This window comes from Acinetobacter sp. LF10, from assembly GCF_048585715.1.
Classification (GTDB): domain Bacteria; phylum Pseudomonadota; class Gammaproteobacteria; order Pseudomonadales; family Moraxellaceae; genus Acinetobacter.
Genome location: NZ_CP184160.1, coordinates 1,555,125 through 1,670,467 on the forward strand (window position 1 = coordinate 1,555,125; position 115,343 = coordinate 1,670,467).

The 115,343-nt window shown below is 37.1% G+C and carries 111 protein-coding genes and 13 pseudogenes (2 of these 124 cut by a window edge); 77 read left to right on the forward strand and 47 right to left on the reverse strand.

The window, feature by feature from the left end; genetic code table 11:
* The 8 genes from ung to ACN19N_RS07530 all read left to right on the forward strand — a co-directional run.
* Positions 1 to 119: the 3' portion of a uracil-DNA glycosylase gene (gene ung, locus ACN19N_RS07495; protein ID WP_050040245.1), read on the forward strand. Its footprint begins 595 nt before the window's first position; the window shows 119 of its 714 coding nt (coding positions 596-714); its start codon lies beyond the left edge, outside the window; the stop codon is at positions 117 to 119.
* Positions 116 to 1,240 carry an enoyl-CoA hydratase/isomerase family protein gene (locus ACN19N_RS07500; RefSeq protein WP_269230446.1) on the forward strand — a complete coding sequence of 375 codons (1,125 nt, stop codon included), beginning with the start codon at positions 116 to 118 and terminating at the stop codon, positions 1,238 to 1,240. The genes ung and ACN19N_RS07500 overlap by 4 nt, the downstream gene beginning before the upstream one ends.
* 5 nt (positions 1,241 to 1,245) lie before the next feature.
* Positions 1,246 to 1,770, forward strand: coding sequence for a tRNA adenosine(34) deaminase TadA (gene tadA / locus ACN19N_RS07505; protein ID WP_420002311.1), 525 nt, complete (start codon positions 1,246 to 1,248; stop codon positions 1,768 to 1,770).
* A 66-nt stretch (positions 1,771 to 1,836) separates the two neighbouring features.
* Positions 1,837 to 2,277 carry an SRPBCC family protein gene (locus tag ACN19N_RS07510; protein WP_269239549.1) on the forward strand — a complete coding sequence of 147 codons (441 nt, stop codon included), beginning with the start codon at positions 1,837 to 1,839 and terminating at the stop codon, positions 2,275 to 2,277.
* A gap of 9 nt (positions 2,278 to 2,286) precedes the next feature.
* Positions 2,287 to 2,967, forward strand: coding sequence for a (d)CMP kinase (cmk, locus tag ACN19N_RS07515; protein WP_018679200.1), 681 nt, complete (start codon positions 2,287 to 2,289; stop codon positions 2,965 to 2,967).
* Between the two features lie 114 nt (positions 2,968 to 3,081).
* The gene (gene rpsA, locus ACN19N_RS07520) at positions 3,082 to 4,764 is read left to right on the forward strand and encodes a 30S ribosomal protein S1 (RefSeq protein WP_005159935.1); all 1,683 of its coding nucleotides are present in this window, start codon (positions 3,082 to 3,084) and stop codon (positions 4,762 to 4,764) included.
* 156 nt (positions 4,765 to 4,920) lie between these two features.
* On the forward strand, positions 4,921 to 5,223 hold the full coding sequence (locus ACN19N_RS07525; RefSeq protein ID WP_269228095.1) for an integration host factor subunit beta: 303 nt from the start codon (positions 4,921 to 4,923) through the stop codon (positions 5,221 to 5,223).
* Between the two features lie 18 nt (positions 5,224 to 5,241).
* Positions 5,242 to 5,595, forward strand: a complete 354-nt coding sequence (locus tag ACN19N_RS07530) for a lipopolysaccharide assembly protein LapA domain-containing protein (RefSeq protein ID WP_420002312.1) — start codon at positions 5,242 to 5,244, stop codon at positions 5,593 to 5,595.
* A 251-nt stretch (positions 5,596 to 5,846) separates the two neighbouring features.
* On the opposite strand, the gene ACN19N_RS07535 is transcribed toward ACN19N_RS07530, so the two are convergent.
* Positions 5,847 to 6,263, reverse strand: a complete 417-nt coding sequence (locus ACN19N_RS07535; protein ID WP_420002313.1) for a hypothetical protein — start codon at positions 6,261 to 6,263, stop codon at positions 5,847 to 5,849.
* Positions 6,264 to 6,448: 185 nt separating this feature from the next.
* Between ACN19N_RS07535 and pyrF the strand changes: the two genes are divergently transcribed.
* Positions 6,449 to 7,129, forward strand: coding sequence for an orotidine-5'-phosphate decarboxylase (gene pyrF, locus ACN19N_RS07540; RefSeq protein ID WP_005159948.1), 681 nt, complete (start codon positions 6,449 to 6,451; stop codon positions 7,127 to 7,129).
* Positions 7,130 to 7,151: 22 nt separating this feature from the next.
* Here pyrF and ACN19N_RS07545 read toward each other — a convergent pair whose 3' ends face one another.
* The gene (locus tag ACN19N_RS07545; RefSeq protein WP_420002314.1) at positions 7,152 to 8,069 is read right to left on the reverse strand and encodes a lysine exporter LysO family protein; all 918 of its coding nucleotides are present in this window, start codon (positions 8,067 to 8,069) and stop codon (positions 7,152 to 7,154) included.
* A 47-nt stretch (positions 8,070 to 8,116) separates the two neighbouring features.
* Positions 8,117 to 9,631 (reverse strand): flavin-containing monooxygenase, encoded by a 1,515-nt coding sequence (locus tag ACN19N_RS07550; RefSeq protein ID WP_269239554.1) that lies wholly within the window; start codon positions 9,629 to 9,631, stop codon positions 8,117 to 8,119.
* 155 nt (positions 9,632 to 9,786) lie between these two features.
* Between ACN19N_RS07550 and ACN19N_RS07555 the strand changes: the two genes are divergently transcribed.
* The 4 genes and pseudogenes from ACN19N_RS07555 to ACN19N_RS07570 all read left to right on the forward strand — a co-directional run bounded on the left by ACN19N_RS07555 (position 9,787) and on the right by ACN19N_RS07570 (position 15,251).
* Positions 9,787 to 10,806, forward strand: coding sequence for a helix-turn-helix domain-containing protein (locus tag ACN19N_RS07555; protein ID WP_420002315.1), 1,020 nt, complete (start codon positions 9,787 to 9,789; stop codon positions 10,804 to 10,806).
* A 119-nt stretch (positions 10,807 to 10,925) separates the two neighbouring features.
* Positions 10,926 to 12,071 (forward strand): cell division protein ZapE, encoded by a 1,146-nt coding sequence (gene zapE / locus ACN19N_RS07560; RefSeq protein ID WP_420002316.1) that lies wholly within the window; start codon positions 10,926 to 10,928, stop codon positions 12,069 to 12,071.
* Positions 12,072 to 12,356: 285 nt separating this feature from the next.
* Complete coding sequence (locus ACN19N_RS07565; protein WP_269228089.1) at positions 12,357 to 14,519, forward strand: malate synthase G; 2,163 nt, start codon at positions 12,357 to 12,359, stop codon at positions 14,517 to 14,519.
* Positions 14,520 to 14,582: 63 nt separating this feature from the next.
* Positions 14,583 to 15,251: pseudogene (locus ACN19N_RS07570) on the forward strand (SOS response-associated peptidase).
* 45 nt (positions 15,252 to 15,296) lie between these two features.
* On the opposite strand, the gene ACN19N_RS07575 reads toward ACN19N_RS07570, so the two are convergent.
* Positions 15,297 to 15,761, reverse strand: a complete 465-nt coding sequence (locus tag ACN19N_RS07575) for a MarR family winged helix-turn-helix transcriptional regulator (RefSeq protein WP_004662340.1) — start codon at positions 15,759 to 15,761, stop codon at positions 15,297 to 15,299.
* 700 nt (positions 15,762 to 16,461) lie between these two features.
* A complete protein-coding gene (locus tag ACN19N_RS07580) occupies positions 16,462 to 17,319 on the reverse strand; it encodes an alpha/beta fold hydrolase (RefSeq protein WP_293735084.1) in 858 nt (285 codons plus the stop codon).
* A gap of 133 nt (positions 17,320 to 17,452) precedes the next feature.
* Here ACN19N_RS07580 and ACN19N_RS07585 point away from each other — a divergent pair, with 133 nt between their 5' ends.
* On the forward strand, positions 17,453 to 17,908 hold the full coding sequence (locus tag ACN19N_RS07585) for a hypothetical protein (RefSeq protein ID WP_420002317.1): 456 nt from the start codon (positions 17,453 to 17,455) through the stop codon (positions 17,906 to 17,908).
* Positions 17,909 to 17,940: 32 nt separating this feature from the next.
* Here the strand turns inward: ACN19N_RS07585 and ACN19N_RS07590 are convergent, their stop codons facing one another.
* Together ACN19N_RS07590 and brnQ are read right to left on the reverse strand one after the other, a co-directional pair.
* A complete protein-coding gene (locus ACN19N_RS07590) occupies positions 17,941 to 18,183 on the reverse strand; it encodes a hypothetical protein (RefSeq protein WP_005159983.1) in 243 nt (80 codons plus the stop codon).
* A 402-nt stretch (positions 18,184 to 18,585) separates the two neighbouring features.
* Positions 18,586 to 19,896 (reverse strand): branched-chain amino acid transport system II carrier protein, encoded by a 1,311-nt coding sequence (gene brnQ / locus ACN19N_RS07595; protein ID WP_087535832.1) that lies wholly within the window; start codon positions 19,894 to 19,896, stop codon positions 18,586 to 18,588.
* Positions 19,897 to 20,247: 351 nt separating this feature from the next.
* On the opposite strand from brnQ, the gene map reads away from it, so the two are divergent.
* Positions 20,248 to 21,042, forward strand: coding sequence for a type I methionyl aminopeptidase (gene map / locus ACN19N_RS07600; protein WP_005216427.1), 795 nt, complete (start codon positions 20,248 to 20,250; stop codon positions 21,040 to 21,042).
* Between the two features lie 26 nt (positions 21,043 to 21,068).
* Here map and ACN19N_RS07605 read toward each other — a convergent pair whose 3' ends face one another.
* Positions 21,069 to 21,986, reverse strand: a complete 918-nt coding sequence (locus ACN19N_RS07605) for a LysR family transcriptional regulator (protein WP_005216426.1) — start codon at positions 21,984 to 21,986, stop codon at positions 21,069 to 21,071.
* 54 nt (positions 21,987 to 22,040) lie between these two features.
* Positions 22,041 to 22,469 carry a guanosine-3',5'-bis(diphosphate) 3'-pyrophosphohydrolase gene (locus ACN19N_RS07610; RefSeq protein ID WP_420002318.1) on the reverse strand — a complete coding sequence of 143 codons (429 nt, stop codon included), beginning with the start codon at positions 22,467 to 22,469 and terminating at the stop codon, positions 22,041 to 22,043.
* An 80-nt stretch (positions 22,470 to 22,549) separates the two neighbouring features.
* On the opposite strand from ACN19N_RS07610, the gene ACN19N_RS07615 reads away from it, so the two are divergent.
* A complete protein-coding gene (locus ACN19N_RS07615; protein WP_420002319.1) occupies positions 22,550 to 22,873 on the forward strand; it encodes a hypothetical protein in 324 nt (107 codons plus the stop codon).
* A gap of 51 nt (positions 22,874 to 22,924) precedes the next feature.
* Here the strand turns inward: ACN19N_RS07615 and grxD are convergent, their stop codons facing one another.
* Entirely contained in the window at positions 22,925 to 23,266 is a 342-nt protein-coding gene (gene grxD, locus ACN19N_RS07620) for a Grx4 family monothiol glutaredoxin (RefSeq protein ID WP_004662328.1), read from the reverse strand.
* Between the two features lie 163 nt (positions 23,267 to 23,429).
* Between grxD and ACN19N_RS07625 the strand changes: the two genes are divergently transcribed.
* Complete coding sequence (locus ACN19N_RS07625; protein WP_087546918.1) at positions 23,430 to 24,644, forward strand: aspartate aminotransferase family protein; 1,215 nt, start codon at positions 23,430 to 23,432, stop codon at positions 24,642 to 24,644.
* Between the two features lie 62 nt (positions 24,645 to 24,706).
* On the opposite strand, the gene ACN19N_RS07630 is transcribed toward ACN19N_RS07625, so the two are convergent.
* From ACN19N_RS07630 to ACN19N_RS07640, 3 genes are all read right to left on the reverse strand, one after another.
* Complete coding sequence (locus ACN19N_RS07630; RefSeq protein WP_005159997.1) at positions 24,707 to 25,138, reverse strand: CBS domain-containing protein; 432 nt, start codon at positions 25,136 to 25,138, stop codon at positions 24,707 to 24,709.
* A gap of 139 nt (positions 25,139 to 25,277) precedes the next feature.
* Positions 25,278 to 25,649, reverse strand: a complete 372-nt coding sequence (locus tag ACN19N_RS07635; protein ID WP_004662322.1) for a DUF2750 domain-containing protein — start codon at positions 25,647 to 25,649, stop codon at positions 25,278 to 25,280.
* 300 nt (positions 25,650 to 25,949) lie between these two features.
* Entirely contained in the window at positions 25,950 to 26,183 is a 234-nt protein-coding gene (locus ACN19N_RS07640) for a hypothetical protein (RefSeq protein WP_004662320.1), read from the reverse strand.
* 233 nt (positions 26,184 to 26,416) lie between these two features.
* Here ACN19N_RS07640 and ACN19N_RS07645 point away from each other — a divergent pair, with 233 nt between their 5' ends.
* From ACN19N_RS07645 to ACN19N_RS07675, 7 genes are all read left to right on the forward strand, one after another.
* Positions 26,417 to 26,776: a hypothetical protein gene (locus tag ACN19N_RS07645; RefSeq protein WP_005160009.1), complete on the forward strand. Its 360-nt coding sequence runs from the start codon at positions 26,417 to 26,419 to the stop codon at positions 26,774 to 26,776.
* 107 nt (positions 26,777 to 26,883) lie between these two features.
* Positions 26,884 to 27,213 carry a hypothetical protein gene (locus ACN19N_RS07650; RefSeq protein WP_420002320.1) on the forward strand — a complete coding sequence of 110 codons (330 nt, stop codon included), beginning with the start codon at positions 26,884 to 26,886 and terminating at the stop codon, positions 27,211 to 27,213.
* Between the two features lie 119 nt (positions 27,214 to 27,332).
* A complete protein-coding gene (gene ftsY / locus ACN19N_RS07655) occupies positions 27,333 to 28,451 on the forward strand; it encodes a signal recognition particle-docking protein FtsY (RefSeq protein ID WP_420002321.1) in 1,119 nt (372 codons plus the stop codon).
* 175 nt (positions 28,452 to 28,626) lie between these two features.
* Positions 28,627 to 29,223 (forward strand): nitroreductase family protein, encoded by a 597-nt coding sequence (locus ACN19N_RS07660; protein WP_420002322.1) that lies wholly within the window; start codon positions 28,627 to 28,629, stop codon positions 29,221 to 29,223.
* Positions 29,224 to 29,444: 221 nt separating this feature from the next.
* A complete protein-coding gene (locus ACN19N_RS07665) occupies positions 29,445 to 30,128 on the forward strand; it encodes a DUF2057 family protein (protein WP_420002323.1) in 684 nt (227 codons plus the stop codon).
* 64 nt (positions 30,129 to 30,192) lie between these two features.
* The gene (locus ACN19N_RS07670) at positions 30,193 to 30,714 is read left to right on the forward strand and encodes a GNAT family N-acetyltransferase (protein ID WP_420002324.1); all 522 of its coding nucleotides are present in this window, start codon (positions 30,193 to 30,195) and stop codon (positions 30,712 to 30,714) included.
* Between the two features lie 115 nt (positions 30,715 to 30,829).
* Positions 30,830 to 31,276, forward strand: coding sequence for a hypothetical protein (locus ACN19N_RS07675; RefSeq protein ID WP_420002325.1), 447 nt, complete (start codon positions 30,830 to 30,832; stop codon positions 31,274 to 31,276).
* Between the two features lie 127 nt (positions 31,277 to 31,403).
* Here the strand turns inward: ACN19N_RS07675 and ACN19N_RS07680 are convergent, their stop codons facing one another.
* From ACN19N_RS07680 to ACN19N_RS07715, 8 genes are all read right to left on the reverse strand, one after another.
* Entirely contained in the window at positions 31,404 to 31,700 is a 297-nt protein-coding gene (locus ACN19N_RS07680; RefSeq protein WP_005160016.1) for a cyd operon YbgE family protein, read from the reverse strand.
* Between the two features lie 4 nt (positions 31,701 to 31,704).
* Positions 31,705 to 31,806, reverse strand: a complete 102-nt coding sequence (gene cydX / locus ACN19N_RS07685) for a cytochrome bd-I oxidase subunit CydX (RefSeq protein ID WP_002120988.1) — start codon at positions 31,804 to 31,806, stop codon at positions 31,705 to 31,707.
* 14 nt (positions 31,807 to 31,820) lie between these two features.
* Positions 31,821 to 32,966, reverse strand: a complete 1,146-nt coding sequence (cydB, locus tag ACN19N_RS07690) for a cytochrome d ubiquinol oxidase subunit II (RefSeq protein WP_269239570.1) — start codon at positions 32,964 to 32,966, stop codon at positions 31,821 to 31,823.
* Positions 32,963 to 34,540, reverse strand: a complete 1,578-nt coding sequence (locus ACN19N_RS07695; RefSeq protein WP_005160020.1) for a cytochrome ubiquinol oxidase subunit I — start codon at positions 34,538 to 34,540, stop codon at positions 32,963 to 32,965. The genes cydB and ACN19N_RS07695 overlap by 4 nt, the downstream gene beginning before the upstream one ends.
* Positions 34,540 to 34,731, reverse strand: a complete 192-nt coding sequence (gene cydP, locus ACN19N_RS07700; protein WP_004677296.1) for a cytochrome oxidase putative small subunit CydP — start codon at positions 34,729 to 34,731, stop codon at positions 34,540 to 34,542. The genes ACN19N_RS07695 and cydP overlap by 1 nt, the downstream gene beginning before the upstream one ends.
* A gap of 570 nt (positions 34,732 to 35,301) precedes the next feature.
* Positions 35,302 to 35,913 carry an OB-fold-containig protein gene (locus ACN19N_RS07705; RefSeq protein WP_171062101.1) on the reverse strand — a complete coding sequence of 204 codons (612 nt, stop codon included), beginning with the start codon at positions 35,911 to 35,913 and terminating at the stop codon, positions 35,302 to 35,304.
* 22 nt (positions 35,914 to 35,935) lie between these two features.
* A complete protein-coding gene (locus ACN19N_RS07710) occupies positions 35,936 to 36,241 on the reverse strand; it encodes a Rieske (2Fe-2S) protein (RefSeq protein ID WP_087545480.1) in 306 nt (101 codons plus the stop codon).
* A gap of 16 nt (positions 36,242 to 36,257) precedes the next feature.
* A complete protein-coding gene (locus tag ACN19N_RS07715; RefSeq protein WP_269228072.1) occupies positions 36,258 to 37,271 on the reverse strand; it encodes an adenosine kinase in 1,014 nt (337 codons plus the stop codon).
* A gap of 180 nt (positions 37,272 to 37,451) precedes the next feature.
* On the opposite strand from ACN19N_RS07715, the gene ACN19N_RS07720 reads away from it, so the two are divergent.
* The 4 genes from ACN19N_RS07720 (at position 37,452) to ACN19N_RS07735 (ending at position 43,053) form a co-directional block, all read left to right on the forward strand.
* Positions 37,452 to 38,222, forward strand: coding sequence for a hypothetical protein (locus ACN19N_RS07720; protein ID WP_269228071.1), 771 nt, complete (start codon positions 37,452 to 37,454; stop codon positions 38,220 to 38,222).
* A gap of 172 nt (positions 38,223 to 38,394) precedes the next feature.
* On the forward strand, positions 38,395 to 41,334 hold the full coding sequence (locus tag ACN19N_RS07725) for an insulinase family protein (protein WP_420002326.1): 2,940 nt from the start codon (positions 38,395 to 38,397) through the stop codon (positions 41,332 to 41,334).
* 21 nt (positions 41,335 to 41,355) lie between these two features.
* Complete coding sequence (locus ACN19N_RS07730; RefSeq protein WP_420002327.1) at positions 41,356 to 42,525, forward strand: phospholipase A; 1,170 nt, start codon at positions 41,356 to 41,358, stop codon at positions 42,523 to 42,525.
* The gene (locus ACN19N_RS07735) at positions 42,526 to 43,053 is read left to right on the forward strand and encodes a cysteine peptidase family C39 domain-containing protein (RefSeq protein ID WP_269228068.1); all 528 of its coding nucleotides are present in this window, start codon (positions 42,526 to 42,528) and stop codon (positions 43,051 to 43,053) included.
* Here the strand turns inward: ACN19N_RS07735 and ACN19N_RS07740 are convergent.
* Together ACN19N_RS07740 and ACN19N_RS07745 are read right to left on the reverse strand one after the other, a co-directional pair.
* Positions 43,041 to 44,378, reverse strand: a complete 1,338-nt coding sequence (locus ACN19N_RS07740; protein ID WP_420002328.1) for a TrkH family potassium uptake protein — start codon at positions 44,376 to 44,378, stop codon at positions 43,041 to 43,043. The genes ACN19N_RS07735 and ACN19N_RS07740 overlap by 13 nt on opposite strands.
* 1 nt (position 44,379) lies before the next feature.
* A complete protein-coding gene (locus ACN19N_RS07745; protein WP_269239579.1) occupies positions 44,380 to 45,030 on the reverse strand; it encodes a potassium channel family protein in 651 nt (216 codons plus the stop codon).
* A 269-nt stretch (positions 45,031 to 45,299) separates the two neighbouring features.
* On the opposite strand from ACN19N_RS07745, the gene ACN19N_RS07750 reads away from it, so the two are divergent.
* Positions 45,300 to 45,773 (forward strand): hypothetical protein, encoded by a 474-nt coding sequence (locus tag ACN19N_RS07750; protein WP_269239580.1) that lies wholly within the window; start codon positions 45,300 to 45,302, stop codon positions 45,771 to 45,773.
* Between the two features lie 100 nt (positions 45,774 to 45,873).
* Here ACN19N_RS07750 and ACN19N_RS07755 read toward each other — a convergent pair.
* From ACN19N_RS07755 to ilvA, 4 genes and pseudogenes are all read right to left on the reverse strand, one after another.
* A pseudogene (locus ACN19N_RS07755) lies at positions 45,874 to 45,960 on the reverse strand (hypothetical protein); the annotation flags it as partial.
* 90 nt (positions 45,961 to 46,050) lie between these two features.
* Complete coding sequence (gene imm48, locus ACN19N_RS07760; protein ID WP_269239581.1) at positions 46,051 to 46,455, reverse strand: Imm48 family immunity protein; 405 nt, start codon at positions 46,453 to 46,455, stop codon at positions 46,051 to 46,053.
* Between the two features lie 5 nt (positions 46,456 to 46,460).
* Entirely contained in the window at positions 46,461 to 46,955 is a 495-nt protein-coding gene (locus ACN19N_RS07765) for a hypothetical protein (protein WP_269239582.1), read from the reverse strand.
* Between the two features lie 154 nt (positions 46,956 to 47,109).
* Positions 47,110 to 48,654, reverse strand: a complete 1,545-nt coding sequence (gene ilvA / locus ACN19N_RS07770) for a threonine ammonia-lyase, biosynthetic (RefSeq protein ID WP_420002329.1) — start codon at positions 48,652 to 48,654, stop codon at positions 47,110 to 47,112.
* Positions 48,655 to 48,752: 98 nt separating this feature from the next.
* Between ilvA and rpiA the strand changes: the two genes are divergently transcribed.
* Both rpiA and ACN19N_RS07780 read left to right on the forward strand, forming a co-directional pair.
* On the forward strand, positions 48,753 to 49,424 hold the full coding sequence (gene rpiA, locus ACN19N_RS07775) for a ribose-5-phosphate isomerase RpiA (protein ID WP_269228064.1): 672 nt from the start codon (positions 48,753 to 48,755) through the stop codon (positions 49,422 to 49,424).
* Complete coding sequence (locus ACN19N_RS07780) at positions 49,424 to 50,110, forward strand: M48 family metallopeptidase (protein WP_420002330.1); 687 nt, start codon at positions 49,424 to 49,426, stop codon at positions 50,108 to 50,110. Before rpiA ends, ACN19N_RS07780 begins: the two co-directional genes overlap by 1 nt.
* Here the strand turns inward: ACN19N_RS07780 and ACN19N_RS07785 are convergent, their stop codons facing one another.
* A complete protein-coding gene (locus ACN19N_RS07785) occupies positions 50,111 to 51,649 on the reverse strand; it encodes a hypothetical protein (RefSeq protein ID WP_269239586.1) in 1,539 nt (512 codons plus the stop codon).
* A 363-nt stretch (positions 51,650 to 52,012) separates the two neighbouring features.
* On the opposite strand from ACN19N_RS07785, the gene argC reads away from it, so the two are divergent.
* The 6 genes and pseudogenes from argC (at position 52,013) to ACN19N_RS07815 (ending at position 57,640) form a co-directional block, all read left to right on the forward strand.
* Positions 52,013 to 53,062 carry an N-acetyl-gamma-glutamyl-phosphate reductase gene (gene argC, locus ACN19N_RS07790; RefSeq protein WP_420002331.1) on the forward strand — a complete coding sequence of 350 codons (1,050 nt, stop codon included), beginning with the start codon at positions 52,013 to 52,015 and terminating at the stop codon, positions 53,060 to 53,062.
* A gap of 81 nt (positions 53,063 to 53,143) precedes the next feature.
* Positions 53,144 to 53,893 (forward strand): DUF6776 family protein, encoded by a 750-nt coding sequence (locus ACN19N_RS07795; RefSeq protein WP_420002332.1) that lies wholly within the window; start codon positions 53,144 to 53,146, stop codon positions 53,891 to 53,893.
* Positions 53,894 to 53,912: 19 nt separating this feature from the next.
* Entirely contained in the window at positions 53,913 to 54,326 is a 414-nt protein-coding gene (clpS, locus tag ACN19N_RS07800) for an ATP-dependent Clp protease adapter ClpS (protein WP_005160061.1), read from the forward strand.
* Between the two features lie 466 nt (positions 54,327 to 54,792).
* Positions 54,793 to 54,879: pseudogene (locus ACN19N_RS07805) on the forward strand (ATP-dependent Clp protease adapter ClpS); the annotation flags it as partial.
* A gap of 113 nt (positions 54,880 to 54,992) precedes the next feature.
* Positions 54,993 to 57,278: an ATP-dependent Clp protease ATP-binding subunit ClpA gene (gene clpA, locus ACN19N_RS07810; protein ID WP_269239589.1), complete on the forward strand. Its 2,286-nt coding sequence runs from the start codon at positions 54,993 to 54,995 to the stop codon at positions 57,276 to 57,278.
* Positions 57,278 to 57,640, forward strand: a complete 363-nt coding sequence (locus ACN19N_RS07815; protein WP_269228057.1) for a YnfA family protein — start codon at positions 57,278 to 57,280, stop codon at positions 57,638 to 57,640. Before clpA ends, ACN19N_RS07815 begins: the two co-directional genes overlap by 1 nt.
* 54 nt (positions 57,641 to 57,694) lie before the next feature.
* Here ACN19N_RS07815 and ACN19N_RS07820 read toward each other — a convergent pair whose 3' ends face one another.
* Entirely contained in the window at positions 57,695 to 59,269 is a 1,575-nt protein-coding gene (locus ACN19N_RS07820) for an ATP-binding cassette domain-containing protein (protein WP_420002333.1), read from the reverse strand.
* A gap of 618 nt (positions 59,270 to 59,887) precedes the next feature.
* On the opposite strand from ACN19N_RS07820, the gene ACN19N_RS07825 reads away from it, so the two are divergent.
* Positions 59,888 to 60,925: a 3-deoxy-7-phosphoheptulonate synthase gene (locus ACN19N_RS07825; protein WP_420002334.1), complete on the forward strand. Its 1,038-nt coding sequence runs from the start codon at positions 59,888 to 59,890 to the stop codon at positions 60,923 to 60,925.
* Between the two features lie 53 nt (positions 60,926 to 60,978).
* On the opposite strand, the gene ACN19N_RS07830 is transcribed toward ACN19N_RS07825, so the two are convergent.
* Complete coding sequence (locus ACN19N_RS07830; protein WP_420002335.1) at positions 60,979 to 61,899, reverse strand: alpha/beta fold hydrolase; 921 nt, start codon at positions 61,897 to 61,899, stop codon at positions 60,979 to 60,981.
* Positions 61,899 to 62,459 carry a PadR family transcriptional regulator gene (locus tag ACN19N_RS07835; RefSeq protein ID WP_420002366.1) on the reverse strand — a complete coding sequence of 187 codons (561 nt, stop codon included), beginning with the start codon at positions 62,457 to 62,459 and terminating at the stop codon, positions 61,899 to 61,901. The genes ACN19N_RS07830 and ACN19N_RS07835 overlap by 1 nt, the downstream gene beginning before the upstream one ends.
* 124 nt (positions 62,460 to 62,583) lie before the next feature.
* Between ACN19N_RS07835 and ACN19N_RS07840 the strand changes: the two genes are divergently transcribed.
* The 4 genes from ACN19N_RS07840 to ACN19N_RS07855 all read left to right on the forward strand — a co-directional run bounded on the left by ACN19N_RS07840 (position 62,584) and on the right by ACN19N_RS07855 (position 66,955).
* Positions 62,584 to 64,608 carry an NADPH-dependent 2,4-dienoyl-CoA reductase gene (locus tag ACN19N_RS07840; protein ID WP_269228053.1) on the forward strand — a complete coding sequence of 675 codons (2,025 nt, stop codon included), beginning with the start codon at positions 62,584 to 62,586 and terminating at the stop codon, positions 64,606 to 64,608.
* A 72-nt stretch (positions 64,609 to 64,680) separates the two neighbouring features.
* Positions 64,681 to 65,097: a nuclear transport factor 2 family protein gene (locus ACN19N_RS07845; RefSeq protein ID WP_269228052.1), complete on the forward strand. Its 417-nt coding sequence runs from the start codon at positions 64,681 to 64,683 to the stop codon at positions 65,095 to 65,097.
* Positions 65,098 to 65,127: 30 nt separating this feature from the next.
* Complete coding sequence (locus tag ACN19N_RS07850) at positions 65,128 to 65,847, forward strand: SGNH/GDSL hydrolase family protein (RefSeq protein ID WP_269228051.1); 720 nt, start codon at positions 65,128 to 65,130, stop codon at positions 65,845 to 65,847.
* 19 nt (positions 65,848 to 65,866) lie between these two features.
* The gene (locus ACN19N_RS07855) at positions 65,867 to 66,955 is read left to right on the forward strand and encodes a YheT family hydrolase (protein ID WP_269230444.1); all 1,089 of its coding nucleotides are present in this window, start codon (positions 65,867 to 65,869) and stop codon (positions 66,953 to 66,955) included.
* A gap of 66 nt (positions 66,956 to 67,021) precedes the next feature.
* On the opposite strand, the gene ACN19N_RS07860 is transcribed toward ACN19N_RS07855, so the two are convergent.
* Entirely contained in the window at positions 67,022 to 67,468 is a 447-nt protein-coding gene (locus tag ACN19N_RS07860; RefSeq protein WP_269239594.1) for an internalin, read from the reverse strand.
* Positions 67,469 to 67,839: 371 nt separating this feature from the next.
* Between ACN19N_RS07860 and ACN19N_RS07865 the strand changes: the two genes are divergently transcribed.
* The 9 genes and pseudogenes from ACN19N_RS07865 (at position 67,840) to ACN19N_RS07905 (ending at position 74,921) form a co-directional block, all read left to right on the forward strand.
* Positions 67,840 to 69,471 (forward strand): CTP synthase, encoded by a 1,632-nt coding sequence (locus tag ACN19N_RS07865; RefSeq protein ID WP_005216362.1) that lies wholly within the window; start codon positions 67,840 to 67,842, stop codon positions 69,469 to 69,471.
* A 33-nt stretch (positions 69,472 to 69,504) separates the two neighbouring features.
* Entirely contained in the window at positions 69,505 to 70,362 is an 858-nt protein-coding gene (gene kdsA, locus ACN19N_RS07870; RefSeq protein ID WP_004653722.1) for a 3-deoxy-8-phosphooctulonate synthase, read from the forward strand.
* Positions 70,363 to 70,406: 44 nt separating this feature from the next.
* Positions 70,407 to 71,696 carry a phosphopyruvate hydratase gene (gene eno / locus ACN19N_RS07875; RefSeq protein ID WP_269228049.1) on the forward strand — a complete coding sequence of 430 codons (1,290 nt, stop codon included), beginning with the start codon at positions 70,407 to 70,409 and terminating at the stop codon, positions 71,694 to 71,696.
* A gap of 124 nt (positions 71,697 to 71,820) precedes the next feature.
* A complete protein-coding gene (gene ftsB, locus ACN19N_RS07880) occupies positions 71,821 to 72,192 on the forward strand; it encodes a cell division protein FtsB (RefSeq protein ID WP_004662248.1) in 372 nt (123 codons plus the stop codon).
* Positions 72,176 to 72,880 (forward strand): 2-C-methyl-D-erythritol 4-phosphate cytidylyltransferase, encoded by a 705-nt coding sequence (gene ispD / locus ACN19N_RS07885; RefSeq protein ID WP_420002336.1) that lies wholly within the window; start codon positions 72,176 to 72,178, stop codon positions 72,878 to 72,880. Before ftsB ends, ispD begins: the two co-directional genes overlap by 17 nt.
* A 115-nt stretch (positions 72,881 to 72,995) precedes the next feature.
* Positions 72,996 to 73,472 (forward strand): DUF6438 domain-containing protein, encoded by a 477-nt coding sequence (locus ACN19N_RS07890; RefSeq protein ID WP_420002337.1) that lies wholly within the window; start codon positions 72,996 to 72,998, stop codon positions 73,470 to 73,472.
* Between the two features lie 81 nt (positions 73,473 to 73,553).
* Positions 73,554 to 73,791, forward strand: a pseudogene (locus tag ACN19N_RS07895) (hypothetical protein).
* Between the two features lie 303 nt (positions 73,792 to 74,094).
* Positions 74,095 to 74,514 (forward strand): YeeE/YedE family protein, encoded by a 420-nt coding sequence (locus tag ACN19N_RS07900; protein WP_420002338.1) that lies wholly within the window; start codon positions 74,095 to 74,097, stop codon positions 74,512 to 74,514.
* Positions 74,511 to 74,921 carry a DUF6691 family protein gene (locus ACN19N_RS07905; RefSeq protein ID WP_420001048.1) on the forward strand — a complete coding sequence of 137 codons (411 nt, stop codon included), beginning with the start codon at positions 74,511 to 74,513 and terminating at the stop codon, positions 74,919 to 74,921. The genes ACN19N_RS07900 and ACN19N_RS07905 overlap by 4 nt, the downstream gene beginning before the upstream one ends.
* 85 nt (positions 74,922 to 75,006) lie before the next feature.
* Here the strand turns inward: ACN19N_RS07905 and ACN19N_RS07910 are convergent, their stop codons facing one another.
* The 5 genes from ACN19N_RS07910 to ACN19N_RS07930 all read right to left on the reverse strand — a co-directional run bounded on the left by ACN19N_RS07910 (position 75,007) and on the right by ACN19N_RS07930 (position 78,491).
* The gene (locus ACN19N_RS07910) at positions 75,007 to 75,618 is read right to left on the reverse strand and encodes a hypothetical protein (RefSeq protein WP_420001049.1); all 612 of its coding nucleotides are present in this window, start codon (positions 75,616 to 75,618) and stop codon (positions 75,007 to 75,009) included.
* Between the two features lie 159 nt (positions 75,619 to 75,777).
* A complete protein-coding gene (locus ACN19N_RS07915; protein ID WP_420001050.1) occupies positions 75,778 to 76,230 on the reverse strand; it encodes a hypothetical protein in 453 nt (150 codons plus the stop codon).
* Between the two features lie 13 nt (positions 76,231 to 76,243).
* The gene (locus ACN19N_RS07920) at positions 76,244 to 77,077 is read right to left on the reverse strand and encodes an FAD:protein FMN transferase (protein WP_420002367.1); all 834 of its coding nucleotides are present in this window, start codon (positions 77,075 to 77,077) and stop codon (positions 76,244 to 76,246) included.
* Complete coding sequence (locus ACN19N_RS07925; RefSeq protein WP_420001051.1) at positions 77,068 to 77,592, reverse strand: FMN-binding protein; 525 nt, start codon at positions 77,590 to 77,592, stop codon at positions 77,068 to 77,070. The genes ACN19N_RS07920 and ACN19N_RS07925 overlap by 10 nt, the downstream gene beginning before the upstream one ends.
* Before the next feature lie 14 nt (positions 77,593 to 77,606).
* Positions 77,607 to 78,491, reverse strand: coding sequence for a DUF6662 family protein (locus ACN19N_RS07930; protein ID WP_420001052.1), 885 nt, complete (start codon positions 78,489 to 78,491; stop codon positions 77,607 to 77,609).
* A 494-nt stretch (positions 78,492 to 78,985) separates the two neighbouring features.
* Here ACN19N_RS07930 and ACN19N_RS07935 point away from each other — a divergent pair, with 494 nt between their 5' ends.
* From ACN19N_RS07935 to ACN19N_RS07950, 4 genes are all read left to right on the forward strand, one after another.
* Complete coding sequence (locus ACN19N_RS07935) at positions 78,986 to 80,155, forward strand: alkane 1-monooxygenase (protein ID WP_420001053.1); 1,170 nt, start codon at positions 78,986 to 78,988, stop codon at positions 80,153 to 80,155.
* A 35-nt stretch (positions 80,156 to 80,190) separates the two neighbouring features.
* On the forward strand, positions 80,191 to 80,259 hold the full coding sequence (locus tag ACN19N_RS07940; RefSeq protein WP_420002368.1) for a rubredoxin: 69 nt from the start codon (positions 80,191 to 80,193) through the stop codon (positions 80,257 to 80,259).
* Between the two features lie 70 nt (positions 80,260 to 80,329).
* Positions 80,330 to 81,489 (forward strand): IS3 family transposase gene (locus ACN19N_RS07945; protein ID WP_420001054.1). Its coding sequence is split into 2 segments (ribosomal slippage): positions 80,330 to 80,564 and positions 80,564 to 81,489, totalling 1,161 coding nucleotides; the frame shifts between segments, so codons are not numbered across the junction.
* A gap of 67 nt (positions 81,490 to 81,556) precedes the next feature.
* A complete protein-coding gene (locus ACN19N_RS07950; protein WP_269228301.1) occupies positions 81,557 to 82,252 on the forward strand; it encodes an IS1 family transposase in 696 nt (231 codons plus the stop codon).
* A 41-nt stretch (positions 82,253 to 82,293) separates the two neighbouring features.
* Here the strand turns inward: ACN19N_RS07950 and ACN19N_RS07955 are convergent.
* A pseudogene (locus ACN19N_RS07955) lies at positions 82,294 to 83,778 on the reverse strand (GMC family oxidoreductase N-terminal domain-containing protein); the annotation flags it as partial.
* Positions 83,779 to 84,118: 340 nt separating this feature from the next.
* Between ACN19N_RS07955 and ACN19N_RS07960 the strand changes: the two are divergent.
* Positions 84,119 to 84,880 carry a hypothetical protein gene (locus tag ACN19N_RS07960; protein ID WP_420001055.1) on the forward strand — a complete coding sequence of 254 codons (762 nt, stop codon included), beginning with the start codon at positions 84,119 to 84,121 and terminating at the stop codon, positions 84,878 to 84,880.
* 277 nt (positions 84,881 to 85,157) lie between these two features.
* A pseudogene (locus tag ACN19N_RS07965) lies at positions 85,158 to 86,163 on the forward strand (helix-turn-helix domain-containing protein).
* Positions 86,164 to 86,229: 66 nt separating this feature from the next.
* On the opposite strand, the gene ACN19N_RS07970 reads toward ACN19N_RS07965, so the two are convergent.
* A complete protein-coding gene (locus ACN19N_RS07970; protein WP_293746358.1) occupies positions 86,230 to 86,862 on the reverse strand; it encodes a glutathione S-transferase family protein in 633 nt (210 codons plus the stop codon).
* 396 nt (positions 86,863 to 87,258) lie between these two features.
* Between ACN19N_RS07970 and ACN19N_RS07975 the strand changes: the two genes are divergently transcribed.
* Both ACN19N_RS07975 and ACN19N_RS07980 read left to right on the forward strand, forming a co-directional pair.
* Complete coding sequence (locus ACN19N_RS07975; RefSeq protein ID WP_269228035.1) at positions 87,259 to 87,849, forward strand: uracil-DNA glycosylase family protein; 591 nt, start codon at positions 87,259 to 87,261, stop codon at positions 87,847 to 87,849.
* A gap of 24 nt (positions 87,850 to 87,873) precedes the next feature.
* Complete coding sequence (locus ACN19N_RS07980) at positions 87,874 to 88,497, forward strand: class I SAM-dependent methyltransferase (protein ID WP_269228034.1); 624 nt, start codon at positions 87,874 to 87,876, stop codon at positions 88,495 to 88,497.
* On the opposite strand, the pseudogene ACN19N_RS07985 reads toward ACN19N_RS07980, so the two are convergent.
* Both ACN19N_RS07985 and ACN19N_RS07990 read right to left on the reverse strand, forming a co-directional pair.
* A pseudogene (locus ACN19N_RS07985) lies at positions 88,494 to 88,982 on the reverse strand (pyridoxamine 5'-phosphate oxidase family protein). The gene ACN19N_RS07980 and the pseudogene ACN19N_RS07985 sit on opposite strands and share 4 nt — an antisense overlap.
* Positions 88,983 to 89,101: 119 nt before the next feature.
* On the reverse strand, positions 89,102 to 90,613 hold the full coding sequence (locus ACN19N_RS07990) for a phospholipase D family protein (RefSeq protein WP_420001056.1): 1,512 nt from the start codon (positions 90,611 to 90,613) through the stop codon (positions 89,102 to 89,104).
* Positions 90,614 to 90,779: 166 nt separating this feature from the next.
* Between ACN19N_RS07990 and ACN19N_RS07995 the strand changes: the two genes are divergently transcribed.
* From ACN19N_RS07995 to ACN19N_RS08040, 10 genes are all read left to right on the forward strand, one after another.
* The gene (locus tag ACN19N_RS07995; protein WP_420001057.1) at positions 90,780 to 91,889 is read left to right on the forward strand and encodes an S-(hydroxymethyl)glutathione dehydrogenase/class III alcohol dehydrogenase; all 1,110 of its coding nucleotides are present in this window, start codon (positions 90,780 to 90,782) and stop codon (positions 91,887 to 91,889) included.
* A gap of 59 nt (positions 91,890 to 91,948) precedes the next feature.
* On the forward strand, positions 91,949 to 92,305 hold the full coding sequence (locus ACN19N_RS08000; protein ID WP_269228031.1) for a winged helix-turn-helix domain-containing protein: 357 nt from the start codon (positions 91,949 to 91,951) through the stop codon (positions 92,303 to 92,305).
* A 237-nt stretch (positions 92,306 to 92,542) separates the two neighbouring features.
* Positions 92,543 to 94,369, forward strand: a complete 1,827-nt coding sequence (atzF, locus tag ACN19N_RS08005) for an allophanate hydrolase (protein WP_420001058.1) — start codon at positions 92,543 to 92,545, stop codon at positions 94,367 to 94,369.
* Positions 94,370 to 94,384: 15 nt separating this feature from the next.
* The gene (gene uca / locus ACN19N_RS08010) at positions 94,385 to 97,990 is read left to right on the forward strand and encodes an urea carboxylase (RefSeq protein ID WP_420001059.1); all 3,606 of its coding nucleotides are present in this window, start codon (positions 94,385 to 94,387) and stop codon (positions 97,988 to 97,990) included.
* Positions 97,991 to 98,001: 11 nt separating this feature from the next.
* The gene (locus tag ACN19N_RS08015) at positions 98,002 to 98,697 is read left to right on the forward strand and encodes a GntR family transcriptional regulator (RefSeq protein WP_269228028.1); all 696 of its coding nucleotides are present in this window, start codon (positions 98,002 to 98,004) and stop codon (positions 98,695 to 98,697) included.
* Positions 98,698 to 99,093: 396 nt separating this feature from the next.
* Positions 99,094 to 99,366 (forward strand): hypothetical protein, encoded by a 273-nt coding sequence (locus tag ACN19N_RS08020; RefSeq protein WP_420001060.1) that lies wholly within the window; start codon positions 99,094 to 99,096, stop codon positions 99,364 to 99,366.
* Between the two features lie 150 nt (positions 99,367 to 99,516).
* Positions 99,517 to 100,401 carry an AraC family transcriptional regulator gene (locus ACN19N_RS08025; RefSeq protein WP_420001061.1) on the forward strand — a complete coding sequence of 295 codons (885 nt, stop codon included), beginning with the start codon at positions 99,517 to 99,519 and terminating at the stop codon, positions 100,399 to 100,401.
* The gene (locus tag ACN19N_RS08030) at positions 100,398 to 101,402 is read left to right on the forward strand and encodes an NAD(P)H-quinone oxidoreductase (protein WP_269239609.1); all 1,005 of its coding nucleotides are present in this window, start codon (positions 100,398 to 100,400) and stop codon (positions 101,400 to 101,402) included. The genes ACN19N_RS08025 and ACN19N_RS08030 overlap by 4 nt, the downstream gene beginning before the upstream one ends.
* Positions 101,403 to 101,508: 106 nt before the next feature.
* The gene (gene hchA / locus ACN19N_RS08035; protein WP_420001062.1) at positions 101,509 to 102,387 is read left to right on the forward strand and encodes a glyoxalase III HchA; all 879 of its coding nucleotides are present in this window, start codon (positions 101,509 to 101,511) and stop codon (positions 102,385 to 102,387) included.
* Positions 102,388 to 102,533: 146 nt separating this feature from the next.
* Positions 102,534 to 103,541 carry a 2-dehydropantoate 2-reductase gene (locus ACN19N_RS08040; protein WP_420001063.1) on the forward strand — a complete coding sequence of 336 codons (1,008 nt, stop codon included), beginning with the start codon at positions 102,534 to 102,536 and terminating at the stop codon, positions 103,539 to 103,541.
* 62 nt (positions 103,542 to 103,603) lie between these two features.
* Here ACN19N_RS08040 and ACN19N_RS08045 read toward each other — a convergent pair.
* Positions 103,604 to 103,819: pseudogene (locus ACN19N_RS08045) on the reverse strand (bile acid:sodium symporter family protein); the annotation flags it as partial.
* Between ACN19N_RS08045 and ACN19N_RS08050 the strand changes: the two are divergent.
* From ACN19N_RS08050 to ACN19N_RS08070, 5 genes and pseudogenes are all read left to right on the forward strand, one after another.
* Positions 103,815 to 104,192, forward strand: a pseudogene (locus ACN19N_RS08050) (TolC family protein); the annotation flags it as partial. The pseudogenes ACN19N_RS08045 and ACN19N_RS08050 overlap by 5 nt on opposite strands.
* A pseudogene (locus ACN19N_RS08055) lies at positions 104,173 to 104,538 on the forward strand (hypothetical protein); the annotation flags it as partial. The pseudogenes ACN19N_RS08050 and ACN19N_RS08055, both read left to right, overlap by 20 nt.
* A 218-nt stretch (positions 104,539 to 104,756) precedes the next feature.
* A complete protein-coding gene (locus ACN19N_RS08060) occupies positions 104,757 to 106,964 on the forward strand; it encodes an OsmC domain/YcaO domain-containing protein (RefSeq protein ID WP_420001064.1) in 2,208 nt (735 codons plus the stop codon).
* 283 nt (positions 106,965 to 107,247) lie between these two features.
* Entirely contained in the window at positions 107,248 to 108,486 is a 1,239-nt protein-coding gene (locus ACN19N_RS08065) for an NADH:flavin oxidoreductase/NADH oxidase family protein (RefSeq protein ID WP_420001065.1), read from the forward strand.
* A gap of 12 nt (positions 108,487 to 108,498) precedes the next feature.
* Positions 108,499 to 109,566 carry a saccharopine dehydrogenase family protein gene (locus ACN19N_RS08070; protein WP_420001066.1) on the forward strand — a complete coding sequence of 356 codons (1,068 nt, stop codon included), beginning with the start codon at positions 108,499 to 108,501 and terminating at the stop codon, positions 109,564 to 109,566.
* A 267-nt stretch (positions 109,567 to 109,833) separates the two neighbouring features.
* Here ACN19N_RS08070 and ACN19N_RS08075 read toward each other — a convergent pair.
* Positions 109,834 to 110,289, reverse strand: a pseudogene (locus tag ACN19N_RS08075) (acetoacetate decarboxylase); the annotation flags it as partial.
* Between the two features lie 67 nt (positions 110,290 to 110,356).
* Between ACN19N_RS08075 and ACN19N_RS08080 the strand changes: the two are divergent.
* Positions 110,357 to 111,158 (forward strand): IS5 family transposase gene (locus tag ACN19N_RS08080; protein ID WP_269228195.1). Its coding sequence is split into 2 segments (ribosomal slippage): positions 110,357 to 110,620 and positions 110,622 to 111,158, totalling 801 coding nucleotides; the frame shifts between segments, so codons are not numbered across the junction.
* A gap of 4 nt (positions 111,159 to 111,162) precedes the next feature.
* Here the strand turns inward: ACN19N_RS08080 and ACN19N_RS08085 are convergent.
* From ACN19N_RS08085 to ACN19N_RS08100, 4 genes and pseudogenes are all read right to left on the reverse strand, one after another.
* Positions 111,163 to 111,762 (reverse strand): annotated as a pseudogene (locus ACN19N_RS08085) (acetoacetate decarboxylase); the annotation flags it as partial.
* A 184-nt stretch (positions 111,763 to 111,946) separates the two neighbouring features.
* Positions 111,947 to 112,477, reverse strand: a pseudogene (locus tag ACN19N_RS08090) (type 1 glutamine amidotransferase domain-containing protein); the annotation flags it as partial.
* Positions 112,478 to 112,580: 103 nt separating this feature from the next.
* Positions 112,581 to 113,489: an alpha/beta hydrolase gene (locus tag ACN19N_RS08095; RefSeq protein WP_420001067.1), complete on the reverse strand. Its 909-nt coding sequence runs from the start codon at positions 113,487 to 113,489 to the stop codon at positions 112,581 to 112,583.
* A 133-nt stretch (positions 113,490 to 113,622) separates the two neighbouring features.
* A complete protein-coding gene (locus tag ACN19N_RS08100) occupies positions 113,623 to 114,036 on the reverse strand; it encodes a MerR family transcriptional regulator (RefSeq protein ID WP_420001068.1) in 414 nt (137 codons plus the stop codon).
* A 91-nt stretch (positions 114,037 to 114,127) separates the two neighbouring features.
* On the opposite strand from ACN19N_RS08100, the gene ACN19N_RS08105 reads away from it, so the two are divergent.
* Both ACN19N_RS08105 and ACN19N_RS08110 read left to right on the forward strand, forming a co-directional pair.
* Complete coding sequence (locus ACN19N_RS08105) at positions 114,128 to 114,820, forward strand: type 1 glutamine amidotransferase domain-containing protein (RefSeq protein WP_420001069.1); 693 nt, start codon at positions 114,128 to 114,130, stop codon at positions 114,818 to 114,820.
* Positions 114,821 to 115,005: 185 nt separating this feature from the next.
* On the forward strand, positions 115,006 to 115,343 hold the 5' end (the start) of the coding sequence (locus ACN19N_RS08110; RefSeq protein WP_420001070.1) for a TonB-dependent siderophore receptor. 1,849 nt of this gene lie beyond the right edge of the window; 338 of the gene's 2,187 nt are visible here — the first part of the coding sequence; the start codon lies at positions 115,006 to 115,008; the stop codon falls past the right edge of the window.

The following is a 115,343-nucleotide window of genomic DNA, read 5'->3' on the forward strand; positions in this document are numbered from 1 at the left end:
ATCCATCACCGCTTGCTGCAAACCGAGGTGGTTTTTTTGGCTGTAAAGTATTTTCTAAAACAAATCATTATTTGAAACAACATGGCATTGAGCCAATAGACTGGCAACTGGACGCATAATGACTTCTCCCGATTTAAATAGTTATCACCCAGATTTAATTATCGAAAACGCTAAAAATGGTTGGCGTATTGTTCGTTTAAACCGACCAAAATCTTTGCATGCACTTGATGAGTCAATCGTGAGCGCTTTATTGAAAGTATTTGAATATTTTCATGAAGATGACAGTGTCAAAGCAATTTGGTTTGATTCAACTACACCGAAAGCATTTTGTGCGGGTGGTGATGTTCGTAAACTCCGTCAGCTTGTGATCAATAACGAGGTTGATACAGCAAATAAATTCTTTGAACAAGAATATGCACTTGATTTACTACTTCATAATTATGCTAAGCCAATCGTGGTTTGGGGTGAAGGTTATGTGATGGGTGGTGGTTTAGGATTATTCATGGCCGCACCATTCCGTCTAGTCACACCTTACTCACGTCTTGCAATGCCTGAAATCAATATTGGCCTCTATCCTGATGTAGGCGGAAGTCGTTTCCTTGCAGATCGTGGTCAAATTGGGCTGTTTACAGGTTTAACGGGTTCAATCATGACTGCAGCTGGTGCTTTTAGCATTGGTTGGGCAACTCATATTTGTGAAGCACAGCGCGATAATGTTCTTCAAAAAGTTTTAAATGTGGATTGGAATCACTATCCTGCGGGTGCTTTCCGTGCAATCGATGATACTTTAAATAGTCTACATCGTCCTGTAGCATCAGGTCCGTTACAAAACTCGATTGACGTTATTCACAGTGTATGTCGTGGTCAAAATTTTGAATATGACTATCAAGCGATTATTGGTTTGAGTGATGCAAGCAGCGATTGGCTGCGTCAAGCGAGTGAAAATCTACAAAAAGGCTCTCCAAGTACGGCTGCGATTACATGGTTGCTATGGCAATGGGGTAAGCAAGGGCATGCTTGGGATGAAGTTTTTGCATTAGAATCACAAATCTCTGATTGGAAAATTCGTCATCCAGATTTTGTTGAGGGTGTGCGTGCGCGTTTAGTTGATAAAGACTTATCACCAGAATGGAAAGCAGCTGAAAAGATTACATTAAAAGATATTTTATCTGATTGTGCTCCGGTAACTACTATTGATAGTTGGAATGCTTTATTAAGACAATATGGTGTTATTGCTTAAAATCGATGAGTATTGACGTCACAATTTTAGAAAACTTTAACGATGAATATTGGATGCAGCTTGCTTATGAGCAAGCTGCACTAGCTGCTTCGCAGGGAGAAATTCCTGTTGGAGCGGTGATAGTGAGTCAAGAGAAAGTTATTGGTGTTGGTTATAATGCGCCAATTAAACAATCTGATCCTACCGCTCACGCAGAAATTCAAGCTTTACGTGCAGCATGTCAATCATTGAATAACTATCGCTTACCAGACGATGCTGTACTGTATGTGACACTAGAGCCTTGTACGATGTGTGTCGGTGCACTCATTCATGCACGCATTAAAAAAGTGGTATTTGCAACCACCGAACCTAAAGCTGGTTCATTGGTCAGTGCTCGGCAGTTATTGGAAAATGGTTATTACAATCACAAATTTGTTTTTGAACAAGGTTGTATGCAAACACAGTGTTCATTGCAACTCAGTGAATTTTTTAAACAAAGACGAGAAGAAAAAAAGAAAAATAGGCTATTAAAAACGTCCTTAAATGATTAAAAATGTCACTGTAGTTGTGGCAAACTAAGCCTCCAATGATTTTGGCTAGATCAAAAAGGCAAAGCTATGCGTAATGCAATCACCATAAAAAAAGAGTTTAATGCACCAATTTCTGAAGTTTTTGACTTATTGTCAAAACATGCAACTTATAATAAAGCATTTGCTCCTTTACAAGTTGTACGTGTAAAAGATTCTGCTGATCCTCAGCGTCCAGATGGAATCGGTTCAATTCGCCGTATGGGCTTTGGACCAGTCAAGCCTCTTCAAGAAGAAATTACATTACTAGAAGAGAATAAACGTATTGAATATAAATTGATTAATAATCCTTTGGTGAAACACCATCTCGGACAAATTGATTTTAAAGAAATCACACCGTTTATTACTTTAGTGACTTATAAGATTGAATTTACGGCAAAAGCACCTTTTGTAAGTAAATTAGTTCTTGCACAACTCAAAGCAGCGATTACACTAGGTTTTTCAAAATTAGCGAAGTCAGTTGCTTCATAAGAGATGGGAATGACAGTTCATATTATTACGATTGATGGTCCAAGTGGCTCTGGTAAAGGGACATTGGCAGCTAAAATTGCTGCGCATTATGGTTTTAATTTATTAGACTCAGGTGCTTTATATCGTTTACTTGGACTGTCGCTATTTCAGCGAGATCTACTGAATAAAATTCAAGAACAGTTAGTGCAATGTGTTGATTTTGCAACTCATTTAGATATTGAATTTAAATCAACAGATGCAGGCACACTTATTTTTCTTGAGGGCGAGGATGTGACCAACACTATTCGTACTGAGCAAGTTGGTGAGTATGCCTCTAAAGTTGCAACTGTTCCTGAATTAAGACAAGCATTATTTGAGCGTCAGCGTGCATTTATTCAAGCACCTGGATTGGTTGCAGATGGTCGTGACATGGCGACAGCGATTTTTCCAGAGGCTCAAGCGAAAATCTACTTAACAGCATCGGCTGAATCTCGTGCAGAGCGACGTGTAAAACAGTTGCAGGGCATAGGTCTTGATGCTAAAATAAGCGACATTTTATCTAACATACAGGCTAGAGATAAAAGAGATATGGAGCGAACAGTTGCTCCGCTCAAGCCCGCTGAAGATGCGTATATCATTGATAGTTCTACAATAGGCATCAATGAAGTGTTTCAGTTGATGGTTGACTATATTAATAGCCGTATAAACTAGATACACAATTTTTTATCAGTTGAAGCATTGCTTGATCAGATCTTTTGGACAATGTAACAACTTAACTAAACCGGCCTTGTCTGATCCAAGACCGCGGACTTTATCAGGTATATCATGACCGAATCTTTTGCAGCCCTCTTTGAAGAAAGTGAATTAAACCTCAACGTTGAAAAGGGTGCAGTCATCCAAGGTACTGTTGTTAGTATCGATTCTGACTGGGTTACTGTTGACACTGGCCTTAAATCTGAAGGTGTTGTTGACCGTGCTGAATTTTTAAATGAACAACGTGAACTTGAAGTTCAAGTTGGCGATACTGTTGACGTAGTTGTTGAAGCGCTTGACAACGGTATGGGTCAAACAGTTTTATCACGTGAAAAAGCAAAACGTGCTGAAACTTGGACTAAACTTGAGAAAATCTTTGAAGACGGCGAAATCGTTACTGGTGTTATCTCTGGTAAGGTTAAAGGCGGTTTCACTGTTGACATCGGTCCTGTACGTGCATTCTTACCAGGTTCTTTAGTTGATACTCGTCCTATTCGTGACACAACTCACCTTGAAGGTAAAGAGTTAGAGTTCAAAGTAATCAAACTTGATGCTAAACGTAACAACGTTGTTGTATCTCGTCGTGCAGTTATGGAAGCTGAATCTTCAGCTGACCGTGAAGCATTACTTGCTCAACTTGAAGAAGGTCAAACAGTTACAGGTACTATCAAGAACCTTACTGATTACGGCGCGTTCGTTGATCTTGGCGGTATTGATGGTCTTCTACATATCACAGATATGGCTTGGAAGCGTATCAAGCACCCTTCAGAAGTTGTTGAAGTTGGTCAAGAAGTTACAGTTAAAGTACTTAAATTTGACCGCGAGCGTAACCGCGTATCTTTAGGTCTTAAGCAATTAGGCGAAGATCCATGGTTAGCGATCATGAGCCGTTACCCTAAAGGTTCTATCGTTAAAGCACGTGTAACTAACTTAACTGACTACGGTTGCTTCGCTGAAATCGCTGAAGGCGTTGAAGGCTTAGTACACGTTTCAGAAATGGATCACACAAACAAAAACATCCACCCATCTAAAGTTGTTCAGATCGGTGACGAAGTTGATGTTATGGTTCTTGAAGTTGACGAAGAACGTCGTCGTATTTCATTGGGTATCAAACAAACTCGTGCTAACCCATGGGAAGAGTTTGCTAAAGCAAATGAAAAAGGCGAAAAAGTTTCTGGTACGATCAAGTCAATCACTGACTTCGGTATCTTCATCGGTTTATCTGGTGGTATCGACGGTTTAGTACATTTATCTGACATTTCTTGGAACGAACAAGGCGAAGAAGCTATCCGTCGTTACAAGAAAGGTGACACAGTTGAAGCAGTTATCTTATCTGTAGACGCTGAAGGTAACCGTATCAGCCTTGGTATCAAGCAATTAAACAGCGATCCATTCAATGATTTCTTAGCTGCGAACGAACGCGGTGCTTTAGTTAAAGGTACTGTGACTGCTGTTGATGCTAAAGGTGCTACAGTTAAATTAGCTGATGACATCGAAGCAACGCTTAAAGCTTCTGAAATCAATCGTGACCGCGTTGAAGATGCGACTAAATTCTTAGAAGTTGGTCAAGAAGTTGAAGCGAAGATCATCAACGTTGATCGTAAATCTCGCTCTATCAACTTGTCTATCAAAGCGAAAGACGAAGCTGAAGAGAAAGAAGCTGTGAACAATGCTCGTCAAGCAGCAGCAGCTCAAGTTTCAGAAGCTAATGGTCCTAAGACTATTGGTGATTTGATTAAAGCTCAAATGAAGTAATTTGTTAAAAGGTACATTTCTTGTAACAGAGATGTACCTTTTTATACAAAAATACTGCAAACGGTAGCGTAGTATCGATGTACTGCGCTACCGTTTTGTATTTAAACAGGTTATTATTAAAATATTGAAGAGTAGCAATAATTAAAGAGGTCATCGATGACTACTGAAGCACTTAACAAATCTGATTTGATTGAACGGATTGCCCTTAAAAACCCTCATTTGGCAGAACCGTTGGTTGAAGATGCTGTTAAAATTATGATTGATCAAATGATTGAAGCACTTTCGAGTGGCGATCGTATTGAGATTCGTGGTTTTGGCAGTTTTGCATTACATCATCGTGAGCCACGTTTAGGGCGTAATCCTAAAACTGGTAAATCAGTTGATGTTGCAGCAAAAGCTGTCCCGCATTTCAAACCGGGTAAAGCACTTCGTGATGCAGTAAACGACACTGTTGATTAATAAAAAATTGAGGTGTTTATGCGTTATATCTTAATTGCATTACTTTTTGCTCTATTTGGTTATTCGCTTGCCCTAGTTTTACAGAATCCAGCAGAATTAGAAGTGAACCTATTGTTTACTCAAGTTCCTGCTATGCGTTTAGGTTTATTGCTTTTATTGACATTGGCATTAGGTGTCGTTGTCGGTTTGCTTCTAGGTGTTCAAGTATTTCGAGTTTTCCAAACGAATTGGGAAATTAAACGATTACGTAAAGATATTGATCACCTTAGAAAAGAGCAGATCCAACTTGCTCAGCAAGCAGCCGCAGAAGCTGCTGCAAGCGTAAGGCATGAAAAAACTGTTTTAGATGTTTATCCGAATGATAATATCTAATAGTTGAATTGCTATTTAGTATTGAAAAGGGCTATTTCACAATTGAAGTAGCCCTTTTAGTTTGTGATTAAAAAATACTTCATTAATTTTAATTTCATTTTTCAAGTTCAATTCAAACTGATCCATAAATTGAGTAAAAGCATTAAAACTTTTTTCTACTACGATCAATGCTGTTTCATTCATTTCTCGCGTTATAGGCATATTTTCAAAAACGTTTTCTTCATCGCCTATAGAATGTCCAGTTTCTTGCCTTAAATGTGTTTCATTACATATCTTATAAGTGCCGTCTGATTCGAGACCAAGCCTATTAATTCGTAAGATAGTTTACGGCTAGGTGACATGTCATCACACCAAATAAATCTAAGGGTGTTGGTAAGTTCTTGTTTATTGTTTAAATCGAGCGTTTCTAGGTCATGCAAATACCAAGGCCAATGATTAGCATCTTCTTTACAGTGAACATTGATTGCTTCTTCATATTCATTCTGTGGAAAATTAAAGGGTAGTACATATTTATTTAAATCCGCAAAGCTCATTATAAAGTGAGCAAGATTGGGCAAGAATTTTAAGCGTCGTTGTATGGGTATTTCTTGATTTTTCAGAATCTTAAAAAAATGATGGTGACTAAATTGATGCCTTTTTATGCCTATTGCAGTTTTAATCGTTTTCATTTTTAACCTTATTCGTTTTTAATTTATTTTAAGATTAAAATTTAATCAAATTTTACTATTTGGTATGTTTTAGTTTTGTTGTTGCAACTTAAATGTAAGAAGTAAAAATGTGTTGAATGAAATTTTACACTTAAATTAAAACCTATTTATAATAGCGACTTTGAATCAACTGGGAAGAAACGCTCTTGAGTATCATTGTTGCACTAGATGCAAAAAGCGAATATGACGCTTTAACGATTGTGGATCAGCTTGATCCTGCTTTATGTCGTGTCAAAGTGGGCAAGGAACTTTTTACTCATGAAGGTCCAAGTGTTGTTAAAACTTTACAAGATAAAGGCTTTGAAGTTTTCCTTGATTTAAAATTTCATGATATTCCGAATACAACAGCGCAAGCTGTTTGTGCTGCGGCAGATCTAGGTGTGTGGATGGTCAATGTTCATGCTTCTGGCGGTCGAAAAATGATGGAAACTTGTGTTGAAAGACTCAAAGCAGGCAATTATCAAACACAACTTATTGCAGTTACTGTGTTAACTTCTATGGGGCGTGAAGATCTACGTGATATTGGTTTAGATATCGAGCCAGTAGAGCATGTCAAACGTTTAGCTAAATTGACTCAAGAAAGTGGTTTGGATGGCGTAGTTTGCTCAGCACAAGAAGCTAAGATTCTTCGTGAAATGTTGAATGCTGATTTTGCATTAGTTACCCCAGGCATTCGTCCAGAAGGTTCAAATGCAGATGACCAAAAACGTATCGTTACACCTAAACAAGCTATGCTTGATGGTTCGACGCATTTAGTGATTGGTCGTCCTATTACAAAGGCTGAACGTCCAACAGAAATGTTGAAGTCAATTTTGGCGTCTATCTAAGTTTATTTAGTTTATAAATACCTTAGAACTTGAGATTTAAGAATAGGCTTATTAATAAAGGCGCTAGAAGCGATAAAATTAATCCGCTCATCATTGCATGTGGTACGTAATGCGTGCCACATGACTGTTTAACCATCGCAAGGGTGACATCCATTGAGGTTGCTCCAGCACTCGAAATCGCTGAACGTGGAAAACGCCAACCGAGGCAGTACATAAGAAGAATGGCGAAAATTTCTCTGAAGAGGTCGGTTAATAAGGCAATGCCACCAAGTCGTGCTGAATGTAATTCTGTGAATAGAATTCCAGACATTGAGTACCAACCATATCCCTGAGCTAAAGCCATCATTTCATTCAGGGTATAATCATGAGATAGAATGAGATAATTGATGATTGCAGCCAGACAAGAACCGACAAAGGCTGCGGCAGGAACAAGTAGTACTCTCCAACTTAACCAACTGCGATCAAATTGCGTAAAAGCAAGCTCAACGCCAATCAAAAAGATAAATATGAGTAATAAATACCAACTATTAAATGCAATTTGTAGGTTAGATTGAGTCACTACTATTCCAAGTAAAATCCCTAATCCTAATGCTAGAAATGCTTTAGCGATATTCTTGAGTGCATTGATAAAGAGGTGTAATGAAATTTTTCCTTGTACACTTTGACGATCAATCAGTTTATAAGTAATTAGACAGATAAAGAAAGAACCAACTGATGTAGTAAATGCAATCAATAATGCAGGTGGTAATATTGCTGCTGGATCTGAGATATGATTCAAAGCTTGAGTCAGTTCAAATGCAACACTCATTAATAATAAATAAGAAAAATAGGGTAAGATTTTAAATATAAATTGTTTAATTCGCTGTGATAGTTTTGGGGCGAGAAAATAGCCTAAGCTTATTGCGATAAAAATTTGGAAGATAAGAACAAAAGATTGCATAAAAAAAGCAGGTTACGAATAACCTGCTTATTATGAAGAATTATTGATTAAGCTGCATTGTTTTTTGCATTTGTTGCTGTATGAATAAAATTATAGTCAGCGACATTTACTTTACGTGTTTCTAACCAATATTTCCAAGTATATGTTGGCCATAATGAGAAGTTTTTACCATCAGCTGCTTGATACCAACTGCTACATCCGCCTGCTTGCCAAACTGTTCCTTTGAGTTGTTCCTGCACACGATCATTAAATTGATCTTGTACCTGTTGTTTAATCTCAACAGCTTGAGATCCTGTTTTGTCCACAGTTTGAATCAATTGCAAGATATAGTTTACTTGAGATTCAATCATGAAAATAACAGAGTTATGACCTAAAATCGTATTTGGACCTAAGAGTTGGAATAGGTTAGGGAAGTTTTTCGTACTAATACCATAGTAGCTTTCCGCACCATCTTTCCAAGCTTGCTTAAGTTCGATTCCATTACGACCAACGCAATCGAAATGCTTTAAGTAAATGCGTGGATCGGTAATAAAGCCTGTACCATAAATCAAACAGTCAATCTGACGCTCTTTACCATCTTTGGTGATAATGCCGTTTGCTGTGATTTCTTGAACACCATCGGTAATTAATTCAACATTTTTACGATTGAATGTAGGGAAGTACTTATTTGAAATCAAAATACGCTTACAACCCATGACAAAATCAGGAGTCAGCTTTTTAGCTAATGCTTTGTCTTTCACTTGGAAGCGAATGAACGCTTCAGCAAGTTTTTGACCATATTTCATGATCTGTGGTTGTACGATAGGTACTACACGTGATTCGTTGGTCCAATACAAGCGAGTACGATGAATTTGACGATAAATATTAGATGCTTTAAACAAAGACTTGCTTAATTGTGAATATTTACGTTCATCACGTGGAATGACCCATGCTGCGGTACGTTGGAATACATAAAGCTGTTTCACTTCTTGTGCAATCTCGGGGATATATTGAATTGCGCTACCACCCGTACCAATAGAAGCAACGGCTTTGCCTTCTAAGCTGTATTTGTGATCCCATTGTGAAGAATGGAAAACTTTGCCTTTAAATTTTTCAATGCCTTTTAAGTGAGGAATTTGTGGAACGTGTAGGGGACCAGAAGCAAAAATAACAAACTGAGCTTCAATGGATGGTTGATCTTTAAAATCTAATAACCAAACATTACGATTTTCGTCAAACTCAGCATGAGTAACTTCATGATTGAATTTGCAATAATCTTTTAATTTATATTGCTGAGTAATATCTTGAATATATTCAAAAATTTCATCAGCTTCAGCGTAACGTTTTGACCAATCTGTTTTGGGAGCAAACGAAAGTGAATACATGTGTGATTGAACATCGCACGCTGCGCCTGGGTATTGGTTTTCACGCCATGTGCCACCAACGTCATTGGTTTTTTCTAAAATTACAAAATCTTTGATTTGACTTTGTAATAGTCGAATAGACATTGCTAAACCACCAAAACCTGCACCGATAATTGCAACTTTGGTTTTTTGAATAGCATTTTGGGTTACATCACGCATAGTCCATGCCCTATACATCTAAATTTCGTGCAAGTTTAAAGGTTTTATGGAGATTAAATATGATTATATAGACGCAGAACTTGATCATTTCGGCAATTCATTTCTGTGTTTTTTTATAGTACAACATTAAGGTTTTGGGAACTGCATTCAGAATTATGAAGAGATCTATCCTCGGATTGATGTATTTAATTCAGGGCATGCGTCATGTCGGCATAGATGTAGATGCTCGTTTAGCAGATATGGGAATTCTCGCCGATGCTTTAGATCCGAATTCGATCATTGCTGATGAAATTGAATCGGACATCTTACAATATATTAGTCAGGATATTTCCCCAGAACAAGGTTTAGTGATTGGACAGCATTATGCACTTGCAGGGTATGGTCCATTCCTGATGCTACTTGTCACAAGTGATACTTTACATAACGCGCTATTAAATGGTGTACGTTTTCAACAATTGACACATCTATTTGGTTCATTACAGCTAAATATTAAAAAAGATTACATCCATTTGCATTATCAACCAATTGATTTAAATACGCATTTAGGATTATTTCGTGCTCAATGTGAAATATCTGGTACATATAAATTTCTACAAGATATTTTTAAGATGATGGGGCTTGAAATCCCTAGTATTCGTATTGAATTACCTTTTAAAACACCTAAAGAATTAGAGTTAATAGGGGCTTATCAAGATTATTATGGTCTAGATGTAAAATTTGAATGTCAGCATGCCTCTTTTATTCTAGAAAATACTGATATTTTAAATATAAAAATTCCATCTGCTGATGCTCTTACTTATCGTGTTTATGAAGAAAAATGCCTACAAGATCTGAATAAATTAGAACGAAGTACCCGTGCAAAGTTGACCATTTTAGAATATGTCGAGGAGTATCTTGAAATGCAAAATGGTGTAATACCCACGATGTCCGAAACAGCATGTGCATTAAAGATTCCTGAGAGGACTCTAAGACATAAATTGCAGCAACTACAAACGAGTTATAAAGAAATTCGCGAAAGATTAATTAAGCAGAAGGCATTAAAATTTATTGAAGATAGTGCATATTCGATAGAACAAGTTGCAGAAATGCTCGGTTATTCTGAGCCTGCGGCGTTTAATCATGCTTTTAAACGCTGGTTTGGTCAAAGCCCACGCCAATATAATCGAAATCATTAAATGGTAAAAGAATGGTACATTATGATGTTTAAACTGCATGATAATTAAGCCTAAAATCTAATGTCTTTGGACTCAATGTTCGATATAATTTTCACCAATTAAAATTGTAATAACACCTTATGTCAAATTCTAAACCAGACTCACATAACACTTCATTTATGCCGATCTCACCTGTAGAGCGTTATGCTCAAGCAATTGAATCAGGTCAATTCATGCCAGATGAAGCTCAAGCTCAGGCAGTGCAAGAGTTAGATCGAGTATGGAAAGAGTTACTCACACGTTATAAAGCCTCAAAGAAAGCATTTAGACGTTTCCGTCGTCAAACCTACCCAAAAGGTGTTTATATGTGGGGTGGTGTAGGACGTGGGAAAACATGGTTGATGGATCAATTTTATGACTCAGTTCCATTTCGCCGTAAAACCCGCATGCATTTCCATCATTTTATGCAAAATGTGCATAAAGAATTGAATAAGCTTTCAGGTCAACGTAATCCATTAGATTCTGTTGCTGATCAGATTTATAAAAATGCGGTTGTCATTTGTTTTGATGAATTCTTTGTATCAAATGTCACTGATGCAATGATTATTAGCGATTTATTTCAAAAGTTATTTGAACGTGGTATCACGCTGATTGCGACTTCTAATATTGCACCAGAAGGTTTATATAAAAATGGTATCCATCGTGACCGTTTTATGCCAACAATTGAATTAGTCCAGAAAAACTGTACGGTTCTGAATGTAGATGCTGGTGTTGATTATCGTTTACGTGTTTTGAAGCAGGCTCAATTGTTTAAGCATCCTTTGAGTCATGATGCGCAATCATGGATGTATGAGCGTTTTCAAGCGCTGACACACACACAAACGCTTTCTAATACCCCAATTATGATTAATAACCGAATTGTAGAAACCTTGGGTCATACTGAAGATGTATTGTGGTGTGAATTTTCTGAGTTATGTTTTAAGCCACGTAGCCCTGCCGACTTTATTGAAATTGCTAATATTTATAATACGGTACTGGTGAGTAACGTACCACATTTAACGGATTTCCTTTCTGAAGGAACACGTCGTTTTATCTATTTAGTCGATGAGTTTTATGATCGTGGTGTGAAGCTGCTTTTAACCTCAGAAGATTCGATTATTGATCTCTATGAAGGTGAAAGATTAGCATTTGAAATTGAACGAACTCGTTCACGTTTATTGGAAATGCAATCGGATGATTATCTGCACTCAGAACATCGCCAAATTCAAGTTTCAAAAACCTCATAAATTTTAAGGGCATTCTAGGGAATGCCTTTTTTATAAATTCATATAGAGAAAGCTTTATTCTTAATTGAATTTTGTTATAACTAAATGAGTTTTAAAAAGTGAGTATGTCGCAGAATAGAAGTAGCTAGATCAAAACTTGGTTTTAGTGTTTATAAAAATTATATTTGTCAATACTTAAGCTAAGAAAATGCTTACTATTTAGCAATGTGATATTACTATTCAGGCTAGTATAAATCGGTATACTAGGTTTCTTGTTATAAAAAGTTAGCATCATCAGGAAAGACAATGACTGTACGTATTCAACAAGGCAAGCTAGCGATTGCTAAAGAACTTTACGATTTCATCGAAAATGAAGCTTTACCAGGCTCTGGTTTAGACAGTGAAACTTACTGGAAAAATTTCGAGCAAGTCGTTGTCGATCTTAGCCCAAAGAATAAGGCACTATTAGCGAAGCGTGATGAAATTCAAGCTAAGATTGATGAATGGCATCGTAATAATGAATTTGAGTTAAATGCGTATAAAGCATTTTTAACTGAGATTGGTTACTTAGTACCAGAAGTTGCTGATTTCCAAGTAACGACTGAAAATGTAGACGAAGAAATTGCATTATTAGCTGGTCCTCAGCTTGTTGTACCAGTACGTAACGCACGCTATTGCTTAAATGCTGCGAATGCACGTTGGGGGTCATTATACGATGCACTTTACGGTACAGATGTAATTTCTGAAGAAAATGGTGCAGAGAAAGGTAAAGGCTATAATCCAGTCCGTGGCGATAAGGTAATTGCTTTCGCTAAAGATTTCCTTAATCAAACATTCCCACTTGCTCAAGGCTCTCATGCCGATGCAACTAAGTATGCAGTTGATCACAATCGTTTAGTTGTGACTTTAAAGGATGGTTCAACAACCTCTTTGGCTCATGAAGCTCAATTTGTTGGCTTTAATGGCGATGCTGCAAATCCAACTGAAATCGTTTTATTAAATAATGGTTTGCACGTTATTATCGATATCGATGCAAATAGCCCAATCGGTAAAACTGATGCGGCTGGCGTTAAAGATTTAACTCTAGAAGCTGCTATTACAACGATCCAAGATTTAGAAGATTCTGTTGCAGCTGTTGATGCAGAAGAGAAAGTTGAAGGCTATCGTAACTGGTTAGGTTTAATGAAAGGTGACTTGCAAGAGTCAATCGAGAAAAATGGTAAAACTATTACTCGTGCATTAAACAAAGACCGTACAGTTCAGAACTTAATTGGCGGTACTACAACGCTACATGGTCGTTCATTAATGCTTCTTCGTAACGTTGGTCATCTAATGACTAACCCAGCGATCCTTGTAGAAGGTCAAGAAGTATTTGAAGGTATCATGGATGCATTAGTTACTCCATTACTTACAATTACAGATATTCGTGGTGAAAACGAAAATAAGAACTCTCGTAAAGGTTCTATGTATATCGTTAAACCAAAAATGCATGGTCCAGAAGAAGTTGCATTTGCAGTTGAATTATTTGAGCGTGCAGAACAAGCACTTGGTCTACCTGCGAAAACACTCAAAATTGGTATCATGGATGAAGAACGCCGTACTTCAGTTAATTTGAAAAATTGTATCGCTGCTGCAAAAGACCGTACAATTTTCATTAACACAGGCTTCATGGATCGTACGGGTGATGAAATCCATACGTCTATGGAAGCAGCGCCAATGGTACGTAAAGAAGCTGTTAAAGCGCAAAAATGGATTGCTGCTTACGAAAACCGTAACGTTGCAATTGGTTTAGCATGTGGTTTACAAGGTAAAGCGCAAATTGGTAAAGGCATGTGGCCAAAACCAGATAGCATGAAAGATATGTTGGCGACTAAGACAGCTCATCCAAATGCGGGTGCTTCTTGTGCATGGGTTCCATCACCTACAGGCGCTGCACTTCATGCCATGCATTACCACCAAATCAATGTAAAAGCACGTCAAGATGAATTGCTTGCTGAATCAATGTTGTCTTTAGATGACTTGCTAACTCCTCCTTTTGCACCAGAAACAAACTGGACGGCTGAAGAGTTAAACAATGAGCTTGAAAATAACTGTCAAGGTATCTTGGGTTATGTTGTACGTTGGGTTGATCTAGGTGTAGGTTGTTCTAAAGTTCCAGACATCAATAACGTTGGTTTAATGGAAGATCGTGCAACTTTACGTATTTCTTCTCAACACGTTGCAAACTGGTTGCGTCACGGTATCGTAACGAAAGAACAAGTTGAAGAAGTGCTTAAACGTATGGCTGTGATTGTTGATCAGCAAAATGCCAATGATCCACTTTACACGCCAATGGCACCAAATTTTGATGGTATCGCATTCCAAGCTGCTGCTGATTTGATCTTCAAAGGCGCTGAGCAACCATCTGGTTATACAGAGCCATTGTTACACGCTGCACGTTTAAAACTAAAAGGTTATACAGGTGATTAATTTCATCTAAAATAAAAAGCCTCTTCGGGGGCTTTTTTTATTAAATAAGGTGCTTGTGATTTTATGTGCGCTAACTACAAACCAGTAACACTTGAACAATTGCAACAGCTTGAACTACCGCTTATTCCTTTTGATTATACTGATTAGGTTTATCCAAGTTATAAAACACCATTATTATTTAAATCTGAACATGGATTGGAGTGGCGAGAAGTATTATTTGGTTTAGTGCCGAAATGGGCAGAGGATATTAACAGCTCTAAACGTGCTTATAATGCTAGACATGAGACCATTTTTGAGAAACCAAGCTTTCAGGAGGCAGCTTATAAATGCAAGTTCGCTATAATTCCAGTCACTGAGTTTTATGAAAGTAAATATATTGAAAATAAACCACAACGATGGGGCGTACGGCGTAAAGATGGCAAAGCATTTTATATTGCAGCACTTTATGAAATTTGCAAAATCGAGAATGAAATTATTCGTTCCGCAGCGATGCTTACGATGGATGCAATAGACCATCCGATGATGAAAGAGTTGCATGAACCTGGGGATATCAAACGATCAGTCGTCATTATTCCACATGACCACCTTGATGATTGGCTGAGTTTAAAACAACCACATCAAATGATTCAATTTATGCAGGGATTTCCAGTAGAAGAGTTTGAATGTTCACATGTACCTAAGGCAAAAATAGCAAAACAAACACCTCAGTTAAATATGTTTGATCTTTTCTAAATAAAAAAGGTTTCTAACAAGAAACCTTTTTATATATTTGATTAATCAACGAGCAAGATTTTTAAACATATGTTTTAAAATTTCCATCGTCTTTTCGATTTGCAACGGCGTTAATCCATCAAATGATTGCTCTAAGATTACAGAAGTTAAATCATTAATTTTAGTGATCATTTCTGTACCCTTATCAGTAAGATAAACGCGGGTAATACGACCATCTTCTTTACATGAATAAGTTTCAATATATCCCTCATCTTTAAGGCGATATACGATCTTGGTCGTTGTAGACATTTTAGAAATCACCATGTCTGAAAGTTCAGAAACGCTTGCATGTGGCTTGACATTCAATGCAATTAAAATACGACGGCGAGAGTTGTCTAAACCATACTTCTTAAGTACGTTATCGATATTTTGAACGTACTGTGCATTTACTTGAGAAATCCAGAAATAAGGAAAGTCTTCTAAGTTAAATGTTTCTGATGTAGGTAAAAAACGCGCATATTTTTTAGGCATTAAGTTATTTCCTATGCTTGTTACACAGAGTTGTTAGATGCAACTCCGAGATTCCATGAAATGTCTACAATTTATACGCTAGAAAAATGATGAAATCTAATTTTTCTAACATTCCGTTTATAACAAATCTTCCTAAAAATGGTTGTATAACCATCTTTGCTTAAGATAGGGGTATCATCATGTAAACTACATAAAACTGTTATTAATGATGCTCTTACCTATCCATTTTACCCCAATTGTATTTCTACAGTGTTGCATTGTAGCTTATTTGTAGAACAAATGTATTGTAGAAAATAAATACAAATCATGACGTGACTTTTTTCTAAAAGATTCTGTCTAAAATGTCATATAATCGTGAAATTATTACATTTGTAAAATAAAATAATTAAAAAAACAAATTAAATACATATATTTGAATTTAAAATTTGGTTAAAAATTAAAATTCATAGTGCTGCTAAAAAAGTTGAATAAATACATTCTTTATCACATTTAATCACTATTAGTTAACTAATCTGCTTAAAAAGAATACAAATATAGTTTTATTATTTAATTTTATATTGTTAAAAAATAATTCATTGTAAAAAACTTCTACTTAGTTATGTCATTTATGGTTTATGTAAATAATTGTAAATTAAAAAGGCGCATCTAAATAGGATTGCAAATTTAGATGCGCAAAAGGGTAAAACTGTGAGTTTAGGGATTACATTCTCAATTCTTTTTCTAATACGGGCCATAATTTCTGATGTGATTTTTTGAACATCAGCATATGTCCAATTTGTTTGTAACCATATTGTTGTGGTTTCAATTCAATCAAATTGGTTTGAGCATTAGGATAAAGTCTGAGTAAATCTTTAACATTTGCCTGTGTTGCGATTTCATCATCACTTGCCCAAATTGATGTAATCTGACAGACAATCTCTTGGTGATAATCAGCAAAAATACTTTTACCAATTGCATTCATGACATAACCAGGTTGACTGCAAAATTCAGCCCATTGTTTTGCTACATTTTTAGGTAAATTTTCACCCATACCAATAAATTGTGTTGCGCCGTATCCTTTAATAGCACTGGATACTGGAAAAATGACATTAAACATTAATGGAGCAAGAAGTTTAGTTTTTCCTTTTAAGCCTTTTACATAACCCGTTGAACCAGCGATTGCGACAACTTTAGCAACTTTTTGATGGTCAGGATTGATTCCAAGTAATTGACCACCAGCACTATGTCCCAAAATAATCACTTGTTTAGCTTGAGCGCGATTCAAGAGGGTTTCGATGGCTGCTGGGATATCTAATAAACCCCAATCATTGATACTGGCATTCGAATTTTTAAGTGGCCCATGTAAAGATTGACCTATTCCTCTAAAGTCAAAACTTAAGACCTTATAGCCTTGTTGATTTAACCATTCAGCAAATGAGTGATAAAAACCTTTGGTAATACCTGTTGCTGGACAAATAAGAATCGGAAATGGTTTAGTTGCATCACTTGCTGGATAATACTGTGCTGCAAGTTGGTAACCATCTTTACAACTGATCCAAAATGATTCAAATGTAGTCATTTGAGTAATACTCTTGTCTAGACATATTTCCAGTCTATACAAGTTCTAAAAAGAAACTCGTTTAAAAGATGACTTAAAAGTCAAATTTTATGTAATATAGCTATTTTTGGAAAAACAATTTAGGGAAAAGGGAATGTTAATTTTAACCAGTGCAACCCAATTGGCGATCATTTTTAGTGGGATATTTCTTTGGGTAGGGATGCTAACTGGTGTTTGGAAGTATTATCAAATTAGAAATACAGAGCTTGCACGTGCACATTATTATGTCGATATTGCACATCGCAGTAGTTTGCTTTATGCCGCTGCGAGTTTAATCTTGGCTGCATTAAGTTATTTTACAAGTTTATCGGATAGTTTGAGTCTATTTTGCGTTGTGGCGAATTTATTCTTTTTCTCAATGTCGATTTTGGTCTATATCATTCATGGAATGTTAAAAGATACAACGAATCAGTTTAAGCAACCGCATACCTTAGGGCAGTGGTCGATTCCAAGATGGTGTATGACATTTTTAATGTTGAGTTTAATAATGGTCGAATTAGGTGCTACAGCAGTATTACTATTAGGAACAATCTTAAAATTTACCAGTTAGAAAAATGGATGATTACTCATCCATTTCTTATATTAAAAATTCTTTTGGCGCTCAGCACTTATCTGTCGAAACTTTCGATCAATAATCCCCCACGTACAAAAGGCTAAAGAGACGATTAAAGCGTATGCAAAATATTCAGGTTTTAAATTACCCTTAATAGTGCCTTGCAATAACAGCGTCGCCATTAAGGCAAATGTCGTAATTGCATATACGATGGAATCATTGGTCTTTAGAGTGTCAATGAAGACTTGCTTGTTGAAATGTAATGAGAACATCTCCATCCCTCCTTGAGTAGTGATGACAAAACCTAATCGTTTTTGTCAGAATTAAGATTAAAGTTGTACTTTGATTTTTTTAGTATTTCAATAGCTAATTTCACTATTTTTTAAATAAATTTATGAATGTATTGATTTCTATATAGATTGAACATTTTTTAGGTGTATTAAGGTTATTTTTATTATGAATAATGGTGTTGGTTTTTTACAATTTGAAAAAGTTGCTGAAAAGATGTTTTTGTTATTCAGATCAAATACAGTTTGAATAATACGGGTAGAGGTAGATACAAATAAGATAAAAAATAATTTGTCGTAAACAAAAAATGTAAGTTGGATAAAAGAACATTTTTTGTATAGCTAAAATTATGTTTGGGTAAAACATTATTTTAACGACAAATCATTTTAATTTTGAGAAGCAGTACTGCTAGAGAATCGATCTACAGCAATTGCGATAACGAGTACGACCAATGAAGGTAATAACCAAGCAAGGTTCTGTTCATTCAACGGTAAATTATTAATGAATTGAGGGAGTTGTTCAGAGAATCCAGCCGCTTTGAGTGCTTCAATAATGCCAAAAAGAAAAGCAACAGCAGTAACAGAGCTCACGACAGTTGAAGGTTTATTCCAATATTTCCAGAAGAAACTCATCATAATCACAACAATCGCTGGTGGATAAATTGCACTCAACACTGGAACAGAGAACGCAATTAGTTTTGTTAAGCCTAAATTAGAAATTAATAATGAAAATCCAATTAAGATAAAAACTAATAATTTATACGGTAAGCCTGTTAATTCAGTGAAATATTCTGCACATGCACAGGTAAGGCCAATTGCAGTTACCATACAGGCAAGAAAAATCAAACCAGCTAAAAACAACGAACCTAGATCACCAAAGGCGTGTTGTACATAAGCATGCAGAATTACTGCACCATTCGCTGCATTCGCCGCAACTTCATGGCTACCTAATCCAAGTTTAAATAGGCTGATATATACTAGGGTTAAACCTACACCAGCAATTAAACTCGCGATAATCGCATATTTGGTGATCAGCTTTGAATCTGTCACTCCACGAGACTGAATCGCTTGAATAATCACAATACCGAATACTAAGGCACCCAAAGTATCCATCGTTAAATAGCCGTTTACGAAGCCTTCAGAAACAGGACTAGTCACATACTTATGGATTGGTGGAGAAATATAGCCAGTAGGGATAAGGATTGCTGCAATACCAAGAACCGCTAGAGCAGCAATTTTTAAAGGAGCTAAGACGTGACCTACTGTATCTAATAATTTATTCGGGTAAAGCGAGATCACAGTGACAAGTGTAAAATAAATAACACTATAAATCAGTAGACTGCTATTTGATGTACCAAAATATGGAGCAAATCCTATTTCATAAGAAACAGTTGCAGTACGTGGTGTGGCAAATAATGGTCCAACAGACAAATAACAGACAATCGTGAGGAGTAAGCTAAAAAAGCGTCCAAGTGGCGAGCTGATAATTTCAATAGAGCCTTGCATACGAGACAAAGCCATAATGGTAATTACAGGTAGACCGACTGCGGTAATTAAGAATCCAAAAGCAGCGAGCCAAACATGCTCACCTGCTTGTTGCGCAACGATAGGGGGGAAAATAATATTGCCAGCACCGATGAAGAGTGCAAAGGTCATGAAACCGAGAGCAATAATATCTCCTGTACGAAGATGGTTCATAAAAGGGAGGTATAAAATAAAAGTGCGGATTCTAGAACAAATTTGTAGTCATTTGAAACTAATTTTATGTGAAATTTGGTTTATTTTTGTCTAATAAGAACTGATTAAAATCATATAATTAGCATTGGTAAACTTAATTTATTGAAAAGATTTTAAAAGTAAAAAATATAGCCCTTTATACTTTTTTACTATGATGCCGATTGAAATTAAATGTAAAATAATAGCAACCGTTCAATCTTAAAACGATTGAAGATTTTTGTACGACAGCGTACAACTGTTGAAATACGAGATGCAGTACAAAAATGAATCTGCATGTTGCATTAACCTATATTTAAATAAGGAAAATCTCGAATGAGAGCTTCTACTGTGACGATTAAATCTGAGCAAGATATTGAGAAATTACGTATCTCAGGACGTTTAGCGGCACAAGTATTAGAAATGATTGGTGATTATATTAAGCCTGGCGTTTCAACTGAATATTTAGACGATATTTGCAACGACTATATCGTAAATACTTTGCAGGTGATTCCAGCCAATGTGGGATATCACGGTTTTACCAAGACGACATGTATTTCAGTCAATGAAGAAGTGTGCCATGCAATTCCTTCCGCAAAGAAAATTTTGCAAGAAGGAGATATATTAAATATCGATGTTGCTGTAATCAAAGATGGTTATTTTGGGGATACCAGCCGCATGTATTTTGTGGGCGAGCCGAGCCCAGAAGCCAAGAAACTGGTGGAAACAACTTATGAAGCCATGCTTGCAGGGATTCATACGGTAAAACCAGGTGCGACACTCGGTGATATTGGTTATGCAATTCAATCCGTTGCGCAACGTGAAGGTTATAGTATTGTCCGAGAATATTGTGGTCATGGTATTGGTCGTATCTATCATGAACAGCCGAATATTTTGCATTATGGTCAAAAAGGACAGGGTATGACCTTGAAAAAGGGTATGGTATTTACGATTGAACCGATGGTGAATGCTGGTAAACGACATGTGAAAGAACTGAATGACGGATGGACTGTGGTGACACAAGATAAGTCCTTATCAGCGCAATGGGAACATATGGTTGTTGTTACTGATGATGGTTTTGAGTTGTTAACGCCTTGGCCAAATGGAACAGGACACTATCCAGCGGTGTAATATATTTAAAAAAGAGCTTGAATGATTCAAGCTCTTTTTTTATTCGGTGATTCTGTTAATTGTTCTACTAAATAATCGATAAAGACTCGTACAGCGGGTAATAGACCTCTACGTGACGGATAAACGGCATGGAAAATACCATGTGGGGCAGTCCATTCAGGTAAAACTTTGACCAATTGCCCTGATTTTGTGAAATCTTGTGCAATACTATCTGGTAATAAAGCAATTCCACAATTTTGACTTGCCAATTCCGCAAGCATCAACAAATTCGAACCCATAATGACAGGATTTACTTTAATTTTCTTTTGTTGATTTTCAGGTCCAAATAATAAAAAGTGTTGATCTAGATGTTCTTCGGACATACTGATAATACGATGCTCAGATAATTGTTCTGGCGTTGTTAAATGACCGAATTCATTTAAATAAGCTTGACTAGCAAATAGACGTTGCTCAATTGCTGTAAACTGACGCAAAACTAAATTAGGGTCATCGTCTAGCTTAGAGCGAACACGTAAGGCGAGATCAACGCCTTCGTTAATTACATCAATTCTGCGATTGCTTACCATCATTTGAACCCGAACTTCAGGGTACTTCTTTAAAAAGCTCGGTAATATTTTCGCCATTTGATTTTGTGCAATATCAACTGGAACACTGACTTTAATTACACCGCGTGGTTCACTACTTAAGTGATTGACAACATCATGTGCAGCTTGAGCAGCATTCATCATCACTTGAGCATGACGATAAACATCCATACCAATATCGGTAACGGCAAAGTGTCGTGAACTACGTTGAATTAAGCGTACACCCAGCTGTTCTTCGAGATTATAAACTCTACGACTTAATTTGGATTTAGGAATATCAGTTGCTCTTTCAGCCGCACTAAAACCACCATGTTCGACAACAAGGGCAAAGCAATAAAAATCATCTAAATCCGTTAGCATTACGCTATAAACTCCAGCTTTTGTGATTAGAGTGAATCATTATAAAAGAGATTATTAAACATTTTGGAGTAATAATAAATCTCGAACCTGTTGGTATTCTTTCAAACGCTCAAAATCTTTGACTGTTGGTGATTGAATGCGAGATAAGTCCATATTGTCATTGATATCTGCTAATTTAACAACACGTGCGATTGGATTTTGTCGCGCTCGTTGAGCTGCTTCTAGACGAGTTTCTCCTTGTTTTTTAGTGAGTGCGACGATTGCGTCAATGATATGCTCTTGAAAACCGAATTGGTATAAATCTTCAATCGTTGTTTCTGTATCTTCTAAAATGTCATGTAAAACGGCCACAATTTTATGTTCAATTGTAGGAGTATTTAACATGACTCTTAATGGATGTAATATATAAGGGGCATTTGCTTTATCTACTTGCCCTTCATGTTGTTTTGCTGCTAGTGAAATCGCTTGTTCAAGTGTTGCCATAATTTAAATCCCTGTTATTCAGATAGATTCACAGATCGTATTCTTTTAAACTAAATCCAAATTTTCTATGCTTTAAAATTATGACATACCAACTTATAAACGTGATCGATGCGACTCAAAACATTGCATGTCCATATTGTCATCAAGCTGTGTTAGATTGGGAACAAGAACAGTATGTTCAGCCGTGTGAGCATACTTTATTCATGGCTATGGATTTAGGTTTTGAATTTATTGCTGATCGTTTTGAAGAAGTTCTACCACAGTCGGTTGATGAAATTCATGAAGATCCAAGTATGAATATTTATGAGACGATCACTCAGGCAGACTATCCAAACATGCAAATTTACAAAGCCGATTTAGGGGTGGAAGGTATGTTTCGGTATGTTGGTTTTAGCTTAAACTAAAACTCATTGTAATAAAAAAGCCAATCATTTGATTGGCTTTCATTTTTTAGCTTATGCTTCAGGAGCAGGGCTATACTGTTCAACTAATGGCTTTAACTCACCATTTTGGAACATTTCAAGCATGATATCGCTACCACCAATGAGCTCGCCGTTTACCCATAATTGTGGGAAAGTAGGCCAGTTAGCAATTTGAGGTAATGTTGTACGAATATCTTGATTTTCCAAGATATTTACATAGGCAAATGGGCGACCAATTTGGCTAAGTGCTTCAACTGCACGCGCAGAAAAACCACATTGCGGAAATTGTGGAGTGCCTTTCATGTAAAGTAAAACAGGGTGTTTCGCAATTTGATCACGAATTAACGCTACTGTATCACGCGCTTGTTCCGTCATAGATAGATCCTCAACTAATCTTCGTAAATTATATACTGAAAAACAGTTTTGCGGCTATTGCTAAAGATTTTTCTTATATAAATGTGAGTTTGAGCTTTCAATCTACTCAAGTTTTTGCTTATATAACTTTTTTCACCACAACTAATGATAGATTGAGTTTGTTATGACTAATATCACTCTTGCTCCTGTGCAACCTGATCAACCATCACATCTTATGGCAACTTATGGTCGCCAAGCGATCAGCTTTGTACGAGGACGAGGGGCGTATCTATATACGGCAGATGGGACAGAATATTTAGATGCCTTGACGGGGATTGCCGTGTGTGGATTGGGTCATGCTCATCCTGTGATAGCGGAAGCGATTGCTGAACAGGCTGCAACCTTGATTCATACCAGTAACTTATTTGAAATTCCTTGGCAAACTGCCGCTGCCCAGAAACTTGCTGAAGTTTCTGGAATGGAAGAGATCTTTTTCTCCAATAGTGGTGCTGAGTCAAATGAAGGTGCGATTAAAATTGCGCGTAAGTTTGGTTCCCAGCAAGGGATTGTCAATCCAAAGATTTTGGTTGCTGAACAGTCTTTCCACGGCCGTACACTGGCCACCTTGTCTGCGACAGGAAATAAAAAGGTTCAGGAGGGGTTTGCGCCGTTGGTTCAGGGCTTCATCCGTGTACCGTTTGGGGATGTCGAAGCGATTCAGGAAGCGGCAATCCATCATCCTGATATTGTTGCAATCCTGATTGAACCGATTCAGGGGGAAGGTGGAGTGAACACCGCACCGCAAGGCTTTAGCTATCTGGAAGAAGTCCGTGCGTTATGTAATCAGCATAACTGGTTGATGATGCTGGATGAAATCCAGACTGGAAATGGGCGTACAGGTAAATATTTTGCCTATCAGCACACCAGTATCGTTCCTGATGTGATGACCACAGCCAAAGGTTTGGGTAATGGTTTTCCAATTGGGGCGGTGATGACTCAGGGTAAAGCGATCGGTTTACTGGGTGCAGGCAGCCACGGTTCAACCTATGGTGGCACAGTGTTGGGCTCGCGTGTGGTCTATACGGTACTGGATACACTTGAAAAAGAGAATGTGGTCGCAAATGCTGCCACTGTCGGTGCCTATATCGTGAATCAACTCAAAGCGCAATTGGCTGGTTACAATGTACAGGTGCGTGGTTTTGGTATGATGATTGGTATTCAGCTACCAAAAGACTGTGCTGAACTTGTTGCGATTGCCCGTGATCAATATAAATTGATTATCAATGTCACGGCGGGTTCTGTGGTTCGTTTGTTACCCACACTCAACATGACGCAAGCTCAGGCAGATGAGCTGTTGCAACGTCTTGTGCCTGCAATCCAGAACTTTCTAAAGGCATAGTTCTGGGTTTTTAAAATAAAAAACAGGGTAGTGAATTGCCCTGTTTTTTTATTTTTATAGAATTAACCAGAGATATATTGTTGAAGCTGTTCAATCAGGATACGTTGATCTTCCATTGCTGCTTTCACCAAGTCACCAATTGAGATAAAACCCACCAACTTTTCTTGATCCAATACAGGTAAATGACGTAAATGACGATCGGTCATGAGCTGTAGACATTCTTCTACCGTATGGTTCAAGCCGACTGAAATGACCTTGGATGTCATAATGTCCGAGACAAGTGTGCTTTCTGAGGTGCGTTCCATCAAGGCGATCTTACGGGTATAGTCACGTTCAGAGAAAATTCCAACCACTTTTTCATCTTCTGCAACCACCAGTGCACCTACACCTTTGTCCGCCATAATTTTAATTGCTTCAAGTACAGTCGCATTTGGCGAAATTGTAAAAATTGATTGTACAGCTTTATTTTTGATGACTTGGGCAACGCTTGTCATTGTTTATCTACCTCTGTTGTATTGTCATTTTCATTTAACTTAACGGTATTTTTTTTAATTGCAAAGTCCTAAATGCACAACAATGATAACTTTCTCTTGTGAATGTCTAAAAAGTCATCATGATTGGTGGGCAAATTTATTACGCCATAACTGGTTCTGGCATAAAAAAGAAATGCTGCATTTGTTGTGTCGAAAGTTTGAATTTGCGATGCGAAGAATTAAATAAAGCAGGCTCTACTTGTAAACGCGTTAAGGTTGGTAATAGTGATTCATGAAAATCTTTAGGTGTAATTTTACGTGGTTTATAATTTTTCCAATTTGATTTTGCATAACGGTGTGCTTGTACGCCATTCAACCAAAACGGGAATACATGACCATCGTGATCGGACTTGATTGCCCAACCTTGATGATATAAACCCCAAAGTACGCCACAATACATCATTGTTTTTAGAATTGAAATTTTAATCATCAACTCGCGTGATACTGGTTGGAAATTATTAAAACGATACATGTTCGTAAACTAATTTTATTTAAACTCATGTTTAATTATAAGAAATTTATATGGCATTTATGTTTAAACAATTGATCTAAATCGTAAGCAAATATTCTTTTGGGTCAAAATATCATCTTGATTATTCAATCTTTGCATCAGATAAAAGCAATTCAGAAAGACTCTAGAAATATTTTTTTATTAAAGTTAACACTACCTGAGCAAATCAAAGCTTTGATGCAGCGCAAGTTAGACCGTGGGAGGGAGTGATGTTGTACGTTTTAAGGAGGTATTAAAAAACGCCACCTGAGTGACGTTTTCTTATGCTTGCATTGTTGCTAACTTTTGCCAATATTGAGCTTTCAAAGAATCACGTTCTACTCGAAAACCTTGATAATACAGTTCCGCTAAAAATAATGCTGCTTTACCGTGACCTGCTTGAGCTACTTGTTCAAGCTCTTTCACAGCATCTAGAAAGTTTTTTTGCGATTGAATTGTATTTACTGCATTGGCATACACATGCTCTAGTTCATGTTGTGTAAAATGCTGAATCATATATAACTCCTTATTTTAATTATGATTACTTCAGATTCTATTCAAAGATACTTTACTTTGAACTTAAGTCACTATAACTCTGAATTATGAAATAATTATGACAACATTACTTGAATTGTCAAGTATATTGCGTGTCTTTATTTAATTTGTAAGCTTACACGATTAAACACTTCTCGCAAATATTTTTAAGTAAAATCAAAGTGAAAATAATAGAAATCGATAAGGAGAATAATATGTCAAATGTAATTGATGGCTTCAGCTTTGATGTACCGCCAGCAGAAAGCCAAATTATTGCTTTAGCTCACCATCACCGTAAATTACTCGATGAGGCAATCTTTCATCAGGAGATTCACTTAGGTGACTATTGTTTAGCACAGCGTAAAAGAGTTTACGATTTCGCAAGTCATTTAAGCCCTGAACAAAAAGATCGGTTTTATGATATTTACAATGGCGAGTTGAAACGTATTGCTGATGATGATGATTTACATCCAGCTGATGCTGAAAGTGGTGTAGGGATGTTTGCTATATTTTTGGCACTTGTGATTATTGCATTTATTTTATATTTCGCTTTTGTCCGTTCGCTGATGAGTTGATTAATATCATATGAGCGTTCAATAAACTTACTAGCGGTGAATTATTGAACGCTACACTTGTTCTCAGCGAGCTAGACACATACACTACATCTAATTCGAGGTAGATTATGCTGTCTATAATTTCTAAACATAAAGTTCTACAATCCAAGTTGAGGTTGAAAATTGACCAATTTTATAATGCTTTGGTCAGTATCATTATTTTGTCTATTTTTATCCTCGCATTTTATGCATTGAAACTTCCTGTTAACCCTTTGCAATATCAACAAGTACTTCAGTTTTCACAGCAAGCCAGTCATCCTAAAACACAACAAATGGCAGTACATATACTGGAAAATTCTCAGATTCGCCGTGAAGATTATTTAAAGCTTTTGAACTCTTATCAATTTGAATCTAGTCGAATCAAAGAGTACCCAGCGATGGCACAAGAAGATGAATAAGTTTTAATCGACTCATTTCTATTTATAAATGAACAGTTTGCCTTAGTCAGGAAAAAGAAATCAATTTGTGCTAGACTGACTATCTTTAAAAAAGCTGCTTTTTTTCTCAAGGAATCGACATGCAACAGCAATCGAATATGCAAAATAAATTCTTGATAAATGCCGATATCGGAGATGACGATGTCACATTACCAAGTTTACCTGCTGTCGATGTTCCCATTATTGAGCCAATAGCTAAAAATATTGTTGAAACGCCATCATCTGTAGTTGTGGAAGAAACATCTGTCCCTGCTGTTACAGAAGAAGCCAAGTCAACGGGTTTCTTTGGTCGTATGAAGGATGGTTTGACTAAAACGCGTCGTAGTTTTACGGATGGTATGGTCAATATCTTAATTGGTGGCAAAGAAATTGATGATGAGTTATTAGAAGAAGTTGAAGAACAGCTACTCATCGCCGACATTGGTGTCGATGCGACCAAAACTATTATCGCGAATCTTACTGAAAGAACTGCGCGTGGAGATTTAATTTATTCGCATGCGCTCTACAAAGCATTACAAGAAGAGTTGGTTGCATTACTTGCGCCACGTGTAAAACCATTACATATCGATCCAAATAAATCGCCTTATGTGATTTTAATGGTGGGTGTAAATGGCGTAGGTAAAACGACTACGATTGGTAAACTGGCTAAACGTTTACAAGGTGAAGGTAAAAAAGTCATGCTAGCGGCAGGTGATACTTTCCGTGCTGCAGCGACTGAGCAACTACAAATTTGGGGTGAACGTAACGATATTCCAGTTGTCGCTCAGGGGCATGGTGCTGATAGTGCATCGGTTATCTTTGATGCTTTTGAAAGTGCGCGTGCAAAGGGTATAGATGTTCTTATCGCAGATACAGCAGGTCGTTTGCAAAATAAATCAAATCTTATGGAAGAGTTGAAAAAAGTTAAACGTGTGATGCAGAAGATCGATGCAACTGCACCGCATGAAATTATGTTAATTGTAGATGCGGGGACAGGCCAGAATGCAATTAACCAAGTACAACTGTTTGATGAGGCGGTTGGCTTAACGGGTATTACGATTACTAAACTTGATGGTACAGCGAAAGGTGGTGTGTTATTTAATATCGCGAGCCGTACCCATGTGCCAATTCGTTATATCGGTGTCGGTGAAAAGATTGATGATTTACGCCCATTCTCAGCAAAATCATTTGTTGCGGCATTATTTGAAACTGATAAGTAATTAGTTTACGTTAAAAGAACTCCACTCAATGTGGAGTTTTTTTATAGTTCACAAATAGTATTGTTTCAAAAATAAAACGATATGTCATATTTTTTAGACTATTCCTAAAAAATGTATCGTTATACACTACATTCAATCCAAGATAACGCCTTAAAGGTATAGTAGGAATAACAACATGAGTAACTTTCTAAATAGCATTAAATCACGTCGTACCATTTATGCAATTGGTAAAAATCTTACAGTTGACCAAGCAACGATTGAAGAAACAATTCGCGAAGCAGTAAAACAAAGCCCATCATCATTCAACTCTCAAACTTCACGTGTTGTAACTTTATATGGTGAATCACACCATAAATTTTGGGAAATTGTTCGCGAAACTTTACGTAAAATGGTTCCAGCAGAAGCATTTGCAAATACTAGCGCGAAAATTGATAGTTTCTCAGCAGGTTTTGGTACGGCGTTATTTTATGAAGATCAACATGTTGTAAAAGGTTTACAAGAGCAATTCGCATTGTATGCGGATAACTTCCCAGTTTGGTCTGAACATTCAAGTGCAATTGCACAGTTCGCAACATGGACTGCATTATCTGAAATTGGTGTTGGTGCATCATTACAGCACTATAATCCAATCGTGGATGCCGAAGTGGCTGAAACTTTTGATATTCCATCAAACTGGAAATTACGTGCCCAGTTAGTATTCGGTTCTATTGAAGCGGCTGCTGGTGAAAAAACCTATATGGATGATGCTGCACGTTTCAAAACTTTTAACTAAGTAAATATACGTATCACTAAAAAGAGCACTCAATGTGCTCTTTTTTTATTTAAGGTTTGTATTCGCCAAAAGAACTATGGCGCTTAGCATTAAAACTAATGTATATATCTTAAAAAGGCAAATTGTTGGAATAGACAGTTTTGTTTTATGTCATAAAATGGTCATAATCGCAGAGCATAGTGCTTACGATTTAATAAATTGTTTATATCGAGAAGAGTCTAATGTCTTTAAGAGTTGGTGTTGCTGCTTTGGGGTTATTGTTAAGTAGTTCAGTTTTTTCAGCAGTCACAATCACTGCACCTGAAGAAATCGTGATTCTTGCGGTAAATGGTCAAGAAGTAAATAATGGTTTAATTCCTTCTAAGAAAAATAACTATCAGGTTGATGCTGGAAATCTAACAGTCAATGTGCGTTATCGTGAATATTTTGATCATTTAAATGGTGAGCATGATATTGTTAAATCAGGTGTTGTAACAATTCAAGCAACGGATCTGAAAGACAATCAAGCGTATAATTTAGCGTTGATAAATGCTCCAAAGAACTTTAGTGAAGCAAAAAAATATGCTGAACAACCAACTGTTGCTTTATATGATCAAAACAAGCAGCTTGTTGTGCAGCAAACAGGTGCTAACAATGAAGTACAGCCTTGGTTTACAGGTAGTAGTTTACTTGGGCGTACGCTAGATCTAACGCAAAAAAATAAGAACAATACCGTGAATCAACCTGCACCTGTTTATGCAGGAACAACATCACAAGTAGTTGCAACTGCGCCTGTAGCAGTAACAACAGTAGCGGCAATCGGTACAGCAAAAACCACAGATCAACAATTAGCAGAATTGTGGCAGAAAGCATCTAAAGCTGAGCGCCAAAAATTTATGGCTTGGTTAGCGGGTCAAACCAACTAATTAACTCGCCCATTTTAAAAAACCGATGTTATCATCGGTTTTTTATTGAATGTATAAAATAGAAATGTCTTTAAATATTAAAAATGCAAAAATTTATGATGTAGCGCAATTGGTTGAATTAATCAATTTGGCTTATCGGGCTCAGTCTGGTCGAAGTTGGACGACAGAAAAAGCATTTGTAGATGGAACACGTATTACCAAAGAGCAACTAAATATAGAGCTAAATCAATCAAATTTTGAATTACTTGTTGGTGAAAATGAACAAGGTTCTTTGGTTGGTTGCATTGGATTAAGTTTGAATGATGATTATATCGAGATAGGTACTTTTGCGATTGATCCAACAATTCAAAATTTAGGTTATGGCAGAGAAATGCTTAACTATGTTGAAACTTATATTACTCAGAACTATTCGAGTGTTCGACGCTTAATCATGTATGTTCTAGATGTTCGTACTGAGTTGATGGCATATTATCAACGTCGTGGTTATCAGATCACAGGGCGTACAGAGTCTTATCCTATAGATGCTGATGTTGGTCAACCATTAGTACCAATTCAGCTGATTGAAATGGAAAAAGTGATTGCATAAGAAATTTGTATTCTATTGTGTTTTGTTTTTAGAGCTTTGATGAAGTTTAACAAGTTTTTAGATAACTTCACGATAGTCTAGGATTTTTATCATTTTCTGATTAGGCTAGTTAGGAATGTTAAATAAAAAAATAGAGAGTTCAAACATGGGGAATTTGAAAAATAGAAGAAAATATATCGTCATTTTCACTCTTTGTATTTTATTGATCGCTTATTATTTTTTATGGTTGGGTCAAAGAGACGTTTATCAATTAACTGATATGCATGAAGTGGAAAAAGGCTGCTATCAGTATGAATCTGATGAAGGATTAAAAAATATAGCACGTCATGAGATTATTCGTTTGTACGGAACGGATGCCTTAAATGAACAAAGAAAACTTTATGTTTATCATATCAAGTACACAAATGAAATTGGGGTAGGCGGTAGACCATATGGGTTTTTAAAAGCTTTTTATCTTTATTTCTTTGCTAATAATTATCTTACGCCACTGACAGTTATTCTAGTAAATAACCCAGAGAGTATGTGTATATCCATACAATCAGCTTTGTACCAAAAAAACTAAAAAGATGTTCAATAACCAGAATCATAGGAATTTTATTCATAGTTCATCATTACTTTGTAATGACAATGTGCTTATGAAGTAAAAAAGAGGAAGCATAGCTTCCTCTTTCTATTTGATTTGTTAAGGACTAATTACCAATCCAAATATAATAACCTAAGATCATCAGAGGCCATGCAATATAAGGACTAAATAACCATTTCCATAACCAGAATCTTGGTATAAACCCAACACCATGAATAAAACCACCAGAAATTCCGACCATGACGAGCATCAGCATACTGTGGTTATAGTGACCATTAGCATCTAACATCAGTGATGGGTGTACCAATAAAATAGCAGCAAGCGGCAATGCCAACAAAAACGAAACGGTCATTGCAAGCACTTGCGCTTTACTATTCTTCGGTGTTGTCATTGCTTCAGCCATTTTATTATTCCTCATCTAAATCTTGATGGTGTTCGATATACAGAGCACTGAGTACACCTGCGAAGCATGCCATCAAAATGCCTAGAATCCATGCAAAATACCACATTTCACATCTCCTCATTAGTACAAACTATGTGAATTTTCTTCAATGTGTTTGTTAGTGATGACACCCCACATTTTGTAATAAGACCAAGAGGTATAGATCAAAATGAGAGGAACAAAAATACAAGCAGCAACAGTCATTACACCTAGAGTTTTGTGACTAGAAACAGCATCCCACATTGTTAAGCTTGACGTTGGATCTATACTTGATGGTAATAAGAATGGGAATAATGCAAAACCAGCGGTTAAGATTGCACCCACAATCATCAGGCTTGTACCAGTAAAACTCACAGCCGCTTTATGTTTCGCTGCGCTAATGATCACTAGTAATGCACCTAAAATTGCAACAATCGGTGCAGCAATAGTAATTGGATAAGTTGCATAGTTGTTTAACCAACCATGATTGGTATTAGTGACAACTTCTTTTGCAAGTGGATTTAATGCAGCATTAGTATTAACAGCAGTAGCATAACTATAGCCTGAGATATTTCCAAAGAATAACCAAGCGCCAGCCGCTAAGAAACATATAAGGAATACTATTGCCATAATTTGAGTTGCTTTAGCCGAACGGTTATGTAAATCACCATCAGTACGAAGCATTAACCATGCACCGCCGTGAGCAGATAACATTGACAAACTCACGATACCGCAAATCAGTGCAAATGGATTCAATAATGCAAAGAAGCTGCCTGTGTATTGAGAACGTAAGGTATCGTCTAAGCTAAATGGTACGCCCAAAAATAAGTTACCAAATGCAACACCGAATACTAGTGCTGGTACAGCACCACCGATGCACAGACCCCAATCCCAAGAAGTACGCCATTGCGTATTTTCTAATTTAGAACGATAGTCAAATCCAACGGGTCTGAGGAATAGCGCAAATAGAACGAGTAGTAATGCCCAATACATTCCAGAGAAAGCGACAGCATAAACCATTGGCCATGCAGCAAAAAGTGCACCACCAGCGGTAATAAACCAGACTTGGTTACCATCCCAGTGTGGTGCAATCGTATTGATTGCAGCACGTCTTTCAGAATCAGTTTTACCTACAAATGGCATCAGCGCCATTGAGCCCATATCAAAACCATCGGTGAGGGCAAAGCCAATCAGTAATACACCAACCAATACCCACCAAATAATTTTTAGGAGTTCATATTCGATCATGATTGAGCCTCCCCAGTTTTTGCAGCTAGTTTTTCAAAATGATATTTACCAGTGTGCAACGAACTTGGACCTAAACGAGCAAATTTGATCATTAAGTACATTTCAATAATGAGCAGTACCGTATAGAACGCAGCAAGTGCAATAATTGATCCCCATACATCACCTGTGCTTAAAGAAGATGCAGAGAGGTGTGTTGGTAAAACTTCACCAATAGACCATGGTTGACGACCACCTTCAGCTACATACCAACCTGTTTGAATTGCAATCCATGGTAGTGGAAGAGCAAATAGAGCAAATTTAAGTAACCACGGTTTTGTTTCGGCATTACGTTTAGCGACTGACCACGCAGCCAGTAGGAAAAGTAATAACATTAATGCACCAGAAGCCACCATCGCACGGAACGAGAAAAACAATGCAGCGACATTTGGAATGGTATCTTTAGTTGCTGCTTTGATATGTTCTTCAGTTGCGTCAACAACATTCGGTGTATATTTCTTTAATAGCAGACCATAGCCTAAGTCTTTTTGATTTTTTTGAAATGATGCAAGTAACTCTGGGGACTGATCGCCTGCACGGAGTTTTGTTAATTCGCTATACGCCACCATACCATTACGAATACGGATTTCATGCTCTTTCATCAAGTCATGTAAGCCAGTAACTTCTTTGTCTGTCGAGCGAGTTGCAATGATTCCCATAACATATGGAATTTTAATTGCATAATCGGTACGCATTTCTTTCTGGTTAGGAATACCAAACAGGGTAAATGCGGCTGGGGCAGGTTCTGTATGCCATTCAGCTTCAATTGCAGCGAGTTTAGTTCTTTGCACATCACCCAATTCATAACCTGATTCATCACCAAGTAAAATGACGCAGAAAGTTGAAGCTAAACCAAAAATTGCAGCAATCGCGAAAGAGCGACGAGCAAAGGGCATATCACGTTTCTTTAGCATATAATAGCTTGAGATGGCGAGTACAAAAACTGCACCTGTGACATAACCGGCAGAAACGGTATGTACGAATTTTACTTGAGCGACTGGGTTGAAAATCAACGCTCCGAAGTCTACAAGTTCCATACGCATGGTTTCATAGTTAAATGCGGCACCAACAGGGTTTTGCATCCAACCATTTGCGATGAGAATCCACAAGGCTGACATGTTAGAGCCAATCGCCACTAGCCAAGTTACACCTAAGTGTTGAACTTTAGAAAGACGATCCCAGCCAAAGAAGAATAGACCAATAAAAGTCGATTCTAGGAAGAAAGCCATTAGGCCTTCAATTGCAAGCGGTGCACCAAAGATGTCGCCTACATAGTGAGAATAATAAGCCCAATTGGTACCAAACTGGAATTCCATCGTTAAACCAGTAGTTACACCTAAGGCAAAGTTAATCCCGAAGAGTTTCCCCCAAAATTTGGTCATGTCTTTGTAAATTTCTTTACCAGAAATCACATAAGTGGTTTCCATGATGGCAAGAATAAAAGCTAGACCTAAAGTTAGAGGGACGAAAAGAAAGTGATACATTGCGGTCATTGCGAATTGGAACCGCGAAAGATCGACCACGCTTTCAGAAATCATCAACGTGTCTCCTGAGTTTTGGACATATCGCCAGCAATACGCTCGGCAACTTCATTGTTAAAATCTTTTGGAATCGTTGGGGCATCAAACCAGATATGTTTAACCACCATGAGAAGCACAACTTTAATAATAAGAATGATTGTGATTTCTCTGATTAATCTTCGATTTGGATCTTGAGAACTCATGTTCATAGAACTTCGCCTCATATTTTTAAAGATGTTACATATTATTAATTAAAATTTATTAAAAATAAACCTTTAAGGCTTTTAAATTGAATTAATTTTATATTTTATATAAAAATCAATTGTTTAAATAAATTTTGGTTAAATTTTGAAAATGTTATTATTACCCAACTAAAATAATATGAATTAATTTAAAAAACTGATTAAAACAGTTGTATTTATATTTTTAAATCTGATTAAAAAGGTTTGATTTATACTTAGTTAAAAAAAATTTAAACCAACTAAAATAGTATGAATATAAAAAAATATAATATTTACAATTATTTAAAGAACTGATTATACAATTAAGTAATTCTTATAATGGATTCTGCGCAAAACCTAGTGTATTGGTAGAGTTTGGTTTAAAAAATATGTGAAATATCATCCTTCATTTTAGTCTGAAATTTAGATCAATAAGTTGATAGAAATGGAAGAGGTGATTACACGTTTTTTACTTTTTCTTTATGTAACAAATTGTAATTTTAATGATGAATGAAAAAAATTCTAATCGCTTCAATTAGATTTCAACGGATGTTGGGTTCAGTCTGCGGTAAATAGTTTATTTGAAATAGAGATTTTTTTAGCAATATAGTATGAATTGGATTTCTGACTGATCAACAACACTTGAGATTGTAACTCTAATTCACCATATTCTGGCTCTACTTGTACATAATACAGTTGACCAAATTCATTGCGAACACGTGCTTGTGCAGAGAAGCCTGGACGTGCATTTCCCGTTGAGATTGTTGCTAAACGACCCACTAAGTTAATGTGAGTATGTGTGACTTTAGGCTTAATCACTTGGTCAAGACAATTAATCATAAACACTGTAAAAAAGATGTCGATAATCAAAGCAGGAACAAAAAGATAGTAAGGCGAGATAAAGTAGTGTTGTAAAGCAAAAAATGAAAGCTCTAGAAAATAACCTGCAAAACTAAAATTGATGAGTAAAAATACAAATATTAAGTATTTGGAAAATTTTACATCTAATAGCGGTGAATTTAATAACCACTCTGGTGTCATTTTCTTTACGAGATGACTTGGACGTAACCCAATAAAAATACCAATTGTTTCTGCAATGCTGAGCAAAATCAAAGCCACTACGCTCATGTGAAATGGCATAAGGTAGTAATTTAAAAAAAACTCAGTCATCGCAGAATTCATGATTTAGGTATTAGTCAATATAAATACCACCATCAGAGTGTACTTCCAAATTTACTTTTTCAAGGAATTCACCTAGACATGGTCCTGAAATACATTCACCAGTTTCTACTGAGAATAATGCTCCATGAGTTGAGCATTGGATATACTCACGATCCTGATCTAAAAATTGATTTTCTAAATACTCAAGTTCAGTTTGCAAATGTGGGCAAACATTTTGATAAGCGTAAAAGCTACCATCTTTCTGAGTAATAAAGATTGTTGTTCCTTTCATGGTGTCATATGCACGAGACTCACGATCTGGAACTTCCTCAGTCATGCAAATTTTTTCCATTTTAAGCATATTCCTGTTGAGAATTTTTAAATTGTTCAAATAATTTGGCATAGTTTTCAACGGCTAAGCGTGGACCAAATTGCGCAACAACTTCGCTAGAAATTAAAATAGCCAGTTGAGCCGCAGCTTCTAAAGTTAAACCAGCGTTAATGGCATATAAGAATGCACCAGCAAAAGCATCGCCAGCACCGTTAGTATCAACGGCATGAACTTCGCGACCAGCAACGTGGAATTGTTGTTTAGGATCAATGATGATTGCGCCATTTGCGCCTTGAGTGATGACAATATGTTGATTCTTTGATTTTAAAACTTCAATAGCTGCATCAAGTGTTTCAGTATTACTGAACATTAGCGCTTCTTGTTCGTTACAGAATAACAAGTCAACGCCGTCATCTAAGAGTTCTTCTAGGCCTTGACGTGCATATTGCACCATTGCAGGATCAGACAGTGAGAGTGCGACTTTAACGCCATGTGCTTTGGCAAGTTCACGTGCTTGTTTTACCGCGACACGAGCAGTATCACTTGTCGATAAATAACCTTCGATGTAGAGCCATTTTGCGGTTTTTAAGGGTTCAAAGTCGATTTGTTCAGCAGTTAATTCAGCGGTAATGCCTAAATATGTGTGCATGGTACGTTCTGAATCAGGACTGATCAGAACCATACATGTACCTGTTACGCCTTCACTGATAGATTGCGTTGTTGTTTGAATGCCTGCCGCATTTAAGCCATTTAAATAGATTGTACCGAGGTCATCATTACCCACACGGCATCCATAAAAAGCTGTACCACCTAAAGCACCAAAGGCAACCGTTGTATTTGCAGCAGAACCGCCACTTGCTTGACCTTTATAGCTTTGCGTATCTTGTAATTGTTGATATAAAGCCGCTTGAGTGTCGCCATCGGTCAACTGCATTGTGCCTTTTTGCAACGATTGTTGTGTTAAGAACTCATTTGAGACTTTAAATTCTTGGTCAATCAGCGCATTACCAATTGCAAAAAGATCAACAGTTGCCATGTTTGTCATCACATTAAAAATCAAAAAGCAAAGTTTACACTAATGCTCAGGATTACAGTAGTTTGTTGAAAAAATTAGCGTAGCTCTAAATAGTTAATTGTTGCGTTCATCTGTTTTAATTTTTATTTAAGCGGACCAATCAAGAATAAACATATTTAATGAACAAAGAGCCGAAATTCTATGGCAATACTTCAGGCGACAACTTCCAGTTCACATGAACTTTTGTCAAAAGTTCCACAAGTCACAGCTTTATTCTGGTTGACTAAAATTTTTGCCACAACTTTTGGAGAAACGGCTGGAGATGCTGTTTCCATGTCACTTAATCTAGGTTATTTGATTAGCACTTTTATTTTTGCTTTCATTTTTATTGCGTTGGTTATCTGCCAGATTCGTGCAAAAACGTACCAACCATTTCTATACTGGTTCACGATCATTGCGAGTACAACAGTTGGAACGACGTTGGCTGACTTTATGGATCGGTCTTTGGGGATTGGTTATATCGGCGGTAGTTCATTATTATTGTTGTTGGTCTTGTTGTCTTTATGGGTATGGCACACATCAGAAGGTAATATTTCGCCAGATACAATCAATAATGTTCGTACCGAGTGGTTTTACTGGATCACAATCACTTTTTCACAAACACTCGGAACAGCTTTGGGTGATTGGTCTGCTGATACTGCTGGTTTGGGTTATACAGGTGGAATTGCTTTATTTTCTGGATTGATTTTATTGCTTGTTGCTCTGCACTTTTTAACACGAGTATCAAAAACCTTATTATTCTGGGCTGCTTTTGTATTGACTCGTCCATTGGGCGCTGTAGTTGGAGATTTTTTGGATAAGCCACTCAGTTCTGGAGGGCTGGACTTGAGCCGTTTTACAGCTTCTATAGTATTGTTGGTGGTTATCCTCGGGTGTGTATATTGGTCGAAACATCAGAACACTCGCTTATAATCCAACGTAAATATTTTTATATTCGATGAAATCACAGAGAAAAAATGCGTTGAATTTTGGTTGGCGCATTTTTCTACAAAAACATACCAATTTACATGGATATCCATGTGTATTCTTCGGTAGACTCTCTATATTAAATTAGTGTTATTTAAATAGATAAATTGGAGATCACATGACTGTAGATGTTACTGAAAGCATTACTCAAACTATTCATCCCGCGTTTCAGCTATTACGTCAACACCATGTAGAAGCACTCGATATTCAAGTTTCAGAATATAAGCATAAAGTAACTGGTGCAGTTCACTATCATTTAGCTACGAACCATGATGAAAATGTGTTTTTAGTGGCTTTTAGAACGCAACCAATGGACTCAAAAGGCGCTGCGCATATTTTAGAGCATACAGCTTTATGTGGTTCTGAAAAATTTCCTGTACGCGACCCATTCTTTTTAATGATTCGTCGTTCATTAAATACCTTTATGAATGCGTTCACAGCAGCAGATTGGACAGCTTATCCATTTGCGACACAGAATAAAAAAGATTTTCAGAATTTATTGTCAGTGTATTTAGATGCTGCATTCGCTGCAAATTTGAACCCTTTAGATTTTGCTCAAGAAGGCATCCGCATTGAATTAGAGAATGATCAAGCCGTTTATAAAGGTGTCGTTTTCAATGAAATGAAAGGAGCGATGAGTTCACCGACAGATCAACTTTATCATCAGTTGGCGCATCATTTATTTCCTGAAACGACTTATCATTATAATTCGGGTGGTGATCCAAAAGATATTCCTGATTTAACATATGAACAACTGGTCGATTTTTATAAAACACATTATCACCCAAGTAATGCAGTCTTTATGACCTTTGGTAATCAAACTGCCTATGACCTACAAGAGCAGTTTGAAAAGCTCGCTTTGCATAAGTTTTCTCAGGGTACAACGCTGTATTCAAAACCTGAAAAACGTTTATTAGCACCAATAGAAGTGACTGAAAGCTATGCCGTAGATAGTGAAGAGCTTAAAGATAAAACCTATCATGTGATGTCATGGCTACTCCCTGAAACCAGTGACATTAAATTACGTTTAGGTATGCGTTTGGTTGAAGGAATTCTATTAGAAAATTCGGCTTCACCATTGCGTCATTATTTAGAGACCTGTGGTTATGCACAATCAACTGGCCCATTGATGGGCGTTGATGATAGTAACTTTGAAATGACGTTCTATTGTGGCGTACAAGGCTCGAATGAAGAACATGCTGAAACATTTAAAAATGGTGTTTTAGATATTTTGAAAGAAGCAGCATCAAAACCGATTGATACTGATCTGGTTGATGCGATTTTGCATCAAATTGAATTGCATCAACGTGAAATCAATGGTGATGGTACGCCATATGGTTTAAGCCTTATTTTAAATGGTTTAGGCAGTGCAATTCACCATAATGATCCAATCCATGTCTGGGATGTGGATGCTGCGATTGAGCAAGTTAAAGAAGAACTGAAAGACCCAATGTGGTTGTCTAACTTGATTCAAATTCATTTGTTGGATAATCCACATCGTGTGCAAATGACTTTAGTGCCTGATGCAACTAAATCAGTCAAAGAGCAGCAAGCTGAGCAAGCACGATTGGCTGAGATTACGGTGAATTTAACCGATGCTCAGAAAGTCGAAATTCAGGAAAAAACGGAAGCGCTGAAACAACGTCAAGATACAGCTGATGATCTTGAGTTACTTCCTAAAGTTGGTTTGGAAGATGTACCTGCGGATTTGCATATTGTTCAAGGCCAACTGCGTGAGATTATTAGTAATGGTTTAGATACGCCATTAAATTTATATCATGCAGGCACGAATGGCATTTACTATCAACAAGTTTTGATTCAGATTCCAGACGAAATCGTACAGTCGCCTTATTTCAACTTACTTTCTATCTTGATGGGTGAGGTTGGCGCAGGTGAGCATGATTATTTAGAATTCCAACAAATCCAAACGGCTGTAAGTGGCGGTTTGGGAATGGGAGCATCTTTACGTAGTAAAGTGGATGATAAAGATCGAATTAGTGCTTGGTTAACACTGACGACAAAATCATTGACTCAAAAGTTAGATTCAATCCAATTGTTGAAACTTGCATTTGAACAGCTCCGTTTTGATGAAAAAGACCGTATCATCGAATTATTGCAGCAACGTAAAACCCGTTGGCAGTCACGTTTGTCTGGTTCTGGACATAGCTATGCGATGCAGGCTGCGTCACGTCAGATGAGTGCTTTAGCTCGCCGTGATTATCACAATACAGGTTTAGGTGCATTGAACTGGTTGAGTGATCTTGTCAATAAGATTGACCAAGATGATGAGGCTTATCAAGCCTTGATTAAGGAACTACAGGCGATTCATCGCAAGTTATTACAAGCACCTAAACAATTCTTGTTGGTCTGTGAAGAGCATCAATCGGATCGTTTAGTTGAAGAGATTCAAAACGTTTGGGATAAATTGGCTGTCGATAAATCACCTGTAAGCTTAACCCAAGTTGAGCAAATCAATACAGAAAATGATGAAGCTTGGCTCATTCAGACGAATGTTCAATTCTGCTGCTCTGCTTATCAAGCTGTCGATGTTGCACATGCAGATGCAGCACCATTGATGGTATTGGCTGCGTATTTACGTAATGGTTTCTTACATAGCGCGATCCGTGAAAAGGGTGGTGCTTATGGTGGTGGGGCAAGCTACGATGGTAATGCTTGTTCATTCCGTTTTTATAGTTATCGCGATCCACGCTTAGTTGAAACATTTAATGATTTTGAAGCAAGTGTGCAATGGTTATTTAACGTTGAACAGCAACCATATCAACTTGAAGAGGCAATTCTTGGATTGGTCGCAGGTATGGACAAACCTGGTTCACCTGCTGGCGAAGCAATTACTGCTTGTTATGCATTATTGCACGCACGTACGCCAAAATTCCGTAGAGTTTTACGTGAGCGCTTATTAAGTGTGAGTTTGGACGATTTGCAGCGTGTTGCAAAACAATATTTACTGGAACAAAAACCAGTAAAAGCAGTCGTTGCGCCATTTGCTAAACGTGATGAGCTGCAAGCACTTGGATTTAATATTCAGCAAGTTAATTAAAATAAAAAGTTGGAGATATCTATGGCGTTCAAATCTTTTGAGCGGAGTCATTTGGAGCTTGGTGTCGTGATGACACTGAGCGCTTTGGCTAGTTCTATGGTCAATGCGCAGACAACTATACCTGCAGCACCTGCAACTGTAGAGGCTTGTGTTGCATTGGCTTCAAATGCGGATCGTTTGGCTTGTTATGACAGTCTTTTTAAAGCACCAACAGTCATCCCACCACAAGTTCAAGCAGCCGAACCAATCATTGCGGTAGCTGCCCCACCGGTAGAAAACAGAAATGAAAAAGCTGAACCTACGACTTTGCGTGATAAGGTTGTTCAAAAAGTAAGTGATTTGCACATCTTAGGTGCTGCGCCTAAATTTGATCCAAATATTTCATTATTAGATCGCCGTTGGGAACTTTCTGAAGAAAGTAAGCTTGGTTTATGGAATATTCGTGCCTATCAACCTGTTTATTTACTACCTGCTTTTTGGACTAGTGATAAAAACGAGTTTCCAAGCAGCCCAAACCCACAAAATACCGTCAATAAGAAACAGGAATTAACCTCTAGTGAGGCAAAGTTTCAAATCTCTTTAAAAACGAAAGCCTTAGAGAATATTTTGGGTAATAATGGGGATTTGTGGTTGGGGTATACGCAATCTTCCCGCTGGCAAGTATATAACTCAGAAGAATCACGACCATTTCGTGAAACGAATTATGAGCCTGAAGCAAGTTTGATGTTTAGAACCAACTATGAAATTCTCGGTCTAAATGCGCGTTTACTTGGTGTAACTTTAAATCATCAATCTAATGGTCGTTCTGATCCTTTATCACGTAGTTGGAACCGCGTTATTTTCAATCTAGGCTTTGAAAAAGATAATTTTGCATTGATGTTACGTCCGTGGTATCGAGTAGAAGAAGATGCCAAAGACGATAATAATCCTGATATTAAAGATTATATGGGACGTGGCGATTTAACTGCATTTTATCGTCATAATGCAAATGAATTTTCTCTCATGCTGCGTCATTCATTAAAAGGTGGTGATCGTTCGCATGGTGCTGTTCAATTTGATTGGGCTTTCCCGATTAAAGGCAAATTGCGCGGACATTTGCAGTTGTTTGATGGTTATGGTGAGAGCCTGATTGATTATAACCATCGTGCAACTTACGCTGGTTTAGGCGTGTCTTTGATGAATTGGTATTAAATGAGTTTAAATATTCCAGAACCATTATTACAGCTTGAAGCAAATTGTGGAGTTTTCGCCGTTTGGTTGATTTTAAAGCAATATCAAACAAGTATTGATATTGCTGATCTAATTCGATTGTGTCGACATGATCATCAGGAGGGAACTTTTACAATTGCTTTGGCTGTGGCACTGAAAAAATTAGGCTTTGAAGTGTCATTGTATACTGACCCTGATCCGAATATTGATGAGAAAGAAAAGCAAAGTTATTTGGATGCCCAAGGTCTTCAGATTCCGATTCAGGCTGCTTTGACTTATTCCGAGATTCAGCAGGTATTTGAAAATGGTCACTTTGTTATCGTGTTTTATGACACCCTACAGGGTGTGGGAAACCAATCTTTGATTTATTCAATTGATGAACAAGAGATTAGTTTCTGTGATCACTTTGAAGTGATGTCAAAAAGTACGTTTGAACAACAACGCCAAGCCGATGGAATTTGTCGGCAGGTGATTGTGGTTGAGCAGCCGTTAGGTGATTATCCAATTTGAATATTGGCATTGGCATGTTTTAAACGACTTTTCTTTGGTGTAGCAATCAAGTAGGCAAGGGTTAATGGTCCAAGACGACCTGTATACATCAATAGACTCAGGACAAATAGGCTACCATCATGTAGTTCGCCTGTTACACCTCGAGATAAACCAACCGTACATGCCGCAGAAACCACTTCAAACATCAGATCTAAGACATCCTGTTTAGGCTCCAAAAGAAAAAGCGTAAAGCAGCCGACAAAAATCAGCATGCCTGTAATTGCTGCGACGGCAAGCGCTTTATAGGTGGTTTCTTGGGAAATAGAGTGATTAAAGATGCGGATTTCTTCATTGCGCCGTAAAAAGGAAATGACGCAGAGCAGTAAAATGACAAATGTACCAACTTTAATACCACCCGCGGTACTGAGCGAACCACCACCAATAAACATCAATAGCATCGTGAGCAGTGTTGTACTGTGTTCCATTGCGCCTGTATCAATGGTGTTAAACCCAGATGAACGAGGTACTGTCGCTTGGAACCAAGCATTCATGGCTTGTTCACCAATATTCATTGAACCTAAAGTAAGTGGATTATTGGCTTCTAAAAGCCAAATCAAAATAAAAGCCACAATATTTAGTGTCGCGATTGCACTGAGGATTAGCTTGCTATTCGGTGTTAGTTTGCTCCATCGTTTATTTTGTTTTATATCAATTAAAACAAGAAAGCCGATCCCACCTAAGGTGTAGAGCATGCTAATGGTTAAACAGATTAAATAATGACCTTGGAAATTTATTAAGCTGTTATTGAATAGCGAAAAACCTGCATTATTGAATGCAGAGATACTATAAAAAATCGAATAATACAGCCCACGGTCAAAGCCATAGATCGGTATAAAAGATGTACTTAATATAATGACGCCGATGAGTTCAAAGAAAAGCGTATAAATTACTACGCCTTTTGCCACAAAGGTAACTTTGGACAAGCTCGTTTGACCTAAGCTATCTTGCGCCATCATTTGTTGTTTAAGTCCAAGTTTAGGCGCTAGACTTAAGGCTGCCAAAATAGCGAAAGTCATAAAACCCAAACCACCTGTTTGGATTAATAACAGAATAATAACCTGTCCAAGATGATTAAAAGACTCATTTAAATTCACTACAGATAAACCTGTAATGGTTACAGCCGATGTTGCTGTGAATAAGGCATCCATCCAGCTCAAATTACCTTTATTGGCGATAGGGAGTTTGAGCAATAATGTTCCGATGATAATGAAACTCAGAAACCCAATTGCTAATAAAGACGGTGGACTTAGGTTAAAGATCTTTTGTGTATTTATTTTTATAGTCATTTTATACAAAACATCCTGAGAGCTTTCGGAGATGGCTGAGCGAGCCTTCTAAAATAAGCACATCGCCAGCCTGTAGAGTAAAATTCACATCGGTTTCATATAGAATTTGTTGATCACGTTTAAGTAATAAAAGTTTGATATTGGGCTCTTGTTTTAAGATGCCTGATAAATTCACATGATTCAGTTTTTCTTGTACAGGAACTTTGACAATATAATGATCATCATCCAAAGCCATATAACGGCTGACCATTGGATAATTCAGTGCTTGAGCAACACGTACACCCATATCCTCTTCGGGATGAATGATTTTGGTGATATTTAGGTGAGATAAAATTGTATGGTGTGCTTTTGTTTTGGCTTTAACTAATATTTTTTCAACACCTAAATTTTTAAGATTAAGTACACAAAGAATACTTGCTTCAATATCTTCACCAATCGCAACCACGACGGCATCACAATTTTGGATGTTGAGTTCTTCTAAAACATGCTCATCTGTTGCATCTGCTATAACGGCATGAGTAATGCGATCAGCCAAACTTTCTACGTTACGTTTGATGGTATCAATCCCAATCACATCATGATTGAGTTTAGTGAGTTCTAATGCGACAGTTGCACCAAAACTACCTAAACCAATGACTGCAAACTGTGCCATAACTATCCTTAACTAAATGATAAAAATGTCTTTTTATTCATTTTAAGATGGATCAATTGATCTGTTTGTAATGATTTTGTTTGAGTTGGAAGATCTACATTTGTTATTGTTATGACAAAATAAAAATTACAAGGAATTTGGTTAGGAATTTAATTGTATTGAGCAAATATGTTCTAGGTATAAACATATAACCAGTTTGATATTCCACAGCAAAGCGTGGAACGAGATAATGTTAAAAGCTGAAAGGTGTCGTTAAAGTAAGGTGTATTATGCTGTTGAATGAACAAGACTTCATGAAACCAATGAAATTGGTTTATCACGTGAGAGTTAAGATTGAGCAGAATCCTAAACATGTTAAGGCTGTTCAAGCATTGACCTTAAATCAGTCAAGACCGACACATGGGCTTAATGGTACGTATGGTTTATATGGCTCGGCTGAGTGGTTGAATAATCTAGAGTTAGAGGTGATTCCACGCAAAAAAATAACTGGTTTAATTCGGCGTATTTATATCGTTGATATGGATGAGTCTGAAGGACCAGATACTATGGATGTCGTGCTTGATTGTGATGGGAAAACCGTTAGTAAAGGGATTTTCTTTAATGACGAGAATGATTTGCAATTGTTTGAAGTTGGGAAAAGGGTGGAGATTTTATATTATATTGAGGAGATGAAGGCTGTAGATCATTCTACAGGGGAAAGGGTAAAGCATGAATTTGTTCTTGAGATGGCTGTATCTATTTAAAAAGTGATTTATGTTTTGCACGATATAGTCACACAGTATATGGGATGAGCAAATATAAAAATAAAGCCGACATCATGTCAGCTTTATTTCGTTAAATGGATTATTTAAGGAAACGCTTATATCCAATATTGTTGCTAATTTCAGCATATGGATATGTGATTTTCTCTAAAGTCTCGACTAAACCATTTCATTTTAAGATGGATCAGTCGATCTGATTGTAATGATTTTGTTTGAGTTGAAATATCTACGCGCCGTATAGCAGATAGAACAAAAAAGCTTAACCCTTCTTAATCTCACTTAATATATTTCTTATATTCTCTGTCAATGCAATATAATTCCTATTATTCAATTGATAATAACCATTAATACCACAATGTATAATAGCATTCATGAATTTATGTAATTTCTCATCCGAAGCCACATCAACCAAAAAACCTGAAAAATCAGCCGCCTGCTCAACGCTATAGTTAAAAGAATCTTGTAGATTTACGATAGATAATGCATGAATTTGAGCAGGTTCGAACCCTTTTTCCTTACCAGTTGCATATAAAACACCAAATGCAAAACAAGCTAAAACTTGTCTTTCCAATTCACTAGTGTCTGATAAATCTATATTCAGCAATTCTAATATTTCATTTACGATTAATATATTATTTTCACGATATATTAAAAGATCACTCATAACATCTACACCACTATAAAGTTTCCATCAGGATATTTTCCATCCACCCAACCACATGGAAAATGTCCACTTTCATAAATTAGAAACATTTTCTCATAAAAAGGAATAATATCTATATTCAATGAGAGCCGATACTGAGAATATAATACCAAATGTATTATATCCCACCTAATACAATCAATAATATCCTTCGAAAAATTCAAAGAAAAACTTCCAATTAACTCATTTTTAACAAATTCTCGTGCATCACTAGAGTATTGATTCCATAACGAAAATATTTCTCTATTTTTATTTAACACTTCTGCACTCAATTGATTGGCAGCATCTATAGTTACATTTTCCCACTCATTTCCACTTAAGTAATGATCCACCTTATTTATTGTAATACTATCAACGTAAAAGCTAAGAGTATTAACTTTACCCCAAGCACTTAAAAATTCAAGTCTTTTAAATCTTTCTTTAATTGTCTCATCAATTTTTAAAATATTATTTAATTTCATTTCAGACCTGTTTTTTTCGCGCTGCATAGCTAAGTATGTGGTATTTAATTTAAAATTTTATTAAATTCCGTGCACCCAATTGACTGTAAATAAATCAATATTACTTCTATAAAAATAAAGCCGACATCATGTCAGCTTTATTTCGTTAGGTGGATTATTTAAGGAAACGCTTATATCCAATATTGTTGCTGATTTCAGCATATGGATAAGTAATTTTCTCTAAGGTTTCGACTAAACCATCTGGATTTTGTTTGGCATCAGTGGCCTGTAAGCCAACAAGTACACGACCTTCGGCTGCACCATGATTGCGATAATGGAATAGGGTGATGTTATGCGTTGGACCTAGACGCTCCAAGAACATTAATAAAGCACCTGGACGCTCAGGAAATTCAACACGAAATAAACGTTCATTTTCAAGGTTGGCATGACCACCAATCAAATAACGAATATGCAGTTTCGCAACTTCATCATCGGATAAATCATCGACATCATATTGTTGCTTGAGTAATTCATAGATTTCGTGACGTTCAACTTCACCACCTTTCAAACTAATTCCAACGAAAACCTGAGCTTGGCTGTCGTCACTGGCACGATAGTTAAATTCAGTAATGTTACGACCTTGTAGGGCGCGGCAGAAATTAAGAAATGCGCCTTTTTGCTCAGGAATCGTCACTGCATAAATCGCTTCTTTACGTTCACCTAATTCGGTACGTTCAGCAATATAACGGAGACGATCAAAGTTCATGTTTGCACCGCAAACAATTGAAACCATGTTCTTTCCAGTGAGTTGGTGCTCGGTAACGTATTTTTTGATACCTGCCAAAGCCATCGCACCAGAAGGCTCGACAATACTACGATTTTCATCATAGGTATCTTTGATTGCGGCACAGATTTCATCTGTATTTACGGTAACAATATTAGGATCGACGATTGGGCCTGATTGATCGGACTTCTGTAAGCGAACCATTTCAAATGGTAATTCACCAATTTGTGCAACTGCTGTGCCATCAGCAAATAAACCGACATGAGGTAAAACCACACGTTCATTGGTTTCGAGTGCAGCTTTTAAACAGGCAGATTCTTCGTATTCAACACCAATGACTTTGACATGTGGCGCAACTTCACCTAAATAAGCTGCAACACCAGCAATCAAACCACCGCCGCCAACAGCAACAAAAACATATTCCACATCACGCCATTGACGTAATAATTCATTCGCAATTGTGCCTTGCCCAGCAATGACCAGTTCATCGTCATAAGGCGGGATAAAAACTAAACCTTCATCTTCTGCACGTTGTTTTGCATATTTATTGGCAACATCAAAACTATCGCCCTGTAAAACAACCTGTCCACCTAAGTTTTTAACCGCTTGTACTTTGATGTCAGGGGTCGTGCTTGGCATGACGATAATGGCTGGAATGCCTAATCTTTTTCCAGATAAAGCAACACCTTGTGCATGGTTACCCGCAGAGGCACAAATTACACCTCGATCGAGTTGATCTTTAGGAAGTTGGCTAATACGGTTATAAGCACCACGTAGTTTAAAAGAGAAGACAGGTTGTAAATCTTCACGTTTAAATCGAATGTTGTTATTAATTTTTTGACTAATTCGGGGAGCTGCTTCAAGCGGTGTTTCAATCGCAACATCATAAACCGTTGCTTGTAAAATTTGTCGTACCACACGAGACAGCATGTTCATCTTCCGTATAACAGTTTAAAATAGGCGATCATTGTAGCAAACCCCTGTGCATTTGCGCTGTTTTCTTGCAGCAAATGTCAAAATAGTTGAGTGAAGTCATGAGTCTATATGCAACCCAAGATGAGAAAAAACAAGCTGCGGCAAAAGCAGCTTTGAAACATTTGCCTAAAGGCGGCATTTTGGGCGTAGGAACAGGAAGTACTGTTAATTTTTTAATTGATTTATTGCCAGAATTACAACTAGAGGCAGCAGTCGCAAGCTCTACAGCTACGGCTGAACGTCTTAAAAAATTAGGTATCGAAGTGGTTGATATGAACTCAGTTGGTGGTTTAGATGCCTATGTCGATGGTGCTGATGAAATTGATCGCCATATGCATATGATTAAAGGTGGCGGTGCTGCATTAACTCGTGAAAAAATCGTTGCTTCAATTGCTAAGAAGTTTGTATGTATCGTTGATGATTCTAAATGGGTGGATCAATTAGGACGTGATTTTCCACTTCCTATCGAAGTAATTCCAATGGCGCGTTCTGCGGTTGCTCGTAAAATCGTAGCTTTAGGCGGTGATCCTGTTTATCGCGAAGGTGTTGTTACTGATAATGGTAATGTTATCTTAGATGTTTTTAATTTAAATATTTTGAACGCACTTGAGTTGGAAAAAACCATTAACAATATTCCAGGTGTGGTAACCAATGGAATTTTTGCTTTGAATGCGGCTAGCATTGCGATTGTTGCGACCAATAATGGTATCGAAGAACGTACGGCACAGTAATGCAATCAGTTTCACTTGAAACACAATTGCCTGAAATTAAAGTAGTTCGACATGCAAGGGCGAGAAATTTGCGTTTGCGTGTTGAACCTACAGGTATTCGTTTAACAGTGCCTATCTTTTGTACAAAGCGGCAGGTTCAGCAATTCTTAAATCAATCCGAACAGTGGTTGCTAGAGACATGGAATAAACAACAAAATCAATTCCTCCAAACAATTATTCTTCCTGAACAATTATTATTTTTTAATCATTCTCAGCCATTCCAAATTGTTCAGCAACAACAACATATTTTTAAATTTAACTGGGAACAACATATTTTATTTATTCGAAATGAAAGCCCTGAAATAGCTTTAAAAGCTGCTGTATTAGCATATGCGAAACAGTTTTTACCAGAATATTTAAACTTAATAAGTGAGCAGACAGGTTTGCAATATGGCGAATGCACAGTCAGGCAGCCAAAGACACGTTGGGGAAGTTGTAGTTCAAAACATGACATTATGCTCAATGCAGGATTGGTATTAATGCCTATGCATAATGTGCGATCAGTGTGTATACATGAATTAGCACATACCAAACATTTTGATCATAGTGCTGCATTTTGGAATGAAGTGGCGAAATATGATGAAAGTTATATCGAAAATCGCAGGCAATTAAAAAGTATTCAATTGCCTGCGTGGTGGTATATCTAATTAAATAAAGCTACATTCTAGTTGGGTTGTTTGTAGTTGATCGGGTGCCTTGCGAATATCTAGGCCTGCACTAGCACTTAATACTTGATTCCCATTTAGTTTTATTTGAATAAACTTGTACTTTTGTAAACTAAAGTCGATGTCAGTAGAGCTACTATTGAGTAGGTAATTTTGACCTGTATTATTGATGAGTATTAAATTATCAGTACTATCCCCATCAAGCTTAGAAGTGAAGATTTGAGTACCTTTTTGTAGTTCTAAAACGCCGTTTGCTCTGATATTTAGTTTGCAATCGTTAATTTTATCTTCATAACCGCCAATTAGATACTCAATAGACGGTAAATTTGGATTAAAGACAGTATTAATTCCGGTTACGCCTGATTGGCATAAATAATTAGAATCTAGACATTTTGATGTTGGGCTATTAATAGCAAAGCCTACGGCTCTTCTATAGTCACCAGCTCCCGCTACTCTGAAAACATCTGTAGCTTGTATTTTCGGATCAGTGCCTGAGTATATTTTTTGTTCAAGTTGTATATATCCAATTGGATTAGATGTTTGTTGTTCATACTTTGTCGCGAGTTTTAGCACTGCACTTTTTAATAATCCAGCATATTGATCTCTAATGTTTTTTTGATTTTCTGCTATGTGAATTAAAGTGTTTTTATTTGGATCTGTATTTTCAGGGGCTGGGCCAATTAATGAAACAAGTGGACTAGGATCTCCATGTATTTTTTTTCCATCTAAATAACCATCTTTTAAATCGATTGCTAAGTTCTTAGTAAATTCAACAAATGCATTTTCAGGGTTGGAGCTTGACCATTGTTGAATGTAGCCAAAGTTTAAATAGGTATTAATATATTTATTGATGGTAGCAATAGTTAGGTTATTTGATTTGAATATTGTAAGTATTGTGCTTGGGGATAAGTTTGGTAAATCAACATTTGAAAAGCCATTTAGTAAGGCACTATTGACATCATTAGTCGCAAATTGTAGCTGTAATGCACTAACTTGTTTGGAGTTAATGATGTCTGTAGGGAGTTGACCTGATCTTATGATAGCACGTTGATAAATTGCTTCAGAGCTTGGGGTTATATAGATTGGTTGCGTTAAATTGCTGGTATTAACTTCTACTAAAGCATTAAAAGTTAAAGAGAAGCTTTTATATTGACCATTGAGAAAATCATAAATTAGTGAGTTAGGTGTAGTAGATATTTCAATTCTATACAAATGATCGGTATTAAGTACTTTCGGTAAGGTAATATTGAGATTTGAAGTAGTACTAACATTTTGTTCTATGACTAAAGAATCATCAAAATTATCATATACTTTTACTACGACATCACGCATTTCAATCGGAACTTTAATATCGAAGTTTTTAGGTTTGGGAATCACAACCTCTGGAGTAGGCGGCACATATCGTGCCTCGCTTTCACCGCTTCCACAACCTACTAAAAAAGCTGGACTAAGCAATAAAATACTGCTTACGCCTAAACTGATGTATTGGTTTAATCTTTGTTTTGATCTCAAAGAAGGCATTCCAGCTCTCCAAAATTTAGCATCCATGAAATTTATTATTACCGCATGGTTTTTATTCTATGCGAATACTTAGATGATTCAATAGTATTTCTTGACCAGTGGTAAAGTTGAATTTATATAAAACAATTTGACAGAACTTTTACACTGTTTTTAATGTTATAGCGACCAGTTAAGTGAAAATAAGTTGTTAAATTTACATTTTTGTATTTAGAAATTTTATATTTTTACTATCTTTAGCTAGATACTAAATCAATTCCTCAAGTTGTAACTTAGAAATGCTATATAACTTATAGGGTTATGGATTGTAGAAATGGCGTCAAACTGCCATACTACAACCACTATTTATAGTTTGAGGTAGAGCACGTGATTTCTGTTGGCATCGTTGGTGGAACTGGATATACAGGCGTTGAATTATTGCGTCTTTTATTAAGACATCCACAAGCCCAAGTACGTGTTTTAACATCTCGAACTGAAGCAGGCAAACGTGTTTCAGATATGTTCCCAAGTCTACGAGGACATACTGATCTTGAATTTTCTGATCTTGATTTGGATGCTCTCAAGCAATGTGATGTTGTATTCTTTGCGACACCGCACGGTGTAGCGATGCAACATGCCGAAGAATTGATTACTGCTGGTACAAAAGTGATTGACCTTGCCGCAGATTTTCGTTTACAGAATCTTACTGAATTTGAAAAATGGTATGGTATGCAGCATAGCTGCCCAAGTGTACTCGCTGATTCTGTTTATGGTTTAACTGAACTAAATCGTGAAAAAATTAGAACAGCTCAAGTGATTGGTAATCCTGGTTGCTACCCAACAACAGTACAGTTGGGTTTAGCTCCTTTACTAAAAGCTTCAGAAAAATTGATCAATTCACAAAGTATTATCATCGATGCAAAGTCTGGTGTTTCGGGCGCAGGTCGCAAAGCTAGTTTAGGCATGATTTACAGTGAAAATGCTGATAATTTTAAAGCTTATGGTGTCGCTGGACATCGTCATCATCCAGAAATTGTTGAAGCTTTAGAAAATATTTCAGGTGAAAAGGGGCAATTTAATCATCTTATTTTTGTTCCACATCTTGTACCGATGATTCGTGGTATGTTGAGTACAATTTATGTCGATTTAACTGAGCAAGCTCAGAATATAGATCTACAAGCATTGTATGAGCGTTTCTATGAGAATGAACGTTTTGTTGATGTAATGCCAGCAAATAGTTCGCCTGAAACACGTAGTATGCGCGGTGCAAATGAGCTACGTATTGCTTTATATCAACCTCAACCAAATAAATTGATCGTATTAGTTGCGCAAGACAATTTAGTGAAAGGTGCAGCAGGTCAAGCGATTCAAAATATGAATTTAATGTTCAATTTTGATGAGGCTGCTGGTTTAGAAGGTATTGGTTTATTACCATAAAAAACGCTTTTTTACTTCACACACATTTAAATTTGGATTTAAATGTGTGCTTTGATGTAAATCATAACGATAGAGATGATGATGGAAAACGCTGAACCGACTACTTCACCAGAAAGTTCCGTTAAAAAAAATAAATTCCTCAAGACGAATTTGCCTTTAGTGATTGCTGCTACATTACTGATTGGTAGTAGTTTTATGTTGGGATATACTGTTGGGCATCGTCAAGGTTTGACTGTTGTTGGTTATGATGCCGATGCTGAACAACTTGTTGATGTCGTACAAAAGCAAAAGTCAGCCTTGGACTTAGTTAGTAAAAGCTTAAATGCTGCTGTTCAAGAACGTGATATGGCGGTTAGTAATGCCGATGAGCTATTTAAAGGTATTAATCAAGCTAATGCTGATAAAACTCAGTTTGAAAATATGAATGCCATTTATCGTGAAATTTTAAGACAACGTGGTGGTGTTAGCTTAACTGTACAAAATTTAGCGATTAAATCTTTACCCGAAAATGCTTTTGAATATCAATTAGACTTGGTTCAAGTAAACCCAAATAAACGCCGAGCTGTTGGTAGTGTTGAATTAAGGTTAATTAAAGATACAGAAGTTCTGGTTGTACCATTAGAAGATGCCAATTTTAATTTCGATGATTTTGAACGGTTGACTGGGCGCTGGACCATGCCTAAAGGTTTCACACCTCAGTTTATTGAGGTTCGTTTAGCTGGTTCACCTACACCAGTGATTAAACGCTTTAGTTGGCAACGTGGTCAACCTGTTGATGTGAGTTCTGCTTTTGTATCAGAAATTCCTCAAGCTGAAGCAAATGCTCAATAAAATTTAGTAAGAACTGGATATGCGAAGATATAAACGACAAATGAATTTAAGTGAAGTGAAAAATGCCTTTCATCAATCTGGATATGTCGATTGGCACTTAAATCCACGTTTAAGTGACTCGCAAGAGGATCATGATGGCGAAGTCATTGTTCAGACAGCACCACCTGAATTAAAAAAACCGCCACTATACGCTGTTGTTTTACTGAATGATGATTACACACCGATGGATTTTGTTATTGAGGTACTACAAAGTTATTTTGGAATGAATCTTGATCAAGCAAGTCAGGTGATGTTGACAGTTCATTATGAAGGCAAAGGAACAGCAGGTATTTATCCGCGTGATATTGCAGAAACAAAAGCGAATCAAGTGAATAACTTTGCCCGATCTCAAGGTCATCCATTATTGTGTCAGATCGAACCTGAGCAGCGTTAAAAAAAGCAACGCTTTTTAGCTGCGCAAGACGAGCAACTATGTTGCGAGTAAAAGCGTTAAGAAAAGCAACGCACTTGCGGAATTTCATTCCTCATGCGCAAGACCTTGCGCCATGATATGGCTCATATGCTGTGAGTGAAGACGTTAAGAAAAGCAAACACTTGCGTAATTTCATTCCACAGGTGCGAGACTTTGCGTTATGGTTGGCTCATATGTAGTGGGTAATAGTATTAAGAAAGCAAAGCTATCTTTTTTGTTGTGATTTAAGTGCTAAATCAACATATATATTGTTTTGTGCTAAAAATATGAATCAATATACTGACTATCTTTATATTCAACCTATACATGATTTGTTAGGTTTTAACTAAGATCATAGCATATTAAAATTTTTCATAGGTTTAATACGGTTTCATAAATAAAGAATAGATTTGCTGTCTTTTTGAGCGATTAGACGAGTCTTATTCTCTTTGTAATCGAAATTTTACAACAATACTTTGTTTTCAATCTTGACCAAGATACTCAAGTAATGCTAACTGTAGATTATGAAGTAAAGTGTTATTGTAAACGTATACTAGATAACGCTTTATAGCCTCAGACAAACCAAGTTAATACCAGCTTTATTCTATATTATCTTTTTAGATAAAGCACAAAATATAAGGGGGTTACATGCTCAGTCGTCAATTAGAAGTATCGTTACGTTTGGCTGTTAGCATGGCTCGTCAAAAGAGACATGAGTTTCTGACAGTTGAGCACTTGTTGCTTGCTTTACTTGATAATGATTCAGCAGTCAATGCGTTAAAAGCATGTGGTGCTGATATCGTTACCTTGCGTAAAGAATTAGAGGAATATGTAGAGCAACATACCCCAAAACTTGGTGATAATAGTGAACAAGCACCTCATCCAACAGAGAGCTTTGATCGAATTTTACAACGTGCAATTTTCCACGTTCAATCGAGCGGTGGTGATCGTACGGTTGAAGGGGCAGATGTTTTAGTTGCAATGTATTCTGAGCGAGATTCGTTCGCGGTTTATTTACTTAAACGTCATCAAATTAACCGTTTAACTTTGACACAATATTTATCTCATGGAACACGTAAAGATGAGATTCAAGTTGAAGAAGAAGTTGAAGATATTGACGGTGAAAGCGCAGCTTCAGCAAATGCTGGGCCACTTGACCAATATACGCTTAACTTAAACATCGAAGCGCAAAAGGGCAAAACTGATCCTTTAATTGGACGTGAAAAAGAAATTGAGCGAGCGGCTCAGATTTTATGTCGTCGCCGTAAAAATAATCCGTTGCTTGTTGGTGATCCGGGTGTAGGTAAAACCTCAATTGCGGAAGGTTTAGCTTGGCTGATTGTCAACGGCAAGGCACCGAAACCACTTGCGAATGCTGAAGTTTATAGCTTAGACATTGGTGCTTTAGTTGCGGGGACTAAATATCGTGGTGACTTTGAAAAACGTTTAAAACAATTGTTGAATGCTTTGAAAAAGAATCCGAATGCGATTTTATTCATTGACGAAATTCATATGATCATTGGTGCAGGCTCAAGTATGGGCAGCACTATGGATGCATCGAATTTAATTAAGCCTGCATTAGCGAATGGTACTTTGCGTTGTATTGGTTCAACAACTTTCCAAGAGTATCGTCAAGTATTCGAGAAAGATCATGCCTTGTCTCGTCGTTTCCAAAAGATTGATGTGAATGAACCAAGTATAGGCGAAACGATTGAAATTTTACGTGGCTTGAAAAGCAAATTCGAAGATTTCCATCATGTTGAATACGATGATAAAGCTCTCGTCGCTGCTGTCGAGTTATCAGCTAAATTTATCAATGATCGTTTTTTACCAGATAAAGCGATTGATGTGATTGATGAGGCTGGTGCACAACGTCGTTTGAAAGCTGAAGTCGATGGTACAACCATTTCTGTTGAAAATATCGAAGACATCGTTTCTAAGATTGCGCGTATTCCACCGAAAACAGTATCTAAAGATGACAAGTCTGTACTTGAGAATTTGGAACGTGATCTTAAACGTGTTGTATTTGGTCAAGATGAAGCGATTACAGCACTTGCATCAGCGATCAAATTATCTCGTGCAGGCTTGAAAGCACCAGATAAACCAGTGGGAAGTTTTGTTTTTGCTGGTCCAACAGGTGTGGGTAAAACCGAGGTCACGAAACAACTAGCGAAATTGCTTGGTGTCGAATTGGTTCGTTTCGATATGTCTGAATATATGGAACGCCATGCGGTTTCTCGCTTGATCGGTGCACCTCCAGGCTATGTTGGATATGATCAAGGTGGTTTGCTGACAGATGCGATTCATAAAAATCCGCATTGCGTACTGTTGCTTGATGAAATTGAAAAAGCACATCCTGATGTATTCAACTTGTTGTTACAAGTCATGGATCATGGTGCTTTAACAGATAATAACGGACGTAAGTCTGATTTTAGAAATGTGATCATTGTTCTTACGACCAACATCGGTGCAGAAAGTATTGTCCGTGCAAGTATTGGTTTCACTGAGCAAGATCACAGTGCAGACAATCAGGATGCAATGAAACGTGCATTCTCGCCTGAATTCCGTAACCGTTTGGATGGTGTGATTCAATTTAAAGCACTTCCGACTACGATTATCGATTCAGTTGTAGATAAATTCTTGACTGAGTTGCAAGCGCAACTTGATGAGAAACAAGTGGTACTTGATGTTGATCAAAGCGCTCGTGATTGGTTGTCAGCTAATGGTTATGATCGTTTGATGGGTGCTCGTCCAATGCAACGTCTGATTCAAGAACATTTGAAAAAGCCGCTTGCTGAGATGATTTTATTTGGTGAGCTTGCTGAGCATGGTGGTAACGTTGCGGTTTCTGTGAAAACAGAAAATGGCAAAGACGTTGGTTTAAAATTGGAAGTATTTGAAGATCATATTAACCCGAGTGCTGAACCTGCTTAATGTTTGAACTGTCTTTCTCGATAACCCAAGTACTTAAAGTATTTGGGTTATTTTTCGTCACAGCAATAGCTGAAATCTTAGGTTGTTATTTTCCTTATTTAATTTTGAATCAAGGAAAATCGCATTGGTTATGGATTCCTACAGCTTTAAGCTTAGCAGTCTTTGTCTGGTTGCTGACTTTGCATCCTGCGGCATCAGGTCGTATTTATGCAGCCTATGGCGGGATTTATATTTTTACTGCCCTGATGTGGTTGCGTTATGTCGATCAAGTCATGCTAACGCGTTGGGATATTTCAGGTGGGATCATTGTTCTTTGCGGCGCTTGCCTAATTATTTTGCAGCCGCAAAGTTTGGTTCGTTAAACGGAAATCAGCACGGTGCGCCTTGTTGCCATGCTGATCTATAGCAACGAAAGCTTAACTTAATAAATAACTTTCATTGATTCCGCATTCTTTAACAAAATTTTCATCATGCGATACCAATATCACTGTACCATGAAAAGAATGAATGGCTTGGGCGAGTAACTCACGCGATTCAATATCGAGATGATTTTCTGGTTCATCCAAAAGTAATAGCTCAACAGTCTGTTGTTTCAAGGCAAGTAAAGCGACTTTTAAACGTTCGCCACCACTTAAATTTCTTAAAGAGCTCAGCGCCTTATCTCTACGGATTTGTAGGTTTCCTAAACGTGTACGTGCTTGTTGCTCAGTCAGATTTGGATCAATAGCACATAAATATTCAACAGCAGATATATTTTCATCGAGGAATGAAAGATTCTGATCCAGATAAATAGAACTTACTTTGCAATAAATTTCTCCAGCAAGCGGAGAAGTTAAACCTTGAATGGTTTTCAGTAAAGTGGATTTACCCGTACCATTTGCACCGCTTAAATGTAATTTATCTCCCGCTGTTATCGCTAGATCAATAGGTTTAGTTTCTACATAAGCAAGTTTTAATTGCTGGCAACGTAAGATTTCTCCTGATTTAACAGCGGTATGAGTAAACTCAAAAGATTGGGTTTTAAGATGCTCCAGTTGGGTTTGCTTCTGCTGTAATTCACCTTTTGCATCTGAAAGCTGTTTACTCTGTTGTTTGCGTAGGTGAGAAAGAGATTGTTCGGATTGTTCTTTCTTGGCATCTAATAAGATGGGTGCTTGAGAGCCAGAAGCCCTTATTTTTTCACCTACTTGTTTACGTTTTTGCGCTTTCATTTGGCTTTGATGTTGCTGCTCCTTGAGTTGTTTTAGCTCACGTTTCTCTTGTGATACAGCGTGTGATAATGCTTCGACTTGTGCTTGATACTGTTGTTGATACAGCGCGTAGTTACCACCGTAATAATGCATACCGAACTGATTGAGCATAAATATGCCTTGTATATGCGCTAAAAGCTGTCGGTCATGGCTAATGATGAGCCCACCTGTAGGATGTTGAACCATTTGATCGACTAACCATTGTCGCCCTTGGGCATCCAGATGATTGCTTGGTTCATCCAAAAGCAGATAATGATCTTTCAATAGGAATAAACGACAAAGGGCAAGTTTGGTTTTTTGACCTTCACTCAAATTTTGAGTAGGAGTATCCAGCGCGGTTGGTAGGTTTGCACTTTCTAAAAGTTGCTGCCATTCTGTTGGTAAGTGCCAAAGATGTTCGACTAGATCGTAATCCGTAAATGATGCGCTCCCTTGTTGAATACGTTCAAAGCATAGATATAAATTGTCAATATCGAGGGCTTGAGCAATGGTATTGGCTTGGACTCGCTGGAGTTGAGCAAGATGTTGATGTGGGCATTGCCAAGAGATTTGACCTGTATAGGGCAGTTGTGATGCTGTTTGTTCGTGCAAAAGAGACATCAGTAGCGATTTCCCTTGACCATTACGTCCGATCAGTCCTGTAAACTGATGTAAAGGAATTTGGAAATTCAGATGGTCAAACAATTTCTGCTGGGTTAATTCGAGTGATAAGTGTGAAACAATACATGCCTGTTGAGTCATAAGAAACCTCATAAACAGGATATGCAAAATAGCAAGATCGAGATAAATTTTAGAATGACAATCGCTAAACGATAGATAAGTCTATTTTGCACATCAAAAAGAAAAAAGAACTTTGATGATGGAAATAGAACTTACTTCATTGGCGTAATCTCAATTGGTTTATTTTTCAACTATTCTATGGATGAAAACACGAAAGGTCAAATTTTACTATTTTGAAGTTTTGATTAAAAAAAGATAAAAAGTGCTTGTCAAATGCTGAAATAGTGCGTAATTTAAGGGTTAGGAACAGTTTTTTAGATATTTGAAATAAACATGTTAAAGCATACTGTAAACACAAACGCATACTTTTATTTTTGGCAATATATGTAGTTGCCTGATGCGTTTCGGGCAGCAAAAAAGGGTTGCCCAACCAGTTAATACCTGATCGGCAACACCGATCAGGTTTTTTTATGCTTTAACAATCATGATTTTAGGAGAAATACCATGCATACATTCAATTATTCATATTTTAGCAAGATTTCTTGGTTTTACTTTGCAAAAAAATCAACATCACTTAGATCACACTTGCTCAAATAAATGATAGGACTGCGAAGAAGGTCAGTCCAAAGGAATTGAAAAATGAATGCTTTAAATACTGCTTTGACACAACCACAAACACATACAAAAGAATCAATGCTTAGCTTGCCATCACAACTCAAAGCACAGTATCCCTTGTCTGCAACTTTGACGCAGCAAATTTCAAAACATCGTCAAACGATTCAGAATATTTTATCTGGACATGATCATCGCTTAATGGTGATTACGGGTCCTTGCTCGATTCATGATCCTATCGCAGTACTCGAATATGCTGATCGCCTCCAACAACTACAAGAACAAGTAAAAGATCAAATATTCTTGGTGATGCGTGCCTATATTGAAAAACCACGTACTACCGTGGGCTGGAAAGGTTTTTTATATGATCCAAATTTAGATGGATCATCAGATTTACAACTTGGTTTAGAAAAGTCTCGTGCGCTATACTTACAACTTATCGAAAAAGGCTTGCCGATTGCCAGCGAAATTTTAAGTCCAATGGCAACAGGCTATTTTGATGATTTATTGGCTTGGGGTGCAATTGGTGCACGTACCAGTGAATCACAAATTCATCGTGAAATTTCTAGCCATATGCCGTATAGCATTGGTTTCAAAAACGGAACGGATGGTTCAATTCAGATTGCTTTGGATGCGATTCAATCAGCACTACATGGTCATCAATTCTTGGGTATGACCCAACAAGGTTTACCTGCAATTTTGCATAGCAATGGAAATCCTTTACCACATTTGATTTTACGTGGTTCAAATCATGGAACTAATTATGATTTGGCTTCGATTCAAGCGATGCACTTTAAACATAAGCATTTGCCTGCGTTAGTAATTGATTGTAGTCATGGGAATAGTGGTAAAGATCCATTACAGCAGCCTAATGTTTTAAAGCAAATCATTGCAGAACGTACTGAGTCGAAAGTTCGTGGTGTGATGATTGAAAGTCATTTGGTTGATGGCAATCAAAAGATTTCTTGCGATATGATATATGGACAATCAGTGACTGATGGTTGCTTAGGTTGGGATAAAACAGCACAAATTTTGTTAGATGCTGCTGAACAAATGAGATTATAAAACGCATAAAAAGCCAATCATCTAGATTGGCTTTTTTGTTGATCTATTATTGATTAGGCTGCTTGAGTGGTTTGTTCCGCAAGAAAGCGTGCTATTTCTTTGCTAAATTTCCTTGGTTCTGTAATTAATGGTGTATGTCCAGAACGTTCAAAATAAATGGCTTTGGCATTCGATAGACTTTGGGCAACGAGCGTTTGTCCAGCTTCTGGATAGAGACTCGATGCACGTCCAATAAAGAATGTGGTTGGGCAATTCAATTGGCTAAGTGCTTGTCTATAATCTTCATCATGATTTAAATAATTTTCTACATACCAAAGCAAATAATCTAAACGTTGGATGGGTAATAAATATTTTTGTAACACTGGACGATTTAATGCAAGTCTAACCACTTTAGGGCTAAAATTATTGCTACCTTGAAACTCAATAAAATCGCTCCATAAACTTACAAGTTTATAACGGATATCATTTGGTAAATCTTCGAGTTTTGCCGCAAATTTATTTTTTAATAATAATGTTTGAATATCGAGTAGTAAATTTTTAAAACGTGATTGTTTTTGTCCAAACAACCCATATTGCCAAGAGTCATCTACAGAAATTTTAGGCGTTTGATCGATATGTAAATAGGCTTTGAGTTTTGACCCTAAATCACCATGTTTCATACCATGCATTGCAGTTGTTGCCCCCATGGAATAACCCATTAGGATAAATTGGTCTAATTTAAGTTGTTGAATAAGTGCATCTATATCATTCCAATGACTCGAAATGGCGTCAATATTTGGTATAGCACATTCTTTTGAACCACCAAAACCACGCCAATCTGGAATAATAAATTCGTATTTTTTGCGACTCGCAAATAAAAAAGGAAGCCATTGCCAACTTTGCATACCTAGTCCTGAGAGTACGAGTACAGGTTCACCTTCACCCACACGACGTACAAATAATTTTTCTTGGTCAGGCATGGTATAAAACGGCATTATTTTTCTCCAATTTCGTTTGTTTGTTCAAACTTTTTAAGCTCAGGAATCATTTTTTCTAACCATCTTATCCATTCGATTTCTTTAATGATACCAAGTTCCAGAATCATTTTATGAATAAATAAGATACGATTAGTAGGTTCATTATTCTTAAAGTCTTTGTCATGGATTGTTTGATAAAGACTAAGTTTTTCTTTATGAAGCTCAAGATGTCGTTCAAGTTCAGGCAAAATATTATTGCCGCCAAGCTGTGCTTCTGCTCTTAATCTGACCATGAGGTCATCACGGAGTTGAGCTGGTTCGCTTTGTTGTTCAACCCATGAAGCGAGTTGTATTCTTCCAAGTTGTTCAACTTGATAAGTTTTTTTGCGGCTATTGGCAGCTTGTTCTTCTAATGTAGAAATCCATCCTTTTTTCAGCATTCCATTGAGTTCGCGGTAAATTTGCTGATGAGTCGCGTTCCAAAAGAAGCCCATTGAACGGTCAAAACGACGAGCTAAATCAAAACCTGTACTTGGTTTCTCTAATAAGCTCGTCAATAAAACATGGGCAAGTGACATGATGATCCGTAATAAAAAATGACTCATCAGAATTATGCAATATGTTGCATAAAAATCAAATCTTGTTTATAACTTTATGCAACAAGTTGCATTAGCAAGCAGATTGCTAGCCAAAGGAGAAAACATGTCAGCTTATCCACATTTATTACAACCACTTGACTTGGGTTTTACTACATTAAAGAACCGTGTGCTTATGGGCTCTATGCATATTGGTTTAGAGGAAGCACCTCAAGGCTATGAACGTATGGCTGCATTTTATGCAGAACGTGCCAAAGGTGGTGTAAGTCTGATTGTAACTGGCGGTGTTTCTCCAAATGATGATGGTGTTGTATTTGCGCATGGTACAAAATTAGATACAGTCGAAGAAGCTGAAAAACATAAAGTTGTTACTCAAGCTGTGCATGAAGCTGGTGGTAAAATTGCGATGCAAATTTTGCATACAGGACGTTATTCGTATCAAGCAAATAATGTTGCGCCATCTGCTATTCAAGCACCAATCAACCCGATTAAACCAAAAGCCCTCAGTTCAGCAGAAGTTCAACAAACGATTGATGACTTTGCAAACTGTGCCAAGCTTGCACAATATGCAGGTTACGATGGCGTTGAAATCATGGGTTCAGAAGGTTACTTGATCAATGAATTCATTGCTGCTCGTACCAACCACCGTGATGACGAATGGGGCGGTAGTTATGAAAATCGTATCCGCTTTCCTATTGAAATCGTTAAACGTACTCGTGACTTAGTTGGCGAAAACTTTATTATTATTTATCGCTTATCGATGCTTGATTTAGTCGAAGGTGGTTCAAGTTTAGAAGAAGTTGTACAACTTGCTAAAGAAATTGAAAAAGCAGGTGCAACAATTATCAATACAGGGATTGGTTGGCACGAAGCGCGTATTCCAACGATTGCAACCAAAGTACCGCGTGCTGCATTTACATGGGTAACTGAAAAGCTAAAAGGCTCAGTTTCAATTCCGTTAATCACATCGAACCGTATCAATACACCTGAAATGGCTGAACATGTACTGGCTTCAGGTCATGCAGATATGATTTCGATGGCTCGCCCAATGTTGGCTGATGCAGATTTTGTATTGAAAGCAAGTGAAGGTCGTAGTGATGAAATCAATACGTGTATTGGTTGTAACCAAGCATGTTTAGATCATATTTTCTCGATGAAGATTGCAACATGCTTAGTCAATCCACGTGCATGTTATGAAACTGAGCTGATTTTTAAAGAAACAAACGCTGTAAAAAATATTGCAGTAATTGGCGCAGGTCCAGCGGGTCTAAGTTTTGCAACGTATGCAGCGAGTCGTGGCCATAAAGTTAAAGTGTTTGATTCAAATAATCAGATTGGTGGTCAGTTTAATATTGCTAAGACCATTCCTGGTAAAGAAGAGTTTTACGAAACTTTACGCTATTTCAAACGTCAGATTGAGTTACAGCCAAATATTGAGCTGGTACTTAATCATACCGTGACTTATGAAGAACTCAGCCAAGCGAATTATGATGAGATTGTTGTTGCAACAGGGGTAACACCGCGTCAATTACAATTTGAAGGTATTGATCATCCAAAAGTATTGAGCTACATCCAAGTATTAAAAGAGCGTGTTCCAGTCGGTAAGCGTGTTGCGATTATTGGTGCTGGTGGTATTGGCTTTGATACAGCGGAGTATTTAACCCATGAAGGTGATAGTGGTAGTTTGAATCCTGAAAAATTCTATGCGGAGTGGGGTATTGATACAAGCTATGCCCATGTAGGTGGTTTAAAGCAACCTGAGCTAGAAAAATCTGAACGCGAGATTTACCTATTACAACGCAAAACAGCAGCTGTCGGTGCTGGATTAGGTAAAACGACAGGTTGGATTCATCGTACTGGTCTAAAACATCGCGATGTGAAAATGATTGCTGGTGCAAGTTATGACAAAGTAGATGATCAAGGTTTACATATTACCGTAGATGGTCAGACCACAGTTTTAGACGTTGATAATGTTGTGATTTGTGCTGGTCAAGAATCATATACAGCAATGTTCGATCAACTCAAAGCAGATGGTAAAAATGTTCACTTGATCGGTGGTGCGAAGGAAGCTGGTGAATTAGACGCTAAACGTGCGATTCGTCAAGGTGCTGAGTTAGCAGCAGTTCTATAAGTATAAGATGAGACATTCTCTATGTTAGGAGAATGTCTCAAACTTCATTAGCTAAAATATAAGGAAATTACAATGACAATCGAAACAACTAAGCAAGCGCTAGAAAAATGGCATCAGATGATCAAAACAGGTGACCTTTCAAATTTAAATGAGTTATTAGCTGACGATGTGGTATTTCGTTCACCTGTTGCTTTTAAGCCTTATGAGGGAAAACATGTAGTTTTCTTCATTTTAACGAATGTGATTCAGGTGTTTGAAAACTTTACTTATCACCGTGAGTTCTACACTGAAGATGGTGAAAATGTCGTGTTGGAGTTCAGTGCTAATGTAAGTGGAAAATCGCTTAAAGGTATTGATATGGTTCGTTTTAATGCACAGGGAAAAATCATTGATTTTGAAGTGATGATTCGTCCAATGAGTGGTTTGGCTGCTTTAGCAGAAAAAATGGGTGCGCGATTTGCTCAATATCAACCAAACCCATCTCAGTAAAATAGCCTAAGTAGTATTGAGATCATTAATATGTGGTTAAAACTTTCAACTTTTGCATTATTACCTGTACTTGTAATACAGGGGGTGAAGGTTCGTAAAAACACACCACGACTTTTAGAAGCGAGTGGTGATCGTGATGGTCTTATTGGACAAGGACAGCCACTCTCTTTACTGATTTTAGGTGATTCAGCAGCAGCTGGGGTTGGTGTTGAGACGCAGCAAGATGCTTTATCTGGTGCGATTATTTCAGAATTAAACAAGGAATATTTGTTGCACTGGAAATTGCATGCAAAAACTGGTGATACAACAAAACAAGTTTATCAAGCGATCCAGCAATTAGAACCCAAAAAATATGATGTCGTCGTTACGTCAGTTGGTGTTAATGATGTGACTAAATTAATTTCAGCTAAAACTTGGATAAAACAACAAAAACAATTATTTACTCAAATACAAAATCATTTTCAGCCAAAATTGATTATTGTGTCTGGAGTCCCGCCAATGCAGCATTTTCCTGCATTACCCAATCCATTAGCATGGTTATTTGGGCAATATGCAGAACAAATGAATCAAACATTAAAACAGTGGTTAGCCCCACAGCCACAATTTAGATTTATTGAATACGATATTAAAAATTTTCAGACGATGAATTTATCCATGGCAAGTGATGGTTTTCATCCAAGTAAAGAAATCTATGCTATTTGGGGGCAACAGGTCGCGACATTGGTGCGACAAACATTTACTCGTGGTTAGATAGAGGTTTTTATTGAATATGGGTATATCTGCTTTAGACAAAATTAAAGTGTTAGGCTCTGAGCTGCTTGATTCTGTACTTGGTGCTGAGCAACCTAAAATGTATTATGACCCGAAAGGGAAAATTAAAGATGTTTTGGAAAAATTACCTCAGTTAAAGGAAAAGTATCGCCCAACACCGTGGTTGAGTAATACCCATGTCCATCTTCTATATTTTGATGTGATTAAAAAGAAAACGATCAAGCTTGAGTATGATGGTATTGATCAGCTTACGATGCAAGATGGTGGAGTAACAGCGATTGCATGGTATGGCTATGATCTTCCGCCAGAAACGCCAACTATTGTGATCATGCATACGATTACAGGTACGCCAGAAAGTATGCGTGAACTTGTTAAAGACTTACATGCATATACGGGTTGGCGGATTGCACTTTGTTTACGCCGTGGACATGCAGGTTTACCTATGCCAGTACCTCGTATTTCTCTTTTTGGTTTGACTGACGATTTACGAGAGCAACTGAACCATATTCAAACTCTTTTTCCAGAATCCGATTTATATGCAGTAGGTTCGTCAGCAGGAACAGGACTTTTAGTGCGTTATCTTGGCGAGCAAGGCCTCGACACACCATTTAAAGCAGCTTTTGCAATGTGTCCAGGTTATAACACTGAAATTGGCTTTAAAAATGTACATCCTTTTTATAGCAAAATGATGACTAAAAAATTATTCAAATACTTTATTTACCCTTATGAAAATACCTGGAATCAGGTTGCTTCGCTGAAAAAGGTATTAGCAACAACAAACTTAGAAGCCTTTGAGAAAGAATATTTCGAGATGGTAGGTTTTGACGATTATCAAAGTTACTGTAAAGCAATTAATCCAATTTATGTATTGGAGAATATTAAAATTCCATTGATGGTGCTGAATGCAGAAGATGATCCTGTTTGTTCTATTAAAAATTTAGAGCCTTATAAAGAGGTTATTCAGCAAATGGAAAATATTGCTGTAGTTACCACAAAAAAAGGAAGCCACTGTGGTTTTTATGAAAGTTTAGAAGTGAAATCGTGGGCATCACGACTGATGGCAGACTTTTTTAAACACTATTCCTAAGTTCTAAGCTATAAAAAACCACGAGTCGCTCTATAACGACTCATGGCTTTTTGAGAATTAAATAAATTAATTATTTAATGCAGGTGTTGCTGCTGCAATCGCTGCCGCAACTGCATCGTCTTCAGTTTGTGCTGGAGCTGGTTTGACTGCTTTAGATTGTTCAACTTTCGCTGGTTTCTGTTCAGTTTGCGCAGGTTTTGGTTGTTCAGCTTGTGCCGTTGTTGTCTCTTCTGCTGTTTGAGCTGGGCGAGTTTCACGACGAATTTCTGTAGTTGTATTTGGTGTTTCTTCTCTACTCATCTCAATCACTGGAGCTGGCGTTGCTGGTTTATCTACGCTTTCCAAAGGCTGAAATTCTTGGTTTTGTTGTGGTTGAGATGCTGCTTGAGTCGTTTGTTCTTCAGAAGTTTGTTCTGATTGTTCTTCATTTTTTGGCTCTTCTTTTTTGACACAAGCAGTCAGTAATAGACCAGTTGCAAGCGCAGCACAAATTAAAAGTTTTTTATTCGCCATTGTTAAAGCTACATATTGAATGAAAGATGCCAGTGATTATACCAGTAAAATTAAATGAAAAAATCCCTAGGATTTATTGAGTTTGTTGATATTTTATAAATGCTTGCATCAGCGTATCTGTTGAAATTGCGATATGGTCAAAATCTTCGAGTGAATTTATTTCTGATCCAAAGTTGTTTTTAAACATTAAACGTAATTTATGGATGAAATATCCACAAATCCCATAAATTTTTATCGAAAATGCTGATAGAATAGTCAGTTGTTTATAGTTCTTTGAATTGATGCGGTTTGACTTTGCTTTATAGGGGCAGAGTACAGTAAAATTGCCCAACATTGTAGGCCGATTTCGGCTCGATTGTACGAGAAACTCAATGACCCATTTTATTTTTGTCACTGGTGGTGTGGTTTCATCACTAGGTAAAGGTATTTCTGCTGCTTCTGTTGCTGCACTTTTGGAAGCTCGTGGCTTGAAAGTCACTATGGTAAAAATGGATCCATACATTAATGTCGATCCAGGTACCATGAGCCCATTTCAGCACGGTGAAGTTTTCGTCACAGAGGATGGTGCTGAAACTGACTTAGATTTGGGATATTACGAACGTTTCTTACGTCGTGCGAAAATGACCAAACTGAATAACTTTACCAGTGGTCGTGTCTATCAGGACGTTTTGAATAAAGAACGTCGTGGTGATTACTTAGGTGGCACGGTTCAAGTTATTCCACATATTACAGATAATATTAAAGAACGTGTACTTCGCGCAGGTGAAGGTTACGACGTTGCGATCGTTGAGATTGGTGGTACAGTTGGTGATATCGAATCACTTCCTTTTATGGAATCAGTACGTCAGTTGATGGTAGAGCTTGGTCATAAACGTACCATGTTGATGCACTTGACATTATTGCCATATATCAAATCTGCTGCTGAACTTAAAACTAAGCCAACTCAACATTCAGTTAAAGAACTTCTTTCTATCGGTATCCAGCCAGATATCTTAATCTGCCGTACTGAATATGATGTTGACGTTGATACTAAACGTAAAATTGCATTGTTCACCAATGTTGAAGCGCGTGCCGTTGTCGTCTGTAAAGATGCAAAAACAATTTATCAAATTCCACGTACATTCTACGAACAAAATGTTGACGATTTGATCTGTGAGCGTTTTGGTTACAACGATCTTCCAGAAGCAAATCTTGAAGATTGGGATAATGTGGTAGAAGCATTATTGAACCCTGAATACACAGTTCGTGTTGCGATGGTCGGTAAATATGTTGAATTACCAGATGCTTATAAATCTGTAAATGAAGCACTTTTACATGCAGGTATTCAAAATCGCGTTAAAGTTCAGATTGACTATGTCAATGCTGAAGACCTTGAACAGCAAGATATGAGTATTTTGAGCACTGCTGATGCGATTTTAGTACCAGGTGGTTTCGGTGAGCGTGGTACTGAAGGCAAAATGAAAGCCATTCAATACGCACGTGAAAACAAGATTCCATTCCTTGGTATTTGTTTAGGTATGCAGTTAGCTGTGATTGAGTATGCACGCAATGTTGCAGGTATGCCTGAAGCGAGTTCAACTGAATTCAATCGCTCAACTAAGTATCCACTCATTGGTTTAATCACTGAATGGTTAGATGAACGTGGTGAATTACAGCAACGCAGTCTTGAGTCAGATCTTGGCGGTACGATGCGTTTGGGCGCACAAAAGTCTGAATTGGTTGAAGGCACAAAAACGCGTGCAGTCTATGGTAAAGCTGAAATTACAGAGCGTCACCGTCATCGCTATGAAATGAATGATCGTTTCATTCCTACACTTGAACAAGCGGGCATGAAAATTTCAGGTTATTCATCAGTACAACATTTAGTTGAAACTGTAGAAATTCCTGAACATCCTTGGTTTATTGCTGTACAATTCCACCCAGAATTTACAAGCTCGCCACGTGATGGTCATCCATTATTTGCTGGTTTCATTGAAGCTGCAAAAAAACAGCATCAAAAGTAAGTACTAAGTTTTAAATAAACTGGGAAAGTTTGAATGTCACAATTAAAACCACAAGAAGTTGTACGTTTAGGCGATATACAAATGGCAAATCATTTGCCATTTGTATTATTTGGCGGAATGAACGTATTAGAGTCAAAAGATTTAGCATTTGAAATTGCTGAAACTTATGTTGATATTTGCAAACGCTTAGATATCCCTTATGTATTTAAGGCGAGCTTTGATAAAGCAAACCGTTCAAGCCTAAACTCTTATCGTGGACCGGGTTTGGAAAAAGGGATTGAATGGCTTGCGGACATTAAAAAACATTTTAATGTACCCATTATTACGGACGTTCATGAACCTTACCAAGCAGCGCCTGTTGCTGAAGTTGCGGACATTATCCAACTCCCAGCTTTCTTAAGTCGCCAGACTGATCTTGTTGAAGCAATGGCAAAAACACAAGCCATTATCAATATCAAAAAAGCACAATTCTTAGCACCACACGAAATGCGCCATATTTTGCATAAGTGTTTGGAAGCTGGAAACGATAAACTCATTCTTTGTGAACGTGGTTCAGCATTTGGCTATAATAACTTAGTTGTGGATATGCTTGGCTTCGACATCATGAAGGAAATGAACGTACCCGTATTCTTTGATGTAACGCATGCACTACAAACGCCTGGTGGACGTGCTGACTCTGCTGGTGGTCGCCGTGCTCAAATCACGACTTTAGCGCGTGCAGGTATGGCAACAGGTTTAGCGGGTCTGTTCTTGGAAGCACATCCAGAACCTGAAATCGCAAAATGTGATGGACCGTGTGCTTTGCGTTTATCTCAGCTTGAGCCATTCTTGGCGCAATTAAAAGAATTGGATACTTTAGTTAAAGGATTCAAAAAGTTAGATACCCACTGATGTAATTGTTTACATCTTATTTTCATTCAACAGAGGAATTGTTCATGAGCCAAATCGTTGACATCCGTGCACGTGAAATTTTGGACTCTCGTGGTAACCCAACCATCGAAGCAGATGTAATTTTAGAATCTGGCGTTGTTGGTCGTGCATGTGCGCCATCTGGTGCTTCGACTGGTTCTCGTGAAGCCTTAGAACTTCGTGATGGTGATAAAGCACGTTACTTAGGTAAAGGTGTTCGTACAGCAGTTAATAACGTAAATACGATTATCCGTGATGCTTTAGTCGGCAAATCAGTATTTGAACAAAAAGACATCGATAACACGATGATCGAACTTGATGGTACTGAAAACAAAGAAAAATTGGGTGCAAATGCAACTTTAGCAGTATCGTTAGCTGCTGCACGTGCTGCTGCTGATGAAAAGAAAATTCCTCTTTTCCAATACATCGCAGACCTACGTGGTCAAACGATTTTGACTATGCCTGTACCAATGATGAACATCATCAATGGTGGTTCGCACGCAGATAACAATGTTGATATTCAAGAGTTTATGATTGAGCCTGTAGGCTTTGGTTCATTCGCTGAAGCATTACGTGCGGGTGCTGAAATCTTCCATTCTCTAAAATCAGTTTTAAACAAAAAGGGTTTAAATACTGCTGTAGGTGATGAAGGTGGTTTTGCACCAAACTTACGTTCAAACGAAGAAGCAATCACTGTTATTCTTGAAGCGATTGGTCAAACTGGTTACAAAGCGGGTTCTGACATTATGTTAGCACTTGACTGTGCATCTTCAGAATTTTACAAAAATGGTCAGTACATCCTTGCAGGTGAAGGCAATAAAGCATTCACAAGCAATCAATTCTCTGATTATTTAGCTGGTCTTGTAAACCAATACCCAATCATTTCGATTGAAGACGGTCTAGATGAATCTGACTGGGAAGGTTGGAGCTACTTAACCTCAATCCTTGGTGACAAAATCCAATTGGTTGGCGACGATTTATTCGTAACTAATCCTAAGATTTTACAACGTGGTATCAATGAGAAAGTAGGTAACTCTATTCTCATCAAATATAACCAGATCGGTACATTGACTGAAACTTTAGATGCAATTTACCTTGCTAAAGCGAATGGCTATAGCACTGTAATTTCACACCGTTCTGGTGAAACTGAAGATTCTACAATTGCTGACTTGGCAGTAGGTACAGCGGCAGGTCAAATCAAGACGGGTTCACTATGCCGTTCTGACCGTGTAGCGAAATATAACCAATTACTTCGTATTGAAGAATTAACGAACGCAGCTTACCGCGGTAAAGCTGAATTCAAAGGTCTAAAATAAGGTCAAATAATCTATGTTGAATACTTCTGATCATCGTTCTTTACAAAAGAGAGAAACTCTGCAAATTCATAATCCTATAGAATTTACAGATAATCTTCCTTTAAGAAGGATGTAGGAGTTCTTCATGATAGAAATGTTTCGATCGACCTCGAGTAAATTGATTCTAGTGCTTGTCATCGCTTTGGTGACAAGTTTACAGTATCAATTTTGGCTAGGTGAGGGAGGGTATTTTCCTCATCAAGCCTTGACTCAACAGATTAAACAACAAGCAGAAGTAAATACGGAGCTTAAAGAGCGCAATCGTATTTTAGCAGCCGAAGTTTTCGACTTGAAAAATGGAACGGAAGCGATTGAAGAACATGCACGTTTGGATTTAGGTTTGGTTAAACCTAATGAAACTTTTGTGCAGATGAGCACAATCAGTACCCATTATAAACCGATTTATATTGATCCAAATGCAAAAATAGATGCAGCAACAAATGAAAACCCAGACTAAGCTGTGGGCTGTTGTTCCAGCCGCAGGTTCTGGCAGTCGTTTTTCGAAAACTGAATTAAAACAATATCAATATATTCAAAATCGTACTGTGCTTGAACATACCGTTAATCGATTAAATACACTGGATTTAGCTGGTTGTGTACTTGCAATCGGTGAGAATGATAATTTTGCTAGAACACTTTCTTTTGATCATAAAGAGAAATTACATTTTTGTTTAGGTGGAGTCGAACGAGTAAATTCTGTGCTCAACGCATTAATTTACTTATCTGATATTGCGGATGCAAACGATTGGGTATTAGTGCATGATGCAGCTCGTCCTTGTGTTACGCCCGCTAATTTAGAGCAATTGGTTAATTCTGCAATGCAATATAATCAAAGTGCAATTTTGGCCATTCCAGTACGTGATACTTTAAAACAAGTGTGTGTTGAACATCAGATTGAAAAAACTGTAAGTCGCGCGTTGTTGTGGCAAGCTCAAACACCACAGATCGCAAAATTAAAAATACTAAAAAATGCTCTTGAAAAAGCATTGATAGATCACATGACAATTACTGATGAAGCAAGTGCATTAGAATACGCTGATTTTCCTGTACATGTAGTACAAGGTCGTTCAGACAATATTAAAATTACTTATCCTGATGATTTAGAACTTGCACAGTTAATTCTTCAATCACAAATTCGGCTTTAATTTTTAGATTCAAATAGCCTAAGTAAATTTTATTTTATACTTTTACATCATTCTGAATGACAATAAAATGATGATTTGTTAGATTAAAAAAACATAATTTATAATGGGTTAACAAATGAAAAAATTATTACTTTTAAGCTTTTTTACTTTTTCTTTTCTTGGATGTACATCTACACCATCAGAAACTTCAAACACTGTACAGGAAACGATACGTTATTCATCAAGTCCTTGTTTTGGTGCTTGTCCAATTTATTCGGTAGAAATCTCACCTTCTGGAACAGTGAATTTCAATGGTAAGCAATATACTAAAGTGACGGGTACTCAGACTTTAACAATAGACCCTTCGGTATATAAAAAATTACAACAGGAGTTGAAAACTTATCGTCCAGAAACAGGTGCAAACGTTAAAACAACTGGCTGTCAGCAAACGGCAACTGATCAACCGAGTGCATATTTTGTTTGGATTCGACCAGATGGAACAACAACGAAATTAAGTCACTATACTGGTTGTATTTCACCAGCAAATATAGAATTAAATAAACTGATTGATAAGCTTCCTAAATTGATTGGTATCGAAGATTTAGTACGCTAATGTCCATGAGAGTCTAAAATAGATAAATTTGTCATTTATCTTAGCTCAAGTATAAGAATGAACCATGCGGAGGAGTCTTAAATGACAGCTTTTACAATCACGAAAATGAGTATGCAAGAAGAAGATTATCCTCCTAATCTTGCTGTAGAAGCATTCCGCAATGCGTTCAAGCAAGCCAGTCTTCAACTGTGGCATTGCGAAAAATCATTTTTTATTTGAACCATCGCTGAGGGGTGAAATTTGTATCATTACAAATAAATCAACATGTCCTAAAACCCAAGAAAAACAGGCTATTGTATATTTTAATGCGACAAATTAACTCTAGAATTCGAATGGTCTGAGAAAAGCAAAATAAAAGATGATTTGTTACTCTAGTTTATCGAGGCATATTTCAATGCAGATTTCAGTTTTAAATCTTCAAATGGTGAAAAATTAGCATTTTTCTGAAATTAAAAAAGCAGAAAATTACGCAAGCTAAATTATATTGTAAATGATTTTCCTATTTGATTTGTTGAGTGAGCATTGGCTGAATTTGAATAGAAATTCTGTAACAATAAAGCGCTTTAATTAATATACTAAATAATATAATATAAAAATATATAATGTTTTTTGCGGATCAATTATGTCTAGCATTTTTTCTGCTTTAATCGGTGGTGGAATTTTAGGGCTTGCAGTCGTTGGCTATTTATATGTGAATGGTCGCATTACAGGTATTAGTGGGTTACTTTCTCAATTATTACAACCCAAGCTATTGGTTCGAAGCTCAGCTATGTGGTTCTTATTGGGGCTACTGATCACGCCATTTATCTATCAGATCTTTGTAGCACCAGAGATTGTTATTAAATCATCTCCAATTGGATTGATTATTGCTGGTTTATTGGTTGGTTTTGGTACTCGTTTGGGTTCAGGTTGTACAAGTGGGCATGGGATTTGCGGGATCAGTCGCCTATCTATACGCTCCATGATTGCTACAGTTACATTCATGTTAGCTGGAATAATAACTGTATATGTTATTCGTCATATCTTTGGAGCTGTGCTATGAAGAATGCACTTGCTTTTGTATTTGGTAGCTTATTTGCATTAGGCTTGTTGATTTCAGGGATGTCTAATCCTGAGAAAGTTTTGGGTTTCTTAGATATTTTTGGGCTATGGGATATCAGTTTAATGTTCGTGATGATGGTTGCAATCATTGTGGCAGTTATTCCATTCCAAAAAGCGATTCGAAATCCGAAAACGATCTTTGGAGAAGAAATATCATTACCCATGAATACCCACATTGATAAAAAGTTAATTGTTGGTTCGAGCCTTTTTGGAGTCGGTTGGGGGATTGCAGGAATCTGTCCAGCACCAGCAATTACATTGATTGGATTGGGTTATTCACAAGCTTGGTATTTTATTGGTGCGATGCTATTAGGTATGTTTGTACATCATTTGTGGGCTAAAAACTAATCGTTTTTTTGATTGTTATTGTATTTGTGTAAATAATATAAGGCACATAAGGTTATGATGTGCCTTGTTTTTATATAATAGGATATTATTTGAAACTATGAATATATCGTGGTATAGAGCAAGCAATAACAAGTCCAAAAATGAGTAAGCTAAAATATATGAATAGAATCGTAAGAGCGCTTATACAGAAATTTAGTTCTTTGCATGCCCCTAATAATAATGGAATTCCCCATGATAAAATCGAAATAACTGAACTAGATAATAGAAGTCTACGTTGATTTAAGCTCAGGGATTTGAATAAGTATTGATTAATATTATTTTTTATTAGAGGGAGAATGCGGTGGTGTATCCACCATCCATTAATACTAACAACAACAACAACAACAACAACAATAAATAGTTTTGCCCAAACTTTTTGATTTGAAAGGCTATGGTAGTCAGCAATATAATAATAGAGAAGATAAGCGATTCCTGATAACCACAATAAACATAGCCCCCAAAATATGACTTGACTACTATGTTTAAATATTTCATAAAATTCTTGGCTAATCTTTTGTTTTACCAAGAATCGTATTGCAAGCAAATCTAATAAAATAGCACCACCAAGCCCCAAAGCTAAGCCTATTAAATGAAATACTTTTATCAGTGTTTTTGGTTGAATTTCAAGGATGTCGACGATATCAACGAGAATGAGCATGATGTGTCTATAAGTATAAATGAGAATTAATTTTATTATCATTTATGGGTTGCGTATATGTTAATTTTGCCCAAATCTAAAATCAATTATGCAAATAAAATATTATTCACATAACTGACTATATTCGAAGTAGTGTAAAAGTTTATTTCACGAAAAATATTATAAATGATGGTGCTTATTTTTTTTCTTAGGCATTTTCTTTCTTAGAAAATAACCAATAAAGATATGAGCTGGGAGTAGTAGAAAACAGATAATACCAAGCCAAATGTGTACCCAAATCATATTCTCATGCCAATCTTCTGGGCTGTAATATAATCCTATTCCTGAGAAGATTAAGATAAACATACAAGAGAGGGTCATTAATCCACTTATCATATTTCTTTTTCTGTTTAATGAAAGTCGGACATGCAAAGATAATAGAGATCCGACAAATAACAGCATAAATGCAGCAGAGATACCATGCAATTTGAGTATATTTATAGTCCATTCAGTGGGCTCCTGCATTTGCCAATCTTGTATATAGGCAAAATAAAGACCAGTAATACTGAGAATTGCCCAAACGACATAAAGTCCCCAACGGTGTGGTTTTGATAAGCGAATGGAAATATTCACGATGAAATATCCTTTATTGCAGAATAAAAGCAGTTGCAGAGAAATGCTCTAAACATGGGTGATTCGGATTGGCACTAATTGCAATGACTTTGGTTAAAGCATCTGCAACCCATGCGAGCGGAGCAATAACACTAAAACTATGTGGCGTTAATATGGGTTGGCGAGTGATTGGATCAACTAAGGCGCTGACCTCATTCGACTGATATTGTTGTTGTGAGTAATAGATTGAAGAACTTGCAATTGAACCTTGAGAGAGTTCACCAATATTTTGTAATTGTTGGGGGTTTTTAGGGTCACGAAGCATGATATGTTCAGGCATTGTACCAAGAACACGTAAATCGCCTCCAGCATTAATGACTGCTGAGCGTATGCCGTATTGTCTTAAACACTGGATCGCTATATCAACAGCGAACCCTTTTGCGATGCCACCTAAATCAATAGCAATAGGATTTTTATAATACACATAATGGTTAGATTGTAGTTCTAACTGAGCTTGGGAGACATCTAAATTTTCGAGATGAAATGAATGTTGAGGAAGTAATTGCCATTCCATTAATAGATTTGCAATGGTGCAATCAAATAGACCTTGTGAAGCAGTGTAAATACGTTGAGCTCTTGTGAGAACAGCATAAGTCCAAGGGTGTACTTGTATAGGCATTCGGTGAGCTTGACGATTAAGTAAACTGAGTTCACTTTGATCATCATGGAAGCTCATTAGATTTTGAACTTTTTCTATACAAGTATAAGCCGCATCAATGGCTTGATGTGCTTGCTGTTGAGATAAAACATCATTTAGTTTTATCTCAACAATTGTGCCTAATAATGGGCGAGCCCTTACTATTTTAATGACTTCAAGACCAAATCATGTAGCTGTAAAATCCGCTTCACACCATCTGTAATGTGTTTTGACGATAGTGTGGCACCACTGATATTTTTAATATCTTGATTTAGAGCAACAGGTGAACTCATTGTTTTGCCAACAAACTGTTGGCGCCAAGTCGCATCACGCACTTGAGCACCATATGATTCATTGTATTCTAGGATTTCGACTTGCTTCACTGCACCTTTTGCTGTTAAGGCAACCGCATAGGTAATCATTTCATGTTTACCTAATACTTTATCTATGATCAGCCAACCATCATCGCTACTTTTATAAACTTGGTCTGCTTGAAATGGATAGTAAATACCAGAAGATTTTTTCAAACTTTTGATTTGATCTGCTGTTAAGCGGAGATCTATCTTTTTCAACATTGCATGTGGAAACATCAACGTCTTAGCTTGATCAATCGTCAGATAACTTGCAGCTTGGCATGTAATAGGCGCTACGCATAATAATGCGCTAGCATATGGCATCCATTTCATCTACGTATCCTAAGTTAGAAGTTATAGCCAAACTTTAAGCGGAACTCGTTCTTTGTCTTTTCGATCAGATGTAAATCTTTGTCATCTTGTTGATCGAATTTTTCTCTACCACCTGCCAATTGAGGGAACCAAGTTGCAGTTAACCAGTAATCTTTAGAACCGTAATGAACTGATGGGCCAAGAAATACTGACCAACGTTCTTGACCAATCTCAGTCTCAAATTCAGTTTCGTATTGTGTTTCTAGGCTTGTGTACCAATTGGGCGCAAAGCGATAACTTAAACCTGTTCCTAATTTAATTTCTAATTCCATTTCTGGTGTTGTTGGCCAATCGAAGCCTTCTGGTAAGTTATCGATATTCTTACGTTTTGCATAAGTACCTTCAAAACCTAAATTACCGACCCAGATCAGACTTGCATCCATAAAGTACTTTTGGGCGATTAACATATTCTCAAAAGAAATTGTTTGTTTTTCTTGTCCAGAGTGCGAGTCAACTAATCCATAGCTAAGTTCAAACTGGCTTGATAAACCAATATCATTTGATGCAGGGCTAAGAAAATTATATTTTGCGCCAACCTCAAAGCCAGATAATTTAAGATCAAATTTCTTATCGCCAGGCAAATAGCCATTGATCACAATATTTGATGTATCAAGAGACATTAATTTAACCGCAGCAGAAGCATTAAACTTATCTGTAATACCGCGTTCATACTCTGTTTTATAATCAAAAGCTGAATAATGACCTGCGCCTTTATCGCTACGATTTGTTACCCATTGATAGACTTCTTGACCACCTTGAGGGAGTGTCTCTGCACCACGAACATAACCAAATAAATTTTCATCTGCAAAAGCAGGCGCAGATAAACTTAAAATACAAACAGCAGATAAGATGCGTTTCATTAATTGTAGAACCCCAAATAAGTGTATTTTTTCATTGGCAGAATGAGCATTGCGTATAGCTAATTAAGAAGTATTAACATTTCGCATATCATTTGGCTTCTGATTTTCCGCTGATTGTAAATAGATGTAAATTGCTGGTCAATTAACCGAAAGACCATTTCTATCGATCATCATAAAACTCGTTTATATTTTGGTTTAATTAAATTTAAGATATTGTTTTATAATGTTATTTAATTTTATAGGTAATACTGGTTAAGTATTTAATCATAATAGTAATTTACCATTGAGATTTTAATATATTTTTAAGGTATCCGATTTAATTGACCATGATTTGAAGCCAAGTATCAGCCTTAAATGTGATATATCACTTAAGTTTTATTCCAAAAGAAATATTTTGTCTTTTTAAGAATAGTATTTGTCTTAAATTGGAAATTCACCTTCTCAAGAATATTGAATCATAGTGCCAACCAAAGATAAATTTGTGAGGTTGCTATATGAATGCTATGCATCAGATTGAAACGAATGTTCCAAAGTTTAAAGATAAAAAAAGAAAGTTGTGGATGTTAGGTCTCGTTATTCCGAATATTGCAAATGCTGCGATGTTAGGTTACCAATTCGGGCCGAAGCGTACCAAGAAATTTTTTGCAGCCGCAGGGCCAATCGCACTACATGGTCTGATTCCACTTATTGATAGATTTCTAGGTGAAGACTCCGAGAATCCTCCTGAGGATGCAATAGCTGAATTAGAAGCAGATCCTTATTATGCAAAAATTGTGAATCTTTATATCCTATTACAATATATTGCAAACATTTATGGCAACTATATTGCGAGCCGAGATTCGACACCACTTTCTGATCGTATTCTCATTGGGACAACACTGGGTTTAGTGAATGGTGTGGCGATTAATACGGCACATGAGTTAAGTCATAAATCTGGAAAGTTACAACACTACTTATCGCATTTGTGTTTAGCACCCACAGGTTACAATCACTTTCGCATCGAACATCCTTATGGGCATCATTTGCGTGTCGCAACGCCAGAAGATCCAGCTTCATCACAATTTGGTGAGTCTTTTTGGAAGTTTTGGCCGAGAACAGTCAGTGGTAGTTTTAAATCGGCAATTGAAATTGAAACCAGACGGTTAGAGAGAAAGAGCTTATCTTTTTGGTCAATCCACAATGAGCTGCTACAAGGCTGGGCAATGTCTGCCGCTTATCATGGGTTAATGCTCAAAGCGTTTGGCAAAAATATTATTCCGACCCAAATCACGCAATCACTTTATGGGATTACGCTATTTGAAGCAGTTAACTATATGGAGCATTATGGGTTAAAACGACAAAAGCTAGAAAATGGTCGTTATGAAAGAACCATGCCTGTCCATAGTTGGAATAATAACAGCTTATTCAGCAATATTTTGTTGTATCAATTACAGCGTCATTCAGATCACCATGCTTATCCAACACGTAGTTATCAAGCATTACGTCATTATGAAAATGTACCGCAATTGCCAGCAGGATATACAAGCTTATTTTTACAAGTGTTTATACCCTCATATTGGTTTAGTATTATGGATAAGCAGGTGATTAATTATTACCAAGGAGATATTGATAAGATTAATGTCTATGAGCCAGCGAAAGAGGCCGTTTTGCAAAAATATAATTAATATTTTCAAGCTCAAACAATGGAGGTGCTCTAAACATGAAAAAATATCAATGTATTGTGTGTGGATGGATTTATGATCAATCTCTAGGTCTACCAGAAGATTGATCCTAGCCAAAATAATGGACAGCATGTCCCTCTAAAGATAACGTAACTTCAATCTTTGGAGATCCAAGAAATGGCTAAACGTTTTAGTCCGGAATTTAAACAGCAAGCAATTGATCATGCACTTTCAAACTCCCACGAGCCTATAGCTGCAATCGCCCATAAATTAGGTGTGGGTTATTCAACCTTAGATAAATGGATTCGTGAAGCCAATCCAGTAGGTTCAAGCAAACGTCAACTTTCTCCTGAACAACAGCGGATATTGGAATTAGAAAAAGAAGTCAAACAGCTCAAGGAAGCCAATGACATCTTAAAAAAAGCGCATGTGTACTTTCTGACAGATCATGCCAAGAAAAGTACACGGTAATTCAAGATATGGATGTGAATGAAGTCACTGTGTCTTCTGTCTGTAAATGCCTAGATGTCAGCACTTCAGGCTATTATGCCTGGCGAAAACGCCAGACCAATACAGCGCAGAAATACAATGATTTAAAAGTTGTATATTGGCAGCATCATGCGCGCTTGGGTGCACCGTCATTGGTACATGACATGCGTGATTTAGGTTATCGCATGAGCGAACGTACCGTTGGAAGGATGCTAAAAAAGCTTGGTTTACGTAGTAGGATTGCACGTAAATACAAGCATACGACTGATTCAAACCATCGTTTGTCTACAGCATCAAATTTGTTGGATCGCCAATTTACAGTTACTCAGCCTAATAAAGTTTGGACAACGGATATTACCTATATCCGAACTAAAGAAGGCTGGCTGTATTTATGTGTGATGCTAGATCTATTCAGCCGTCGTATTGTGGGTTGGCAAACCAGCCATCGAATAGACCGCCAATTGGTGTGTGATGCGTTTAATTATGCAATGGCTCGTCAGGGTTATCCAACGGGTGTCATGGTGCATTCGGATCAAGGTAGTCAGTACTGTAGTCGTGATTTTAGGGCGCTATTATTGACGAATAACTGTATTCAAAGCATGTCTAGACGAGGAAACTGTTGGGACAATGCAGTGACCGAAAGCTTCTTCCATACCCTGAAGGGGCATGTAGTACATGGCAGTGTATTTTCTACGAGAAAAGAGGCAAATGCTATCTTGTTTGAGTATATTGAAGTTTACTACAATCGAATCAGAAGGCATTCTGCAAATGGCTGGTTAAGTCCAGAAGCCTTTGAACAGAAATATTTCAAGAATTTAGAGGGATCGGTTGTCCACGATACTGTCTAGGATCATCTAAAAAGTATGCTCATAAGAAAAGGAGGCAAGGAGGAACAATTCAGCTATATTTAAATGTGTGAAAATCGAAATAGAACTTCATTGTCCTCGATGCCAGAGTACAAGTATAAAGAAGAATGGCATTAAATACGATGGTAAGCAAAACTATCGTTGTAAAGAATGTAATAGGCAGTTTGTGGGTGACCATAATTTGACGTATTTAGGCTGTCATTCAAAAGCGGTCAAATTGATTTTGCTTATGCTTGTGCGATGTTGTGGCATTCGGGATATTGCAAAGATTACGAGGTTTAGTATTGGCAAGATACTTAAAACGCTTACACAATCAAATCATGAAATAATTCCTCAAAGAACTCATTATAAATGCTTGGAAGTTGATGAATTTTGGACATTTGTAGGCAACAAGAAAGATAAGCATTGGCTACAGTACGTCTATGATAGAAGTAGCGGAGAAATAGTGGCTTTTGTATGGGGAGGAAGAGATGCTCATACAGCACAAAGGCTAAAAAACCGTTTAGAAGAACTGGGCATTACTTATGATTGTATATCGAGTGATCATTGGGAAAGTTTCATCAAAATTTTTAAGCCGGACCAAGAAGGGAAATATTATACAGTCGGGATAGAAGGAAACAACTGCCGATTAAGACACCGCATAAGGCGAGCAGTAAGAAGAACATGCTGTTTTTCGAAGAAGGTATTGAATCATGTAAAAGCTTTTAATCTTGGATTCTTTTACATTAACCACAGTTTTGTATAGTGATGTTAAAATGATCAGCATACATTTTGAAACACCACCTAATTAAATACGCGATTTTGTGCATCGATCACACCTTCTTCAGCCGAAGTTGCCATTGCACAGCCACCCATGCAATGTGCAGTAAAGGGAATATTAAAGAGTATTTCAGTTTTGGTTGTCATAGGATGCCCATTAAACATTTTGGCAACTTTTTCAGTAAAGGCATTTGCCTGTGGGATATAAACTGGTAAGGGCTGACCGTGTGAAGACAATGTTTTGCTAAAAGGCCACCACCAATTCCTTTTTAATTTCATTTGAATTGATGCATCAACCGTTTGCATGACTAAAAAGATAAGCGTCTGCTTTGCAAAGCCAAAAGGATTATTCATTTTCAAGAAGATTAGCGGATGGCAGATCAATGCCCATAACCATAACAAAATGCGTGACAAACCTGGTTTTCCACCGATGAGGTGAGTTGTAAGCAAACCCATCCCATCCGAACCTCGTTGATAGCGAGTTGCTTCGATATGAGTATTATGATCAAGATAAATGCTTGAACCAATCGCTACACCTTGACTCATATCAATCTCTTTCTCGAAGAAACGAACGCCTAAAATGGATTCAGCATTGGTACGTACTTGCGTACCTAATTGCTTGGAAATGTTGGGTAAAGTTTTATTATCTTTGAGACGTAGCAACAATTCTTGTGTTCCAAGCGATGAAGCTGAAAAAATGACGTTTTTAACCTGCCAAATACGCTTATTTCGATGTCCCCATTGAGTTGAATGAATTGTGGTTACAGCATAACCATCACTTCCATCAACTTTATTGTTTAGAGGGCGAATATCAATGACCTTCGTTTCAGCAAAAACTTTCGCGCCTTGTTTTTCAGCAAAGTACAAATAGTTTTTATCTAGGGTATTTTTAGCATTATGTTTACAGCCCGTCATACAGCCGCCACAAGCGGTGCAGGTTGAGCGGTCTGGACCTTTTCCATCGAAATAAGGATCGGGATAGGTTTTACCGCCTTGTTCACCTTGAGGAGGGAAGAAGGTTGCAACTCGTGTTGGCTTAAAGGTATGCCCAACACCGACAGCATCTCCCATTTTCTTGAGCATATGATCAGCAGGCCCAAATATTTTATTGTCCGTTACCCCCAACATTCTTTCTGCCTCAGCAAAATATTGAGGCATATTTTCTTTTAAGTGCGGAATTTTCCCCCAAGTACCTTCACTCCATACACTATCAGGAGGAACTAATAATGTATTGGCATAGGTGATAGAACCACCGCCGACAGCATTGCCACAGATAATTGCAACATGCCTAAAAATACGTAAATTAAAAAATCCAAAGAAATTTACAGCAGGGCGCCAGATCCATTTTGGGGTATTCCAATTGGTTTTGGGAAAATCTTTCGCTTCCCAACGTTTTCCCATTTCCATCACTGCGACGGAATATCCTTTTTCTGAAAGTCGATGTGCTGAGACACTTCCTTCAAATCCTAAACCAATAATGAGATAGTCAAAGTCATAATCGTCTTTAATCATTTGGGAAAACTCCTATATTTCAGCGATTTAAAATCTATCTGTGAGTTTGAACAATGACCATTTTTAAAGACTTTTTTGAAAAATGGAGTCGTACTAAAAGTGAGATAGATGAAGAAGCTGAAAATTTCCATTGAATGGTTTTAAAAGTTCATCGTGATTTATTATTTTGTTGTTTGCATAGCAGAAAAAGACAATCAATATTCATAAAGCGACATAAAATATTTTAGTGAAATGTAAATAGCCTAAGTAGATTTTGATAATTCTAAATAAATATTTGAAATATATTGCTTATTTTTTAATTTTATATAAGTCTTAATAAAAAATACTGAGGACTATTAAAGTGACATATTTAACTAAAGCATTAATCCGACAAGATATCGCAGGGGATTTAAAGGAGGAGTGTAATGCACATTTAGATACTTTGATTGCTCTCGCAGATGCAAAGGCTGAATATTATGCAGAAAAGATAAAAATTGATTTAATGTCGGCCGGTATTGGAGGTGATAAATCGTTTCCTGTACATTGCATACAATCATTTATTTATCACTCCAAGGCTTATAAGGCTGAAGATGAAAAATCTATTCGTAATGTCGTCAAAGACTCAATTAAGCGATTTGTTCATGAAAATAAAACAGAAGTTGTAACTACCATCCTATCGGGATACGTAAAAACCTTGTTCGGCTCATCTGGTCAAGCAGAACATAAAATTCAAAGAAATTTTGTAATTTTGGAAGGTGTTTCGATTATTCGATTAGATTTCGTTGGCTGGTCTCGTGTAGTGAGCCAATCTTTAATAAAAACTAAATGCGAGAAGATTGGTACGTTTGTTCTCTATAGATCTATAGTTGATATGAGCAAAGTATCGATAAATGATTTCATTTCTGTATATCAAGAAACAATTAGGGCTGAGAATGAAGATATTAGCTATGAAGAGATAATCCAAAAATGCCAAGAGTTGTACTATGCCTTTAATTCTCCAAACAGATCAAGAGGTTTGTTGATGTCTAAGGCAGTTCCAGCAATTGATGAAAGTGAATCTTTAGAAACAACCAAAGGTTATGAAGATACTGAGGTTTTTAGGAAAAACCTGATAATACTTTAGTAAATATAGAATATTAGTATTTACTACTCAATACAGATATCTTGTGAAATAAAAGTGATATTTATCAAAAAAATACGAAATAAAAATATTGTTTTTTGAGTACAAGTTAAGTAGTTTTTTTATGAAGTTAGGTAGGTTTTTCCATCACCTAACGAGGCTAACGACTGACACTCGGAAAGACGAGATGAAGCATAACGCTCACAGCAATGTGAGCGTTTTTAATGCCTTCAAAAATGTAATGTGTGTCTAGAATTTTGGTGACTATTGAAACAATCAAATTATCAAACACAAAGTCGCTCTGCTGAATTTAGCATAAGAACTCCAGAGCGTATCCAAAGCTTGTAAAGTCATGGGGATACCTTCTATCGCTATCAAGAACTAGCCAGCACTGGCAATATGGATGCACTCATCAATCAAAGTCGCAGAACTCCAAATTTAAAAAACCGAGTGGATGAGCAAACTGAACAAACTGTTGTTGATTTTGCAATCTAATATCCAGCTTATGGTCAGCATAGGACCAGTAATGAGCTACGTCAGATTGGCATCTTTGTATCTGGCAGCGGTGTACGCTCTATCTGGCTTAGACACAATCTTGAGAATTTCAAAAAGCGATTAAAGGCACTTGAAATGAAAGTTGCTCAAGAAGGTATTCAGTTGAATGATCAGCAGATTTCTGCATTATAACGTAAACATGAAGATGATTTTGCTTGTGGTGAAATTGTAACGCATCATCTAGGATACCTTGGAGCGCAAGATACTTTGTATGTCGGAAATCTAAAAGGCGTTGGTCGTATTTATCAGCAAACTTTTATATACCTATAGCAAAGTGGTCATTGTAAGCTGTACACAACCAATACGCCTATTACAGCCGCAGATTTATTGAATGACCGAGTGTTGCCATTCTATGAGTCCCAAGAATTGCCAGTGCTTCGTATTCTGACTGACAGAGGTACAGAATATTGCGGTAAAGTTGAACATCATGATTATGAGCTTTATTTAGCGCTGAATGATATTGATCACACTAAAACGAAAGCAGCCTCACCACAAACAAATGGAATATGCGAGTGCTTCCATAAGACGATCTTTCAGGAGTTTTATCAGATTACTTTTCGAAAGAAACTTTATAGTTCATTAGAAGAGTTACAGCTTGATCTAGGCGGTTGGCTGAAATTCTATAATACTGAACTAATCCATCAGGGCAAGGTGTGCAATGGCAGAACACCATTTGCAACATTACTTGATGGAAAACGTAGTTGGGCTGAAAGAATTTAGCTCAAATTTAACCTGACAGTCTTAAGCAAATATCGATAACTGTCAGATCAGGTTTGAGCTAATACATTTTATCGTTTTTAGATAACTACACCATTTTGTTCAATTTTTACGGCGGCTTTCCAACTTGGTAGAGAACTCAAATGTTCGACATAGCTTTTGATATGGGGATATCTTTCACCTTGTTTCATATGATGAATTAACCCGTGAAGTGCAAACCCCATCATAAAGTCTGCGCCAGTTAAACGATCGTCTACTAAAAATAATTTATCTTTTAAATAATCATTTAAATATCCAAAAACTTTATCAAACTCGATTTGAGTATAGTTTTCTAGAAATGCTAATTTTGTGCCGTGTTTAGTTTCTATTTGATTAAACGTTTTTAATAAAAATGGCACCATTGCTGAGCTTTCTGCGAAGTGAATCCATTGTAGGTAATCTGCATAACTAGCTGCATCTGTATCTGGTGCTAGATGTGGTGCAAGTCTTTGAATTAGTAACTCTACGATAGCCCCTGATTCTGCAATGACTTTACCTTGCCATTCAATCACGGGAGATTTCCCTAGAGGGTGAATATTTTTTAATGACTCAGGTGCCAAATGCGTTTTTTTGTCACGGTAATAGTGTTGCAATTGATACGGTTGTTTGATTTCTTCTAGTAACCACAAAATGCGGAAAGAACGTGATTGGTCTAAGTGATGTAATGTGATCATAATGATTCCTGTCTTAAAAACTTTATGGGAAATTTCCCTAAATTTTACGGTTTACAATATACACTTAAGTCAAATCATATTGCTGTTTATCTACTTATGAATAACAATCCAAATGGTATAGCAAATGTGAAAAATCAGATGTTTTCAATATTTAGAGTGATACATCAATGTAGAAAACCGCTTTAAAGAGTGGTTTTTTATTGCTGCATTGCTCAATCTGTTAATGTTAATTCAGTAAAATCAGAACGAAATCAAAGAAAAAAATATTGAGAATATTTTGCGGAAATTTTGTGAAGATTATTTTTTTGAGCATAAAAAGAGCTAAGCAACAAACTTGAAAATTCTATAAAATAATGAAAAATTTGTACTCAATTTTAAAATTGGTTCTGTATATAAATGACTGATATAGAAATAGAAACTCACCCATTACAACCATTTTTACCACATAATGCCAAACTACTGATGTTAGGGAGTTTTCCACCACCTCAGAGCCGATGGAAAATGGATTTTTACTATCCAAACTACCAAAATGATATGTGGCGTATATTTGGGCTCATTTTTTTCGAAGATAAAGATCACTTCTTAGATTTACCAAATAAGCGTTTTAAAGAACAACAAATTCGTGATTTTCTCACAAAGATTGGAATAGCAATATTTGATACGGCTTATCAAGTGAAACGACTGCAAGGCAATGCTTCTGATAAATTTTTAGAAATTGTTACGGTAACTGATTTATCACAATTGCTTGGGAAAATTCCAATGTGTCATACGATTATGACCACAGGAGATAAAGCAACTGATACTTTGATGCAGCATTTTCCTGAACAAATAAACAAACCCATGATTGGGCAATCAGTACAAGTGAATTATGCCAATCGTGAACTGAATTTGTATCGCTTGCCGTCATCTTCACGGGCCTATCCGTTGGCATTAGACAAAAAAGCGGATGCTTATCAACAATTTTTTCAAGCGATTGGGTTGGTTTAAATATATAAAAAATAGGGGAATTATATGAATGATGTATCTAGTTCAATTGATTTAAGAAACTACGAAGATGCTTTGGAATGGCAAGAGACGGCAAATGTAAAACGCCCATGGCGAAAAGATTTTTTTGATTATTATGTAGAGTTAATAAGAACTTATCATTCTGATCCATGTCACATATTGGAATTAGGTTCTGGTCCAGGTTTTCTAGCTCAACATTTGTTGTCGCAGTTAGATCATATCGAATATACGGCGTTTGATTTTTCTGAAGTCATGCATCAGCTTGCACAAAACAAGTTGAATGTATCAGAACTATCTCGAACAAAATACTTTGTTGGAAATTTTAAAGAATCTAATTGGCAAAATGCTTTAGATCGAAAATATGATTTTATTATCATCCATCAAGCACTGCATGAACTTCGACACAAACAATATGCAGCTAATTTTCATAAGATCGTCAGAACTTTGTTGAATCCTGATGGCATCTATTTAGTTTGTGATCATTTGTGCGCGCCCCATGTAATGCAAAATGATCAACTCTATATGAATAAACAAGAGCACTTGGATGCGCTTAGCCAAGCATCTTTTCAAGAGATCAAGATGCCATTGGAAATAGAAGGGTTATGTTTATTCGAAATGAGTTTGAGTTAAATTAAATGCTCCATCATTTTTGGATATCTAATCCAGCGGAATTCATTGATTTTGATGTCACGAACATGTGTAAATTCAGACCAGATAAGTTGACTTCCTTTTGTCCATTGTAATGGTTGAATACGGCGAGCTATAGCGAATCGTTCTTCTCTATTTGCTGGGCGTAAGTCTCCGATCTCTACATATAAGCGTACACCAGGATAATCTGTGAAACTGCCTTGAATGAGTGAGCTTAACCAAAACCACTTACTGCTATTGATTGCTTGAATACATGCTTTTGAGTTTTGACCTAAATTAGTACTTAATTTTTCTGTGAAAGTATCAAAAAAATAACCTGTTTGATCTTTATTTAAAAAAACTGTGCCGATAGGTGTAATTGAAGGTTGACCAAATTGATCGACTGTTGCAATCGAGGAATGTAGGGAAGCCTTTTGTGCTGCTTTGAAGACTTGTTAGATGTTTTTCCAGTTTTTTTCTGAAATCATCGCTTTATCCTTGTTATTGTTTATTCATATAATAATTAGCATATATAGACTTAAAGAAAATAGTCTTTAGTTGAGAATAAATTGTCAATTTAGTCAATCAGAATAGATCGATCAGTATCTTACATCATCCACTCAATTGGAAAATAGGAAACAAACTTGGTACTAAATCTTTGAAAATTTGTACTTTCAGGATCATGGTAATGTTTTACGATTTCGCCATTTTGTTTATGTTCATACCAAACGATATTGCCATTTGAGTCAAGTTTAAGTTGATAAGCAACTTGAAGTAAGTGTTGATCAAGTAATGCCGTAATTTGATTTTGTAGCTGATCGGATTCAACCACTAAACCGACTTCGGTGTTTAAATAAGCTGATCTTGGGTCAAAATTAAATGAACCAATAAAAACCTTACCATCTACATCAAAAAATTTAGCATGCAAACTCGAACGATTTTTACATTTTACAGAAATCACACTACCAGTTGCAATTTCGTACCATGTTCGCTTTGTTCGTTCAATATTGGGTTTAAATTCGTAAAGTTGAACTCCATTTTGCAAGAGTGGCTTACGATATTTACTATAAAACGAATGAACGACAGCAACATCATTTGCAACTAAACTATTGGTTAGTACACGAACTTTAATCCCATTGTTCGAAAGTTGGCTTAAATATTCTGTTCCACGTTGTGTTGGAACAAAATAAGCAGAAACCAGTTCCATATGTTGTTCAGGTTTACCTAAGATTTTGAGCATTTGATACGAAATCAGTTCTTGATCTTTTGCCTGACCTAAGATTTTATTGGGATGATCGGCAACGAAATGTGCCTTTGCCCATTGAATAGGATAATGCTGAAGACGTTCTTTTAAAAAGTCTTGTGCAGATTCAAGTTTATTTTCTGTCCAAGTATTGGTCTGATCAAGTTGTTCAAATTTTTGTCTAAGTTGCTCAAGCTGTTGAGGTTGCCCAGTACCGATCAATTGTGTCGTTGAATAACTTAAATCATTATCCCAAAACGCTTTAAAGCTTTGTTCTGCATGATAAACTGCGCTGCCATAGAATAAAATATCCATATCACTAAATTGAAAATAGTTACTGGCTTCAAAATACTCACTACTAATATTGCGTCCACCTGTAATGGCAATTGCATCATCGGCGATCAGCAGTTTATTGTGCATACGATGATTAATTTTATTCAATCGGAATAGATAATCAATCACTCTTAAATGTCTAAATTTATAGGGATTAAAAATCCTAATTTCAAAGTTTGGATGTTGTGAGAGTGCCCTCAAAGTTTTATCTAGTTTTATGCCATTTTGATCATCAATGAGTAATCGAATTTTTACGCCTCTGTCGGCAGCATTCAGTAACTCATGCAATATGAGATTGCCAATCGCATCGTCTTTCCAAATATAATATTGTAAATCAATTTGATATTTGGCATTTCGAATCAAGTGGATACGAGAAGCAATGCTAAGAAAAGCATCATCAAGCGCTAAAAAGGCAGTCAAACCCTGTTTAATATTGAGGTCAGCTTGAGGGTCATTCATCCACTTTGTTTTCACTGGCAAAGCATCGCTCCGTTTAGGATTTTGATTAGGCGGCAAAGCACAGGCACTTAAACTCAATACCATAACAATCGATATCGTTTTAAGGTGGTATAGATTCTTTATCATTTTTATCGTGAAATGTTGTCTACTTGTGTAAAGATAGCACTACATCTACTTGAAGATGTTGAATATCAGCATAAAATCAGTTAACTGTTACACAAACATAAAACATGACTATAAGGATGAAGGTATGAAATCACGTGCAGCTGTTGCTTTTGCCGCTGGTCAACCATTACAAATTGTAGAGCTAGATGTTGAACCGCCAAAAGCAGGTGAAGTGCTTATCAAAATTACCCATACAGGTGTATGTCATACAGATGCTTTCACTTTATCAGGTGATGATCCTGAAGGTGTTTTTCCAGCTGTATTAGGTCATGAAGGTGCAGGCGTAGTCGTTCAAGTTGGTGAAGGCGTAACGAGTGTTGCAGTGGGTGATCACGTCATTCCGCTATACACAGCAGAGTGTAACGAATGTTTATTCTGCAAATCAGGTAAAACCAATCTCTGTGTTGCCGTTCGTGCAACCCAAGGTAAAGGTGTGATGCCTGATGGAACAACGCGTTTCTCTTATAATGGTCAACCAATTTATCACTATATGGGATGTTCAACTTTCAGTGAATATACGGTTGTGGCGGAAGTATCTTTGGCAAAAATTAATCCAGAAGCAAATCATGAACAAGTATGTTTGTTAGGTTGTGGTGTGACGACAGGAATTGGTGCAGTACACAATACTGCTAAGGTTCAGGAAGGCGATAGTGTTGCTGTGTTCGGTTTGGGCGGAATTGGTCTTGCTGTTGTGCAAGGCGCACGCCAAGCTAAAGCTGGGCGTATTATTGTAGTCGATACCAATCCTGATAAATTTGAACTCGCAAAACAATTTGGTGCAACTGACTTTTTAAATCCAAAAGATTATGAGCAACCGATTCAGCAAGTAATTGTTGAAATGACAGGTTGGGGGGTTGATCATTCTTTTGAATGTATTGGAAATACTAATGTCATGCGCTCAGCATTAGAATGTGCTCATCGTGGTTGGGGACAATCAGTGATTATTGGCGTTGCTGGTGCAGGACAGGAAATTTCAACTCGCCCATTCCAATTGGTGACAGGTCGTAAATGGATGGGAACTGCTTTTGGTGGGGTAAAAGGGCGTTCACAATTACCAAAAATGGTTGAAGATGCAATGAAAGGTGAAATCCAACTTGCGCCATTTGTGACGCATACCATGTCGCTTGAAGAAATTAATGATGCTTTTGATCTAATGCACGAAGGTAAGTCGATTCGTACAGTGATTCATTTTTAATTGTGAATGTTTCGATTTGATGATGTGTCGTGCATCATCAAATCTTTGAGTATAAGTTGATGTCCAAACCACGTTTAAAATTACATGTCCGAATCTTAGCTGAGGAGCAAATTGCTTTTGGTCCAGGTAAAGCTGAATTACTCGAAGCAATTCAACGTACAGGCTCAATTTCTCAAGCCGCAAAATCTATGAATATGAGTTATCGTCGAGCTTGGCAACTTGTAGATACCATGAATCAATGTTTTCATTCACATCTTGTTGAAACACAAACTGGTGGTACGCACGGTGGCGGTGCATTAGTAACAGAGCTAGGGCAAGTGGTATTAAAAAAATATAGAGCAATGGAGCAACAAGCTACTCAAACTTTAGCCTCAGAGTTTGAGGAGTTATCCAACTATCTAAAAATAAAACAATAAACTATAAGAATAATTGATTAAATCTGAATTTGAGCAACTTTTGATAAACAAAAATGCTCTTTGCTAAGTTTTGGAGCATTTGCATTAAAACAAAGCCTTTTAAGCACCAAGATTAAAGTTAGTAAAAACAATATATCTATAAAATAATATAAACACCTGATTTAAATATATAAAATAAATTGGCATGGATTCTGCATTTTAAAAATTCAAACTTGTATACAAGATGGGATTCATAAAATGCATGAAGTAAAAACTTTAGGTTGGACAATTTCAGAGTGGCAAACGGCTTATTCAAAAAATGAGATTCAACTTGATACTTTAAAAGATTTAGTTGCATCAATTAATCCTCAAGACAATGCATGGATTTCAATTGCGACGGTAGAACAGATTGAACAGCAAATTCAAGTTCTCGATGAGTTAAGTAAAGAAGCTGAAAGTTTAGAAAAAAAATTTCCACTCTACGGTGTTCCATTTGCAGTAAAAGATAATATTGATGTTGCAGGGTTTGTAACTACCGCAGCTTGTAAAGCTTTAACTACTGTTGCAGCACAAGATGCTGAAACAGTACGTTTGTTGAAGCAAGCGGGAGCGATTGTAATTGGTAAAACCAACCTTGATCAGTTTGCAACGGGTTTAGTGGGAACGCGTTCACCTTTTGGTGCTTTACCAAACAGTTTTAAACCTGAATATATCAGTGGTGGTTCAAGTTCTGGTTCTGCAAGTGTTGTTGCTCGTGGATTTGTCCCATTTGCATTGGGTACAGATACAGCAGGTTCTGGACGTGTGCCCGCAGCGTTTAACAATATTGTTGGTCTGAAACCAACCAAAGGGCGGTTTTCAAATCGTGGTTTATTGCCTGCTTGTAAAAGTCTAGATTGTATTTCGATCTTTGCCTTAACCGTTGTAGATGCAGACTTGGTTGCAAATGTTTTAGAAGCATATGATCCGTTGGACAGCTATTCTCGTAAGCATCCAAAGAATGTTCCAGCGCATTTCTCTAGCAAATTAAAATTTGCCATTCCAGAAAAGCTAAATTTCTTTGGTGATGAGCAATCAGAAAAAGTATTCCAGCAAACAATCCAATTACTTGAGTCATTAAACGCTGAGATCACTAAAATTGATTTTTCAGATTTTGAGCAACTTGCAGCGCAACTATATCAAGGTTCATGGGTGGCAGAACGTACCGCAGCCGTTGACGATTTACTCAACAGCAATACTGAGGATTTTGATCCAACGGTATTAGAAATTATTAAAAACGGCGAAAAATATTCAGCGGTGGATGCTTACAATGCAGAATATTTAAAACAAGATTTAGCTCGAAAAATCCAACAAAAATTGGCTGACTTTGATGCCTTAATTGTTCCAACCGCACCCACAATTTATACCATTGAGCAGCTTCAACAAAATCCGATTGAATATAACGCTCATTTGGGAACATATACCAATTTTACTAATTTAGCCGATCTGAGTGCTTTGGCATTGCCAGCAGGATTTAGAGCAGATCATTTACCATTTGGTATCACTTTAATTGCGCCAGCTTGGCACGATGCAGCATTAGTTCATTTTGGTAAAGCTTGGCAAAACTACCTTGCACTGAAATTAGGGGCATTGGATAAAACGCTACCTTTAAGTTCTGCTACACCTATTTCGCAACATCATATTCGTGTTGCAGTCGTCGGTGCTCATTTAACAGGTATGCCATTAAATTTCCAACTCACCACACGTGATGCCGTACATATCGAAACCACAACGACCTCTAAAAATTATGCGCTGTACGCATTGAACGGTACTGTTCCACCAAAACCCGGCTTAGCACGTCAGCAAGATGGACAAAGCATTATTGTTGAACTTTGGGATGTCCCAACTGCTCGATTTGGTGAATTTGTGGCTGAAATTCCGACACCTTTAGGCATGGGTAATGTCGAACTAGAAGATGGGCGCTGGGTGAAAGGTTTTATCTGTGAGCCTTATGGCATAGATGATGCAGAGAATATTAGTCATTTTGGTGGATGGAGAGCCTATATCCAGCATCGTAACAGTCAAGCAGCAAACACAGCGAATTAATTAGGGGAAATCATCATGTTTAAAACTGTACTTATTGCAAACCGTGGTGAAATTGCTGTTCGAGCGATTCGCACACTTAAAAAATTAGGTGTAACCAGTGTTGCTGTGTATTCGGATAGTGATCGTTATGCACAACATGTTGAAGATGCTGATATTGCAATTGCTTTAGAAGGTTTAAAACCAGCCGATACTTATTTGAGTATCGAAAAATTGATTCAGGCAGCTAAACAAACTGGCGCAGAGGCAATCTTTCCGGGGTATGGCTTTCTTTCTGAAAGTGCTGATTTTTCCCGTGCCTGTGAGGAAAATAACATTGCCTTTATGGGGCCAACGGCCGAGCAAATTTTAGAGTTTGGTTTAAAACATCGTGCTCGTGAATTGGCTGCTGCAGCCAATGTGCCGATGACTTCGGGAACAGGATTGTTGGATAGTTTAGAAGATGCACTGACTGCCGCAGATCGTATTGGCTATCCAATTATGCTGAAAAGCACCGCTGGTGGTGGTGGTATTGGTTTGACCCGTTGTGATACGCCACAAGCCTTAACCGATGCATACGAAAGTGTAAAACGTTTGGGCGAACAATTCTTTAAGGATGCAGGCGTATTTATTGAATGCTTTATTGATAAAGCACGTCATGTTGAGGTACAAATTTTTGGTGATGGAAAAGGGCAAGTCGTTGCCTTTGGTGAGCGTGATTGTTCTTTGCAACGTCGTAACCAAAAAGTAGTAGAGGAAACGCCTGCCGCAAATTTACCTGAAGCGACACGTAAAAAACTGCATCAGGCAGCGGTAGAACTGGGGAAATCCGTTAATTATCGTAGTGCGGGAACGGTTGAGTTTATTTACGATGCCAATCGAGATGAGTTTTATTTTCTAGAAGTGAATACACGCTTACAGGTTGAGCATCCAGTCACTGAGATGGTGACAGGTTTAGACTTAATTGAATGTATGCTCAAAGTGGCTGCTGGTGATGAACTTGATTGGGCATATCTCAGCAATATTCAGCCGAAAGGTGCAGCGATTGAGGTTCGTGTTTATGCCGAAGATCCTGTAAAAAATTTCCAACCAAGTCCCGGTGTGTTGACTGAAGTCACCTTTCCAGAGGGAACACGTGTTGATACTTGGGTTAAAACAGGCACAGAGATTTCTCAATACTTCGACCCAATGATTGCCAAGATTATTGTACATGCTGATGATCGTGCTAGTGCTATCGAAAAATTAAAGAATGTGTTGGCTGAAACTCGCTTAAATGGCATCAGCACAAACTTGGATTACGCACGTGCCATCGTTTCAGATCAGCGCTTTGAATCTATGCAAATTTGGACAAGAATGTTAGATGATTTCAACTACACGCCAAACGTAATTGAAGTGGTTCAAGCAGGAACATTGAGTTCAATTCAAGATTATCCGGGTCGTACAGGCTATTGGGATATTGGTGTACCACCATCGGGTCCAATGGATGATTATGCATTTCAGCTTGCCAATCGTATTGTTGGAAATGATGCTAAAGCCGCAGGTTTCGAGTTTACCTTAGTTGGTCCGACTTTAAAGTTCCATACAGATACGATTATTGCTTTGGCGGGTGCAAGCTGTACTGCTTTGTTAGATGATCAGGAAATTGATTTTTGGAAACCTATTGAAGTTAAAGCAGGACAAATTCTAAAAATCGGTCAAGTTGAATCAGGTTGCCGTACATATTTAGCAGTACGAAATGGTTTGGATGTTCCAGTATATTTGGGCAGTCGCTCTACCTTTGCGCTTGGTAATTTTGGTGGTCATGCAGGTCGCACCTTACGTGTCGGCGACATGATTAAAATGGTTGATCCAGCATTTGCGAGTGCAGAACTGCCACTTGCTCATGATATGCCTCAAGCATTGTCGACTGACTTGATTCCGGAATACACCAATGAATGGGAAATTGCGGTGTTATATGGTCCGCATGGCGCACCAGATTTCTTTAAACCTGAATATGTAGATGAGTTTTTTGTATCAGAGTGGACGGTGCACTTTAACTCAAATCGTTTAGGTGTACGTTTATCAGGACCAACGCCAAGCTGGGCTAGAGAAAATGGCGGTGAAGCAGGTTTACACCCATCCAATGTCCATGACTGTGAATATGCGATCGGTGCAATTAACTTCACAGGCGATTTCCCTGTGATTCTAGCGAAAGATGGTCCAAGCTTAGGCGGTTTCGTTTGTCCTGTTACGATTGCCAAAGCAGAACTTTGGAAAGTTGGACAGCTAAAAGCTGATGATAAAATTCGCTTTTATCCAATTACGGTTGAACAAGCCAATGAACTTGAACGTCAGCAAATTGAAAATATCCAAAACTTTGCAGAAGCAAGCAAAGTTGTAGAAACGATTGAGCCAGTTCAAGAGGTTGTCAGTACGATTTTGGCACAACGTGAACCAACTGAATTGTCGCCAAAAACAGTGTATCGCCAAGCAGGTGATAGTTATATTCTCTTAGAGTATGGCGAAAATGTTTTAGATTTAGCTTTACGTTTACGTGTGCATCAATTGATTCAAATGATTCGTGATGCAAAAATTGCAGGCGTATTGGAACTGTCACCGGGTGTTCGTTCACTACAGATTAAATACGATGGCTTAGTAATTCCACAGTCACAATTGATTGCTCAATTAATTCAACTCGAAGAAGAGATGGGTGATCTCAGCCAATTAAAAATCCCATCTCGGATCGTAGATTTGCCGATGGCATTTGAAGATAGTGCAACTTTAGGAGCTGTAGAACGCTATCAAGAAAGTGTTTGCTCTAAAGCACCGTGGTTGCCAAACAACGTTGATTTTATCCAACGTATTAATGGTTTGGCAGATCGAAATGAAGTTAAAGATATTATTTTTGATGCGAACTATTTAATTCTTGGCTTGGGTGATGTGTATTTAACGGCACCTTGTGCTGTGCCAATCGATCCACGCCATCGTTTACTCAGTTCTAAATATAATCCAGCACGTACCTTTACAGCAGAGGGAACAGTTGGTATTGGTGGTATGTACATGTGTATCTACGGCATGGATTCACCGGGCGGCTATCAATTAATTGGGCGTACACTACCAATCTGGAATAAGTTTAAGAAAAACAAACAATTTGGCGATAAACAATGGTTCTTACAATTCTTTGATCAGATCAAATATTTTGAGGTGACAGAAGAAGAACTCAATCAATGGCGTGCTGACTTTGAAAATGGTCGTGCTGAGATCAAGATTGAAGAAACAGAGTTCGATTATGCGGATTATGTACAATTCTTAGATGATGAAGCTGAAAGTATTGCTGAGTTTAGAGCTAAGCAACAACAAGCGTTTACTTATGAAGTTGATCGCTGGAAAGAGGAGTTTGCAGCTCAACCTGAAGAACAGATTCAAGAAAATAACTACTCTGATTACAGTCATTTAGCATCGTTAAATGCATCAATGACAGGTAATATCTGGAAAATTTTTGTTGAACATGGTCAAGAGGTTAAAAAAGGTGAAACTGTTGCTATTATTGAAGCAATGAAAATGGAACTTCCTGTTTATGCAGAAGAAGATGGAATTGTAAAAGCCATTATTTGTAGAGCAGGGCAAACTGTACATAGTGGTGAACCACTGGTTTATATGGAATAAGGCAAGGTTGCATGAAAGAAATCAAAATAAAAACAACAAAAAGCTCAGACAATTTGTCTGAGCTGGTTTACCAACGCATCAAGAATGATATCTTTGATTTCAAACTGATGCCGGGTGAACGTTTCACTGAATCTGAAGTTGCAAAAGCCTATGATGTAAGTCGTACCCCAATCCGACAAGCGCTGTATCGTTTGCAACAAGAGGGTTATGTTGATGTGAGTTTCCGTAGCGGTTGGCAAATTCGACCGCTTAATTTTCGTTATTATGAAGAACTTTATGATGTGAGGATCGTATTAGAAAAAGATTCGATTCGTAAACTTTGTCAGATGGATCATCAAAACTCGGTTGAATTATCTGTTTTAAAAGATTTATGGTTGATTGAACCTCATCAATACCTAAAAGACATTAAACAACTGTCACAACAAGATGAAGATTTCCATTGCGCTTTAGTTCGTGCCTCTGGAAATAATGAAATGGCGAGAATTCATCGTGATTTGAGTGAGCGAATCCGCATTATTCGTCGTTTAGATTTCTCTAAAGATTATCGCGTTGAAGCCACTTATCAGGAGCATCAAAAAATACTGGGTTATATTTTTAATCGTAAAGTAGATGAAGCCATTCAGGCGATTGAAGCACATATCATGCAAAGTCGTGATGAAGTGAAAAAAATTACTTTACAAATGTTGGATTCGAGTCAGTTTTATTAGAGTATATTATTTATCTATATTAATTAACCAAAAAGCAAGTTGGGATCAACTTTGATGGAAAAATATATTATTAACTCGCCCGATGATTTTAATGATTATGACTGGGAATATGAAGCAAAAGGGTGTTTGCAAGTTGAAGTTACAATTTTAAAGGACTCTTATACTTTTAACTTTTATGATATACGAAGAATTTATAGTATTGAGAGTAACAACTTTTTTGGAGACCATTGTTTTTATGATAAAAACCTCGTTTTATTATCAAATGTTAATTTCAATAATATTAAATATTTTCTGGATAAGATATTGAAAAATAATGAATTATGCTATTTTATTAAAAATTAATTTATAAGAATCGAAATGAAAAACTAAACATGCATGAAAAATAAAAGAGTTGGAATGGAAGAATTATCAAAAGAAAGCTTGGATGAAATTTTGGAACGTTGTTTAAATGCAACCGATGGGCCATGGATTTCTTATGTAGAAGGTCGAGACCATGAATCAGGATCTAGTTTTATTATGACAAATGGAGATGATATTGAATTAATGGGTGCAATGGTTGCTGACCAAGATTTTATTGCTCATGCAAAACAAGATATTCCAAAATTAGTGTCAGAAATTTTCAGACTCAGATCAATTCTTGGTTTAGATGACAAACCTAATAACTTATAAAAATTTAATTAGTATTTTTAGTAAGATATTGAAATCATAATATAGACATTAAAAACTATCTTTTCTATGCCTAATCCTGCATAAAATTAACATCTTTTTTGATTTTTCTATTTAATAATACAGATCACATTTCAAATCATCAGATGAAACATGATGAATGATCAAATACTTAGCTCACTTTTTCTAAAACTCGTTGCTAAAGAAGGCTTCTTTGCTACGGCGATAGATGGCATCACTTTGATGCGTGTAGATCACAACACACCACCATTAGCCGTATTGCAAGAACCGACCTTAGTTTTTGTTTTACAAGGCAGTAAACGTGGTTATATCGGAACTGAAACCCATGCATTTCAGCAAGGTGAATGCCTAATCGTCTCTGTGTTTATGCCATTTGATTGTGATACGGTTGCGAGTCCTGAATTGCCTATGATTGCGGTGAGCATGAAACTAGAGGCGGATACGGTAAATGAGTTGTTGGCAAAAACATATTTTGAAAATGAGCAATTTAAACCACTCACTACAGGCATGAGTGTAATTCAATATGATCAAACAATTTCGAATGTTCTAATACGACTATTAAAAACATTAGGTTCAGAACAAGATAGCTTGGTTTTAGGTGAACAAATTAAACGAGAATTATTGTACCGAGTGATTCAACATTCGGGTGCAGATGCTTTAATAGGATTAGTCGCTCAAGGCAATTTACGACCAATTTATAAAATTTGTGAATATATTCAACATCATTTTACAGAAAAATTAACAGTGGAAATGCTTGCTGAACAATCCAATATGAGTATTTCATCATTTCATAAGGCATTCAAACAAGTCACATTACATTCACCGTTACAGTATCTCAAAGTTACACGGTTGCATAAGGCAAAACAAATGTTGCAAAACGAAAACGAAAGCGTTGCTCAAGCAGCTTATGCTGTTGGTTATCAAAGCTCATCTCAATTTAGTCGAGAGTTTAAAAAGCAGTTTGGTTTTTCTCCTAATCAGACTGAAGTAAATAGAGAAGGAATGAGTAAGTCATGAATCAAAATAGTAGAGAACAAATGAAATATATTGAAATTACTGAAGCTGGTGGTCCTGAAGTTCTAAAAGTTGTGCACGGTGACAAACCTGAGATTAAAGAAGATGAAGTATTGATTGAAGTCTATGCCACTGGGATCAATCGCCCTGATATTTTGCAACGACAGGGGCTTTATCCAATGCCGAAAGGCGTAACGCAGATTCCAGGATTGGAGGTTGCTGGGATCATTGCACAAATTGGTTCAAAAGTAGAAAAATTTAAAGTCGGTGATAAAGTCTGCGCGCTGACCAATGGTGGAGGATATGCAGAATACTGTACTGTCCCAGCAAATCAAACTTTAGCGATTCCAAAAAATCTGAGCTTTATTGAAGCAGCAGCTATTCCAGAAACTTATTTCACAGTATGGGCAAATCTATTTCAGATCGGGCAGTTGAAAAAGAACGAAAGTGTTCTGATTCACGGAGGAGCGAGTGGAATTGGCTCTACAGCGTTGAGTTTATGTCATGCCATGGGGATTCAAACTTTTTCCACGGTGGGCAGTGACGAGAAAGCTGAAAAATTAAGCTCTATTTCGACAGTTATTAATTATAAGAAGCAAGATTTTGAACAAGAAATTTTGTCACGTACAGATCAGCAAGGCGTTGATGTGATCTTGGATATTATTGGTGCTGCTTACTTTAATCAGAATCTGAGATTGCTAAAAAGAGATGGGCGACTGGTAATTATCGGATTTATGGGCGGTCGAAAAGTAGATGGTTTTGATATTCAAGAACTCATGCTAAAACGCGCTGTGGTGACTGGTTCAACGATGCGTGCCCGAACCAATGATGAAAAAGCAAAAATTACCCAAGAATTGGAACAGTTTGTCTGGCCACTAATCGAAACAGATCAATGTAAACCAATTATTTATAAGACTTTTGCATTTGAAGAGGTTGCAGCAGCGCACCAATGTCTGGAAAGCAGTGAACATATTGGAAAAGTGGTACTCGAAATTAAATCGTAATTTTGCCTGATTGTATTCATTCCATGCCTATTTATACATCAAGCTTGAGAATGATCACCTAGAAAAGCAATATGTAAATCAAACATATCCTACGAGGAATTTGAAGATGACAACAAATATAGATGATCGCAACCCAACCCCAGATTTAGCAGAAGATAATGCTTTTTTTCCATCACCTTATTCTTTAAGTCAGTATACAGCTCCTAAAACGGATTATGATGGAACCACTTACCCGAATCCATATGAAGGTGATAAAAAGATTCTTATGATTGCAACGGATGAACGTTATATCTTGATGCAAAATGAGAAATTCTTTTCTACAGGAAATCATCCCGTAGAAATGTTGTTACCGATGTTTCATTTGGACAATGCTGGTTTTGCCTTTGATGTTGCAACCTTGTCAGGCAATCCAGTCAAACTTGAAATGTGGGCAATGCCAAAAGAAGAGCAAGTGGTTTTGGATACCTATCACAAGTATGAAAAACAACTGAAATCACCACTTAAATTAGCTGATATTTTAGATCAAGCTTTAAGTGCTGAATCACCTTATGCTGGTATTTTCATTCCAGGTGGACATGGTGTTTTAGCTAAAATCCCTGAGAGTAAGGAAGTTAAGGCTTTATTAAAATGGGCAGTGGATAATGACAAATATGTGATTACTTTATGTCATGGTCCAGCTTCTTTATTGGCAGCCGCAGTTAATGAAAGTCCAAATGATTATATTTTTAAAGGCTATCAAGTCTGTGTTTTTCCAGATTCATTAGATAAAGGTGCCAATATTGATATTGGATATATGCCAGGACAATTGCCGTGGCTCGTCGGTGAAAATTTAGAAAAACTTGGTGTAGAAATCTTAAATAAAGGCATTACTGGGCAAGTACACCAAGATCGAAAACTGTTAACGGGCGATAGTCCATTAGCTTCTAATAATTTAGGTAAACTTGCCGCTGAAACTTTATTGGCTGATCCAAATCTTAAAACATAATCTGTTTTATGAGTTTAAAGCCCAATTCAATATTGGGCTTTTTCTTGAGCAAAATTTAAAATTTGTAAGTTAGCTGACAAATCTACTCCGCAATATTGATTATGTTAGGAAAGTAGCAATAAACAAACAGTAGTTAGAGTTGATCAATGAAAATATGTATTTATGGTGCAGGCAGTATTGGATGCTATCTTGGCGGTAGACTGGTTGCTGCAGGTTATGACATAGATTTTATTGTTCGTCCTAAAATTCAGCAAGAACTTCAAACCTATGGTTTAACTGTTTCAGATTACACAGGACTCAAGCAAACGATTGCTGCAAATAAATTAAAAATGAGCATTGATCCCATTGCTGCTGCTCATGCAGATATTATTTTGGTTTGTGTAAAATCGGCATCTACTGAACAAGTAGCCCTTGAATTAAAAGATATTTTAAAGAAAAAGACCATTATTATTAGTTTTCAAAATGGCTTAAGTAATGTGGGAATTCTAAAACGAATTTTAATAGATCACACTATTCTTGAAGGTATGGTGCCTTTTAATGTCGCAGTTTTGGGGAATGGTCAATTCCACCAAGGAACAGATGGAGCTTTGTATGTAAAAAGCCATGCTCAATTAGATGAATTTGTGCGTGCATTTAAAAAAGCAAAGTTAGAAATTCAGCTAGAGCAGGATATGCAAGCTGTGCAATGGGCAAAATTATTATTGAACTTAAATAATTCAATCAATGCGCTATCCCAACTTCCACTGAAACAAGAATTATCTATTCTAGAATATCGTCAGTGTTTGGCACTTGCTCAATTAGAAACATTGAATCTATTAAAAATAGCCAAAATTAAACCAGCAAAACTGACTCCACTTCCAGCACAATTTATTCCTAAAATTTTAAAACTCCCCAATCCTATATTTAAGATTATCAGTAAGAAAATGCTTGCCATTGATCCGCTTGCACGTTCTTCCATGGCTGATGATTTAATGGCTGGAAGAAAAACTGAAATTGATTGGATCAATGGTGAGGTTGTTTATTTAGCTAGACAATTGAATCTAACAGCACCAATTAACCAAAAATTAATTGAGTTGGTAAAACGAGCAGAATTACGATCTGAACCAAAAGCATGGTCTGGATCAAAACTTAAAGCACAGTTAACGCAATTGTGATTCGATTATGCATAAAAAAAGCGTATAGCATCTCTATACGCTTTTTTGATAAAAATCTTAGATTAGACTGTTTTTACAGCATCTTGAGGGGCAAATTTCGTAATTAATATGCCGAATATAGTCGCGAAAATATACATAAAAATTGAATACACAGCAGCAGGCATCGCGATGGTGGTACTTGCCATAATAGTGAGAGCAATCGTCATGGCTAAGGTACTGTTATGAATCCCGATCTCAAATGCACATGCACGTGGTTGATATGAATTAATACCAAGTATAACCAAAAGAGAACTTTGACCGACAATGATGCTCACCAGCAAATTAGGGGCTCAACATGAAACAACCAATATCGGTTCTGAAAGTAATAATTATATGGTCGGTGTTCAGTTAAATGTACCGCTATATGATGATGGACTCAATAGAGCAAATATTAATAAAGCTCAAGTCGATATTGAGCTTGCTAATCAGAAAATCAAAAGTCTAGAATTAGATTTGAATCAGCGTATCAGGACGACTTACGCACAACTTCAAACCATTCGTCAAAATAAAGATGCACTGCAAAATGCAATTGATGCAGCTTCAATCGCATTTGTTTATACGCGTAAAGAATTTGAACTGGGTACAAAAACAACATTACAGTGCAGTAATTCATGCACTGAGACCTATTTATAATTTTTGTAAATCTGTTACGAAAAGTATGCCTCTACCGAAGTTGGGTGACTCAGTGAAATATCATGTATTACACACGTTATTATGTCACCCACAATCGCTTGTCTTACACCATCGTCTGCTCGAAGATGCCTACAAACTATCAAGAAAAATAGGTATAGGTGTTGTAAGTTTTACCTTATCTCATAAAGATCCACGCTATCAACTGAATTCATTTTATAAAGGTGAACGTCTAACAGGAATGCATGGTTTTATCAGTTTTGCTAGAAACCCTCGTATAAATTTTGATAATAATTTGATTCCATACTTGGGAGTAGGGCGGATTTAATTGTTCATAAATAGGCTAGAAAAACAGACAAAAGTTATCAATTACATAAAATACTTCTATAATAGCGCCCATTATGACTAGAGTCAGTTTTTGTTCAGATGAATGAATGACTCTAGCTACTCTTTTTAAATCAATTTCTTATCCGCGATTCGGGTTATTGATCAATATTTGAAATTTTATGTGTCTGTGCTGACACATAAGAATATTTAGGTGCCAGCATGGAAATCAAGGTTAATTATCTCGACAATCTTCGACAAGAAGCCAAGTTCGATGATTTTACAGTTATCGCTGACCAACCCATTCGTTATAAAGGTGATGGTTCTGCACCGGGTCCATTTGACTACTTTTTAGCATCATCAGCATTATGTGCAGCTTACTTCGTTAAAGTATATTGTGCAGCTCGTGATATTTCGACTGATAATATTCGTTTGTCACAAAACAATATTGTTGATCCAGAAAACCGTTATAAACAAATTTTCAAAATTCAAGTTGAATTACCTGCTGATATTTCTGAAAAAGACCGTCAAGGCATCTTACGTTCAATTGATCGTTGTACCGTTAAAAAAGTAATTCAAACGGGTCCTGAATTTATCATTGAAGAAGTTGAAAGTATTGATGCGGATGCACAAGCACTGCTGATGCCAAGTCTGACTTCAGAAAGCAGCACTTATATCGCAGGGAAAGATTTACCACTAGAAGAAACCATTGCCAACATGTCTGGTATTTTGGCGAATCTAGGTATGAAGATCGAAATTGCATCTTGGCGTAATATTGTGCCGAATGTCTGGTCTTTACATATCCGGGATGCACAATCACCAATGTGCTTTACCAATGGTAAAGGTTCTACCAAAGAAAGTGCTTTGGCATCAGCTTTAGGTGAATTCATTGAACGCTTGAACTGTAACTTTTTCTATAATGATCAGTTCTGGGGTGAAGAAATTGCCAATGCAGAATTTGTACATTACCCAGACGAAAAGTGGTTCAAACCGGGCCCGAAAGGTAAATTACCAAAAGAAATTTTGGATGAATATTGCCTTGAAATTTACAACCCAGATAATGAACTATTGGGTACGCATTTATATGATACCAACTCAGGCAATACAGAGCGTGGTATTTGTTCATTGCCATTTGTGCGTCAGTCAGATCAGGAAGTTGTGTATTTCCCATCGAATCTGATTGAAAACTTGTACCTAAGTAATGGAATGAGTGCAGGTAATACTTTAGCTGAAGCCCAAGTTCAATGTTTATCAGAAATTTTTGAGCGTGCTGTTAAACGTGAAATTTTAGAGGGTGAAATTGCTTTACCTGATGTTCCTCAAGAAGTATTAGCAAAATACCCAAGTATTGTGGCGGGCATCCAAGGTTTAGAAGAACAAGGTTTTCCTGTTTTAGTGAAAGATGCTTCTTTGGGCGGTGATTTCCCAGTGATGTGTGTGACACTTATGAATCCACGTACGGGAGGCGTATTTGCCTCATTTGGTGCACATCCAAGCTTTGAAATTGCGTTGGAACGTAGCCTAACCGAACTCTTACAAGGGCGTAGTTTTGAAGGTTTAAATGATCTTCCTCAACCAACTTTCCAAAGTGAAGCAGTCACTGAACCAAATAATTTTGTTGAACACTTTATTGACTCAAGTGGCTTAGTTTCATGGCGTTTCTTTAGTGCAAAATCAGACTATGACTTTGTCGAGTGGGATTTCACCAATGACGGTGAAAACTCAAATGAGGAAGAAGCGGCTGAATTGTTTAGCATTTTGGAAGAAATGGGCAAAGAAGTATATATGGCTGTCTATGAGCATTTAGGTGCAACAGCATGTCGTATTTTAGTTCCAGATTATTCTGAAATTTATCTGGTCGAAGACCTAATTTGGGATAATACCAATAAAGCTTTGGCATTCCGTGAAGACATTTTAAATCTTCATCGCTTAGATCAAATTCAACTTGAAGCTTTAGCCGAGCGCTTAGTAGAATGTGAATTAGATGATTATACTGAAATCGCGACCTTGATTGGCATTGAGTTTGATGACAATACCGTGTGGGGACAGTTGACCATCCTAGAGCTTAAACTATTGATCTATATTGCATTAGAACAATTTGAAGAAGCCAAGGAGCTAGTTGAAACCTTCTTACAATACAACACCAATACCGTTGAACGTGGATTATTCTATCAATGCATGAACGTAGTACTTGAAGTATTGCTCGATGATGAGATGGAATTAGAAGATTATGAAACGAATTTCCGTCGTATGTTTGGTAACGAACGTATGGATGCAGTCATCGGATCTGTAGAAGGAAATGTTCGTTTTTATGGTCTCACACCAACAAGTATGAAACTTGAAGGGCTTGATCGCCATTTACGTTTGATTGATAGCTATAAGAAATTGCATCAAGCGCGTGCAAAGGCTGTCGGAGTAGTAGCGGTGTAAATACAAGCTAAACGTTGAACCTTTAAAAAGTGCATGTTGATCATGCACTTTTTTATTGTAAAAGTATTAAGAATTTGTAATTCAATAAGAAATATTTTAAGAGAAAATAAAAGTTATCTTCAGATATATGTTAGTTGTTTTAAAAAAGCATCGCTTCATAAGTTAGATCGTCTTTTAAATTTTCCTAATCCATAAAAATATGTGAATAAAGTGCCTAAAATGGGTTGACATTAAAGTTTACTTTAATCTTAAAGTAAAACCATACAAAATGAGGGCACAAGAAATGAATGTGTTTGAAAGACTGGTTTTCCCAAATGGTTCTCGTATTCCAAACCGCATTGCAAAAGCGGCAATGGAAGAAAATATGGCTGATCTAAACCATGCGCCATCAGAAGCATTAATGCGTTTATATCAAGCATGGGCAGATGGCGGTGTTGGTTTAATCATTACTGGAAATGTAATGGTAGATCGTCGTGCCATGACTGGACCAGGTGGTGTGGTACTAGAAGATGAAAAATATTTAGACACCTTTAAACGTTGGGCACAAATTGGGCGCTCTAAAGGTGCTCAAGTTTGGCTGCAAATCAATCATCCTGGTCGACAAATGCAATCGAATTTGGGACAACAAACTTGGGCACCATCAGCTGTTGCATTAGATCTAGGCAAAATGTCTAATCGCTTCAATCTTCCGATTGAAATGACGCAAGAGATGATTGAGGAGGTGATTCAACGTTTTGCTAATACCGCTCGTTTAGGTGAAAAAGCGGGATTTAATGGCGTGGAAATCCACGCTGCACATGGTTATTTACTTAGTCAGTTTTTATCACCACTAAGCAACAAACGCCAAGATCAATGGGGTGGTTCATTAGAAAATCGTGCGCGGATTTTGATTGAAATTGTAAAAGCGGTACGTGCCGTCGTGTCAGCAAAATTTACGGTAGCGGTTAAATTAAATTCTGCCGATTTTCAGCGTGGTGGCTTCAGTGCAGAAGATGCTCAACAAGTAGTGAAAATGTTAAATGAATTACCCGTAGATTTGGTAGAACTTTCAGGCGGAAGTTACGAAGCACCTGCAATGCAAGGTCAAGCTAGAGATGGGCGAACCTTAGCTCGTGAAGCCTATTTTTTAGAGTTTGCCCAAGAGATTCGTAAAGTCGCGAAAATGCCAGTGATGGTAACAGGTGGAATTCGTCGTAAACAGATTGCGGAACAAGTGATTGAAAGTGGTGTCGATATGGTTGGAATAGCTACCGCTTTGGCAATCCATCCTAATTTACCAAACCAATGGAAACAAGGTCAAAATATTGCACCAGAGCTAAGACCTATTACTTGGGAAAATAAAACATTGGCTTCTCTAGCCAATATGGCGACAGTAAAATTCCAGTTGCGTAAACTGAGTTTAGGTAAAAAAACCAATTCCAAAGTTTCACCTCTATGGGCATTGATTTTACAGCAAGCTGCGATGGCACGTCGTACTCGCCAATATAAAAACAATATGTGTAATTATGTTGCGTATCAATAACAGAGATTTCATATGATAAATACGAATAATTTAAATTGGATGATATACGGCGCGAATGGTTATACGGGTGAGCTAATTGCCCGAGAGGCTGTGCGACAAGGGCTAAAACCTATCTTGGCAGGACGTAATCAAACGAAAGTGGCTGAATTAGCTCAGGAACTTGGTCTTGAATTCCGTGCCTTTGGGCTAGATGAGGTTACTCAGATCAGCAAACAGTTAGAAGGTTTGCATCTAGTTATGCATTGTGCAGGGCCTTTCTCATCAACGTCAAAGCCGATGATGCAAGCATGTATTAATGCTGGTGCGCACTATTTAGATATTACAGGTGAGATTTCTGTTTTTGAACTGGCACAGTCTTTAGATGCTCAAGCACAGCAAGCAAATATTGTGCTCTGTCCAGGTGTTGGGTTTGACGTTATTCCAACAGATTGTGTCGCAGCTGTACTGAAAGAGGCCTTACCAGATGCAACTCATTTGGCATTGGGTTTTGATTCTAAAACAGGGCTTTCGCCCGGAACTGCAAAAACCAGTACCGAGGGTATGGCTGATGGTGGAAAAATCCGTAAAAATGGAAAAATTATTACAGTACCTTTAGCACACCATGTTCGCCAGATTGATTTTGGTGATGGTCAAAAGAGTGCAATGAGTGTACCTTGGGGCGATGTGGCTACGGCATTTTATACGACAGGAATTGCTAATATCGAGGTGTTTGTACCTGCATCCCCAAAAGTAATTTTTGGTGCAAAAATGTTGAATAGCTTGCGCCCGTTATTAAAACTTCAAGTCATGCAAAAAATGATGAAATCTATAATTGGAAAATCAGTTGTTGGGCCTAATGCGGAGCTACGTGCCAAGCTCCCAACCTATGTATGGGGTGAGGCTAGAAATGCTCAAGGACAGGTCAAAACAGCACGAATTCAAACTGAAAATGCTTATAGCTTAACTGTGAATGGTGCGCTGACGGTAGTTCGTTATTTACTTGAACAAAAAGTGAAAGGTGGAACATATACGCCAGCCAAATTAATGGGTTATCAACTCGTAACCAAAATTAAAGGTTCAGGTGCATTAATTATTACTTAAATGAAGTTATTTAATTTTCTCGCCAGAAGCATATACTAAATATGTTTCTGGCTTTTCTAAGATTTTTTAAGATTAATTTAAAATAAAAAATCATAGGAATTTTTATATATAAATTTTATTTTTAGATAATTTTTTGTATTTAGTAATTGGATTTAATTCAGTATAAACATAATGAAAATAATAAAGGAATAATTCTTAAATTTTCAGATAAATATTTATGATTAATATAAAAGACATTCTCATCGGAGAATGCCTTTCGTGAAGGATTTATTTTTTAGTCTTATCTTTTATTTTATCTAAGGATGGCATCGGAATAGGCATATTCAATGCCAATTGGGCATCTTTGACGACATCTAAATGCAGTACTTTGTTTGCACCTAGCTCATCTAGTAATTTGCTCAGAGGACCACCACTACGAACTAGTTCGACATTTTTAGGAAATAACTTTTGACCAAAAGCCAATGTATTTGATTGCACAGAAGTTTGATGCCATTGACCATCGACTTGATTAAACATCGTCTTGGTTTCAATGCGAGATTGAGGTTTGACGTTGTTAATGGTTGGTATTGGTGCAGTTAAACTGAGATCAGGTTTTCCGTCTGTATTATAGATATGAGCCTGAACCTGTTGATGATCAATTTTCATGTCTATTGGCATCAACCATTTCGGCAACTGATACCCATACACACCACGCACACGTGCAATCTCTGTGTCCACGGGTAAGAACCTATCCAATATTAATTTCATTCTTTTTTGGCAATTGGAAAAATAATTTGTTAAATTCTCCCCCATGAGAAAACCATATCCCAGCGACATTAGTCGAGAAGCCTTTAAAGAAATTGAACCGTTACTATTGAGCGGAAGAAAACAAACACGTCCAAGAGTCGTTGATGTCTATGAAGTGTTTTGCGCCTTGCTCTATATTCTAAAAAGTGGATGTCAATGGAGTATGCTTCCTCGAGACTTTCCACCTAAAAGCACTGTGCATTATTACTTCTCGATTTGGAATAGAAAACCATCAGAAACTGAACCTAGCATACTTGAGCAGGCTTTAAAAAAATGTGGTTGGCGAGGCCCGTATCAACAATGGACGGAAAGAACAAACGAGCTTTATCATCATTGATTCACAAAGTGTAAAAAACACAGATACCGCACGTAATAAAGGCTATGACGCTGGTAAAAGAGTTTCAGGGATTAAAAGACATATCATTGTTGATACTCAAGGTCTGCCTCATGGAATATTTATTACGACAGCAGATAAAACAGATCGTCAAGGTGCATTAGATGCCATAACTTTACATAGAGACACCTTACAAAATGTAGAGGTTGTACTTGTTGATGGTGGTTATACAGGCGAACCCTTTTCTTTGGCTGTTAATGATTTAATCAGAGCGCGAGTTGAAGTTGCTAAACGAAGTGAATTACATAAATTTGCAGTCATACCACAACGCTGGGTTGTGGAAAGATCATTTGCTTGGTTAGAAAAATGTAGAAGGCTTTGGAAAAACTGTGAAAAGCACCTAAATACGAGCCTGCAGTTCATTAATTTAGCCTTTTTAAGGCTACTTTTGCATAGAAAATATTCTGGATAGGTTCTAAGGCAAGTACATAACCATAATAATTATGCTTTCTCATTGAGCTTAATAATTCAGTTGAATGAAAGTAATGAGCGTTTGGTTGGCGAACAACGATCGCAACAGAAACCTCGTCATAAGGATCAACATCGCCAACCGCATATGAGAAGAAAGTCAGCGAAACTAAACCATAACCAGGGAATGGTTGTAAAGGCTCAAGTGGGGATGGTAGTTTTGCTTTTAATTTATTTATAGGTGCCAACATGAGGAGTTGTACATTACTGGTACGGTAATAAAAATTTGGGGACCAAACTTTTCCCACTCGTGTTTCAACTAGTTTTTTAGGAATAGTTCGAAAGTAATCAATATTTCCCGCAGCTGGGTCTTTTGCAACCTCATCTAAATTAGGATTCATCCGAAAACGATCATAATAACCACCTTTGGGTACATTGACTTTATATGGGCCAAATTCTACGACTGTAGTGGGTTGCGTATTATTGCTCATTGTTTGTTCGACCGTGCCAGTGGTTAAATTATTTTCTGCTGCTTGGGTAGAAATACCTAGAAATAGGCTGATTGATATTGCAGTAATATAACGATTTAAATGATTAAAGTTAAACATGATCATATGACTCCTATAGATCTCACTGAAATGCTAAGATTAAAGTAAGGTTTAAGGTCAAGCTTATTTTTAATAAAAATGAGAAAAATTAAAATTAAAAACTTTAAAAATAAAATATTTGACACAACTAATCACAAAAACCAGATTTCGAGAATCTGGTTTTTTTAAATATCAATATTAAAATTTAATTTAAACTTTTTAATTGTTTCACGACTGCTTCAGCAATAGCTTTACTCGATTGAGGATTTTGTCCAGTAATGATTCGATCATCTGAAATGACATAAGAATTAAAAGGGAGGAAAGCACGTTTATATTTTGCACCATGATCAATTAATCCATTTTGCAAGGAAAAAGGGACTTGGGATTTGATTCCTGAAAGTGTTTCTTCAATATTGGCGAAACCTGTTACGGTTTTCCCAGCAATCAGAGGTCTGCCTTTTTCATCTTGTAATGGCAATAATCCACCAACCCCATGACAAACAGCAGAAACAATGCCACCTTGTTGATAAATCTTTTCACTAATATTTTTCAGCTCTTTATTATTTGGAAAGTCCCACATCGTGCCATGACCACCCGTATAATAAATCGCCTTATAATTTTTCGGTTCAATTGTATTTGGTGCCAATGTTGTTTTCAGACGTTGCATAAATCGGGGATCGGCTAAGTGAGCTTTTGCCGCACGATCTAAATAAATAGATTTCAAACTACGTTCATCATCGCGTAATGCCTGTGCTGTTGCTTGACCTAAGCCACCTGTTGAACCAGTAATGACGACAACTTTATCTTTTAATTGATATTTATTCATGATTTTTACTCGATTAGATAGCAACTGTTCGTTTTAGAAAATTAATTTGATCATTCACTACATGCTCAAATGCGTCACCGATATAAATTTCGAAATGACCATAGTGATAGCGTTTAATTTCTTTTTGAGGGGTTTGATTGGCATAACGCAAAGTTGCTTTTGAAGGTGCAACACTGTCGGTTTCACAAACACAATATAATACAGGGGCTTTTATTTTCTTAGCTTGACGTCCGGGATAATAACGAATGATGTCAAAGGCAAAGCGGGCTGCGACATAATTTTTATAATCAGGATCATATTTAGTTAATTCGAGTGAACCTGAATGTGCATCTGCTGCATTCATTAGTGCTGTATTACCAGGTGTTGCGGACAAAGGCACCATTACAGGTTCATTTCCCAGTACAGCACCTATGCGATCACGTAATGCCAAAGCCGTGAGTTTTAACGAAGTCACTGGATTCATGACTAGACTTGACGAAAGTCCATCTGTGAATGGACATTGAGAAATGACCGCACGGATATTTGAATCTTGGGCAGCCGTAGCTAGAACATGTCCTCCAGAAAAAGAGGATCCCCAAAGAATAATTTTTGAATGATCTATTCCTGATAATTGACGTGCATAAGCTATCGCAGCTTTCCAGTCCTCAAGTTGGCGGTTAATGTCTAAAAGTTGTCTTGGTTGACCTTCACTGTCCCCAAAATGCCGATAATCAAAAACAAGGCAGGCATATCCTGCTGCTACAAAACGTTCGGCAAAAGCAGTTAGACGCATTTTTCGAGTGCCACCAAGCCCATGAGCCATGATGATAATTGGGGATGTGGATTTCTGCTCTGGACGATATAAATATGCACTGCATTTCAAATCACCAGAATTGAAGTAAATATCGCTTGGCTGTGATCTTTCACTATTTTTGCTGCTCATCGCTATTTCCTAATGATGGGGCGTAGCGCTATTTTTGAGCAAAGTTAAGGTATGATCTTGATAGAAACCGCCATATCACTTGATATTTTACGCCAATTTATTTAACTGCTTTATAACCAAACTTAATAACGTATTAATTCTTATCATTTTCATAATATAGATTGAGTAATCGCTTGGCATTTTCTGCACAAGTAATTTCATCTGGTTTATTGTTGATTGCAAAAATCATCATTTTTAGGTTTTGCTTACTTGTCGCTAGTTTTTGTTCTAATTCCTCAATGTCTTTAATTTTACTTTCTAGAATGTTTATAAGTGTATCATGGTCCCAATTTGCAGCATTTGATGGTAAGAATGCTTTAATTTCTGTAAGTGAAAAACCAACTTGTTGAGCTTGCTGAATTAAAAAAAGCTGTTTAAGGTCGTCTTCGCTATATTCTCTATAGCCATTCGATTTACGTTTTGCCTTAGGTAACAGTTTGATTTGTTCATAATAACGAATCGTCGGTGTAGTTAAACCGCTCTGCTTTGATAATTCGCTAATATTCATTTTACTGATTTCCTCTTGACATTAAAGTTAACTTTAGACTTATAGTGATGCAAAAGCAAGATCAAAAATAACGCTAAAGCAGAGGTAAAGCATGTCTAAACGTATATTACATATTGTCACCAATGTATCTGAATATGAAGGAATTGATCAGCCTACAGGTTTGTGGTTAGGTGAGCTTACTCATGCATATGATGAATTCGAGAAGCAAAACTATATGCAAGATATCGTTAGTCCATTGGGAGGAAAGTCTCCTCTTGAACCAAAATCATTAGGGCGTTTCGTTGCTGATCAATCGGTATTGAAGCGCAAGAATGATGCAACATTTATGCAACTACTCGAAAATACCAAAAAGCCATCTGAAATCAATTGGAAAGATTATGATGTGATTTATTACACGGGTGGGCACGGCGTGATGTGGGATTTTCTGAATAATGTCGAACTCCAAGAAATTACTAGAAAAATTTATGAAAAAGGTGGCATAGTTTCCAGTGTTTGTCATGGTTATTGTGGGCTATTGAATGTCCGCCTTTCAGATGGACAATATCTGATAAAAGATAAGAAGTTGACTGGCTTTGCATGGACTGAAGAGATTTTAGCAGGTGTGGCAAAAAAAGTTCCTTATAATGCTGAACAGTTAGCGAAACAACATGGGGCAGTTTATTCTAAAAAATTCATTCCTTTTGCACCCTATGTGGTTCGAGATGGCAATTTGATTACAGGTCAAAATCCATTTTCTGCTCGCCCAACGGCTCAAGCAATTATTGAGCGTTTATCAAATCATTAATTTTTCAAAGAGAACGATTTAAAAACATTTTGATCAAATGCTCTGTCTCTACCTACGCTATACAGAGCATTTAAAAATATTAGATAGATGGTGGAAAACATACTTGTTCAATTATGGAAAATTGTGAATACTCATGCCCGAAAAATTCAGGCTATAAGATTATTTCTTGGGGTTAGGCAATTACTGTGAAAACATATCCATTTACATTTTCTCGTTTACACAAAGCGTTACTGGCGGTTGGTTCATTTTCATGCCTCGGGCTAAGCTCAGTATTGGTACATGCTGAAGATGGAAATAAGGTATCCCGATTAGAAACAATCACAGTAAACGCCCAAGCAGCAGAAAGCGTATATTTTCAACCAAAGGTGAATTTATCTGGTTTTACGCAACAAAATATCGCTGAGATTCCTGCATCTATTCATACTGTAACGGCTGAGCGAATTGCTGATCAACATGCGAAAACATTAACGGATGTTGTGAAAAATGATGCTGCGGTAGGTGATGGTTACGCCCCAATTGGCTA

Excerpts from the sequence above, each read along its gene's own strand:
- tadA (WP_420002311.1), top strand. The coding sequence starts at position 1,246 with ATGAGTATTGACGTCACAATTTTAGAAAACTTTAACGATGAATATTGG.
- ACN19N_RS07510 (WP_269239549.1), top strand. The coding sequence starts at position 1,837 with ATGCGTAATGCAATCACCATAAAAAAAGAGTTTAATGCACCAATTTCT.
- cmk (WP_018679200.1), top strand. The coding sequence starts at position 2,287 with ATGACAGTTCATATTATTACGATTGATGGTCCAAGTGGCTCTGGTAAA.
- rpsA (WP_005159935.1), top strand. The coding sequence starts at position 3,082 with ATGACCGAATCTTTTGCAGCCCTCTTTGAAGAAAGTGAATTAAACCTC.
- ACN19N_RS07525 (WP_269228095.1), top strand. The coding sequence starts at position 4,921 with ATGACTACTGAAGCACTTAACAAATCTGATTTGATTGAACGGATTGCC.
- ACN19N_RS07530 (WP_420002312.1), top strand. The coding sequence starts at position 5,242 with ATGCGTTATATCTTAATTGCATTACTTTTTGCTCTATTTGGTTATTCG.
- ACN19N_RS07535 (WP_420002313.1), bottom strand. The coding sequence starts at position 6,263 with ATGAAAACGATTAAAACTGCAATAGGCATAAAAAGGCATCAATTTAGT.
- ACN19N_RS07545 (WP_420002314.1), bottom strand. The coding sequence starts at position 8,069 with ATGCAATCTTTTGTTCTTATCTTCCAAATTTTTATCGCAATAAGCTTA.
- ACN19N_RS07550 (WP_269239554.1), bottom strand. The coding sequence starts at position 9,631 with ATGCGTGATGTAACCCAAAATGCTATTCAAAAAACCAAAGTTGCAATT.
- ACN19N_RS07555 (WP_420002315.1), top strand. The coding sequence starts at position 9,787 with ATGAAGAGATCTATCCTCGGATTGATGTATTTAATTCAGGGCATGCGT.
- zapE (WP_420002316.1), top strand. The coding sequence starts at position 10,926 with ATGTCAAATTCTAAACCAGACTCACATAACACTTCATTTATGCCGATC.
- ACN19N_RS07565 (WP_269228089.1), top strand. The coding sequence starts at position 12,357 with ATGACTGTACGTATTCAACAAGGCAAGCTAGCGATTGCTAAAGAACTT.
- ACN19N_RS07575 (WP_004662340.1), bottom strand. The coding sequence starts at position 15,761 with ATGCCTAAAAAATATGCGCGTTTTTTACCTACATCAGAAACATTTAAC.
- ACN19N_RS07580 (WP_293735084.1), bottom strand. The coding sequence starts at position 17,319 with ATGACTACATTTGAATCATTTTGGATCAGTTGTAAAGATGGTTACCAA.
- ACN19N_RS07585 (WP_420002317.1), top strand. The coding sequence starts at position 17,453 with ATGTTAATTTTAACCAGTGCAACCCAATTGGCGATCATTTTTAGTGGG.
- ACN19N_RS07590 (WP_005159983.1), bottom strand. The coding sequence starts at position 18,183 with ATGTTCTCATTACATTTCAACAAGCAAGTCTTCATTGACACTCTAAAG.
- brnQ (WP_087535832.1), bottom strand. The coding sequence starts at position 19,896 with ATGAACCATCTTCGTACAGGAGATATTATTGCTCTCGGTTTCATGACC.
- map (WP_005216427.1), top strand. The coding sequence starts at position 20,248 with ATGAGAGCTTCTACTGTGACGATTAAATCTGAGCAAGATATTGAGAAA.
- ACN19N_RS07605 (WP_005216426.1), bottom strand. The coding sequence starts at position 21,986 with ATGCTAACGGATTTAGATGATTTTTATTGCTTTGCCCTTGTTGTCGAA.
- ACN19N_RS07610 (WP_420002318.1), bottom strand. The coding sequence starts at position 22,469 with ATGGCAACACTTGAACAAGCGATTTCACTAGCAGCAAAACAACATGAA.
- ACN19N_RS07615 (WP_420002319.1), top strand. The coding sequence starts at position 22,550 with ATGACATACCAACTTATAAACGTGATCGATGCGACTCAAAACATTGCA.
- grxD (WP_004662328.1), bottom strand. The coding sequence starts at position 23,266 with ATGACGGAACAAGCGCGTGATACAGTAGCGTTAATTCGTGATCAAATT.
- ACN19N_RS07625 (WP_087546918.1), top strand. The coding sequence starts at position 23,430 with ATGACTAATATCACTCTTGCTCCTGTGCAACCTGATCAACCATCACAT.
- ACN19N_RS07630 (WP_005159997.1), bottom strand. The coding sequence starts at position 25,138 with ATGACAAGCGTTGCCCAAGTCATCAAAAATAAAGCTGTACAATCAATT.
- ACN19N_RS07635 (WP_004662322.1), bottom strand. The coding sequence starts at position 25,649 with ATGTATCGTTTTAATAATTTCCAACCAGTATCACGCGAGTTGATGATT.
- ACN19N_RS07640 (WP_004662320.1), bottom strand. The coding sequence starts at position 26,183 with ATGATTCAGCATTTTACACAACATGAACTAGAGCATGTGTATGCCAAT.
- ACN19N_RS07645 (WP_005160009.1), top strand. The coding sequence starts at position 26,417 with ATGTCAAATGTAATTGATGGCTTCAGCTTTGATGTACCGCCAGCAGAA.
- ACN19N_RS07650 (WP_420002320.1), top strand. The coding sequence starts at position 26,884 with ATGCTGTCTATAATTTCTAAACATAAAGTTCTACAATCCAAGTTGAGG.
- ftsY (WP_420002321.1), top strand. The coding sequence starts at position 27,333 with ATGCAACAGCAATCGAATATGCAAAATAAATTCTTGATAAATGCCGAT.
- ACN19N_RS07660 (WP_420002322.1), top strand. The coding sequence starts at position 28,627 with ATGAGTAACTTTCTAAATAGCATTAAATCACGTCGTACCATTTATGCA.
- ACN19N_RS07665 (WP_420002323.1), top strand. The coding sequence starts at position 29,445 with ATGTCTTTAAGAGTTGGTGTTGCTGCTTTGGGGTTATTGTTAAGTAGT.
- ACN19N_RS07670 (WP_420002324.1), top strand. The coding sequence starts at position 30,193 with ATGTCTTTAAATATTAAAAATGCAAAAATTTATGATGTAGCGCAATTG.
- ACN19N_RS07675 (WP_420002325.1), top strand. The coding sequence starts at position 30,830 with ATGTTAAATAAAAAAATAGAGAGTTCAAACATGGGGAATTTGAAAAAT.
- ACN19N_RS07680 (WP_005160016.1), bottom strand. The coding sequence starts at position 31,700 with ATGGCTGAAGCAATGACAACACCGAAGAATAGTAAAGCGCAAGTGCTT.
- cydX (WP_002120988.1), bottom strand. The coding sequence starts at position 31,806 with ATGTGGTATTTTGCATGGATTCTAGGCATTTTGATGGCATGCTTCGCA.
- cydB (WP_269239570.1), bottom strand. The coding sequence starts at position 32,966 with ATGATCGAATATGAACTCCTAAAAATTATTTGGTGGGTATTGGTTGGT.
- ACN19N_RS07695 (WP_005160020.1), bottom strand. The coding sequence starts at position 34,540 with ATGATTTCTGAAAGCGTGGTCGATCTTTCGCGGTTCCAATTCGCAATG.
- cydP (WP_004677296.1), bottom strand. The coding sequence starts at position 34,731 with ATGAACATGAGTTCTCAAGATCCAAATCGAAGATTAATCAGAGAAATC.
- ACN19N_RS07705 (WP_171062101.1), bottom strand. The coding sequence starts at position 35,913 with ATGACTGAGTTTTTTTTAAATTACTACCTTATGCCATTTCACATGAGC.
- ACN19N_RS07710 (WP_087545480.1), bottom strand. The coding sequence starts at position 36,241 with ATGACTGAGGAAGTTCCAGATCGTGAGTCTCGTGCATATGACACCATG.
- ACN19N_RS07715 (WP_269228072.1), bottom strand. The coding sequence starts at position 37,271 with ATGGCAACTGTTGATCTTTTTGCAATTGGTAATGCGCTGATTGACCAA.
- ACN19N_RS07720 (WP_269228071.1), top strand. The coding sequence starts at position 37,452 with ATGGCAATACTTCAGGCGACAACTTCCAGTTCACATGAACTTTTGTCA.
- ACN19N_RS07725 (WP_420002326.1), top strand. The coding sequence starts at position 38,395 with ATGACTGTAGATGTTACTGAAAGCATTACTCAAACTATTCATCCCGCG.
- ACN19N_RS07730 (WP_420002327.1), top strand. The coding sequence starts at position 41,356 with ATGGCGTTCAAATCTTTTGAGCGGAGTCATTTGGAGCTTGGTGTCGTG.
- ACN19N_RS07735 (WP_269228068.1), top strand. The coding sequence starts at position 42,526 with ATGAGTTTAAATATTCCAGAACCATTATTACAGCTTGAAGCAAATTGT.
- ACN19N_RS07740 (WP_420002328.1), bottom strand. The coding sequence starts at position 44,378 with ATGACTATAAAAATAAATACACAAAAGATCTTTAACCTAAGTCCACCG.
- ACN19N_RS07745 (WP_269239579.1), bottom strand. The coding sequence starts at position 45,030 with ATGGCACAGTTTGCAGTCATTGGTTTAGGTAGTTTTGGTGCAACTGTC.
- ACN19N_RS07750 (WP_269239580.1), top strand. The coding sequence starts at position 45,300 with ATGCTGTTGAATGAACAAGACTTCATGAAACCAATGAAATTGGTTTAT.
- imm48 (WP_269239581.1), bottom strand. The coding sequence starts at position 46,455 with ATGAGTGATCTTTTAATATATCGTGAAAATAATATATTAATCGTAAAT.
- ACN19N_RS07765 (WP_269239582.1), bottom strand. The coding sequence starts at position 46,955 with ATGAAATTAAATAATATTTTAAAAATTGATGAGACAATTAAAGAAAGA.
- ilvA (WP_420002329.1), bottom strand. The coding sequence starts at position 48,654 with ATGAACATGCTGTCTCGTGTGGTACGACAAATTTTACAAGCAACGGTT.
- rpiA (WP_269228064.1), top strand. The coding sequence starts at position 48,753 with ATGAGTCTATATGCAACCCAAGATGAGAAAAAACAAGCTGCGGCAAAA.
- ACN19N_RS07780 (WP_420002330.1), top strand. The coding sequence starts at position 49,424 with ATGCAATCAGTTTCACTTGAAACACAATTGCCTGAAATTAAAGTAGTT.
- ACN19N_RS07785 (WP_269239586.1), bottom strand. The coding sequence starts at position 51,649 with ATGCCTTCTTTGAGATCAAAACAAAGATTAAACCAATACATCAGTTTA.
- ACN19N_RS07795 (WP_420002332.1), top strand. The coding sequence starts at position 53,144 with ATGGAAAACGCTGAACCGACTACTTCACCAGAAAGTTCCGTTAAAAAA.
- clpS (WP_005160061.1), top strand. The coding sequence starts at position 53,913 with ATGCGAAGATATAAACGACAAATGAATTTAAGTGAAGTGAAAAATGCC.
- clpA (WP_269239589.1), top strand. The coding sequence starts at position 54,993 with ATGCTCAGTCGTCAATTAGAAGTATCGTTACGTTTGGCTGTTAGCATG.
- ACN19N_RS07815 (WP_269228057.1), top strand. The coding sequence starts at position 57,278 with ATGTTTGAACTGTCTTTCTCGATAACCCAAGTACTTAAAGTATTTGGG.
- ACN19N_RS07820 (WP_420002333.1), bottom strand. The coding sequence starts at position 59,269 with ATGACTCAACAGGCATGTATTGTTTCACACTTATCACTCGAATTAACC.
- ACN19N_RS07825 (WP_420002334.1), top strand. The coding sequence starts at position 59,888 with ATGAATGCTTTAAATACTGCTTTGACACAACCACAAACACATACAAAA.
- ACN19N_RS07830 (WP_420002335.1), bottom strand. The coding sequence starts at position 61,899 with ATGCCGTTTTATACCATGCCTGACCAAGAAAAATTATTTGTACGTCGT.
- ACN19N_RS07835 (WP_420002366.1), bottom strand. The coding sequence starts at position 62,459 with ATGTCACTTGCCCATGTTTTATTGACGAGCTTATTAGAGAAACCAAGT.
- ACN19N_RS07840 (WP_269228053.1), top strand. The coding sequence starts at position 62,584 with ATGTCAGCTTATCCACATTTATTACAACCACTTGACTTGGGTTTTACT.
- ACN19N_RS07845 (WP_269228052.1), top strand. The coding sequence starts at position 64,681 with ATGACAATCGAAACAACTAAGCAAGCGCTAGAAAAATGGCATCAGATG.
- ACN19N_RS07850 (WP_269228051.1), top strand. The coding sequence starts at position 65,128 with ATGTGGTTAAAACTTTCAACTTTTGCATTATTACCTGTACTTGTAATA.
- ACN19N_RS07855 (WP_269230444.1), top strand. The coding sequence starts at position 65,867 with ATGGGTATATCTGCTTTAGACAAAATTAAAGTGTTAGGCTCTGAGCTG.
- ACN19N_RS07860 (WP_269239594.1), bottom strand. The coding sequence starts at position 67,468 with ATGGCGAATAAAAAACTTTTAATTTGTGCTGCGCTTGCAACTGGTCTA.
- ACN19N_RS07865 (WP_005216362.1), top strand. The coding sequence starts at position 67,840 with ATGACCCATTTTATTTTTGTCACTGGTGGTGTGGTTTCATCACTAGGT.
- kdsA (WP_004653722.1), top strand. The coding sequence starts at position 69,505 with ATGTCACAATTAAAACCACAAGAAGTTGTACGTTTAGGCGATATACAA.
- eno (WP_269228049.1), top strand. The coding sequence starts at position 70,407 with ATGAGCCAAATCGTTGACATCCGTGCACGTGAAATTTTGGACTCTCGT.
- ftsB (WP_004662248.1), top strand. The coding sequence starts at position 71,821 with ATGATAGAAATGTTTCGATCGACCTCGAGTAAATTGATTCTAGTGCTT.
- ispD (WP_420002336.1), top strand. The coding sequence starts at position 72,176 with ATGAAAACCCAGACTAAGCTGTGGGCTGTTGTTCCAGCCGCAGGTTCT.
- ACN19N_RS07890 (WP_420002337.1), top strand. The coding sequence starts at position 72,996 with ATGAAAAAATTATTACTTTTAAGCTTTTTTACTTTTTCTTTTCTTGGA.
- ACN19N_RS07900 (WP_420002338.1), top strand. The coding sequence starts at position 74,095 with ATGTCTAGCATTTTTTCTGCTTTAATCGGTGGTGGAATTTTAGGGCTT.
- ACN19N_RS07905 (WP_420001048.1), top strand. The coding sequence starts at position 74,511 with ATGAAGAATGCACTTGCTTTTGTATTTGGTAGCTTATTTGCATTAGGC.
- ACN19N_RS07910 (WP_420001049.1), bottom strand. The coding sequence starts at position 75,618 with ATGCTCATTCTCGTTGATATCGTCGACATCCTTGAAATTCAACCAAAA.
- ACN19N_RS07925 (WP_420001051.1), bottom strand. The coding sequence starts at position 77,592 with ATGAAATGGATGCCATATGCTAGCGCATTATTATGCGTAGCGCCTATT.
- ACN19N_RS07930 (WP_420001052.1), bottom strand. The coding sequence starts at position 78,491 with ATGAAACGCATCTTATCTGCTGTTTGTATTTTAAGTTTATCTGCGCCT.
- ACN19N_RS07935 (WP_420001053.1), top strand. The coding sequence starts at position 78,986 with ATGAATGCTATGCATCAGATTGAAACGAATGTTCCAAAGTTTAAAGAT.
- ACN19N_RS07970 (WP_293746358.1), bottom strand. The coding sequence starts at position 86,862 with ATGATCACATTACATCACTTAGACCAATCACGTTCTTTCCGCATTTTG.
- ACN19N_RS07975 (WP_269228035.1), top strand. The coding sequence starts at position 87,259 with ATGACTGATATAGAAATAGAAACTCACCCATTACAACCATTTTTACCA.
- ACN19N_RS07980 (WP_269228034.1), top strand. The coding sequence starts at position 87,874 with ATGAATGATGTATCTAGTTCAATTGATTTAAGAAACTACGAAGATGCT.
- ACN19N_RS07990 (WP_420001056.1), bottom strand. The coding sequence starts at position 90,613 with ATGGTATTGAGTTTAAGTGCCTGTGCTTTGCCGCCTAATCAAAATCCT.
- ACN19N_RS07995 (WP_420001057.1), top strand. The coding sequence starts at position 90,780 with ATGAAATCACGTGCAGCTGTTGCTTTTGCCGCTGGTCAACCATTACAA.
- ACN19N_RS08000 (WP_269228031.1), top strand. The coding sequence starts at position 91,949 with ATGTCCAAACCACGTTTAAAATTACATGTCCGAATCTTAGCTGAGGAG.
- atzF (WP_420001058.1), top strand. The coding sequence starts at position 92,543 with ATGCATGAAGTAAAAACTTTAGGTTGGACAATTTCAGAGTGGCAAACG.
- uca (WP_420001059.1), top strand. The coding sequence starts at position 94,385 with ATGTTTAAAACTGTACTTATTGCAAACCGTGGTGAAATTGCTGTTCGA.
- ACN19N_RS08015 (WP_269228028.1), top strand. The coding sequence starts at position 98,002 with ATGAAAGAAATCAAAATAAAAACAACAAAAAGCTCAGACAATTTGTCT.
- ACN19N_RS08020 (WP_420001060.1), top strand. The coding sequence starts at position 99,094 with ATGGAAGAATTATCAAAAGAAAGCTTGGATGAAATTTTGGAACGTTGT.
- ACN19N_RS08025 (WP_420001061.1), top strand. The coding sequence starts at position 99,517 with ATGATGAATGATCAAATACTTAGCTCACTTTTTCTAAAACTCGTTGCT.
- ACN19N_RS08030 (WP_269239609.1), top strand. The coding sequence starts at position 100,398 with ATGAATCAAAATAGTAGAGAACAAATGAAATATATTGAAATTACTGAA.
- hchA (WP_420001062.1), top strand. The coding sequence starts at position 101,509 with ATGACAACAAATATAGATGATCGCAACCCAACCCCAGATTTAGCAGAA.
- ACN19N_RS08040 (WP_420001063.1), top strand. The coding sequence starts at position 102,534 with ATGAAAATATGTATTTATGGTGCAGGCAGTATTGGATGCTATCTTGGC.
- ACN19N_RS08060 (WP_420001064.1), top strand. The coding sequence starts at position 104,757 with ATGGAAATCAAGGTTAATTATCTCGACAATCTTCGACAAGAAGCCAAG.
- ACN19N_RS08065 (WP_420001065.1), top strand. The coding sequence starts at position 107,248 with ATGAATGTGTTTGAAAGACTGGTTTTCCCAAATGGTTCTCGTATTCCA.
- ACN19N_RS08070 (WP_420001066.1), top strand. The coding sequence starts at position 108,499 with ATGATAAATACGAATAATTTAAATTGGATGATATACGGCGCGAATGGT.
- ACN19N_RS08095 (WP_420001067.1), bottom strand. The coding sequence starts at position 113,489 with ATGAGCAGCAAAAATAGTGAAAGATCACAGCCAAGCGATATTTACTTC.
- ACN19N_RS08100 (WP_420001068.1), bottom strand. The coding sequence starts at position 114,036 with ATGAATATTAGCGAATTATCAAAGCAGAGCGGTTTAACTACACCGACG.
- ACN19N_RS08105 (WP_420001069.1), top strand. The coding sequence starts at position 114,128 with ATGTCTAAACGTATATTACATATTGTCACCAATGTATCTGAATATGAA.